General features: G+C 59.6%; 112 protein-coding genes, 3 tRNA genes and 1 pseudogene (2 of these 116 running past the window's edge). 18 read left to right on the forward strand and 98 right to left on the reverse strand.

The features are described from left to right. The 16 genes from trpD to ABGT66_RS09025 all read right to left on the reverse strand — a co-directional run. Positions 1-242, reverse strand: the start of a protein-coding gene (gene trpD, locus ABGT66_RS08950) for an anthranilate phosphoribosyltransferase (RefSeq protein WP_346690247.1). Its footprint begins 769 nt before the window's first position; only the first 242 of its 1011 coding nucleotides appear in the window; it begins with the start codon at positions 240-242; its stop codon lies beyond the left edge, outside the window. Positions 243-244: 2 nt separating this feature from the next. Next, positions 245-829, reverse strand: a complete 585-nt coding sequence (locus ABGT66_RS08955; protein ID WP_346690248.1) for an aminodeoxychorismate/anthranilate synthase component II — start codon at positions 827-829, stop codon at positions 245-247. Next, positions 829-2313 (reverse strand): anthranilate synthase component I family protein, encoded by a 1485-nt coding sequence (locus tag ABGT66_RS08960; RefSeq protein ID WP_346690250.1) that lies wholly within the window; start codon positions 2311-2313, stop codon positions 829-831. Before ABGT66_RS08960 ends, ABGT66_RS08955 begins: the two co-directional genes overlap by 1 nt. A gap of 359 nt (positions 2314-2672) precedes the next feature. Next, positions 2673-3476 (reverse strand): exodeoxyribonuclease III, encoded by an 804-nt coding sequence (gene xth, locus ABGT66_RS08965; RefSeq protein WP_346690252.1) that lies wholly within the window; start codon positions 3474-3476, stop codon positions 2673-2675. A gap of 329 nt (positions 3477-3805) precedes the next feature. Then, positions 3806-5284 carry an IMP dehydrogenase gene (guaB, locus tag ABGT66_RS08970; protein ID WP_346690254.1) on the reverse strand — a complete coding sequence of 493 codons (1479 nt, stop codon included), beginning with the start codon at positions 5282-5284 and terminating at the stop codon, positions 3806-3808. A gap of 26 nt (positions 5285-5310) precedes the next feature. After that, on the reverse strand, positions 5311-6510 hold the full coding sequence (gene ispF / locus ABGT66_RS08975) for a 2-C-methyl-D-erythritol 2,4-cyclodiphosphate synthase (RefSeq protein WP_346690256.1): 1200 nt from the start codon (positions 6508-6510) through the stop codon (positions 5311-5313). Between the two features lie 6 nt (positions 6511-6516). Next, the gene (locus ABGT66_RS08980) at positions 6517-7656 is read right to left on the reverse strand and encodes a PIN domain-containing protein (RefSeq protein ID WP_300262559.1); all 1140 of its coding nucleotides are present in this window, start codon (positions 7654-7656) and stop codon (positions 6517-6519) included. 60 nt (positions 7657-7716) lie between these two features. After that, the gene (gene recR, locus ABGT66_RS08985) at positions 7717-8328 is read right to left on the reverse strand and encodes a recombination mediator RecR (protein WP_346690258.1); all 612 of its coding nucleotides are present in this window, start codon (positions 8326-8328) and stop codon (positions 7717-7719) included. A gap of 10 nt (positions 8329-8338) precedes the next feature. Next, entirely contained in the window at positions 8339-8650 is a 312-nt protein-coding gene (locus ABGT66_RS08990) for a YbaB/EbfC family nucleoid-associated protein (RefSeq protein ID WP_294192953.1), read from the reverse strand. Between the two features lie 51 nt (positions 8651-8701). Next, positions 8702-10456: a WecB/TagA/CpsF family glycosyltransferase gene (locus ABGT66_RS08995; RefSeq protein WP_346690261.1), complete on the reverse strand. Its 1755-nt coding sequence runs from the start codon at positions 10454-10456 to the stop codon at positions 8702-8704. Positions 10457-10603: 147 nt separating this feature from the next. Next, positions 10604-11878 carry a serine--tRNA ligase gene (gene serS / locus ABGT66_RS09000; RefSeq protein ID WP_346690263.1) on the reverse strand — a complete coding sequence of 425 codons (1275 nt, stop codon included), beginning with the start codon at positions 11876-11878 and terminating at the stop codon, positions 10604-10606. Position 11879: 1 nt separating this feature from the next. Beyond that, complete coding sequence (gene ribE, locus ABGT66_RS09005) at positions 11880-12365, reverse strand: 6,7-dimethyl-8-ribityllumazine synthase (RefSeq protein WP_300262543.1); 486 nt, start codon at positions 12363-12365, stop codon at positions 11880-11882. Between the two features lie 27 nt (positions 12366-12392). After that, positions 12393-13637 carry a bifunctional 3,4-dihydroxy-2-butanone-4-phosphate synthase/GTP cyclohydrolase II gene (locus ABGT66_RS09010; RefSeq protein WP_346690265.1) on the reverse strand — a complete coding sequence of 415 codons (1245 nt, stop codon included), beginning with the start codon at positions 13635-13637 and terminating at the stop codon, positions 12393-12395. A gap of 15 nt (positions 13638-13652) precedes the next feature. Then, on the reverse strand, positions 13653-14318 hold the full coding sequence (locus tag ABGT66_RS09015) for a riboflavin synthase (protein WP_346690267.1): 666 nt from the start codon (positions 14316-14318) through the stop codon (positions 13653-13655). Next, entirely contained in the window at positions 14300-15394 is a 1095-nt protein-coding gene (gene ribD / locus ABGT66_RS09020) for a bifunctional diaminohydroxyphosphoribosylaminopyrimidine deaminase/5-amino-6-(5-phosphoribosylamino)uracil reductase RibD (protein WP_346690269.1), read from the reverse strand. Before ribD ends, ABGT66_RS09015 begins: the two co-directional genes overlap by 19 nt. After that, positions 15369-16877 (reverse strand): excinuclease ABC subunit UvrC, encoded by a 1509-nt coding sequence (locus tag ABGT66_RS09025; RefSeq protein ID WP_346690270.1) that lies wholly within the window; start codon positions 16875-16877, stop codon positions 15369-15371. Before ABGT66_RS09025 ends, ribD begins: the two co-directional genes overlap by 26 nt. A 92-nt stretch (positions 16878-16969) precedes the next feature. Here ABGT66_RS09025 and cysS point away from each other — a divergent pair, with 92 nt between their 5' ends. Beyond that, positions 16970-18376, forward strand: a complete 1407-nt coding sequence (gene cysS, locus ABGT66_RS09030; RefSeq protein WP_346690272.1) for a cysteine--tRNA ligase — start codon at positions 16970-16972, stop codon at positions 18374-18376. A 164-nt stretch (positions 18377-18540) separates the two neighbouring features. On the opposite strand, the gene metG is transcribed toward cysS, so the two are convergent. The 31 genes and pseudogenes from metG to ABGT66_RS09185 form a co-directional block, all read right to left on the reverse strand. Continuing rightward, complete coding sequence (metG, locus tag ABGT66_RS09035) at positions 18541-20499, reverse strand: methionine--tRNA ligase (protein WP_346690273.1); 1959 nt, start codon at positions 20497-20499, stop codon at positions 18541-18543. Between the two features lie 3 nt (positions 20500-20502). Then, complete coding sequence (gene rsmI / locus ABGT66_RS09040; RefSeq protein WP_346690275.1) at positions 20503-21336, reverse strand: 16S rRNA (cytidine(1402)-2'-O)-methyltransferase; 834 nt, start codon at positions 21334-21336, stop codon at positions 20503-20505. 25 nt (positions 21337-21361) lie between these two features. Then, positions 21362-22093: a methyltransferase domain-containing protein gene (locus ABGT66_RS09045; protein WP_346690276.1), complete on the reverse strand. Its 732-nt coding sequence runs from the start codon at positions 22091-22093 to the stop codon at positions 21362-21364. Next, a complete protein-coding gene (smc, locus tag ABGT66_RS09050; protein ID WP_346690278.1) occupies positions 22093-25515 on the reverse strand; it encodes a chromosome segregation protein SMC in 3423 nt (1140 codons plus the stop codon). The genes ABGT66_RS09045 and smc overlap by 1 nt, the downstream gene beginning before the upstream one ends. Then, complete coding sequence (locus ABGT66_RS09055; protein WP_303149774.1) at positions 25490-26992, reverse strand: Rne/Rng family ribonuclease; 1503 nt, start codon at positions 26990-26992, stop codon at positions 25490-25492. The genes smc and ABGT66_RS09055 overlap by 26 nt, the downstream gene beginning before the upstream one ends. Positions 26993-27006: 14 nt before the next feature. Further along, entirely contained in the window at positions 27007-27609 is a 603-nt protein-coding gene (locus tag ABGT66_RS09060) for a TIGR03936 family radical SAM-associated protein (protein WP_346690281.1), read from the reverse strand. Beyond that, entirely contained in the window at positions 27596-29377 is a 1782-nt protein-coding gene (locus tag ABGT66_RS09065) for a TIGR03960 family B12-binding radical SAM protein (protein WP_346690283.1), read from the reverse strand. The genes ABGT66_RS09060 and ABGT66_RS09065 overlap by 14 nt, the downstream gene beginning before the upstream one ends. 40 nt (positions 29378-29417) lie before the next feature. After that, on the reverse strand, positions 29418-30536 hold the full coding sequence (gene rodA, locus ABGT66_RS09070) for a rod shape-determining protein RodA (RefSeq protein ID WP_346690284.1): 1119 nt from the start codon (positions 30534-30536) through the stop codon (positions 29418-29420). Positions 30537-30571: 35 nt separating this feature from the next. Further along, positions 30572-30859 (reverse strand): cell division topological specificity factor MinE, encoded by a 288-nt coding sequence (gene minE / locus ABGT66_RS09075; protein ID WP_294193596.1) that lies wholly within the window; start codon positions 30857-30859, stop codon positions 30572-30574. Positions 30860-30865: 6 nt separating this feature from the next. After that, on the reverse strand, positions 30866-31666 hold the full coding sequence (minD, locus tag ABGT66_RS09080; RefSeq protein WP_300264275.1) for a septum site-determining protein MinD: 801 nt from the start codon (positions 31664-31666) through the stop codon (positions 30866-30868). Between the two features lie 14 nt (positions 31667-31680). Further along, a complete protein-coding gene (gene minC, locus ABGT66_RS09085; protein ID WP_346690286.1) occupies positions 31681-32355 on the reverse strand; it encodes a septum site-determining protein MinC in 675 nt (224 codons plus the stop codon). After that, positions 32352-34163: a penicillin-binding protein 2 gene (gene mrdA, locus ABGT66_RS09090; RefSeq protein WP_346690287.1), complete on the reverse strand. Its 1812-nt coding sequence runs from the start codon at positions 34161-34163 to the stop codon at positions 32352-32354. Before mrdA ends, minC begins: the two co-directional genes overlap by 4 nt. Continuing rightward, positions 34156-34623, reverse strand: coding sequence for a hypothetical protein (locus ABGT66_RS09095; protein WP_303149790.1), 468 nt, complete (start codon positions 34621-34623; stop codon positions 34156-34158). Before ABGT66_RS09095 ends, mrdA begins: the two co-directional genes overlap by 8 nt. Then, complete coding sequence (gene mreC / locus ABGT66_RS09100) at positions 34620-35408, reverse strand: rod shape-determining protein MreC (RefSeq protein WP_294195317.1); 789 nt, start codon at positions 35406-35408, stop codon at positions 34620-34622. The genes ABGT66_RS09095 and mreC overlap by 4 nt, the downstream gene beginning before the upstream one ends. A 9-nt stretch (positions 35409-35417) precedes the next feature. Beyond that, a complete protein-coding gene (locus ABGT66_RS09105) occupies positions 35418-36476 on the reverse strand; it encodes a rod shape-determining protein (RefSeq protein ID WP_300264269.1) in 1059 nt (352 codons plus the stop codon). Positions 36477-36505: 29 nt separating this feature from the next. Continuing rightward, the gene (gene radC, locus ABGT66_RS09110; protein ID WP_346690290.1) at positions 36506-37189 is read right to left on the reverse strand and encodes a DNA repair protein RadC; all 684 of its coding nucleotides are present in this window, start codon (positions 37187-37189) and stop codon (positions 36506-36508) included. A 15-nt stretch (positions 37190-37204) separates the two neighbouring features. Further along, entirely contained in the window at positions 37205-37834 is a 630-nt protein-coding gene (locus ABGT66_RS09115; RefSeq protein ID WP_303149798.1) for an MBL fold metallo-hydrolase, read from the reverse strand. Between the two features lie 8 nt (positions 37835-37842). Further along, entirely contained in the window at positions 37843-38286 is a 444-nt protein-coding gene (gene dtd / locus ABGT66_RS09120) for a D-aminoacyl-tRNA deacylase (protein ID WP_346690292.1), read from the reverse strand. Positions 38287-38290: 4 nt separating this feature from the next. Beyond that, positions 38291-40618: a bifunctional (p)ppGpp synthetase/guanosine-3',5'-bis(diphosphate) 3'-pyrophosphohydrolase gene (locus tag ABGT66_RS09125; protein ID WP_300264261.1), complete on the reverse strand. Its 2328-nt coding sequence runs from the start codon at positions 40616-40618 to the stop codon at positions 38291-38293. Between the two features lie 16 nt (positions 40619-40634). After that, a complete protein-coding gene (locus tag ABGT66_RS09130; protein WP_346690294.1) occupies positions 40635-42314 on the reverse strand; it encodes a DHH family phosphoesterase in 1680 nt (559 codons plus the stop codon). A 3-nt stretch (positions 42315-42317) separates the two neighbouring features. Beyond that, on the reverse strand, positions 42318-42671 hold the full coding sequence (locus ABGT66_RS09135) for a LapA family protein (RefSeq protein ID WP_346690296.1): 354 nt from the start codon (positions 42669-42671) through the stop codon (positions 42318-42320). 339 nt (positions 42672-43010) lie between these two features. Continuing rightward, on the reverse strand, positions 43011-43892 hold the full coding sequence (secF, locus tag ABGT66_RS09140) for a protein translocase subunit SecF (protein WP_294195342.1): 882 nt from the start codon (positions 43890-43892) through the stop codon (positions 43011-43013). A gap of 12 nt (positions 43893-43904) precedes the next feature. After that, complete coding sequence (gene secD / locus ABGT66_RS09145) at positions 43905-45287, reverse strand: protein translocase subunit SecD (RefSeq protein ID WP_300264253.1); 1383 nt, start codon at positions 45285-45287, stop codon at positions 43905-43907. Between the two features lie 105 nt (positions 45288-45392). Beyond that, positions 45393-45884 (reverse strand): preprotein translocase subunit YajC, encoded by a 492-nt coding sequence (gene yajC, locus ABGT66_RS09150; protein ID WP_346690299.1) that lies wholly within the window; start codon positions 45882-45884, stop codon positions 45393-45395. A gap of 104 nt (positions 45885-45988) precedes the next feature. Then, a complete protein-coding gene (locus ABGT66_RS09155) occupies positions 45989-46615 on the reverse strand; it encodes a redox-sensing transcriptional repressor Rex (RefSeq protein WP_294195294.1) in 627 nt (208 codons plus the stop codon). A gap of 79 nt (positions 46616-46694) precedes the next feature. Continuing rightward, on the reverse strand, positions 46695-46967 hold the full coding sequence (locus tag ABGT66_RS09160; protein ID WP_346690300.1) for an RNA-binding S4 domain-containing protein: 273 nt from the start codon (positions 46965-46967) through the stop codon (positions 46695-46697). A gap of 109 nt (positions 46968-47076) precedes the next feature. Then, the gene (gene rpoD, locus ABGT66_RS09165) at positions 47077-48411 is read right to left on the reverse strand and encodes an RNA polymerase sigma factor RpoD (protein WP_294195300.1); all 1335 of its coding nucleotides are present in this window, start codon (positions 48409-48411) and stop codon (positions 47077-47079) included. Next, positions 48408-50162: a DNA primase gene (gene dnaG / locus ABGT66_RS09170; RefSeq protein ID WP_346690303.1), complete on the reverse strand. Its 1755-nt coding sequence runs from the start codon at positions 50160-50162 to the stop codon at positions 48408-48410. The genes rpoD and dnaG overlap by 4 nt, the downstream gene beginning before the upstream one ends. 100 nt (positions 50163-50262) lie before the next feature. Beyond that, complete coding sequence (locus ABGT66_RS09175) at positions 50263-52221, reverse strand: sodium-translocating pyrophosphatase (RefSeq protein WP_346690305.1); 1959 nt, start codon at positions 52219-52221, stop codon at positions 50263-50265. A gap of 142 nt (positions 52222-52363) precedes the next feature. Beyond that, a complete protein-coding gene (locus ABGT66_RS09180) occupies positions 52364-53002 on the reverse strand; it encodes a molybdopterin-guanine dinucleotide biosynthesis protein MobB (protein ID WP_346690307.1) in 639 nt (212 codons plus the stop codon). Positions 53003-53040: 38 nt separating this feature from the next. Continuing rightward, positions 53041-53358, reverse strand: a pseudogene (locus ABGT66_RS09185) (AI-2E family transporter); the annotation flags it as partial. Here ABGT66_RS09185 and ABGT66_RS09190 point away from each other — a divergent pair. Further along, positions 53345-54190: a hypothetical protein gene (locus tag ABGT66_RS09190; protein ID WP_346690309.1), complete on the forward strand. Its 846-nt coding sequence runs from the start codon at positions 53345-53347 to the stop codon at positions 54188-54190. The pseudogene ABGT66_RS09185 and the gene ABGT66_RS09190 overlap by 14 nt on opposite strands. A gap of 101 nt (positions 54191-54291) precedes the next feature. On the opposite strand, the gene ABGT66_RS09195 is transcribed toward ABGT66_RS09190, so the two are convergent. After that, positions 54292-54365, reverse strand: a tRNA-Cys gene (locus tag ABGT66_RS09195). Positions 54366-54561: 196 nt separating this feature from the next. Between ABGT66_RS09195 and ABGT66_RS09200 the strand changes: the two genes are divergently transcribed. Both ABGT66_RS09200 and ABGT66_RS09205 read left to right on the forward strand, forming a co-directional pair. Further along, positions 54562-55302 (forward strand): hypothetical protein, encoded by a 741-nt coding sequence (locus ABGT66_RS09200; RefSeq protein ID WP_346690310.1) that lies wholly within the window; start codon positions 54562-54564, stop codon positions 55300-55302. Between the two features lie 234 nt (positions 55303-55536). After that, a complete protein-coding gene (locus ABGT66_RS09205; protein WP_294195237.1) occupies positions 55537-56895 on the forward strand; it encodes a GntP family permease in 1359 nt (452 codons plus the stop codon). Positions 56896-56975: 80 nt separating this feature from the next. Here ABGT66_RS09205 and ABGT66_RS09210 read toward each other — a convergent pair whose 3' ends face one another. Genes ABGT66_RS09210 through ABGT66_RS09220 form a run of 3 tightly spaced genes read right to left on the reverse strand, consistent with a single transcriptional unit; the run spans position 56976 to position 57840 of the window. Continuing rightward, positions 56976-57194, reverse strand: coding sequence for a hypothetical protein (locus ABGT66_RS09210; RefSeq protein WP_346690312.1), 219 nt, complete (start codon positions 57192-57194; stop codon positions 56976-56978). Further along, the gene (locus ABGT66_RS09215) at positions 57184-57507 is read right to left on the reverse strand and encodes a hypothetical protein (protein ID WP_300264809.1); all 324 of its coding nucleotides are present in this window, start codon (positions 57505-57507) and stop codon (positions 57184-57186) included. Before ABGT66_RS09215 ends, ABGT66_RS09210 begins: the two co-directional genes overlap by 11 nt. Positions 57508-57522: 15 nt before the next feature. After that, complete coding sequence (locus ABGT66_RS09220; protein ID WP_346690314.1) at positions 57523-57840, reverse strand: hypothetical protein; 318 nt, start codon at positions 57838-57840, stop codon at positions 57523-57525. A 124-nt stretch (positions 57841-57964) separates the two neighbouring features. Here ABGT66_RS09220 and ABGT66_RS09225 point away from each other — a divergent pair, with 124 nt between their 5' ends. Further along, the gene (locus ABGT66_RS09225; protein ID WP_346690316.1) at positions 57965-58438 is read left to right on the forward strand and encodes an L-2-amino-thiazoline-4-carboxylic acid hydrolase; all 474 of its coding nucleotides are present in this window, start codon (positions 57965-57967) and stop codon (positions 58436-58438) included. A gap of 87 nt (positions 58439-58525) precedes the next feature. On the opposite strand, the gene ABGT66_RS09230 is transcribed toward ABGT66_RS09225, so the two are convergent. From ABGT66_RS09230 to rpmH, 7 genes are all read right to left on the reverse strand, one after another. Then, positions 58526-60028 (reverse strand): Do family serine endopeptidase, encoded by a 1503-nt coding sequence (locus ABGT66_RS09230; protein ID WP_346690317.1) that lies wholly within the window; start codon positions 60026-60028, stop codon positions 58526-58528. Positions 60029-60138: 110 nt separating this feature from the next. Beyond that, entirely contained in the window at positions 60139-60903 is a 765-nt protein-coding gene (locus tag ABGT66_RS09235; RefSeq protein ID WP_346690318.1) for a prolipoprotein diacylglyceryl transferase family protein, read from the reverse strand. A 24-nt stretch (positions 60904-60927) separates the two neighbouring features. Further along, on the reverse strand, positions 60928-61638 hold the full coding sequence (jag, locus tag ABGT66_RS09240) for an RNA-binding cell elongation regulator Jag/EloR (protein WP_294194172.1): 711 nt from the start codon (positions 61636-61638) through the stop codon (positions 60928-60930). Between the two features lie 3 nt (positions 61639-61641). Further along, positions 61642-62385 carry a YidC/Oxa1 family membrane protein insertase gene (locus tag ABGT66_RS09245; protein ID WP_294194170.1) on the reverse strand — a complete coding sequence of 248 codons (744 nt, stop codon included), beginning with the start codon at positions 62383-62385 and terminating at the stop codon, positions 61642-61644. Between the two features lie 87 nt (positions 62386-62472). Next, positions 62473-62796, reverse strand: a complete 324-nt coding sequence (gene yidD, locus ABGT66_RS09250) for a membrane protein insertion efficiency factor YidD (protein WP_346690321.1) — start codon at positions 62794-62796, stop codon at positions 62473-62475. Next, complete coding sequence (locus ABGT66_RS09255) at positions 62769-63161, reverse strand: ribonuclease P protein component (RefSeq protein WP_303148618.1); 393 nt, start codon at positions 63159-63161, stop codon at positions 62769-62771. Before ABGT66_RS09255 ends, yidD begins: the two co-directional genes overlap by 28 nt. Before the next feature lie 5 nt (positions 63162-63166). Beyond that, positions 63167-63301 carry a 50S ribosomal protein L34 gene (gene rpmH / locus ABGT66_RS09260; protein ID WP_087366572.1) on the reverse strand — a complete coding sequence of 45 codons (135 nt, stop codon included), beginning with the start codon at positions 63299-63301 and terminating at the stop codon, positions 63167-63169. A gap of 220 nt (positions 63302-63521) precedes the next feature. On the opposite strand from rpmH, the gene rpsT reads away from it, so the two are divergent. After that, positions 63522-63788, forward strand: a complete 267-nt coding sequence (rpsT, locus tag ABGT66_RS09265) for a 30S ribosomal protein S20 (RefSeq protein ID WP_294194160.1) — start codon at positions 63522-63524, stop codon at positions 63786-63788. Positions 63789-63915: 127 nt separating this feature from the next. Here the strand turns inward: rpsT and ABGT66_RS09270 are convergent, their stop codons facing one another. From ABGT66_RS09270 to ABGT66_RS09280, 3 genes are all read right to left on the reverse strand, one after another. Beyond that, positions 63916-64881, reverse strand: a complete 966-nt coding sequence (locus ABGT66_RS09270; protein ID WP_346690324.1) for a putative sulfate exporter family transporter — start codon at positions 64879-64881, stop codon at positions 63916-63918. A 171-nt stretch (positions 64882-65052) separates the two neighbouring features. Beyond that, the gene (locus tag ABGT66_RS09275) at positions 65053-66006 is read right to left on the reverse strand and encodes a (4Fe-4S)-binding protein (protein ID WP_346690326.1); all 954 of its coding nucleotides are present in this window, start codon (positions 66004-66006) and stop codon (positions 65053-65055) included. A 15-nt stretch (positions 66007-66021) separates the two neighbouring features. Continuing rightward, positions 66022-67653 carry an FAD-dependent oxidoreductase gene (locus ABGT66_RS09280; protein ID WP_346690328.1) on the reverse strand — a complete coding sequence of 544 codons (1632 nt, stop codon included), beginning with the start codon at positions 67651-67653 and terminating at the stop codon, positions 66022-66024. Between the two features lie 125 nt (positions 67654-67778). On the opposite strand from ABGT66_RS09280, the gene ABGT66_RS09285 reads away from it, so the two are divergent. Continuing rightward, complete coding sequence (locus ABGT66_RS09285; RefSeq protein ID WP_346690329.1) at positions 67779-68699, forward strand: LysR family transcriptional regulator; 921 nt, start codon at positions 67779-67781, stop codon at positions 68697-68699. 84 nt (positions 68700-68783) lie between these two features. Here ABGT66_RS09285 and ABGT66_RS09290 read toward each other — a convergent pair whose 3' ends face one another. From ABGT66_RS09290 to ABGT66_RS09420, 27 genes are all read right to left on the reverse strand, one after another. Then, complete coding sequence (locus ABGT66_RS09290) at positions 68784-69869, reverse strand: SurA N-terminal domain-containing protein (protein ID WP_346690330.1); 1086 nt, start codon at positions 69867-69869, stop codon at positions 68784-68786. A gap of 73 nt (positions 69870-69942) precedes the next feature. After that, on the reverse strand, positions 69943-70866 hold the full coding sequence (gene ribF / locus ABGT66_RS09295; protein ID WP_294194148.1) for a riboflavin biosynthesis protein RibF: 924 nt from the start codon (positions 70864-70866) through the stop codon (positions 69943-69945). Further along, complete coding sequence (gene truB / locus ABGT66_RS09300) at positions 70866-71804, reverse strand: tRNA pseudouridine(55) synthase TruB (protein ID WP_346690332.1); 939 nt, start codon at positions 71802-71804, stop codon at positions 70866-70868. The genes ribF and truB overlap by 1 nt, the downstream gene beginning before the upstream one ends. Beyond that, on the reverse strand, positions 71770-72771 hold the full coding sequence (locus ABGT66_RS09305; protein ID WP_346690333.1) for a DHH family phosphoesterase: 1002 nt from the start codon (positions 72769-72771) through the stop codon (positions 71770-71772). Before ABGT66_RS09305 ends, truB begins: the two co-directional genes overlap by 35 nt. Then, the gene (gene rbfA, locus ABGT66_RS09310) at positions 72765-73142 is read right to left on the reverse strand and encodes a 30S ribosome-binding factor RbfA (protein WP_300265223.1); all 378 of its coding nucleotides are present in this window, start codon (positions 73140-73142) and stop codon (positions 72765-72767) included. Before rbfA ends, ABGT66_RS09305 begins: the two co-directional genes overlap by 7 nt. Then, positions 73111-73440 carry a DUF503 domain-containing protein gene (locus ABGT66_RS09315; protein ID WP_300265226.1) on the reverse strand — a complete coding sequence of 110 codons (330 nt, stop codon included), beginning with the start codon at positions 73438-73440 and terminating at the stop codon, positions 73111-73113. The genes rbfA and ABGT66_RS09315 overlap by 32 nt, the downstream gene beginning before the upstream one ends. 9 nt (positions 73441-73449) lie before the next feature. Further along, positions 73450-75543 carry a translation initiation factor IF-2 gene (gene infB / locus ABGT66_RS09320; protein WP_346690335.1) on the reverse strand — a complete coding sequence of 698 codons (2094 nt, stop codon included), beginning with the start codon at positions 75541-75543 and terminating at the stop codon, positions 73450-73452. Further along, the gene (locus ABGT66_RS09325; RefSeq protein WP_294194142.1) at positions 75536-75877 is read right to left on the reverse strand and encodes a ribosomal L7Ae/L30e/S12e/Gadd45 family protein; all 342 of its coding nucleotides are present in this window, start codon (positions 75875-75877) and stop codon (positions 75536-75538) included. Before ABGT66_RS09325 ends, infB begins: the two co-directional genes overlap by 8 nt. After that, on the reverse strand, positions 75874-76170 hold the full coding sequence (locus ABGT66_RS09330) for a YlxR family protein (RefSeq protein ID WP_294194141.1): 297 nt from the start codon (positions 76168-76170) through the stop codon (positions 75874-75876). The genes ABGT66_RS09325 and ABGT66_RS09330 overlap by 4 nt, the downstream gene beginning before the upstream one ends. 6 nt (positions 76171-76176) lie before the next feature. Beyond that, positions 76177-77286: a transcription termination factor NusA gene (gene nusA, locus ABGT66_RS09335; protein WP_346690338.1), complete on the reverse strand. Its 1110-nt coding sequence runs from the start codon at positions 77284-77286 to the stop codon at positions 76177-76179. A gap of 32 nt (positions 77287-77318) precedes the next feature. After that, complete coding sequence (gene rimP, locus ABGT66_RS09340) at positions 77319-77822, reverse strand: ribosome maturation factor RimP (protein WP_346690339.1); 504 nt, start codon at positions 77820-77822, stop codon at positions 77319-77321. A 122-nt stretch (positions 77823-77944) separates the two neighbouring features. Then, on the reverse strand, positions 77945-78496 hold the full coding sequence (locus ABGT66_RS09345) for a YqiA/YcfP family alpha/beta fold hydrolase (protein ID WP_346690340.1): 552 nt from the start codon (positions 78494-78496) through the stop codon (positions 77945-77947). A gap of 287 nt (positions 78497-78783) precedes the next feature. After that, positions 78784-78861: transfer RNA gene (locus ABGT66_RS09350), tRNA-Pro, on the reverse strand. Between the two features lie 117 nt (positions 78862-78978). Then, on the reverse strand, positions 78979-79260 hold the full coding sequence (locus tag ABGT66_RS09355; protein WP_294194134.1) for an HU family DNA-binding protein: 282 nt from the start codon (positions 79258-79260) through the stop codon (positions 78979-78981). A gap of 122 nt (positions 79261-79382) precedes the next feature. Next, on the reverse strand, positions 79383-80693 hold the full coding sequence (der, locus tag ABGT66_RS09360) for a ribosome biogenesis GTPase Der (RefSeq protein WP_346690341.1): 1311 nt from the start codon (positions 80691-80693) through the stop codon (positions 79383-79385). Between the two features lie 21 nt (positions 80694-80714). Further along, the gene (locus ABGT66_RS09365) at positions 80715-82073 is read right to left on the reverse strand and encodes a PFL family protein (protein WP_346690342.1); all 1359 of its coding nucleotides are present in this window, start codon (positions 82071-82073) and stop codon (positions 80715-80717) included. Positions 82074-82080: 7 nt separating this feature from the next. Further along, positions 82081-82350, reverse strand: a complete 270-nt coding sequence (locus ABGT66_RS09370) for an ACT domain-containing protein (protein WP_300265249.1) — start codon at positions 82348-82350, stop codon at positions 82081-82083. Positions 82351-82413: 63 nt separating this feature from the next. Beyond that, positions 82414-84192: a hypothetical protein gene (locus tag ABGT66_RS09375; protein WP_346690343.1), complete on the reverse strand. Its 1779-nt coding sequence runs from the start codon at positions 84190-84192 to the stop codon at positions 82414-82416. Then, the gene (coaBC, locus tag ABGT66_RS09380) at positions 84192-85403 is read right to left on the reverse strand and encodes a bifunctional phosphopantothenoylcysteine decarboxylase/phosphopantothenate--cysteine ligase CoaBC (RefSeq protein WP_346690344.1); all 1212 of its coding nucleotides are present in this window, start codon (positions 85401-85403) and stop codon (positions 84192-84194) included. Before coaBC ends, ABGT66_RS09375 begins: the two co-directional genes overlap by 1 nt. Further along, positions 85387-85611, reverse strand: a complete 225-nt coding sequence (locus tag ABGT66_RS09385) for a DNA-directed RNA polymerase subunit omega (protein WP_294194120.1) — start codon at positions 85609-85611, stop codon at positions 85387-85389. Before ABGT66_RS09385 ends, coaBC begins: the two co-directional genes overlap by 17 nt. Continuing rightward, entirely contained in the window at positions 85608-86177 is a 570-nt protein-coding gene (gene gmk, locus ABGT66_RS09390) for a guanylate kinase (protein ID WP_294194118.1), read from the reverse strand. Before gmk ends, ABGT66_RS09385 begins: the two co-directional genes overlap by 4 nt. A 3-nt stretch (positions 86178-86180) precedes the next feature. Next, entirely contained in the window at positions 86181-86429 is a 249-nt protein-coding gene (locus ABGT66_RS09395; RefSeq protein ID WP_294194114.1) for a DUF370 domain-containing protein, read from the reverse strand. A 9-nt stretch (positions 86430-86438) separates the two neighbouring features. Further along, complete coding sequence (locus ABGT66_RS09400) at positions 86439-87326, reverse strand: YicC/YloC family endoribonuclease (protein WP_303148665.1); 888 nt, start codon at positions 87324-87326, stop codon at positions 86439-86441. Positions 87327-87362: 36 nt separating this feature from the next. Further along, positions 87363-88511, reverse strand: a complete 1149-nt coding sequence (gene hflX / locus ABGT66_RS09405) for a GTPase HflX (protein WP_346690345.1) — start codon at positions 88509-88511, stop codon at positions 87363-87365. Further along, on the reverse strand, positions 88508-89179 hold the full coding sequence (cmk, locus tag ABGT66_RS09410) for a (d)CMP kinase (RefSeq protein WP_346690346.1): 672 nt from the start codon (positions 89177-89179) through the stop codon (positions 88508-88510). The genes hflX and cmk overlap by 4 nt, the downstream gene beginning before the upstream one ends. Positions 89180-89192: 13 nt before the next feature. Continuing rightward, complete coding sequence (locus ABGT66_RS09415; protein ID WP_346690347.1) at positions 89193-90110, reverse strand: dihydroorotate dehydrogenase; 918 nt, start codon at positions 90108-90110, stop codon at positions 89193-89195. Then, on the reverse strand, positions 90100-90870 hold the full coding sequence (locus ABGT66_RS09420; protein WP_346690348.1) for a hypothetical protein: 771 nt from the start codon (positions 90868-90870) through the stop codon (positions 90100-90102). Before ABGT66_RS09420 ends, ABGT66_RS09415 begins: the two co-directional genes overlap by 11 nt. 99 nt (positions 90871-90969) lie before the next feature. On the opposite strand from ABGT66_RS09420, the gene ade reads away from it, so the two are divergent. After that, positions 90970-92715, forward strand: coding sequence for an adenine deaminase (gene ade / locus ABGT66_RS09425; RefSeq protein ID WP_346690349.1), 1746 nt, complete (start codon positions 90970-90972; stop codon positions 92713-92715). A gap of 136 nt (positions 92716-92851) precedes the next feature. Here ade and ABGT66_RS09430 read toward each other — a convergent pair whose 3' ends face one another. The 9 genes from ABGT66_RS09430 to ABGT66_RS09470 all read right to left on the reverse strand — a co-directional run bounded on the left by ABGT66_RS09430 (position 92852) and on the right by ABGT66_RS09470 (position 100743). Then, complete coding sequence (locus ABGT66_RS09430) at positions 92852-94000, reverse strand: aldo/keto reductase (RefSeq protein ID WP_346690350.1); 1149 nt, start codon at positions 93998-94000, stop codon at positions 92852-92854. A gap of 59 nt (positions 94001-94059) precedes the next feature. Then, complete coding sequence (locus ABGT66_RS09435; RefSeq protein WP_346690351.1) at positions 94060-94659, reverse strand: GrpB family protein; 600 nt, start codon at positions 94657-94659, stop codon at positions 94060-94062. A gap of 3 nt (positions 94660-94662) precedes the next feature. Then, positions 94663-95943 carry an HD domain-containing protein gene (locus ABGT66_RS09440; RefSeq protein ID WP_346690352.1) on the reverse strand — a complete coding sequence of 427 codons (1281 nt, stop codon included), beginning with the start codon at positions 95941-95943 and terminating at the stop codon, positions 94663-94665. 78 nt (positions 95944-96021) lie between these two features. Next, entirely contained in the window at positions 96022-96579 is a 558-nt protein-coding gene (gene frr, locus ABGT66_RS09445) for a ribosome recycling factor (protein ID WP_294194936.1), read from the reverse strand. 43 nt (positions 96580-96622) lie between these two features. Then, on the reverse strand, positions 96623-97333 hold the full coding sequence (gene pyrH, locus ABGT66_RS09450; RefSeq protein ID WP_294194934.1) for a UMP kinase: 711 nt from the start codon (positions 97331-97333) through the stop codon (positions 96623-96625). An 88-nt stretch (positions 97334-97421) separates the two neighbouring features. Next, complete coding sequence (gene tsf / locus ABGT66_RS09455) at positions 97422-98018, reverse strand: translation elongation factor Ts (protein WP_294194932.1); 597 nt, start codon at positions 98016-98018, stop codon at positions 97422-97424. Between the two features lies 1 nt (position 98019). Continuing rightward, complete coding sequence (gene rpsB, locus ABGT66_RS09460) at positions 98020-98850, reverse strand: 30S ribosomal protein S2 (protein ID WP_346690353.1); 831 nt, start codon at positions 98848-98850, stop codon at positions 98020-98022. 143 nt (positions 98851-98993) lie between these two features. Then, a complete protein-coding gene (gene panF / locus ABGT66_RS09465) occupies positions 98994-100472 on the reverse strand; it encodes a sodium/pantothenate symporter (RefSeq protein ID WP_346690354.1) in 1479 nt (492 codons plus the stop codon). Then, positions 100465-100743, reverse strand: a complete 279-nt coding sequence (locus tag ABGT66_RS09470; RefSeq protein WP_346690355.1) for a YhdT family protein — start codon at positions 100741-100743, stop codon at positions 100465-100467. Before ABGT66_RS09470 ends, panF begins: the two co-directional genes overlap by 8 nt. A 174-nt stretch (positions 100744-100917) precedes the next feature. On the opposite strand from ABGT66_RS09470, the gene ABGT66_RS09475 reads away from it, so the two are divergent. After that, positions 100918-101010 (forward strand) — tRNA-Ser (locus ABGT66_RS09475). Positions 101011-101188: 178 nt separating this feature from the next. After that, complete coding sequence (locus ABGT66_RS09480; RefSeq protein ID WP_346690356.1) at positions 101189-102367, forward strand: tyrosine-type recombinase/integrase; 1179 nt, start codon at positions 101189-101191, stop codon at positions 102365-102367. Between the two features lie 53 nt (positions 102368-102420). On the opposite strand, the gene ABGT66_RS09485 is transcribed toward ABGT66_RS09480, so the two are convergent. Beyond that, the gene (locus tag ABGT66_RS09485) at positions 102421-102840 is read right to left on the reverse strand and encodes a helix-turn-helix transcriptional regulator (RefSeq protein WP_346690357.1); all 420 of its coding nucleotides are present in this window, start codon (positions 102838-102840) and stop codon (positions 102421-102423) included. Positions 102841-103003: 163 nt separating this feature from the next. Between ABGT66_RS09485 and ABGT66_RS09490 the strand changes: the two genes are divergently transcribed. The 8 genes from ABGT66_RS09490 to ABGT66_RS09525 form a co-directional block, all read left to right on the forward strand. Then, positions 103004-103537: a DUF4406 domain-containing protein gene (locus tag ABGT66_RS09490; RefSeq protein WP_346690358.1), complete on the forward strand. Its 534-nt coding sequence runs from the start codon at positions 103004-103006 to the stop codon at positions 103535-103537. A 17-nt stretch (positions 103538-103554) separates the two neighbouring features. Beyond that, positions 103555-108465 (forward strand): YadA-like family protein, encoded by a 4911-nt coding sequence (locus tag ABGT66_RS09495; RefSeq protein ID WP_346690359.1) that lies wholly within the window; start codon positions 103555-103557, stop codon positions 108463-108465. A 16-nt stretch (positions 108466-108481) separates the two neighbouring features. Beyond that, positions 108482-108955, forward strand: coding sequence for an OmpH family outer membrane protein (locus ABGT66_RS09500; protein ID WP_346690360.1), 474 nt, complete (start codon positions 108482-108484; stop codon positions 108953-108955). Positions 108956-108994: 39 nt separating this feature from the next. Then, positions 108995-111307 (forward strand): GLUG motif-containing protein, encoded by a 2313-nt coding sequence (locus tag ABGT66_RS09505; protein ID WP_346690361.1) that lies wholly within the window; start codon positions 108995-108997, stop codon positions 111305-111307. Next, the gene (locus ABGT66_RS09510) at positions 111307-112272 is read left to right on the forward strand and encodes an ATPase, T2SS/T4P/T4SS family (protein WP_346690362.1); all 966 of its coding nucleotides are present in this window, start codon (positions 111307-111309) and stop codon (positions 112270-112272) included. The genes ABGT66_RS09505 and ABGT66_RS09510 overlap by 1 nt, the downstream gene beginning before the upstream one ends. Before the next feature lie 32 nt (positions 112273-112304). Next, a complete protein-coding gene (ssb, locus tag ABGT66_RS09515; protein WP_346690363.1) occupies positions 112305-112781 on the forward strand; it encodes a single-stranded DNA-binding protein in 477 nt (158 codons plus the stop codon). A gap of 109 nt (positions 112782-112890) precedes the next feature. Continuing rightward, positions 112891-113214, forward strand: coding sequence for a TrbC/VirB2 family protein (locus ABGT66_RS09520; RefSeq protein ID WP_346690364.1), 324 nt, complete (start codon positions 112891-112893; stop codon positions 113212-113214). 323 nt (positions 113215-113537) lie between these two features. Further along, on the forward strand, positions 113538-114342 hold the start of the coding sequence (locus ABGT66_RS09525) for a hypothetical protein (RefSeq protein WP_346690365.1). Its footprint extends 1616 nt past the window's final position; only the first 805 of its 2421 coding nucleotides appear in the window; it begins with the start codon at positions 113538-113540; its stop codon lies off the right edge, out of view.

The raw sequence follows: 114342 nt of genomic DNA on the forward strand, positions 1-114342 counted from the left end.
CCCGTGCCGACTATTTCGAGCGCGTCTACGTCGTGCAGCAGCCTGATGCAGTGCTCGCGCATGCCGACCGCCGAGGCGGTTATCTCGTCCGTCGTCTCGCCCTTCAGCGAGAGCGCCGTGAGGTAGGCCGCCATCTGCACGCCGCTCGCCTGCCCGTTCATTATCTCGTTCATGACCTCGCGCGCCTCCGCAAAGGTCAGGTCCTCTTTCTTCGAAAGCTTTACTATCGCCTCTTTAATCATCTTTATTTCCTCCCGGCCTTCGCCGCATCTATAAAATTCTTCACTATCGCAGCGCCGTCCGGCGTCATCACGGATTCCGGATGGAACTGCACGCCGCAGACGAGCCGCCGCACGTCCTCGAGCGCCATTATCTCGCCGTCTTCGGCGCGCGCCGTGACGCGCAGCGATGGCGGCAGGCTGTCCTCGACGGCCGCGAGCGAGTGGTAGCGCGCCGCGGGAAATCCGCTCTTCATGCCCCTGAAGAGGACGCTCTCGCCCTCGAGCGAAATTTTCGATACCTTGCCGTGCATGAGCGTCCTCGCGTAGGATACGCGGCCGCCGAGCGCGGAGCAGATAACCTGCATTCCGAGGCAGACGCCGAAAATCGGTATCTTCCCCGCGAAGCGGCGCACGAGCGCGGGGCAGACGCCGGCATCCTCGGGACGCCCCGGCCCAGGAGAAAGGAATATCGCCTCGGGCGCGAGCGCGGCGGCCTCGTCGGCCGTCAGCGCGTCGTTGCGCTCCACCATCACGTCGGGCGAGAAAGCCCCCGCGAGCTGATAGAGGTTGTAGGCAAAGCTGTCGTAGTTGTCTATAAGCAGAAGCATTATCTTAATCCTCCTTCGGCGGCGCGCAGCGCGCGGACGACCGCCTGCGCCTTGTCAGCGCATTCGCGGAACTCGCGCTCCGGTTCGCTGTCGGCGACGATGCCCGCGCCCGACTGGACGCAGACGCGCCCGTTCTGCTTGTAGGCGAGCCGTATCGCTATGCAGGTGTCCATGTTGCCGCTGAAATCGAGATAGCCGACAGCGCCGCCGTAAATTCCGCGCCGCCCGCCCTCGAGCTCGCGGATTATCTCGCAGGCGCGTATCTTCGGCGCGCCGGACAAAGTGCCCGCCGGCAGTATCGAGTCCACGGCGTCCACCGCGTCCCTGTCCTCGCGCAGGCGGCCCGATACCGTCGAGCCGATGTGCATGACGTGCGAGAAGCGCAGAACGTCGAGATAACGTTCGACCGTCACGCTGCCGAGGCGGCAGACGCGCCCGACGTCGTTGCGTCCGAGGTCGACGAGCATGTTGTGCTCGGCGAGCTCCTTTTCGTCGGCGAGCAGCTCGCGCTCGAGCTCCGCGTCCTCAGCCTCGTCCGCGCCGCGGCGGCGCGTGCCCGCGAGCGGGAATGTGTAAAGCACTCCGTCCTCAAGGCGCGCGAGCGTCTCGGGCGAAGCGCCCGCTATCTCTATATCGTCGCTCGAGAAGTAGAACATGTAGGGCGACGGGTTCGTCGTGCGCAGCACGCGGTAGGTGTCGAAGAGGCTGCCCTCCGCCGCCGCGCTCAGCGGGTTCGAGAGCACTACCTGGAATATGTCGCCCTCGCGGATATATTTCTTCGCGCTCTCCACCATCGAGCAGAATTCCTTCTTCGAGAAGCGCGGCGCGAGCTCCTCCTTCAGCTTCAGCGGACGGAAGACGGCCTTCGCGCCGCTCGTAAGCAGCGACTCCATCTCGTCGAGCGACTTCCACGCGCGCAGATAGCCAGCGTCAGCGTCGTCCGCAGGAACGCCCGCTATGAGCAGCAGCTTCTGACGGTAATGGTCGAATGCGATCACCTTGTCGAAAAGCATCAGGTCCGCGTCGCGGAAGTCGCCGCACTCTCCGCCGCAGCGAAGCGTCGGCTCCGCGTACTTGAAATATTCGTATGAGAAATAGCCGACGAGGCCGCCGCAGAAGGGCGGCATTCCTTTGATTTTCGGGCTCTTGCGTTCGCGCAGCACCGAGCGTATCGCCGCGCCCGGATGCTCCGTCTTTTCAGTCCGTTCCCTGACCTCGCCGTCGCCCGCCGCCTCGCGGACGCGCAGCACGCCGTCCGTGCAGGTCAGCTCGAGCTCCGGCTCGTAGCCGAGGAACGAATAGCGCCCCCAGCGCTGGTTGTTCTCCGCGCTCTCAAGCAGAAAGCAATGCCTGCCCGCCGCGCGCAGAGTCCTCATAACCTCGACCGGCGTAAACCTGTCGGCGTACAGCTCGCGGCAGACGGGAATCCTCTTGTACTCGCCGTTCTTCGCGAGCCTCTTGACCTCTTCAAGCTCGGGATACATAAAACTACCTCCGTTCGCTGCCGGAGGGCTGGAACTAAAAAAGCCCGTCCCGGCAGATATTTAGTCTGCCAAGGACGGGCTGAAAATTCCCGCGGTGCCACCTTGCTTCACGACTTTGCGTGCTCTTAGCGAGATACCATCATATCTCCGGCAACTTACGCATGCCCCCGCGTCGCGTCATACTCGGCTTACGCCTTTCCCCGCGCCCTCAACGGTCCATTTGCCTGTCTGCGTTCCGCCCGCTCTCACCAACGCGGACTCTCTGTTGGCGCCCGACAGACTTTATCTCCGTCTCACCGGTTTCGGTCTCTATAAACCACGCCGTAGATTATATAGAAAATCTTACAGCTGTCAACACTTTATAAATCGTAATCGAACTCCGCCACGACCGCCGTGTGGTCCGACGGCTTCGCCGCGGCGCGCAGCTCGCGCTCGACGCTCACGGAGCGGCAGAGCGCGGCGGCGCTCCTCGTGCCGAGCACGTGGTCTATGCGCCAGCCGATGTTGCGCGCGAGCGAGTCCTTTATGCGGTAGTCCCAGAAGGTGTACTCGCCCTCGTTCGGCAGATGCTCGCGGAATATGTCTACGAGCCCCCACTCCATCGCCGAGGCGAGCGCGCGCTTCACGTCCTCGTGAAAGCAGACGTGGTTCTTCTTATTTTTCGGATTCGCGACGTCGATCTCCGACGGAGCGACGTTGAGGTCGCCGACCCAGACGACGAGGTCGTCAGGCGTGCAGCGCCGCTCGAGCAGAGCGCGCACGCGCGCGATGAAACGCAGCTTGTAGGCGTAATCTGGATGCTCGATATCCTTCCCCTGCGGGATGTATGTGTTCAGCACGAAGAGCTTCCCGAAGCGCGCGAAGGCCACGCGCGCAGCCTCGGACTCCTCGCGTCCCTCTTCGCCGGCGTCTCCGAGGCCGAACGAAATTTCGTCAGGCTCGCGCTTCGACATCACCGCGACGCCGTTGTAGCTCTTCATGCCGCGGTAATTGCAGAAGTCGAAATAATCCTCGAAGAAGTAAGCGGGGAAATCCTCGTCGACGCACTTCGTCTCCTGAAGGCAGAGTATGTCGGGCGCGCCCTTCGTCTCGAACCACTGGATAAGCACGGGAATGCGGCTCTTTACGGAATTGACGTTGAACGTAGCTATCTTTAGCGTCATCGCTGCACCTCGCAAAAATATATTTTCGCGCCACAATTATACAGCCGCCGCGCCGCCGTGAGGAAGAGCCGTGAAATTTCCGCCGCGCCGCAACGCGTGCGAAATCTCCGCAGCGCGCCGAAGGCGGCGCAGAGCGACGGCGCGGACGCAGAGCCGTCGGCGGCTCCGGCAATTACGCGCGGCTTCGCAAAGCCGCCGCGCGCGCCCAAACTCCGCGGCGTTTCCGCAACGCGAGGCAAAGCGGCGCGCGTTCACGCAGGCGCGCCGGATTTATGAAAGAGTGCAAAAAAGCGGACGCTTCCGTGAAACGTCCGCTTCGCTCTTAAATTTTATTCCGCCCAGTAGTTCGGGGCTTCCTTCGTTATCACTACGTCGTGCGGGTGGCTTTCCTTCATCGAGGCTGCCGTCACCTGCACGAAGTGCGAGTCGCTGTGGAGCCGCTCGATGGTCGGCGCGCCGACGTAGCCCATACCGGCGCGGATTCCGCCGACCATCTGGTAGATGACAGCAGAGATCGGCCCTTTGTGCGGAACCATTCCCTCTATGCCTTCCGGCACGAGCTTGTCTTCCTGAGCGCCCTCCTGGAAGTAGCGGTCCTTGCTGCATCCGCCCTTCATTGCGCCGAGCGAGCCCATGCCGCGGTAGCTCTTGAACGAACGCCCCTTGTAGATGACTGGTTCTCCCGGGCTTTCCTCCGTTCCGGCGAAGAGCGAGCCTATCATGACTACGTCTCCGCCCGCCGCGAGCGCCTTGACTATGTCGCCGGAGTAGCGGATTCCGCCGTCTGCGATGACTGTCTTGCCGAGGCGGTGCGCCGTCTCGGAGACGTTCATTACGGCAGCGACCTGCGGAACGCCGATGCCTGCGACGATTCGCGTCGTGCATATAGAGCCTGGGCCGATGCCGACTTTGACTCCGTCCGCGCCGGCGGCTATAAGCGCTTCCGCGGCTTCGGAGGTCGCGATGTTTCCGCCGATGAGCGGAAGGTCGGGGTATTCTTTGCGCAGATATGCCACCATGTCGATGACCATCTTCGAGTGTCCGTGCGCGGTGTCGACTATGATGACGTCGACTCCGGCCTTGACGAGAGCCGCCGCCCTGTCCTTAGCGTCGTGGCCGACGCCTATCGCCGCTCCGACGCGCAGACGCCCGTGGCAGTCCTTCGCGGCATTCGGGAAGGCCTTCGCCTTCAGTATGTCTTTTATCGTGATGAGCCCTTTGAGCACGTTGTCCTTGTCGACGATGGGAAGCTTTTCGACTTTGGAGCCCATGAGGATGCTCTTCGCGTCGTCGAGCGTCGTTCCGACCGGGGCTGTGACGAGGTGATCCTTCGTCATTACGTTGGAGATCGGCTGGTCGAGGTTCGTGACGAAACGCAGGTCGCGGTTCGTGATTATGCCGACGAGGCGTATTCCGTCGTCGACGACGGGAACGCCGGAGATGTGGTAGTGCTCCATGAGCTCGACCGCGTCGCGTATCGAGTCTGACGGATGGCGGTAGAAGGGGTCGACGATGACGCCGGACTCCGAACGTTTTACCTTGTCGACCTCGACCGCCTGAGCTTCGATCGGAAGGTTCCTATGCAGTATGCCGATGCCGCCTTCGCGCGCGAGCGCTATCGCGAGGCGAGCCTCGGTGACGGTGTCCATAGCCGCGCTGCATATCGGGATATTGAGGTCTATCTGCGGCGTCAGCTTCGTCGCCACATTGACGCCGGAGGGCACCACCTCGCTGTATCCGGGGACAAGAAGCACGTCGTCGAATGTAAAGCCGCGATAATCAACAAATTTCCCGCTGTTCTTCTCCATTTTCACATGTCCTCCATAAGATTGATTTAATAAAAATTCTGGCGGGGCGCGCCAGCCGGAAGCGCGCGCACGATCGTAGCCACGCCGTGGCATATCATGCACTCTCCCCTTCCTGCGCTGCCGCAGTGTTCCGCCGATTTCACTTTCATGTTGAAGATTCTTTTTTCGCAGTCCCCGCCGAGTGCGCCGTTCATGCTTTCGATGAACGCGGGGACGAGATGGCCGAGCTTCGGTTTCTGAGCGCAGAGCGTAACGTCGACCCATTCTGCGCGCCAGCCCTTCGCCGCAAGGAGTTCGAGCACCGTACGCAGCAGCGCCATGCTGTCCGCACCGCGCCATTTTTCGTCAAACGCAGGAAAGAGCGTGCCGATGTCCGGCTCTCCGGCCGCGCCGAGCAGCGCGTCCATCACCGTATGAGCGACTAGGTCTGCGTCCGAGTGGCCGAGCAGGCCGTAGGAAACGCCTTCGACCTGGACGCCCGCGATTATCAGCCGGCGGCCCTCTGCAAGCTGATGTATGTCGTAGCCGTGGCCGGTCCGCCGCTCGACCTCTGCGCCGCCGCGCGTGAGCGCCAGCGCAGTATTCCAGTCGAATTGCGAGGTTATTTTGAAATTCATATCTTCGCCCTCCACTGGTACGAGTTTTTTACCCGCCGCAAGCCACAGCGACGCTTCGTCCGTTCCGCCGTCTGGCGAATTTTCCATCACTTCGATAAGTTCGCCGAGCGGAAAGGCCTGCGGCGTCTGCGTCCTGAAATACAGCGACCTGTCCGCGATTCCGGTTATTTCGCCGTTTTTTACGACTTTCAGAGAATCCGTGGAAGGAAGCAGCGGCACGGCACCCGTTCCTTCACCGGTAGAAGCGTCCATAAGCTTGAGGCAGAGCCTTTCGCTTATAAAAGGGCGGGCCCCATCGTGCACCAGCACGTGCGGCCCGCGGCACGCTCTAAGCCCTTTTATCACGGATTCGCTTCTTGAACATCCGCCCGCAACGAGCGTCAGTCCGATCTTCTCCGCCTCGCCGGCAAGAGAGGCGAGACTTTCGCGCGGCACTGTCATAACGATGTCCAGGACGCGTCCGGCGCGGCGCAGCCTGTCGGCAGTCTGGAACGACCAGCGCCAAACAGGCATGGCGCCGAGCGTGCGGAACTGCTTCGGCACGCCTCCGAGGCGGCTGCCCGAGCCGCCCGCAGTTATGAGAAAAGACCAGTTCGGCGAGCCAGTCATCCCCGCCTACGGATGTATGCGTCCGAAGATCATGCGCCCGGCGGAAGTCTGGAGCATAGAAGTGACTGTAACCTTGACGCGTTCGCCCACGTGGCGGTAGCCGTCCTCGACCACGAACATCGTGCCGTCGTCGAGGTAGCCGATGCCCTGGTGGTTCTCCTTGCCGAGGCGGATGATGTCTATCTCGATTTTCTCGCCCGGCAGGAGCATCGGCTTCAGCGCGTTCGCGAGGTCGTTGACGTTGAGCACGTCCACGCCCTCGATCTGCGCGACCTGGTTCAGATTGTAGTCGGTCGTGATGACCTTGCCGCTGAGGCGGCGCGCGAGGACGACGAGCGCCTCGTCTACCTTGTCGCGCTCAAGCTCGCGCAGCGTCACTTCAGGTATCTCGACAGTCAGCCCCTTGACCTTCTGGAGATCCGTAACGACGGAGAGGCCGCGGCGTCCGCGCGTGCGGCGCATCGGGTCCGTCGAGTCCGCAACGCCCTGGAGCTCGGCGAGGACGAAGCGCGGAAGGACTATCGTCCCCTCGATGAAGCCGGTCTTCGCAACGTCGAGGATGCGGCCGTCAATTATCGCGCTCGTGTCGATTATCTTCGCGCAGGACGACGCAATCTGCATCTCCTCGGGCGCGGGGCTTTCGCCCTTCTTCTTCGAGCGCGTGAGCTTCGACTTTATGTCGATGTTCGTCAGTATGTTCCAGAAATCGTCGCCGCGCTTCGCGAAGAAGCGGACGCCCCAGTAGCCGAGCGCGACGTTGAGCAGCACCGCCACGTAGACGCCGATTCCTCCGGGAAGCTTCGCCAGCGGTATCGCGATGAGGTTCGCGAGAAGCAGGCCTATGATCAGCCCTATCATGCCGACTATGAGATCCGGCACGCTCACATTCTGTATTTTGGACTCGAAAAACTGACCGAATTTCTTGATAGACCACCAAAACAGAGGTGCAAGTATAAAGCCGAAAGCCGCCGATGCGAGGACGATCAGGACGCCCGCCCCTATCGGGTGTATATCCGTCGCCGCGGGCCACCAGTTTTCCGCTATCATCAGCAGATAGAACTGATAGCCGGCCGCGCCGCAGATAAAGACCATTACCGCTGTGACCAATCTTTTCATCACCTTGGACAATTCAAGGTCATGCCGCATAAAATCTCCTCCTTTCCAGTACCTTAGATTTTTTTCGATTTATGCGTGCTTTGCCGAAAACTATTCCGCCGAGCCGTTCATCTCCTTCCGAGCCTCCATCGCCATGTGCAGCGTAACGCGGTCGGCGAAGCCTATGCTGCCGCCGGCCGGCAGGCCGTACGAAAGGCGCGAGACGCGCACAGGAAGCCCCTTGAGCGCCTCCTGCACCGAATAGGCCGTGAGGTCTCCTTCTATGCGCGGCGCGGTAGCGAGGATTATCTCCTGCACGCCGCCCTCCTCAACCCTGCGGCGCAGCCTTTCGAGGCTCTCTTCGGGAATCTCCTCGTCGTCGAGCGGCGACGTTCTGCCGCCGAGGACGTGGTAAAGGCCGTTGAATATGCCCGCCTGCTCCATCGCGACGCAGTCCTCTTCGTTCTCGACGACGCATATCAGCCGCCTGTCGCGCAGCGGATCGGTGCATATCGCGCAAGGGTCGGCGTCCGTGACGGCCCCGCACTCGCTGCACCGGCGGATGTTCTTCGACAGAGAGAGCACCGCCTCGCCGAAGCCGCGTATCTTCTCCGGCTCCTGGCGCAGAAGGTAGAATACCATGCGCCGCGCGGTCTTCTCACCGACGCCGGGGAAGCGGCTCCATTCGTTTATAAGTGTCTGAACGGGCCCTGGAAGCGCCAAGACGCGCCTCTTACATCAGGCCGGGGAAGCCGCCCATGCCTCCGGTGAGCGCGCTCATCTTCTGCTCAGAGAGGGCGCGGGCCTTCGACGTGGCTTCCTTTATCGCGCCGAGCACGAGGTCTTCGAGCATCTCGACGTCGTCTGGATTCACGACCTCTTTATCTATAACGACGGAGAGGACTTCGCCGTGGCCGTTCGCCGTCACCTTGACGGCTCCGCCGCCGGCCGTGCCTTCGAGGACCGTGTTCTGGAGCTCCTCCTGGGCCAGCGCCATCTGCGCCTGCATCCTCTGAGCCTGTTTGATTATCTTATCCATCTTCATAGTTTTATCATCCTTTCAAAATTACGCAAACGGAGCGTAACGTTTTATATTCTAACGCTTTTCTTCAGAAAAGGCATCATCTTTATATCTATCGAGGTGAAGACAGGTTAAAATTAAATACCAGACGAAGAGCGGCAGCTTCGCTATGCGCCGCCAACGCGACGGCTCCTGTATGACGCGGTAGAGCCATTCCATGCCGCACTTCTGCCACGCCTTCGGCGCGCGAGTGAGGTTGCCCGATATCACGTCCATTGTGCCGCCGACGCCCATGCCGACGACCGCGCCGGTCTCCGCTATGTGCTTCTCAAGCCAGTATTCCTGCTTCGGCACGCCGAAGCCGACGAAAATGATGTCGGCGCGCGATTCCTTTATTTTCTCACATATCGACGCAGTTTCCTCTTCCTTGAAATATCCGTCGCGCGTCCCCGCGACCGTGAGGCCGGGATATTTTTCTATAAGCTTCTCCGCCGCCGCCTCCGCGACGCCAGGCTTGCCCCCGAGGAACCAGACGCGCCAGCCCTCGTAGGCCGCGCGCTTGCAGAGGTGCTCCGTGAACTCGACGCCCGGGATGCGCTCCTGTATCGGAGTGCCGACGAGCTTGAGCGCTCCTATGAGCCCCGCGCCGTCGGGCAGCACGAGTCCCGCGTGGCGCACGATGCGGCGGTAGTCCGCGTCGGTGCGGCTGCGCAGCGCGGCGAGCGCGTCGGGCGTGACGATGATGTGCGGCGTGCGCTCGTTCTTTATCCAGTGCTGCACGCGCGATAGCGCGTAGTTGAGCGAGATGTTGTCGACCGTGACTCCCCAGAGCCCCGGCTTGCGCCGCTCGTCGTTCATGCCGCGGCGCTTGTACTTGAACGTGTAGAAAATCCAAATCACCCCGAATACTCCGGCGACCGCGCCGAGCAGGCAGAAGAAGTCCGCCGCGCCGAGCTGTATCGCCGACACTAAGCAGCCCATGAGCGCGCAGACGGCGACGACGATATATATCGCCACCGGGTGCGTGAAGCCGCGCGTTATGAGCTTGCGGTAGAGGATTATGTTGCCGGTCGGGCGCTGCGAGACGGCGGCGCTTATGACGCCCATCGAGGTCTCCGTTATCGGCAGCGCAAAAAATCCGAGCGGCAGCAGCGCGAGCGTGTAGAAGGTTATCCCCTTGCTGACGCCGAGAATCGAAAGCCCCGCGAAGAGCGTCCCCCAGAGCGCGGTCAGCGGTTCCGTCAGCCGGCGGTAGGCGTAGACGTGGCGGCTCCAGAAGACGAGTATGAATACGAGGCCGATTATGCAGATTTGGGAGGCGTCGCGAAGGCTCTGCGACGACGAGAAGATGACCGCCGAGATCATCGTCCAGCTGACGGTCAACAGAAGCCCGCAAAGCCCCGGAATCTCGTCGATTTCCTGAAAGAATATCGGGAAGATGCCGACCCACAGCGTGCTGATGGCTATCGAGACGAAGTACGAAAGATAGTAATACTCTCCGTTCGTAAACTCGATGAACGCTATGCGCGGCCCGAAGAGCGAAAAGACGAGGCCGATGAGAAAGTACAGAAAGCGCAGATTTTTGCCGCGCGTCGCGCGCTGGCAGAAGCCTATGCACGCCGCCGCGACGCCCGCGGCTATCGTTATGCGCAGCGGGCCGTCGGGCATCCAGATGCCGCATATCGCCCACGCGCCCACGAGGGTGATGTCCTTGAGGTAGTAATACTGGTCGCTCTCAAGGTATTTTTTGAAAAATTTCTGTATAAGCACGCATATGACGGCTATTACCGCAATAATCGCCGCCGTGCCCAGATACGAATTAGAAAACATAAAGCCCCGCTCCCGCAAAAACTCAATAAAACAAATAAAGCCGCCGTAACTCTGCGTTACCCTTTACTATCCTACCATAAAAAAAGGAAGCCGCAAGACGGTTTCGCGCCCCGGCGGCTTCCTCGTCAATCAATTTTTTCGACGCTCTTACAGCGCGACCTTCTCCATGCCTCCGACGTAGGGACGCAGAGCTTCGGGCACGGTGATCGAGCCGTCCTCGTTCTGGTAGTTTTCCATGACGGCGATGAGCGTGCGCCCGATCGCGAGGCCGGAGCCGTTGAGCGTGTGGACGAAGCGCGCCTTGCCGCCGTCGGCCGGCTTGTACTTCATGCCCATGCGGCGCGCCTGGAAGTCCTCGCAGTTGCTGCACGAGCTGATTTCGCGGTAGGTGTTCTGCCACGGGAGCCAGACCTCGATGTCGTAGGTCTTCGCCGCGCCGAAGCCCATGTCTCCGGTGCAGAGCACTATGACGCGGTAGGGTATTTCAAGGAGCTGGAGCACGCGCTCGGCGCAGTGCGTCATGTGCTCGAGCTCGTCGTAGCTCTTCTCCGGCGTGCAGAGCTTCACCATCTCGACCTTGTCGAACTGGTGCTGGCGCAGCATTCCGCGCATGTCGCGGCCGTAGCTGCCGGCCTCGCGGCGGAAGCAGTTCGTGTAGGCGCAGAAGTATTTCGGGAGCTCGGACTCCTTGAGCGTTTCGCCCGAGTGGAGGTTCGTGAGCGGCACTTCGGCGGTCGGGATGAGCCAAAGGTCGTCGTTCGCGCAGCGGTAGAGGTCCTCGGCGAACTTCGGGAGCTGGCCCGTGCCGGTCATCGTCTTCGTGTTGACGAGCGCCGGCGTCTCTATCTCGGTGAAGCCGTGCTGCGTCGTGTGGAGGTCGAGCATGAAGTTCATAAGCCCGCGCTCGAGCCTCGCGCCCGCGCCCTTGAGGACGGTGAAGCGGCTCTCGGCGAGCTTGACGCCGCGCTCGAAGTCCATGATGCCGAGCGCCTCGCCGAGCTCCCAGTGCGGCTTCGGCTCAAAATCGAACTTGCGCGGCTCGCCCCAGCGGCGCATCTCTACGTTGTCGTGCTCGTCCTTGCCCTTCGGCACGCTCGAATGCGGCATGTTCGGCAGCTTGAGCGCGAGCTCGTCGAGCTCGTTCTGTATCTCCGCCGATTTGTCGTCGAGCGCCTTGATTTCCTCGCCGAGCGCGCGGATTTCGTTCTGGAGCGCGGTCGTGTCCTCGCCGGCCTTTTTCTTGACGGCGACTTCCTTGGAGCCGGAGTTGCGCTTCTCCTTCAGCGACTCGACGCGCAGCAGCGTTTTGCGGCGCTCCTCGTCGAGCTCCTTGTATCTGTCAAGCGGGAACGCGTTGTTGCGCGACGCGAGCATCTCCGCGACTTCGTCGTAATGGTCTCTGACCCACTTCATATCAAGCATTTTATTCTTCTGCTCCCCTCATGTTTCTTATCTCTTTCATCAGCTTCGCCGTTTCGAGCGCCGCGAGCGCCGCTTCGGCTCCCTTGTTGCCGGCCTTGCTGCCCGCGCGCATGAGCGCCTGCTCCAGATTGTCGCAGGTCAGTATGCCGAAGGCGACCGGGACGCGGTGCTCGAGGCCGACGTGCGCGAGCCCCTTCGCGGCTTCGCCCGCGACGTACTCGTGGTGCGTCGTGTCGCCGCGTATGACGGCGCCAAGCGAGATTATCGCGTCGTACTTTCCGAGCAGCGCTATCTCCTTCGCGACGACGGGCTGCTCCCACGCGCCCGGCGTCCAGTAGAGGTCGATGTCCGAGAAGCTTACGCCGTGGCGCGAAAGCGCGTCCTTCGCTCCTTCGATGAGCTTCGAGGTGATGAGTTCGTTGAAGCGCGAGCCTATTATCGCGAAGCGCAGCCCGCTTCCTATCATATCGCCCTGTATGGTGCGCATGACGTTTTTCCCCCTTCTGTAATTTTATTATTTCTTGCAGCCTTCACCGCAGTGCTTGCAGTAGGCTTTGTCGTGAAGCATGTGCCCCATGCGGCAGAGCTTCGTGTTCAGATATTTTTCGTTGTACGGGTTCGGCGGTATCTCTATCGGAACGCGCTCGGTTATCTCTAGGCCGTAGCCCGAAAGCCCGGTTATCTTGACGGGGTTGTTGGTCATCAGCCGAAGCTTCCTGAGGCCGAGGTCCGCGAGTATCTGCGCGCCGATGCCGTAGTCGCGCTGGTCCGGCGCGAAGCCGAGGGCGACGTTGGCCTCGACCGTGTCGAGCCCCTTGTCCTGAAGGTCGTATGCCTTGAGCTTGGCGAGCAGGCCGATGCCGCGCCCTTCCTGGCGCAGGTAGAGCAGCACGCCGCGGCCCTCTTTTTCTATCATCGACATAGCTGTGTGGAGCTGCGGGCCGCAGTCGCAGCGCAGCGAGCCGAGCAGGTCGCCCGTGAAGCACTCGGAGTGTACGCGGACGAGCACCGGCTCGTCGCCCGATATGTCGCCCTTGACGAGCGCGATGTGGACGGCCCCGGGGTTGTCGCCGTAGGGGCTTGTGTATGCGTGGCAGACGAAGTCGCCCCACTGCGTCGGCATCGGGACGGTAACCTCTTTTTTAACAAATTTCTCGCGCATGACGCGGTAGCGGATGAGCTCCTCGACAGAGATTATCTTGAGCCCTTCGCGCGCCGCGAATTCGAGAAGCTGCGGAAGGCGCGCCATCGTGCCGTCTTCGTTCATTATCTCGCAGATTACGCCCGCCGGGTTGAGCCCCGCGAGGCGCGTTATATCGACCGCCGCTTCGGTGTGTCCCGCGCGCTGGAGCACGCCGCCAGGGCGCGCCGTGAGCGGGAAGATGTGCCCCGGCTTTCTGAAATCGCCGCCGATCGACTTCGGGTCGGCGAGCGCGCGGGCGGTCGTCGCCCTTTCGGCGGCGGAGATGCCCGTCGTCGTGCCGTGGAGCTTGTCCACCGAGACGGTGAAGGCCGTGCAGTGCGCGTCGGTGTTGTGTTCGACCATCGGTTCGAGGCCGAGGCGCTGCGCCTGCGCGCATGAGATAGGCACGCAGACGAGGCCGCGCGCCTTTGTTATCATGAAATTGATATCCTCCGGACGGCAGAAGTCCGCCGCCATGACGAGGTCGCCTTCGTTCTCGCGGTTCTCGTCGTCGGCGACGATTATCATTTTTCCGGCTTTTATATCGGCTATCGCCTCTTCTATCGTATTGAACATTCTAAGCCTCCCAACTCAGTTCCAGCCATACTCGCTTAGTTTATCCCAAGTGAGAGAATTTTTCATCTTTCCGCTTTCTTTTTTTTCTCCGAGCGCGGCTTCGACGAATTTCTTCACGTATTTCCCTATCATGTCGGTCTCTATGTTGACCCTGTCGCCAGTGCGGAGGGCGCCTATCGTCGTCTCCGCGAGCGTCGTCGGTATGACGCCGACCGAGAAGAATTCCGCCTCCGCGTCAATGACGGTGAGGCTGACGCCGTCGACGGTCACTGAGCCCTTCTCCACTATCCCGTCGAGCAGACGCTCGTCCGCCGTGAAATAAATTTTGCGCGTATCGTCGAGAGCCTCTATCTTCGCAACTTCCGCGACGCCGTCCACGTGTCCCGCGACGAGATGGCCGTCTATCCGCGTGTCGAGGCGCATCGCACGTTCGAGGTTCACGCGCGCGCCAGTGCGCAGCCCGCCGAGCTTCGTGCGCGCGAGCGTCTCCGGCATCATCTGCACCTTAAACGAATTGGCGTCCTTGAACGTGACGGTCTGGCAGGCCCCGGATATCGCGACCGAATCGCCGTGCCGCAGCTCGGGCGCTATCGCTGGCGCGTATATCGAAAGCTCCGTAACGTCGCCGAGCGGCGTTATCGTAACTACCGTACCGACAGTCTCTATAAGTCCGGTGAACATGCAAACACTCCTCTGACGAGCAGATCTTCGCCGCAGCGCGAAACCTCGCGGATTTTCAGCTCCGGCACGCCGCCCATCGAAGCGAAGGCGGCGCCGTCGGCGAAGGAGGGGCCGCGCCCCATTATCTTCGGGGCCGTGAAGAGCGCGAGCTCGTCGCAGAGCCCGGCCTTTACGAAGGCCCCGGCGACGCCGGCTCCCGCCTCGACCATCAGATAGTTTACACCATCGCGGCAAAGTTTATCCAGAACGGCGGCGAGGAAATTATCCTCCGCTAGATATTCGACGCGCGCGCCCGCGCGTTCGAGCGCCTCGCCTTCGGCGCGCGGCGCGGAGTCGAGCGCGAATATTGAGACGCCGCCGCCCTCCAAAATTTTCGCGTCAAGCGGCGTGCGCAGCCGCCTGTCGAGAATCACGCGCAGCGGCGTGCGCCCCGGCGCGTCGCGCACGGTGAGCTGCGGGTCGTCGGCGAGCACCGTGCCTATGCCGGTCAGTACCGCGTCGCTTTCGGCGCGCATCGCGTGGACGGCGGCGCGCGACTCCGCCCCAGTTATCCATTTGCTTTCGCCGTTTTCGAGCGCTATTTTCCCGTCAAGGGATGCTGCGATTTTCAGCGTCACCCACGGGCGCCCCAGCGTCATGCGGCGGATGAAGCCGCGGTTCATCCAGCGGCATTCTTCTTCGAGCACGCCATCCTCGACCTCTATTCCGGCTTTTTCGAGCTTGGCGAAGCCTCCGCCGTCAACCTTAGGGTTCGGGTCGCGCATGCCTGCGACCACGCGCGCGACGCCGCGTTCTATCAGCAGGTCGGCGCAGGGCGGCGTCTTGCCGTAGTGAGAGCAGGGCTCGAGCGTCACGTAAGCCGTCGCTCCGCGCGCCGCTTCGCCAGCGTCGCGGACGGCGTTCACTTCGGCGTGCGGGCCGCCGTATTTCTGATGCCAGCCGCGCCCGACTATCTCTCCGTCGCGCACGAGCACGCAGCCGACTCTAGGGTTCGGGCTGCATTCCGTACCGCGCGCTGCCAGCTCGAGCGCGCAGCTCATATAATATTCGTCAGTTTTGTTTTTCGGCAGCGCCATCTACACGCGCCTCCTTCGTCATTTTTTCAGTTTCGTTTTCTTCGTTGAGCTTCGCCAATATCCGCTTCGCGAGCGCAGATCCTATGCCCCGCGCAGCAGCAAGCTCCTCAGGCGGCAAATCTTTAATGGCGCGCACGCTGCCGAATTTCGTTATCAGCATCGCGGCCTTCGCCCTGCCTATGCCGGGGACTTCCTCTATTTTGCTGCGCGTCAGGCTCTTGCCGCGTCGCGTCCTGTGGGACGTTATCGCGAAGCGGTGCGACTCGTCGCGCACGTGCTGCAAAAGGCGCAGCACTGGGTCGGTGTGGTCGAGCCGTACAGGCTCTTTTTGATTAGGCAGATAGACCTCTTCAAATTCCTTTGCTAGCGAAATTATAGGGATGTTGTGAATCCCCAGATCGTCGAGCGCCTGCATTGCGAATTCAAGCTGAACAGGGCCGCCGTCTATGAGTATAAGCTGAGGCAGCGGCTCCTGCCCCTCCAGGCATCGTTTGTAGCGGCGCGTCAGAGTTTCCTTCATAGAGCGGAAGTCGTCTATCCCCTCGACGGTGCGGATGTTGAACTTTCGGTAGAGCGACGGGTTCGGATAGCCCTGTTCGAAGACGACCGCCACGCCGACGGTAAAATTTCCAGCGCTGTGCGAAATGTCGAAGCCGTCTATGCGCCACGGCAGCACGGGAAGATTGAATACGCGCTGCATAGAATTCAGAACCTCCCAGAAATTGTCCTTGCCCGACGGGATTTCAGGAATGGTGTTCTGCTGGCGGCTGACGCGCCAGATCGCGCGTATCGTGTCGCGCAGATGCGCCGCCTCTTCGAACTTCATCTCCCGCGCGGCCTTGTCCATACGTTTGCGCAGCCGCTCGACCAGCTCCGCGCCGTGCCCCTGGAGCAGAAGCGCCACGTCGGCGACGCGGTCGCGGTACTCGTTTTCGGTGCAGAGGCCGCAGCACGGCGCGAGGCAGCGTCCGAGGGAATACTTCATGCATGGACGTCCGTTCTGCGGCTTCGCCTCCGCTCCGCCGCATGAGCGCAGCGGCAGGTATCTCTCGACAAGGCGCAGCAGCGCGCGCACCTCGCTGACGCGCACGTACGGGCCGATGTAGACCGCGCCGTCGTCCATCTTGACGCGGGTCACGATTATGCGCGGGTGCTTCTCCGCCGTTATTTTTATATAGGCGTAGCGCTCGTTCATCTTTAGGTCGACGTTAAAAAACGGCTGATAGAGCTTGATGAGCCTGTTTTCGAGAATCAGCGCCTCTATCTCGCTCTCAGTGCGCATCGTCGAGATATCGCGTATCGTATCGACGAGCTTGTTCAGCCGCGGCGAGGCGTGAGTATGGCGGAAGTATGACGATACGCGCTTGCGCAGCGACTTCGCCTTGCCAACATATATTATCTCGCCGTTTTCGTCGCGCATCAGATAGACGCCCGGGCGGTCTGGAAATCCTTTTACGAATTTTATAAGCTCTTCTTTATTCAAAGAATTGATTCCTTTCATTGCTTAAAGTTCAGCATTACTTGATATAATAACACAGTTGAGAAAGAACGTATCGCGGAGGTGCGAGTTAAATAATGTCTTTAACAGTCTACAACGATCTTACGAGAAAAAAAGAAACTTTCGTCCCCGTAGAGCCGGGCAAGGTACGCTTCTACGTCTGCGGGCCTACCGTCTACAACTTCTTCCACATCGGCAACGCGCGGCCTTTCGTACTCTTCGACGTATTCCGCCGCTACCTTGAAAGCGTCGGCTACGAAGTGACCTACGTCCAGAACTTCACCGACATCGACGACAAGATGATAAACCGCGCGAACGAGATGGGGATCACCGTCGCCGAGCTCGCGGAGAGATATATCGCGGAATACTACGCCGACGCCGACGCTCTCGGCATCCGCCGCGCGACGGTCAACCCGCGTGCGACGCACGAAATTCCTGCCATCATAGACATAATAGAAAAACTTATCGAAAAAGGCCACGCCTATGAAGTAGACGGAGACGTTTACTTCAGCGTGCCGAGCTTCCCGGAGTACGGCAAACTTTCGAAGCAGAGCCTCGAAGAGCTCAACGCCGGCGCGCGCATTGAAGTTGACGAAAGAAAGAAGAGCCCGCTAGATTTCGCTCTCTGGAAAGCCGCGAAGCCAGGCGAGCCGTTCTGGGAAAGCCCGTGGGGCAAGGGGCGTCCCGGCTGGCACATCGAGTGCAGCGCGATGTCCACGAAGTATCTCGGCAAGACGATAGACATACACGGCGGCGGCAGCGACCTCATCTTCCCGCACCACGAGAACGAGATAGCGCAGTCCGAATGCGCCAACGACGCGCAGTTCGTCAAGTACTGGCTACACAACGCCTACCTGCTCATCGACAAAGAGAAGATGTCCAAGTCTCTCGGCAACTTCCTCACCGTGCGCGACGCGCGTGAAAAGATAAGCCCGCTCGTCCTGCGCTTCTTCCTTATGAGCGTGCACTACCGCTCGCCGCTCAACTTCTCGCAGGAAGGGCTCGAACACGCGAAGGCGGCGCTTGAACGTCTCAACAACTGCCGCACCGACATGCTCTTCGCGCTCGACAACCGCGAATCGGGCGAAGCCGACGAAACTCTGCGTGAAGCCGTCAAGGCGGCGCAGGAGGGCTTCACCGAGGCGATGGACGACGATTTCAACACCGCCGGAGCTTTCGGCAGCATCTTCGAAATGGTACGCGCCGTCAACGTCCACCTCACAGAGCACAAAGAAATAGACGTTGAAGGGCTGCGCGAGGCCGAGGCGTTCTTTGAGAAGACAAACAAAATTCTCGGCTATCTGCCGGAAGCGCAGAAGGCGAACGACGAAGACGCCGAAATAGACGCGCTCGTCGCAGAACGCGCCGAAGCGAGAAAGGCGAAGAACTTCAAGCGCTCCGACGAGATCCGCGACATGCTCGCCGCAAAGGGAATCGTCATAGAAGACACCCCCCAGGGCCCGCGCTGGAAGAGGAACATATAGCGCGCGAAAGAAGCGAAAAAACGACAGACGCAATCCCCGCCGCCGGGCGGGGATTGCGTGGCACGGTTTAGTCAAAGAAATCTTCAGGACAAGTTGAGAGGATTGCTATACGCAAACGCCGCCCTTTTGGGCGGCGTTTGCGTGTGTTATCTTCGTAGTGTCGATTAGCTTATTTTGCTTCCGGCCGGTATTGAGTCGTCCATTACAGTCAGGAGGGTCAGGACTTCCTGGCGCGTTTCGGGGCTTTCGGCGGCTAGGAGCATTCCGTTGCTCTGGACGCCGCGGAATTTCGCGGGCTTGAGGTTGCAGAGGACTATTATTTTTTTGCCTTCGAGCTCTTCGGGCTTGTAGTTCTCGCGGATACTCGAGACTATGACGCGTTTCTCGTTGCCGAGGTCGAGGTTCAGCACGTAGAGTTTGTCTGCTTTCGGCACTACTTCGACTTTTTCGACGAGCGCGACGCGGAGGTCGAGTTTTGCGAAGTCGTCGTATTCTATCTGCGGCTTCGGCTCCTGATATTTGAAGAAGGCTTTCGGGTCAAGCTTCGCGCGCTTTTCGAGGTCGCGCTGTTCTTTCTCTTTCTTCCATTTTTCGATGTCGATGCGTGGGAAGAGGATTCCGCTGCGGTTGACCTTTACGCCTTCGCCGCCCTCGCCCCATTTCCACGCGGCGCGCGCGCCTTCGGCGGGCTCGCCTTCGAGGCCGAGCTGGCCCCATATACGCGCGGCGGTCTCGGGCATGAAGGGCGCGACGAGTATCGCCGCGAGGCGCAACGTTTCCCAGAGCGTGCGGAGCACCGTGTCGAGGCGCTCGACGTCGCCCTCGCGTCCGAGCTTCCACGGCTCTGTCTCGTCGATGTATTTGTTGGCGCGGCCGATAAAGCACCAGAGCGTCTTGAGCGCGTCGTCGAAGGCGAAGCGGTCGAGCAGCGCGTCCATGTCCGCGGCGGTCTTTTCGCCGAGGGCTTCTATCTCTTTTTCAAGCTCCGTCTGTCCGCCGAAGGCGGGGAGCATTCCCCCGCGGTATTTGTCGATCATCTGGAGCGAGCGCGAGAGCAGGTTGCCGAGGTCGTTCGCAAGGTCGGAGTTGATGCGCTGGACGAGCGCGAGCTCGGAGAAGTCTCCGTCGTGTCCGAAGGGGACTTCGCGGAGAAGGAAGTAGCGGAAGGTGTCCACGCCGTAGAGTTTTTCCATTTCAAAGGGGTCGACGACGTTGCCGAGGGATTTCGACATTTTTTCGCCTTCGACGGTCCACCAGCCGTGCGCGAATACGCGGACGGGCGGCGTGAGTCCTAGCGCCATGAGCATCGCGGGCCATATCACGCAGTGGAAGCGGATGATGTCCTTGCCGACGAGGTGGCGCGCCGCGGGCCAGTATTTTTCCCATTTCGCGCCGGGCTCGGGGAAGCCTAGAGCCGAGATGTAGTTGATGAGCGCGTCGAACCATACGTAGATGACGTGCTTTTCGTCGCCGGGGAGCGGGATGCCCCACTTGAGCGTCGTGCGCGAGATGGACTGGTCGCGCAGGCCGCTCTTTATGAAGCTGACGACTTCGTTGTAGCGTTCCTTCGGCATTATCGCGTCGGGGTGCTCTTCGTAGAATTTGAGAAGCGGCTCTGTGTATTTCGAGAGGCGGAAGAAGTATGTCTCCTCCGTCATCTTCGTGAGCGGCCTGTGGCAGTCGGGGCAGGTCTGCCCTTCGGCCATCTGCGCCTCGGGTACGTAGGTCTCGCAGGGGACGCAATACCAGCCCTCGTATTCGCCTTTGTATATGTCGCCCGAGGCCATGAGGCGGCGGAATACTTCCTGCACCACCTTCTCATGGCGCGGCTGCGTGGTGCGGATGAAGTCGTCGTTCCGGATGTTGAGCGTTTTCCAGAGGCGTTCGAAGTTCTGCACGACTTCGTCGCAGAGCTCTATCGGCGTTATGCCTTTCTTCTCGGCGACGGTCTGTATCTTCTGCCCGTGCTCGTCCGTTCCCGTAAGGAAATAGCTGTCGTCGCCGCCGGATTTATGCCAGCGGCTCAGGACGTCCGCCGCTATCGTCGTGTAGGCGTGGCCTATGTGGGGCACGTCGTTGACGTAGTATATCGGCGTCGTGATGTAAAATGGTTTTCCTGACATCGCTTATGCCTCCCTGATGCAATTTTCTATTATGAATTTTTTTACGCTGTTTTTCTGCACGCCGAAGCGCGCCGCTATCTCTTCGGCGGCGGCCTTCGTCGACGCGCCCGCCGCTATCAGCGCCGCGACCTCTTCGCGCCAGTCGCTTTCGTCCGCTTCGTCCTGCGTTTCGCGCGCTCCCTCTACGACGCAGACGAACTCGCCGCGTATCTTTTCCTCCGGCATTGTATCACAAAAGGAGGCGAGCGTCCCTTCTATGCGCTCCTGGTGGAGCTTGCTTATCTCGCGCACGAGCGCGGCGCGGCGGTCGCCGAGCCCCTGCGCCATGAGCGCGAGGTCTTCGCGCAGATGGTGCGGCGCGGCGTAGAATACGAGCGTTTCGCGCAGATTTTTGAGCTCTGCGAGGCGCGCGAGCTTTTCGTCTTTTTTGCCTTTGAGAAATCCGACGAAGACGAAGGACTCCATGCCGATTCCCGCGATGAGCAGAGCGGGGAGCAGCGCGTTCGCGCCGGGCAGGACGTCGAAGGGCAGGCCGCGCGCTATCGCCTCACGTACGATTACAGCGCCCGGGTCGGAGAGACCGGGCGTGCCGGCGTCGGAGACGAGCGCGACGCGCTGCCCCTCCTCGACGCGGCGCATGATCTCGTCCGCGCGCTCGCGCTCGTTGTGCTCGTGGCACGAGAGCAGAGGCTTTTTTATGCCGAAGTGGTTCAGCAGCCTCAGCGTGTGGCGCGTGTCCTCGCAGGCTATCACGTCCGCGCTGCGCAGCTCTTCGAGGCCGCGCAGCGTCATGTCCCCGAGGTTGCCGACGGGCGTCGGAACTATTATCAGCGGCATCGCTCTTCCTCCTTTTTCGTCCGTCTCATAAAATTTCGTAGGCGGCTTTGAGCCGCGCCGTCTCTTCGCCGTCCTCGCCGCGGATGAAGAGCGGCGGCTCAACGGCGAGGCCGCGGCTACCCGAGCGCATCGCCTCGACGAGCGTCACGGAGGCGCGCTCGCCGGGCTTCGGGTGGACGCAGAGCATTATCTTCGGCGGCGTCTTATATTTGTCGAGCAGCGCGAAAAGTTCTCCCGTCCTGTCCGCGCGCATCACGAGGTCGAGCCTGCCCCGGTTTTTCAGAAGATAGTGCGCCGCTTTGATTATATCCTCGAGCGTGCAGCATGAGCCGTGGAGCGCCGCAGCGCGCCCGTCGCTCGGGCTGCGGCGGCTGCTCTGCGCTTCGTCGTAGGGCGGGTTCACCACTATTCTGTCGAAGCTCTGCGCCGGAGCGATTTTTTTGTATTCGCGCACGTCGGCTGCGACAAATTCGGCTTTCAGGCCGTTGCTCTCCGCGTTGGCGCGCGCGAGCTCGACGAGGTCCGGGCGTATGTCTACGCCGGTCACGTCGAAGCCGCGCTGCTGGGGCAGCGTTCCGCGCTTCGCGAGTATCAGCGAAATCGCGCCGTGCGCGCAGCCGATTTCCAGAATTCTCTCGCCCGCCTTGGGACGCGCGAAGTGCGCGAGAAGTATCGTATCGACGTTGACGCGCAGGCCGCTTTTTTCGTCGGGCTGGACGAGGCGCAGCGCGCCGTTCACAAGGCTGTGCGCTTCCATTACGACCAATCCTCCAGCCGCACGCCGACGACCTGCGAGAGCCCTTTTTCCTGAAGCGTCACGCCGTAGAGCACGTCGGCGCGCTCCATCGTCGCGCGGCGGTGCGTCATGACGAGTATCTGCTTGTTGTTTCGCGCGTATTCTTTCGTGAGTTCGCTGAAGCGGCGCAGGTTCGCCTCGTCGAGCGCCGCGTCCACTTCGTCGAGGACGGCGAGCGGCGAGCCCGCGACCTCCATCGTAGCAAAGAGCAGCGAAATCGAGATGAGCGTGCATTCGCCGCCCGAATACTGGCTCAGTATCTGCGTGTGCTTGCCTGGGAAGCGCGCCTCTATGTCGACGCCGCAGTTCCATATCGTCTCGCCCTCGGTCATCGTGAGGTGCGCCTCGCCGCCGCCCAGCAGCTTGCTGAATATGTCGCAGAAGCGGCCGTCGACGCGCACGAGCGCCTCGGTGAACTGCCTGTGCGCCATCGCGTCGGCATCGGTGATGAGCCGCTCTATCTCGCTCATGCTCGAACGCACGTCGTCGAGCTGCTCGCCGAGGAAGGCGAGCCTGTCTTTAAGATTCTGGTCCTCAGACAAAACGCCCATGTCGACGTTTCCGAAGGATTTTATTTTGCGGTCGCTCTCGCGGATACGGCGGCGCAGCTCTTCCGCCGTCACGTCCTGCGGCAGGTTTTCCGGCCCCTGGTACGGGTACTGCTCCTCCCACGTGGAAATCAGCTCGGCGAGCTCGCGTTCGGATTCGTTTTTCTTCGACTGCGCGAGAGTGAATTTTTCCGATTCGCCGCGCATTCTTTCGTCGGCTGCGTTCCGGCGCGCGGCGACGAAGGCTTTGAGCTTTTCAAGCTTCGCGTAGAGCTCGCCGCGCTCCTCCATGCCCGCAAGCAGCTCCTTGCGGCGGTTGTGTATTTCGAGGCAGCTGCCGCCGACGCGCGCGAGGTTCGCACGCTCGCGCACGCAGCTTTGGTCGAGCGATGATATTTCTTCTTCGAGGCGGCGCAGCTTGCCTTCGGCGGACTTGACCTCGCCGCGCACGCGCTCCATCAGCGCGAAGCCGGACGACAGAGCGCCCTCCGCTACGGAGAGCCGCGCACGGCAGCTTTCGCGTTCTTCTATGAGCTTGTGGTCGTCCTCGACGTCGGAGGCGGCGTCGCGCTTTTCTTCAAGCTCGTCCTGCGCGGCAAGCAGCGCGGCCCAGTTCTGTCCCTCGGCTTTAATCGCATCGAGGATGCGTCCGCGTTCGCCCGCAGCGCGGCGCTGTTCCTTCGCGAGCGCCTCTTTCTGGTCCTCTATTACGGCTATCTTTCCGTTAATTTCGCGTATTTTGCGCGTGTACAGCTCTTTCTGCTCGGAGACGGACATTTCCCTGTCTTCGGCGGATTTGAATTTTTTCGACAGCTCTTCCGCTGCCGCGGCGGCCTTCGCGTATTCCTCTTCGAGCTTTGCAACCTGCGCCTTCATTTCAAGCACGCGCCCGCTCTTCTGGCTGCGTCCGCCGCTGACTGTGCCGCCGGGCTGAAACACGTCGCCCTCCGCCGTCACTATCGGGCCGCGGAAGCCCTCGCGCACGAGCGCCTTGCCGACATCGTAGGATTCGACTATGAGCAGGTCGCCCATGACGTGCTCTATCGCGGGCCGCCAGTGTTCCTCGACCTTTATCAAGTCCATCGCCCAGCCTATCACGCCGCGCGGCGGCAGGCGGTAGGCCTTGTTCGGATAGCGCGGGCGCGCGCGTTCGAGCGGAAGGAACGAAGCGACGCCCGCGGCATTCTGTTTGAGCCTGTTGATGCAGCGGCCGGCCTCTTCCATGTCTTCGACGAGCAGCAGGAACTGCCGCCCGCCGAGGTAGGCTTCAAGCGCCGCGGCGAGCGAGGCCGGAGCCGTGAAGGCGTCGACGACGGCGCGCGGGTCTGCGTCGAGCCGCTTCAGCTTCGCGGCGGATAGCAGGTGCTTGACCGCCGCCGGGTACAATCCCGCCTGAAGCGCGTCCGAGGCGTCGTTGAGCTTTGAGCGCAGCTGCCCCGCCTCGCGCTTCGCGCGCTGGAGCTCTGCGGCGAGCGTCTGGCAGAGCGCGTAGAGCTCGGAATGCTCCTTGACGAGAGCCGACTGTTCGCCGCTCAGCTTCTCGCGTTCGGCTTCGAGCAGCTTCGCCTGAAAGTCCAGCTCCTTGCGCCCGTCGGGGGCCTGCTCTTTTTTATTGCGCAGTTCGAGAAGGTCGCGGCCGAGGAAGCCGAGCTTCGCGCGGCTTTTTTGCAGCTCCGCGTCGAGGCGCGCCTTCTCTTTGTTCCACTCCTCGCGCTCGCGGCGCGTCTTCTCCATGCGCTCGTTGTAGGCGTCCCATTTTTTGCCGACGGCCTCGACGGCGCGGCGGGCCTTTTCGACCTCTTCGCGCGCCTTTTTGTTGCCGTCTATCGATTTTTTCTGTTCTTCGAGAAGCTCGGAGTAATGTTCCTTTGATGATTCGTATTCCTCGCGGGCCTCCGCGAGGCGCGCCTTCGCGCCGCGCAGGTTAGCCGCGGAGGCGTAGCCCGATTTTATCAGCGCGTCGAAGCGCGCGCGGCTCTGTTCGAGCTCGTACTTCTGCTGGCTGTGTTCGCGCGAGGCCTGCGAAAGCTTGTCCTCGGCGCGCGCTCCGGCGCTCTTCCAGAAGCGCGCCCAGAAGACGGAGCCTTCACGCTGCGACAGCGCCGCTTCAAGCTCCGCCGCGATGCGCGCGATAGTCTCCTCGCATCCGGCGCGCCGCAGCCAGTAGAGCCCGCGGCGGTCGCCGTCCATCGCGTCGAGTATCGCGCGCATCTGCGCCGCGCGCTCGACCTCGGGCGCAATCTCCGCGCGCCGCGCCGAGAGCTCGCCCATGAGGTTGCGCAGCTGGTCGTAGTCGCCGCGCACCGTCTCTAGCCTGTTCTGCGCGTCCATGCGCTTTTTCCTGTAAATGTCTATTCCGAAGAGCGTCTCAAGCCTCATGCGACGCTCGGATGGGCTCTGCTTGAGCACCTCCTGCACCTCGCCCTGTCCGATGAAGGCGAAGCGGTCGCCCTCGAGCTTCCAGCTTCGCTTTACCTCGTCGAGCTCGGTCAGAGTCTTGCGCTCGTTGTCGACGAAGAGGCTCGTCGTCCCGTCCGGCGCTGTGACGCGGCGCTTAATCGTGCAGATTTTGTCGCCCTCGCGCAGCCGCAGCGAGACCTCGGCCTCCTTCGCCGCCTCGCGGCTCTGCGAGCCGAGGAACAGCAGGCCGCTCTGCCGGTTCACGCGCAGCCGCGACGCCGTGCTGTCGCCGAGCGACCAGCGCAGCGCGTCGAGCAGGTTGCTCTTGCCGCTGCCGTTCGGCCCGACAATCGCCGTGAAGCCCGGGGAGAGTATAAGTTCGTGCGTGCCGCCGAAGCTTTTGAAGCCTTTAAGCTGAAGGCGATCTATATACAACGTTCCGTCCCTCTCTCTTCTGAAGCACGCTTATGCGGTGCTCCACCTGCGAGAGCGGCCCCTGACAGTCGAGGCGGTATTTGCTCCACGCCGTCTCGGGACATGCGCGGATGAATATTTTCCTTTCAAACTCCTCTTCCCATGCGGGAAGGAACGTGTCGCGGATGTACTCCGCGACCGCGGGATAGCACTCGACGAGCAGGGCTTCGGACTTCGACGACGCCGTTATCTTGCGTATGAAGCGCTTAATGTGCATCGCGACGCCCTCCTCCTTCTGCACCGCACCGAGGCCGCCGCAGAAGGGGCAGCCGCGCATCAGCGCCGCGCGGACGTCGGTGCGCGCGCGCTTGCGCGTTATCTCGACGAGGCCGAGCCCCGTCACGCCGTAGACGCGCGCCTTGCAGCGGTCGTTTTTGAAAAGCTCCTGAAGCTGCTGAATCAGCGCCTTGTTGTCGCTCTCGTTCTCCATGTCTATGAAGTCAACGACGACTATGCCGCCGAGCGCGCGCAGGCGGAGCTGGCGCGCTATCTCTACCGCGGCTTCGAGGTTCGTCTTGAGCACCGTGTCGTTGAGGTTCTTCGAGCCGATGAACTTGCCGGTGTTCACGTCGATGACGGTGAGCGCCTCGGTCTGGTCGATGACGAGATATGCGCCCGAGTTGAGCCAGACCTTGCGGTCCTGAAGCTCCTCTATCTGGTTCTCGAGGCCGTAGAGCTCGAAGAGCGGCGTCCGCGCCGTGCAGACGTTGACCTCGGGGACGTTCTCATGGAAGAATTTCTTTACGACCGCTTCGATATTCTCGCGCTCGTCCTCGCTGTCGATGACTATTTCGTCCACTTCGTCCGTCAGCTCGTCGCGCAGCACGCGCTCCAGCAGGCCGATGTCCTTGTGTATGAGGCACGGCGCGCTGTTCTGCTTCATCCTGTGCTCAATCTCGCCCCACTGGGCGACGAGGTTCTCGACGTCGCCGCGAAGGCTTTCGATGTCGCAGTTCTCGGCGACGGTCCTGATGATTATGCCGAAGCCCTTGGGCCGTATCTCCTTCGCGACGGAGCGCAGGCGCGCGCGCTCTTCGTCGCTTGCGATGCGCTTCGAGACGCCGGTCTCGTGCCCGCCGGGAATCAGCACCATGTAACGCCCCGCTAACGATATGCGCGGCGATACGCGCGCGCCCTTGCCCTTGCGCGCGTTCTTGACGACCTGCACGAGCATATCCATGCCCGGGCGCACCTCTTTGCCCTTGACGTCGTCGAGGTAGAGGAAGCCGTTGCGCCCGTCGCCGAGGTTGAGGAACGCCGAGTTCATGCCCGGCAGCACGCTGTCGACGCGCGCCTTGTATATCTCGCCCGTGCGCTGGTGCTCGAGCATACGCTCTATGAAGAAGTCGCAGAGCTTTCCCCTTTCGTCCGTTATCGCAATCCTCGTCTCCTCGGGGTCGATGAGGTTCGCGATTATTTTTTTCGACCATCCGGCCATGATGCAAAAACCTCCTAAACGAGCGGGACGACGGAACGTTTTTCTTCGTCCCATCCGCCGACGGCGAGCCGCTCCATGCGCAGGCCGCCCCAGCCGGAGCAGAGCCCGGCCGCCGCGAGCGCCTTGACGAAGAGCCCAGCGCCGCAGTGCTCGAGGTCGCGCACCGCGAGAAGCACGGAGCCGTCCTCGACGCGGCAGTCAAGAAGCGCGTTTATGCGCCCGGCCTCCTCCGCCAGCGCCGCGGCCTCTTTTTCGCCGAAGGGAGCCGAGGCGCCGCGCACGCGGTAAAGCGCCGCCTCCGCAAGCTTCGCGAGGCTCACGCCGTCGACTTCCGCCCATTTCAATATTTTCAACCCGCCGGGCAGTGCTTCGCTCCACCTGCGGGCAGCTTCCGAATTCCACTGCTCGAACCAGAAATCCGCGGGCTCGGCGAGCCCCTCGACGCCTATCGCAAGCGGCGGCGCGAGGCTTATCCTCGGGTGAGGCGAGAAGCCCTGCGTAAATTCCTGGACGAGGCCGGCGCGCCGCGCCGCGCGCGAAAACACCACGGGCAGGTCCATGTGGTTGACGAAGACGAAGAGCCCGCGCTTCTCGAATAAAATCCTAATCCTGCTCACGCGCGCACCTCCCGACGTTCGCGAGCCCCTGCCAGCCGCAGCCGTTGCAGCCGAGGCGGCAGTCGCGCGTTGTCTCAGCGGCGAGCGCCTTCGCGCGCTCGCGCATGAGATATTCCTTCGATACTCCGCAGTCTATGTGGTCCCACGGCAGCTTCGCGTCGAGGCATCTCGCCCCCGTGTATGCCGCCGCGTCTATTTCAAGGTCGTTGAAAACTTTTTCCCAGCGCTCGAAGTCGAAGAACTCGCTCCACCCGTCGAAGCGCGCGCCGCGGCGCCACGCCTCCTCTATCGCGTCCGCGAGACGCGCGTCGCCGCGCGCGAAGACGCCTTCGAGGAAGGTCTGCTCCGGCTCATGGTAGGCGAGCGTCACCTTTCTGTTGCGCAGGCTGCTTTTGAGCCAGCGGCCGCGCTCGCGCAGCTCCTCGCGCGAAAGCTGCGCTTCCCACTGGAAGGGCGTGTGTCCCTTCGGCACGAAGCCCGCGACCGAGGCGCTCACGTCGCCGCGCTTTTTATGGCGCTTCGCTGCTGCGACGGCGCGATTGCAGATTTCATGTATTCCGGCCAAATCCTCCTGCGTCTCCGTAGGCAGTCCCATCATGAAGTAGAGCTTCACGCGGTCCCATCCGTGCTCGAAGGTCGCCTCGAAGGCCGCGTCTATCGCCTCGTCTGTGACGCCCTTGTTTATCACGTCGCGCAGCCGCTGCGTCCCAGCCTCGGGCGCGAAGGTCAGGCCGCCCTTGCGCATCGTCTCAAGCCCAGCGGCGAGGCCGACCGAGAAGGCGTCGACGCGCAGGCTCGGCAGCGAAAGCTTTATCTGGTTGTCCGCCAGCATCGGCGCGAAGCGCTCGAACGACTCCGTGATTCCGCTCCAGTCGCAGGTCGCGAGCGAGAGCAGGCCGACCTCCTCCCAGCCGGTCTTGTCGAGCAGCGTCTTGACCTGTTCGCAGACCGAGGCCGCGGAGCGCTCGCGCACAGGGCGGTCTATCATGCCGGCCTGGCAGAAGCGGCAGCCGCGCGTGCAGCCCTTGAAGACCTGCACCGCGACGCGGTCGTGGACGATGCCGGTGTTCGGCACTATCATCGAGGTGTGGTAGAAATTCTCGTCGAGGTTCTCGATTATCCTGCGGCGCACGGGCTTGCCGTCAAAGCACTGAGGCACGTAGACGCCTTCGATTTTCGCAAGCGCCGCGAGCTTGTCCGCGCGCTTTGCGCCCTTCGTACCGCGCAGAGCTTCGAGCACGTCGGGTATAAGCGCCTCGCCGTCGCCGACGAGGAAGGCGTCGACGAATGGCGCGAGCGGCTCCGGCGTCAGAGCGCCGGGCCCACCCGCGAGTATCAGCGGGCAGTCCTCGCCACGCCGCTCCGAACGGAACGGAATCCCCGCGAGGTCTAGTATCGTCAGTATGTTCGTGTAAGAGAGCTCGTATTGAAGCGTGAAGCCGACCGCGTCGAAATCGCGCAGGCCGCGCTTGCTTTCGAGCGCCCATATAGGCGTGCCGGTCTCGCGCATCGCGCGCTCCATGTCGGGCCACGGCGCGTAGACGCGCTCGGCGTCGGCGTACGGTATCGACTTCGTAAGAGCGTACAAAATCTGGAAGCCGAGGTAGCTCATGCCGACCTCGTAGAGGTCCGGGAAGGCGTAGCAGATACGCACCTCCGCGTCCTCCTTGACGGGGCCGCTTCCCCACTCCCCGCCGATGTAGCGCGACGGGCGCTTGACCGCCGAGAGCAGCTCGCGCAGCCTGGCCTCGTCTGTTATTCCCTGCATATAAAATTTCCCCCTAAAGCTAAAAACCTTTTATTCCGCCTCAGAAGCGTTCGCGCCGCGCCGCTATGTGCGCGCTCTGCACGAGGCCGAGCGCGATGCATATGACGAGCAGCGAGCTGCCGCCGTAGCTGAAGAGCGGCAGAGGCAGCCCCGTCACGGGCGCGAGCCCCATGCTCATCGCGACGCTCTCGAAAATCTGGAACCATAGCCACGCTGCGATTGCGACGCACATCAGCTTCGCGCGCACGTCCTTCGTGTACTGCGATACCGCGAGCACGCGCAGCAGCAGCACGCCGAAGAGAAAGAGCACCACGACGCAGCCGGCGAAGCCGAACTCCTCCGAGAATACGCTGAATATAAAATCCGTATGCGGCTCCGGCAGGAAGTGAAGCTTTCCCTGCGTGCCGTGCATAAACCCCTTTCCGAAAAGGCCGCCAGAGCCGACCGCTATGCGCGACTGTATGACGTTGTAGCCCGCGCCCTGCGGGTCCACGGTCGGGTCGATGAATACGAGCAGCCTCATGCGCTGATAGGGCTTCAACACCATCCATCCGAGCGGCAGCATCGCGAGCCCCGCCGCGGCCATGCCCGCGAGCACCTTGACCGGCGTCCCCGCCGCAATCAGCACCGCGGCGAGCATTACGGCGTAGACGAGCGTGCTTCCGAGGTCCGGCTGGAGCATGACGAGCGCCATTATCGAGCCCGCGGCCGCGAGCGCCGCCGCGAGCCCCTTGACCGTGTAGGGCGGCAGCGCGGTGCAGAGCTTCGCCATCACGAGCGCGAAGACGACCTTGCCGAGCTCCGACGGCTGGAAACGGAAGAAGCCTAGGTTGAACCAGCTCTGCGCGCCCTTGGCCGTGTGCCCGATTATCAGCAGCAGCGCGAGCATCGCGAGCATCGCGCCGAACATCGGCCACGCGAACCGCATAGCGTTGCGGTAGTCGAGCTTGACTACGGCGAGGTAGGCGCACGCCCCGAGCGCGCCCCAGACGCACTGGCGCACGACGAAGCCGGAGACCGCGTCGCCCGATGCGAACGACGCGCTCGCGCTGTATATCGCGGCGAGGCCGCAGCAGAAAAGCACGAGCGTGACGAGAACCATTGCCCAGTCCGTGTAGGCGCGGACGTCGGCCCAGCTCGTATGGAACTTCTCGGCCATTTACGAAAAAGCGGAGGACGCTAAAGCTGCCGCCGCTACGCCTCCTTCTTCCTTCCCCGCACGGGGCGCTGCATATTCTTGAGCGGTATGCTCGCGAGCAGCGCGACGGAATGATCCTCGCGGTTGAGGTCGAGCTCTATCCCGCTCTCGTCTATCTCTAAATATTTCTTAATCGTGTTGATCAGGTCGGCGCGCAGCGCGGTCAGCACTTCCGGCGAAATGTCGTTCCTGTCGTGTATGAGCACGAGCTGGAGCCGTTCCTTCGCCACAGCGCCGCTTTTCTGCCCGCCGAAGAGCTTGGAGATGCCGTCGAAGAGTCCCATGACGGACTACCCCTTCGAGAACATGCGGCGAAGCGATGCGAAGAAGCCGCCCTCTTCCTTGAAGAGATCCATGAAGGGCACCTCCGCTCCGCAGAGCCGCTTCGCGATATTTTTATAGGCCTGCCCCGCCTTTGAGCCGCTGCCGAGCGTCAGAGGCTCGCCGCGGTTCGACGAGACGACTATCGATTCGTCGTCCGGAATCACGCCGACGAGGTCGACCGCCAATATGTCGAGCACGTCCTGCACGCCGAGCATCTCTCCGCGCTTCACCATGTCGGGGCGGATGCGGTTGATGATGAGCTGTATCGGAGCCTTCTCCATCGATTCGAGAAGGCCGATTATCCTGTCGGCGTCGCGTACCGCGGAGACCTCGGGCGTCGTCACGACGAGCGCCTCGTCCGCGCCCGCCGCGGCGTTGCGGAAGCCCGCCTCGATGCCCGCGGGGCTGTCTATGAGTATGAAGTCGAAGTCGGGGCGCAGCTGCGCGCAGAGCTCTTCCATCTGCTCCGCGGAGACGGCGTCCTTCGTCTTCGACTGTGCTGTCGGTATCATGTAGAGGTTGTCGAGGCGCTTGTCGCGAATCAGCGCCTGATTGAGGCGGCAGTTCCCCTCGATGACGTCGATGAGCGTGTAGACTATTCTGTTCTCAAGGCCCATTATCACGTCGAGGTTGCGGAGTCCGACGTCGCCGTCGACGGCGACGACCTTGTACCCGTCCGATGCGAGGGCGGCGGCGAGGTTCGCGGTCGTCGTCGTCTTGCCGACGCCGCCTTTGCCGGAGGTGATGACTATCGTCCTGCAGTCCAAAACAGTGTCCTCCTTTACAGCGCAGGCCACGGAATGACCTGCACCTCGTTTTCTGAAATTTTTATAAAAACAGACTTGCCCCAGAAGATGGAGCTCTTGTCTATTATTCCGACCTTCGTGCCGATGCGTATCTGCCCCGTCTCGAGCGAGCGCGCGACGATCGTCTTGCCGTCGTCCCCGCCGCATCCGGCGTGGACCAATCCGTTGAGGCGGCCTATCACGGTCACGTTGCCCGAGGCGCTTATCTCGGCCCCCTGGTTGACGTTGCCTATCACTATCACGTCGCCGTCGTGCGCTATCTTCTGCCCGCCGCGCACCGTTCCCGCGTGGACGAAGGTTTCGGACGCCGCGCGCTGCGCGGGGGCCGCCGCTTCGCGCTTCGAGTAGAGCCTGTCGGTCTCGGCGGTGCGGAAGCCCATGCGGTCGAGCCATACGCGCGAACGCTCGTCGGCGACTATCCATTCCTTGACGAAACAGCCGCTCGGCTCGATGAAGCTCTTCCATATCTTCGAGAGCAGCGACGGCGAAAAGACGCGCGTCTGCAAATCTATGACGATTTCGCTCCCCTCGAAAAGATGGCTGCCCATAGACAGAAGCTTGGCGAAGCCGTCTATCATCTGGCGTTCGCTCATGTCCGCCGGAATGACGCACTTCAGCGCCCCGGCCTGTCTGCCTTTCAACTGTATCATCTGCCAGCACCTCTGTTCACGTTCTGCGGCTTCGGAGCAGCCTTCTGCTCCGTCTTCTGCGGCTCGGCGTATTTTTCGCCGTTTATCAAAAAGCTCAGCATCTTGCCGACCATCGGCCCCGTCAGCGAAGAGCCGGCCTTTCCGGCCTCGGCTATCGCAACGACCGCGTAGCGCGGATTGTCGACGGGCGCGTAGCCCGCGAACCACGCGTGGTCGTCGCCCTGCGAGTTCTGCGCCGTTCCCGTCTTTCCGGCGACCCTGACGCCGAACGAGCTCGCTATCCGTCCCGTGCCGCTTTTCGTAACCTCTTCGACGCCCTGCTTTATCACGCGCAGCACGGCGGGGTCGACGCCGAGCGGCTCGCTCTCCACCGAAGCGGCGGTGTTGAGCCTCGGCTTCAACAGTTTACCACCATTCGCGAGCGCTGCGTAGACCCGCACCACCTGCAGCGGCGTCATGAGCACGTAGCCCTGCCCGATGGAGTTGTTGACCGTGTCGCCGCCGTACCAGCTTTCCTTGATGCGGCGCTTCTTCCACTCCGGGCCGGGCAGCGTCCCCGACGCTTCGCCCGAGAGGTCGATGCCGGTCTTGCGCCCGACGCCGAACTTCTCCTCCGTCTCCATGAGCTTGCGCACGCCCATCTTGGAGGCGAGCTCGTAGAAGTAGACGTCGCACGAATCGCGCAGCGCGTCCGTGACGTTCTCCTTGCCGTGGCCGCTGCGCTTCCAGCAGCGGAAGCGCCGGTTGCCGAGCTCGAACCAGCCGGGGCAGTTGATCTTCGTGTTCCTGTTAGCGATTTTGTTTTCGAGTATCGCGGTGCCGGTGATGACCTTGAAGGTCGAGGCCGGAGGGTACGCGCCCGATATCGCGCGGTTCATCATCGGCCGCTCGACGTGGTCGGTCAGCGCGGCCCATTCTTTGTTCGATATTCCCCAGGTCAGCGGGTTCGGGTCGTAGGAGGGCGAAGAATAAAGGCATCTTATAGAGCCGTCGTGAACGTCAATCGCGATGAGCGCGCCGCGGAACTTCCCCATCAGCTCCGCCGCGTAGCGCTGCGCCGTAAGGTCTATCGTCAGCGTCATGTCGCCGCCCTTCTGCGTCTTCACGTAGCTGATGTTGCGCAGCCTGCGCCCGCGCGAATCGACCTCGATGACCTCTTCGCCCGCAGCGCCGCGCAGTATGTCCTCGTACTCGCGCTCGATGCCGTTCTTGCCTATCATGTCGCCGCCGCGGTAGAGCTCCCTGTCGCGCGTTTCGAGCTCCTCTTTCGTAATTTCCGCGACGTAGCCGACGACGTGCGCCGCGTACTGCGCGGCGGGGTACGTGCGCTTCCAGACCGGCGTTATGAAGAGCGCCTTCTTGAAGTCGCGGTCCATAATCATCTCCGCGACCTGCGCGAAGGTCAGGTTCGTCGCGACGGTTATCGCGCGGTAGGGCGCGGAATATTGCTTGTCGACGAGCTCGCGCAGACGCGCCTCGTCCATCGGGATGCCGCTGCGCGTCAGCAGCGCGGCGGTCGCCTTGACGTTCTCGTCTTTCTGTAAATCCACGGGATAGCCGCTGAGGTTGAAGGTGCGCACGTTGACGGCGAGCGGCGCGCCGTTTATGTCGAGTATGCTGCCGCGCGGCGCTGAGATGCGCAGTATGCGGAGGCGGTTGCGCGAGGCGAGCTTTACATATTCGTCGCCCTGCGCTATCTGGAAGAAGAAGAGCCCGGCGGTGAGCAGCAGCAACGAAACGACGACGACGCCCTGAAAGACGCGCGTGCGCCGCATTATGTCGAAGCCGGAATAACGCCCGCTAACCATGGTCGGAATATACTTTCCAGAAGAGCCACGAGAAGACGGCTATGACCGGCACGGCCGTCAGCTGCTGCACGGCGAGCTGGCGGACGGCGGAGCCGCTCGGCATCGTCCAGAAAAAGAAGTGAATCACGGAATAAAGCAGATGCGTGAGGACGGCGAAGACGGTGAAGGTTCCCGCCGTGCGCCCCTGCGCCGGGGTCTTGTACCACAGGAAGCATATAAGGCCGAGGACGCCGCCGCCGATCGCGGCCGAGAGCCCCGGGAGGTTGGTCCAGCGCAGGTCCCAGAGCAGGCCGCCCACGAACGCGGCCCAGACGAGCTTCGTCTGCCGTTCGCCCGATACGCCGGGAAGAAGCGCCATGAAGAGCGCCGTCATAAGAAAAACGTCTGGCACAATGCAGATGCCCATGAGCAGAAGCTGCGCGAAATCCTGCAAAAGCCAGACGACGAAGAGCAGCGTCATTTCGCCTTCGCCCCCTTGCCTGTGAATACCTCGACGTTATAGAGCTGCGTCAGATGCGCGCCCGCGCTGAGCTTCATCTCCGTGTAGCCCTCTTTGTTCTTGTCGACGCCGATTATCGTGCCGATGGGCAGCCCCGGCGGGATGAGGTCGTTCATCAGCGAGGTCGATACGGTCATGCCGCGGCTGAGCCTGCGCTCCTCGGGGATATAGAGCAGGTTGAGCCGTCCCGCGCCGTCGCCGTTCACGACTCCGAGGTCGCGCGTCTGGTCCACGACGGCGGCGAGAAGGAACGACGACGAGGTTACGAGCTCGACCCACGCGTAATTTTCGCCCGCGCGCACGACGCGGCCGACGAAGTAGCCCTCCGAGGTGACGGCGGCGTTTTCGGCCACGCCGTCGCGCGTGCCCTTGTCGATGCGGAACTCCTGCCACCAGTCCTGCGGATAGCGCAGCGTCACGACGGCGCGGACGTAGGACTCGCGCGGAGCCGCCGGCACGGCTCCGGCGCGCTGGAGCGCCTCGGCAAGCGCCTGGCGTTCGAGCTCGAGCCGCTCGACGCGTTCGTTGAGCGTCGCGCGCTCGAGCACCCAGTTGCCGCTGAGCTTCACGATGTTGCGTATATAGAGCGCCGGCTTTTCGGGGTAGGCGAGCGCCGTGTTCACGCACTCGACCGCGGCGTATTTAAGCGAGGGGGCGGAGAGCATGACGAGCAGCACGGCTGCTCCCGCGACGACGGAGATGACGCCGCCGAACCACGGGCGCGCCTCCCTTCCTATAAAGCGCATTCCGCTTTCCTACGCGCCCGGCTTGTTGTCGAGAGTTATGGAAACCTCGCTCGGCTTCCGCGGCGTTTCGAGTATCTTGCCGAGGCCGAGGGCCACGGAATAGAGCGGCTGCTCCGCGATGTGTATCGGCACGTTCAGCGCGTCCGCGAAGCGGATGTTGAGGCCGCGAAGGTTCGCAGTGCCGCCCGAGAGCACGATGCCCTGGTCGACGATGTCGCGCACCAGCTCCGGCGGCGTGCGTTCGAGCGTCGTGCGTATCGTGTCCTCTATCTGCACGATGATGGGCTCTATCGCGTCGCGCACCTCTTCGGAGCTTATCGTGACGACCTTCGGCAGTCCGTCGACGAGGTCGCGCCCCTTGACGTCCATGCGAAGCTCCTGCTCGAGCGGGATGACGGAGCCTATCGCTATCTTTATCTCCTCCGCCGTGCTTTCGCCGATGGCGAGCGTGTAGTTCTGGCGCAGCAGCGAGACTATCGCCTCGTCTATCGCCTCGCCCGCGACGCGCAGTGATTGGTTGATGACTATTCCACCGAGCGACATGACGGCGACCTCGCATGTGCCGCCGCCCATGTTGACGACCATGTTGCCCTGCGCCTCGTTGATGGGCAGGCCGATGCCGACCGCGGCCGCAAGCGGCTCTTCGACGACGAAGGCCTCCTTCGCACCCGCCGCGAGCGTTACCTCGACGACGGCGCGCTTTTCGACCTCGGTCACGCTCGCGGGCACGCAGACCGCAACGCGCGGATGCGAGAATACACCACCGGAGGCTCCGGCGCGCGCCATGTAGTGGCGTATCATGTGGCGCGTCATCTCAAAGTCCGCTATGACGCCGTGCGAGAGCGGGCGCAGCGTGCTGATGCCGACCGGCGTGCGGCCTATCATCTTCTTCGCCGCCGCACCGAAGGCTATGATTTCCTTCTGTCCCTTGCGGTTGAGGTTGCGCACCGCTATGACCGAGGGCTCGTCTATCGTGACGCCCTTCGACTTCACGTAGATGACCGTGTTCACAGTGCCGATGTCTATCCCTATTTCGTGGTTGAATATGTTCGGTTTGAACTTAAACAAAAAAAGCTCCCCGCTTTCCGTTCTTTTCGTTAATACCTGCGCGGCGGCGCTTCGTCCTCCGCTCCGCCGACCGGGAAGAGTTCCCCGCCGGCCGCTATGTAATGGCGCTTAAGCTTTATGCCGAGCACGCCGAGCGCCTTTTTGACGTGCTCCGTGAGCCGTTCGTCGTCGCGGCTCGCGAAGCGCGAGCCGTCAGGATGGTTGTGTATGAGCACTACTCCGTAGGCTCCCGCGCGGACCGCACGGCGGAAGAATACCGGAAGGTCGAGATAGGCCCCCGTCATGCCTCCGTATGAGAGCTCAGCCTCGTCTATGAGGCCGTCGCGCGCGTCAAGGAAGAGCGCGTATATCGTCTCGCGGTCGGAATATTTCGTCTCGAGCGCGATCGAGAGCAGGCGGCTCTTCCATTCCTTTTTCTCGCCGGCGCTCACGACCGCTATTCTTTTGCCGAGCTCTATCGAAGCCGCGAGCGAGGCGGCCTTCGCCGCCTTCAGCCCCTTTTCCTGCATGAGCTCCGCCACCGACGCGCGGGCGAGCCCTTCGACGCCGCCCATACGCGAGAGCAGGCCGTGCGAGAGCGCCATAACGTCCTCGCCCTGTCTGCCGGTGCGCAGAATCACGGCGAGCAGCTCCGCCGTCGACAGGCTCTCCGGCCCGAGGCGCAGCAGCTTCTCACGCGGGCGCTCGTCCTCATGCAGGCTCGCGAAGTCCATCGCGAAGCTTTCCGCTTATCTGGGCCAGAACGGGTTGTGAGCCCTTTCGGCTCCTATCGTCGTCTCCGGCCCGTGGCCCGGGAGGACGCGCATGCAGTCGGGAAGGTTCTCGAACTTTTTCAGAGATTCGAGAAGCACCTCCTCGTCGCCGCCGGGCAGGTCGCTGCGGCCCACCGAGCGCGCGAAGAGCGTGTCGCCCGAAAGCATTATTTTTTCCTCGCCGTCGCTGACTATCACGGATATGCCGCCCGGCGTATGGCCAGGCGTGTGGATGACGTCGAGCGTCATTTTGCCGACCGTCAGCTTGTCGCCGTCGTGCAGCAGCCTGTCCGCCTTATGCACGGAGACGAGCTCGCCCATCATCGTCGAAAGATTCCGCGACGGGTCTTCGAGACAGCCCGCGTCATCCTCGTGTATCGCGACGCCGTGCGCCGCTATGCCGCGCAGCTCCTCGACGCCAGCGATGTGGTCATTGTGGCCGTGCGTCAGCAGCACCATGTCGAGCTTGATGTGGTGCATATTGATGAAGTCTATGACCTCCTGCGCGGGACCGCCCGGGTCGACGGCGAAGCCGTTGTCCTCGTCGTCCCAGATAAGGTAGCAGTTCGTCCACAGCATCCCGAGCGGGAATCTCTTAATGTGCATAATAACCTTCACTCCTTGGTGTCTATCATAAGGGTCACGGGGCCGTCGTTCTGGATGTCCACGGCCATGTAGGCCTGGAACGTCCCGTGCGCGGTCCGCACGCCCTCTTTTTCTATAGCCGATATGAATTTCTCGTACATTTCGTTCGCGAACGCCGGAGGCGCGGCCTTCGCCCACGATGGGCGGCGTCCCTTCCGGCAGTCGCCGCAGAGCGTGAACTGCGAAATCACGAGTATCTCGCCGCCCACGTCCTTCACGGAAAGATTCATCTTTCCCTCGCCGTCGTCGAAGATGCGCAGATTCACGACCTTCTCCGCGAGCCAGTCTATATCCTTCTGCGAGTCCTCCGGCACGACGCCGAGCAGGACGGTTATGCCTTTTCCGATCTTGCCTACCGTTTCGCCGCCGACCGAGACCGACGACGACGTCACGCGCTGAAGCAGCGCCTTCATAAAACTACCCCCTGGTCACGTCGAGTATCCCCGACTGGTTGTTCAGCTTCGCCATTATGCGGTACAGGTGCTCCAGATCCTTCACCTGCACGTCGGCGACGACGCGCGTGCGCGTATTGTTCACAAGGCTCGACCTGACGTTCGAGACGAGGCCGTCCATCACCGTAATCGTCTGGACGATGTCGGCGAGCAGCGACGGCTTGTCCGTCCCCTCTATCTTGAGCCGCGCCGTGTAGCGCGTGTTCTTCGGCACACCCCACGAGACGGCGACGTGCTTCGCCGGGTCGCTTTTTTCGATGTTGACGCAGTCTTTTCTATGGACGGAGATGCCGTGGCTCTGCGTCACGACGCCCGTTATCGCGTCGCCGGGTATCGGGCGGCAGCACTGCGCGAGCGTGACGAGCACGCCCTGCGTGCCGTCGACGACGATTTCCGAGTCGGCCTCCTTGCGCTGCTGCGGCGGCTGCGCCGCGGGCTGCGGTTCGGCGACCGGGGTCTTCGGCGTCTCCGGCGTGATGCGGCCCAAGATGCTCGACGGCGAGTGGTTTCCGCTGCCGACGGCTATAACTAGCTCGTCGAGGCTCGCGTAGCCGAGCTCGCGCGCGATATGGGCGAGCTGCGGCGATATCGGCTCAAGCGGGTTCTCCACGCCCGGGTTCCTGCGCGACGCCTCTTTCTCAAGAAGCTCGCGCCCGCGGCGGGATTTTTCCTCGCGCTCCTGACGCTCCTGCTGGCGGAACCACGACTTGATTTTCGCGCGCGTTCTGCTGGATTTCGCAATCTTGAGCCAGTCGCGCGAGGGCTTGCCCTGCGGCGATGTCAGTATGCGGACGATGTCGCCGTTCTGAAGCTCCTGGTCCATCGGCGCGATGCGCCCGTTTATCATCGTGCCCACGCATTTGTGTCCAATCTCCGTGTGTATCGCGTAGGCGAAATCTATCGAGGTCGATCCGTTCGGCACAGAGACAACCTTGCCCTTTGGCGTGAAGACGAAAACGTCGCTCGAAAGCACGTCCGTCTTGAGGTTGTCCATGAACTGCGCGCCGGCCGGCGCTTCGTCGCTGTCGCGCCCCTCCGCCGAGGTTTCGAGCGCCTTGCGTATCCACGTGAGCCCCTTGTCGAGGTTGTCGACCTTCTGCCCGCCCTCCTTGTAGTTCCAGTGGGCGGCGATTCCGTACTCGGCGAGGAAGTGCATCTCCTTCGTCCTTATCTGCACCTCGAGCGGGTCCCCGTTCGGGCCGACGACGGTGGTGTGCAGCGACTGGTACATGTTGCTCTTCGGGTTCGCTATGTAGTCGTCGAAGAGCCCCGGTATCGGCTTCCATATCGTGTGGACAAGGCCGAGCACCTGATAGCACTCGCCGACGGTCTTGACTATGACGCGTAGCGCGAGAAGGTCGTAGAGCTGCTCCAGCGAAAGGTTCTTGCGGCGCATCTTTTCGTAGATGCTATAGAAATGCTTCGGGCGTCCCTTTATCGAGGCCTCGATGCCCTCCTCCCGCAGCTTGTTCGAGAGGATGTCCATCGCCTCTTTTATTATCATCTCGCGCTCGGGCAGCTTTTTGCGCACGCGGCGCTTGATGTCATAGTACATCTCCGGGTCGAGTATTCTGAAGGAAAGGTCTTCGAGCTCGCGCTTGACCTGATATATTCCGAGACGGTGCGCGAGCGGCGCGTATATTTCGAGCGTCTCGCGCGCTATCGAAAGCTGCTTCTCGCGGCGGTGCGACGATATCGTGCGCATGTTGTGGAGACGGTCGGCGAGCTTGATGAGCACGACGCGGATGTCCTTCGCCATTACGACGAACATCTTGCGAAGGTTCTCCGCCTGGTATTCCTCGACCGACTTGAACTGTAATTTTCCGAGCTTGGTGACGCCGTCGACGAGCGTCACGACGTCCTCGCCGAAGCGCTCTTTCAGCTGTTCGCCGGTGAAGCTCGTGTCTTCGAGCACGTCGTGGAGCAGAGCCGCGATTATCGTCTCGCGGTCCATCTCCATGCCCGCGAGTATCGAGGCTACGCTGACTGTGTGGATTATGTACGGCTCGCCGGTGTAGCGGCGCTGGCTGCCGTGCGCCTCGGAGGAGAAGACGAAGGTCTCGCCGACCGCCTTCATGTCCTCCTTAGGCATATAGAGCGAGGCCTTGCTCCACAGGTCCTGCCACGCGAGGCGGAGCGACGTGACGCGCTGGTCCTCAGGTATGCGCCCCCAGTAGCCTTCCATAAGGGCGCGGTTTTCCTTTTCGCCGATGGAAAATCCTCTGGTGCCGCCTATTTCGGAAAGATGAGCCGACCTGACGTTGACGGCGCCGCTTTTCTTTTCTTCGCTCACTGCCGACCGCCCTCTTTCATTCGGTTTTTGATTCTCTCGCTACCATTTTTTCAAGAACGAACTGAAGCGACGTGACGTTGCGCCACGTGTCGAGCCGCGGCTTGTAGACCCAGCCGTCGAGCCAGCCGCAGCCGCCGCTGAACATGTCCGCGGCTCCGAACGCGAGCAGCGAGACGGGGCCGAGGGAGACCTTGACGTGCTTGCCGCCCTTGCCGAGCGGCGAGAGCGACATCTTGCCGTTGTACGGTGCGTAGAGCATCGGCGCGGGGTTGTCCATGCCGAAGGGGCCGAGCGCGGAGGCCTCCGTCCAGGTCTTCATGTCGAGGTTCGCGGGGTTCCAGAAGAGCAGCTCTTCCTTCTCTCCGACGACCTTGACTCCCGAGAGTATCTCCTCCATCTTCTCGCGCACGGTCTGCCAGTTCTCCATCTTGACGCTGAAGCCCGCCGCGAGGCGATGGCCGCCCCACGTGTTGAGAAGCGGCGCAAGCTGCTTGAGCACGCCGACCGCGTCTCCGCCTGCGGGCATACGCAGCGTGCCGCGCATTATGCTGCCGCCGACGGAGGCGGCGAGCGCGACGGGCGCGTTTCTGTCGCCGCAGATGCGGCTCGCGACGCTGCTGAGGACTCCGACAGACCAGTCGTCGCTCGTCAGCACATATCTGAATTTATCGTCGGCAAGCTTGTCGACCTGTTCGAGTATTTTTGTGGAAAGCTCGCGCCGCTTGCGGTTCAGCGCGATGAGCTTGCCGACCTTTCCCGCGAGGTCCTTGCCCGGGAAGAGCACTTCGACCGCGAGGTCGGCGAGGTAGAGGCGGCCCGCCGCGTTGAGGCACGGGATGACGCGCATTGCGAGATCCTCCGTGTCTATCGACGACGGCGATATTCCGAGCTGTTCCATCAGCAGGTTCAGTCCCGGACGCGCCTTCGAGCGTATGGAATTTATGCCCTCGCGAACGAGCGCGCGGTTCAGCGACGAAGAGAGCGAAACGCAGTCCGCTATCGTCGCGAGCGCGACGGCGTCGAGAAGCTTCATAAGCTGGCGGCGCGGCATGAGCTCGTTCTGCCATATCCAGCACCAGAGCACGGCCGTCGCGCAGAGGCGCTTCGCGGTGCTGTCGCCGCATATCTGCGGATTTACGAGAGTGTCGCTCTCCGCGCGTTTTCCTTCAACGAGGTGGTGGTCGAATATTACGACGGGGATGCCGTTCTTTTTGAGAATATCGACGGACTCGACGTCCTGCGTGCCGCAGTCGACGACGATGACGAGGTCGCATTTGCGCTTCGCAATGACCTGCGCGACGTCCTTGTGCAGGCCGTAGCCCTGATTGAAGCGGTGCGGGATGAAGTAGCGCACGTGTGCGCCCTTCGAGAGTGCGAGCTCCATCGCTATCGCGGTCGCAGATATGCCGTCCACGTCGTAATCGCCGTAGACGACGACGTCAGACGACGGCCCGAGGCCGCGCACCAGAGCCGCGGCGTTCGCGTTGTCGGCGCCCAGGTCGAGCTTTTCGAGAAGCCTCGGCAGATAGGGCGAAAGCCAGTTCTCCACCTCTTTAGGCATAACGTCGGCCGTCAGGCCGCGCATCTCAAGCAGAGACGCCTGAAAGGGAGAGCAGTTGAACCTTGCCGCTATCTGCGCCGATACTTCCGTCTGCGTGTGTATGTTGAGAGAATCCTTGGCGCAGCGAACTACCAATGACTATTCCGCCGTTTCCGTGCGTTGTTCGCCGCTCTTCTGCTCTGCCGCTTCGGCGGCCTGCTGTTTCACCGTAACGGAGTCGAGTATAGCTTTCTTCTCCTGCTCGAGCGCGGCTATCTTGTCGTCCTTTTCCTTGAGCTGCTTCTTAAGCTTCGAGCGCACCTCAAAGACCGAGAAGAGCGAGAAGAACCACATGACCGCGGCTCCCGTCGAGAAGAGCACGACCTCCCACACGCCCTGCGGGAGCGTCCACTGCCAGAAGACGAACTTTACTGTGACGTCGCCTATATTCTGAAAGGCGAATAGAGCGGAAAGGAACATGGTAAGCACAATCGCGAGCACGTAACTTTTCAACGAAAATCCCTCCTGCGGCGCGGGCCGCGAAATCCGCCCTGCGCCCCATCTTCATATACAGCACATATAATACCATAAATAGTATTAATGTATGAAGCAAGAAAAGCTCGATAAATTCAAGGTTTTTCAACATCTAAGGACTGCGAAAACCCGCTAGGAATTGCCGAATAAGTAACAAATTAGTAACACTCTTTATATTCGTATTGTAACATCTCTGCGAAATATATCCATTGTGTAATCAAGATTTAGACCTTGCCAAAGGTGTTCCGGGTCTCCAGACAAAAAAAATCTCTCCCACAAGCGGCTGCGGGAGAGATTTTCTGTATATGCGGAGAAGCTTTAGTACTTCGGCGAACGCAGGTACCAGATGACAAGCAGTCCGCCCGCGATGCATATCGAACTGTACGTACCGGCGACGATGCCGATTAGGAAGGCGAAGGCGAAGTTGCTGATTACCTCGCCGCCCCAGATGTACATCGCGATGATCGGAAGCAGCGTCGTGAGCGAGGTGTTGATGGTGCGCGAGAGCGTCTGGTTGATTGACCTGTTCACGAGTTTGTCAATTCCGAGCGAGCGAGCGTCGGACCAGTTTTCCCTGACGCGGTCGAGGACGACTATCGAGTCGTTCAGCGAGTAGCCCGCGATGGTGAGGATGGCCGCGATGAAGGTTACGGAAATTTCCTTTCCTGTAAGGCTGTACGCTCCGAGCATTATTATTACGTCGTGCATCAGCGCCGCGACGGCGACCGCGCCGAAGCGGAAGCGGAAGCGGTATGCCATGTAAATCAGTATCGCGGCGAGCGCGAGGGAGAGCGACCAGACGGCCTGCATGCGCAGCTCTCCGCCAACGACGGGTCCTATCTTGTCGATGCGGAGCACCTTATACGGTCCGATGTCGGAGGTGAGCACCGCGAGCACGGCCTTGCGCACCTCGTCGTCCTGCGCCTGGAAGCGCAGCAGTATCGCCTTTTCGTCGAAGGCCTGTATCGTCGCGCTGCCGTGGCCTATCTTAGCGAGCGCCGCGCGCACGTCGCCGACGTCTACCGGCTTTTCGAACTCAACCTGAAGGACGAGGCCGCCCGTGAAGTCGACGCCGAAATTGAGCCCCTTCGTCGCAAGCAGCGCAATAGAGGCCGCGATGAGGACGACGCTTATGCTTATAAGAATTTTCCTGTACTGGATGAACGGGATGTTCGTCTTTGTGGGATCAAAGAATGTCATCGTCCGCGCCTCCTATATAGTCTGTTTCCTGCGCGCAGAGAGCGCTATGCCGAGAAGCGTGCGCGTCACGACGACGTTGCAGAAGACCGACGCAACGATGCCTATGCTCAGCGTGACGGCGAAGCCGCGAATCGGTCCGCTTCCGAAGTAGAAGAGTATCGCCGCGGCGATGAGCGTCGTGATGTTCGAGTCGAGGATGACGACGAGCGCCTTACGGAATCCGGCGTCGAGAGCCGCCATCGTCGTCTTGCCGGCGCGAAGCTCTTCCTTCATTCGTTCGTATATCAGTATGTTGCCGTCGACCGCCATGCCTATCGTCAGCACCATACCTCCGATGCCGGGCAGCGTCAGCGTCGAGTGCAGCGCTATCATCATCGCGACGACGATGAGCATAGCGGCGCAGAGCGCTATGTCGGCGGCGATTCCGAGGAAGCCGTAGTAGACCAGCATGAAGACGACGACGAGAGCCGCGCCGATGAGGCCGGACTTGACGCCGTCGCGCACGGAGTCGGCTCCGAGCGACGGCCCTACGGACCTGTTCTCAAGTATTTCGACGGAGACGGGCAAAGCGCCCGCGCGCAGCATGATGGCGAGCCTATTGGCCTCTTCGGTCGTGAAGGAGCCAGTTATCTGCGCCTCGCCGCCGGATATGCGCTGCTGGACGACGGGGGCCGATATGACCGTTCCGTCGAGCACTATCGCTATCTGCTTGTTGATGTTGGCGGCCGTAGCCTCGTCGAAGAGCTTCGCGCCTTCCGCGTTGAAGGTGAGCGATACCGCCGCCTTGCCGAACTGGTCGAAGGTCGTCTCCGCCTTCGTCAGATCGCCGCCGCTGACGTACTGCTTGCCGAGCAGGTATGCGCCGCCCTCTTCGCTGTTGGCGACAGCCATCTCGGGATTGTCCTTGACGGCTTCCTTCATCTGCTCTATGTAAAGGCCGACTTCGTCTTTCGCTCTCTGCCAACGCTCCTGCGCGGCCTTGAACTGTTCGTCGTTGTCGTAGTTCGAGCGGATGGGTTCGAGCGGTATTCTCGGGGACTCTCCGAGCACCTGGCGGAACTGGAGAACGGCGGTGCGCCCTATAAGGTCGAGCGCAGCCTCCGGGTCGTCGACGCCGGGAAGGCCGATCGCCACGCGGTCGTCGCCTTCGCGCTGTATTATCGGTTCAACTATTCCGTACTGGTCTATTCTCGAACGCAGGACGACGAGAAGCCTGTCTATGCTGTCCGGGGTAAGCGGGCTCTCGGGCGTTCCCTTAGCCTGCAGCACGATATGCACGCCGCCGCTGAGGTCGAGCCCCAGACGCATTTTCCCCTTTATCGGGAAGGCCACCACGGCGGCTATGACGATGACGGCGACGACGACTATCAGCCGCCATTTGTCTCTTTTCAGCATCTATATGCGCCTCCTCACAAAGAAAACGGAGTGGACTACAATAAAGCCGTCCTCTCCGTAAAATGTCAAAACTTTCTTTCGGACGTTAGTCTTTATGACCTCGTCTTATTTTTCGAAACCGGCGCCTACCTGCGGGCGGGGCTTCTCTTCGGCGGGAGCCTCTTCTGCCGGCTGGGGCTCGGCCTCAGCGGGCTTCTCCTCTGCGGGAGCTTCCGCGGGCTGCGCCTCGGTCTCAGCCGGGAGCTCTTCCTCGGGCTTCGTCTCCTGCGCCTGCTGCTCGTTCTTCTTGCCCTTCTTTTTCTTGGGCTGCTGCGGCGCGGTGCTGCCTTCGCCCTTCTTCATCGAGATGGAACTCTTGAGGATGCGGGCCTTGACGCCTTCGTCAAGCTCGATCAGATAGCTGTCGTCGAGAATCTCGCGAACGATGCCGAAAAATCCGCCTGCCGTGATGACCGTATCGCCCTTGCTGATGCTGGCGAGCATCTCGTCATGCGCCTTCTGCTTCTTCTTCTGCGGCCTGATGATCATGAAATAGAAGATCGCCGCGAACATCGCGAGGGGTAACATCATCCCCATTAATCCGCCCTGCTGCTCCAAAGAAAACTCCTCCTTACAAATTGTTCGATTCGCCTATATGCGTAACACCGGCTATTTTAGCATGAGATTGACAGTTCTGACTATTCGTTTTGCCTCAAATGGAGCTATTTTTCGCGCTCTTTGAGGAAGAAGAGCAGCTTTTCAAGCTCTACGAATATGTCCACACGGTAGAAAAGTATCCTGTCCGGCACGACGACGGTAGCCGGAGTGAAGGCAAGGATGCCCTTGAGCGTCGGCGACGCGGCGGCCTTGTCGACGCAGGACTGCGCCGCAGCCGCAGGTACGGCGAGGATCAGCACCTCGATATTGCGTTCCTCCATCACCTTCGCGATGTCGTCGACGTGGAAGCAGTCGACGCCCATCAGCTTTTTGCCGACCTTCTCCGGGTCTACATCAAAGAGCGCCTCGACGCTGAACTTATAGCTCTGGAAGGCGGCGTGGCCCATGAGCGCGGTGCCGAGGTTTCCGACTCCGGCAAGCGCCACGTGCCAGACGCGCGGCGACGCGAGTATGTTTTCTATATGAGCGCAGAGGCGGTTGACATGATATCCTACGCCGCGCTTGCCTATCTCGCCGAAGTACGAGAGGTCTTTTCTGACCTGGCTCGCCTTTATGCCGAGCATCTCACCCATCTGGAGCGAAGAGACGACCTTGCGGCCCTCTTCCTTCATCATTATAAGCAGACGGTAATATTGTATGAGCCTTTCTACCGTCGGTTCCGCTACCTTCATAACGAACGCTCGTCCTCCTTCGTCCGGCGGCTCCGCGATGCGCGTGCCGCCATGTTTCGCCAAAGCTTTTATTGATGGATCACCAGGGCTTTTCGTCCTGGCTGACCTGTTTTTCTTCTATAACGGAATAGGCCGAAGCGCCTCGCTTGAGCGCCGCTTCATCGGCGTTTTCAATCTTGACGCTCAGCACGCGGCGAGGATAGGCGACCTCTACGGTGTCTCCGCCGCGCACCTCTGAGGACGGCTTGCACTGCCGCCCGTTGAGCCGGACGGCTCCTATCTCCGCCATTTCCTGCGCCACGGTCCGGCGCTTCACAAGGCGCGAAAGCTTTAAGAATTTGTCCAGCCTCAAACCGTCCACCTCCGCAATGTAAAAAAGTATAATGCTTATCAACTTTAAGCGCAATAAAATGTAATCCGCAAAAACAAAGAAACACCCGGCTGTGCCGGGTGTAGTTATACTATTCGAGGAAATCCTTCAGCTTTTTGCTGCGGCTCGGGTGGCGCAGCTTGCGCAGCGCCTTCGCCTCTATCTGCCTTATGCGTTCCCTCGTTACGCCGAAGCGGCGCCCCACCTCTTCGAGAGTATGGGCGTGGCCGTCCTCGAGGCCGAAGCGCAGGCGCAGCACCTCGCGCTCCCTGTCGGTGAGGTCGTCGAGCATCTCGTCAAGCTGCTCGCGGAGTATCTGGCTCGCCGCCGCCTCTTCGGGGCTCGGCAGGTCCTTGTCTTCGAGGAAGTCTCCGAGCTGGCTGTCCTCTTCCTCTCCGATAGGCGTTTCGAGCGAGACGGGCTCCTGCGCGATGCGCTGTATCTCCTCCACCCTGTCGGATGGGATTTCCATGCCGGCCGCAATTTCTTCGGCTGTCGGTTCGCGTCCGAGCTTCTGCACGAGCTGGCGCGAGACGCGGATAAGCTTGTTGATGGTCTCGACCATGTGGACCGGGATGCGTATCGTGCGTGCCTGGTCCGCAATGGCGCGCGTTATGGCCTGACGGATCCACCACGTAGCGTAGGTGCTGAACTTGTATCCCTTGTGGTAGTCAAACTTCTCCACCGCGCGGATGAGCCCGAGGTTGCCCTCCTGTATCAGGTCGAGGAAGAGCATCCCGCGTCCGATGTATTTTTTCGCTATGCTGACGACGAGGCGAAGGTTGGCCTCTACGAGGGCGTCCTTGCACGACGCGTCGCCCGCCTCTACGCCCTTCGCAAGCTTGACTTCGTCCTCCGAGGTCAGAAGCGGAATCTTGCCTATCTCGCGCAGGTACATGCGCACGGGGTCGGAAAGCGGCAGGTCTTCGAGGTCGCCCATATCGTCCGCGCCGGAGGAGGCGAGGACCGTCTCGCCCTCCGAGGGGTCTACCTTCGTCTTCGGCTCGTCGATGACGTCGACGCCGAGCTCCATGAGGTTCATGTATATGTTGTCGAGGATGTCCGCCGTCAGGAAATCCTTCGGCATTTTCTTTTCTATATCCTCGTAGGTGACGAAGCCCTTTTCGCGCCCTTCGTGGAGCAGGTCGCGCACGTTGTCTATGTACGCGCTGTAATCAGTCCCGTCCTGGTCGTCTCCAGACGCGCCGCCCGAATCTTCGTCCTCTTCGTCGTCGAGAGGCTCCATGACGTTGAGCAGGTCCGAGTCGTCTTCGACGGGGTCCAGCTTCTCCATCACCATCTCGTCGGGGTAGCCGCCGTCCGCGGGATCGCCCTCCTGCGGCGCTTCCGCGCCGCCCGCAGCGTCTGTGATAGGGGACTTTTCTTCCGGCATTGTTTCTTCTGTTTTCTTCTTCGTTTTCTTCATGCCTTTATGTTCCCTCCTTTTAGTAATCTTGTGTAATGCAGATATTCCATATATTCAGCCTCCGTGATGCTGCCGTCCTTTATCTTGGCGACAAGCGGAGCGATATTTCTCTTTATAAATTTGAGCCGAAGCTCGTCTATCAATTTGCGCGCGGTCTCCGCTGTTATTCCTTCCCTGGCGAGCAGTCCGTTGCCGCGCGCGATTATTTTCAGACCTTTTTCGTCGTTCATCTGCTGCCAGCGCCGTTCGAGCGCCTCCGGCTCGTCGCCCGACATCAGAGCGTATATTATCGCGCGCACCGATTCGTCCGACGTATAGAGCGCGACGCTCTTCATGTCGCAGGAGGAACGGATTTCCTCGTCGTTCCAGAGCAGGCTGCATATCATATATTCAATGTCGTCGCCGTAAGCCTCCGCCTCTTCATAATATGTTTCCGGCGCTTCGGCGGCGCTGTGCGGTTCGGCCTCCGCGCGGCGGGCCGTCTGAGTCTCCGCCTTTCTCTGCGAGTCTATGAGCGCTTTCAGCTCGTGCGGGAACAGGCCGAGCGTCTCGCTGATTTCGTCGATGTACGGCGAAACGTCGAATACCGAGAGCGACGCCAGCCCTTCAAACAAATCCTTACGCGCGGCAGGCGCGCGCAGCGGGTCTTTGAGAGCACCGCTCCGGAGACGCACGTGGTAAAGCGGCAGAGGCAGCGCGGATTCTATCGATTTTTCAAAGAGCTCGCGTCCGTCCGGCAGAAGAAGCAGCTCGTCCGGGTCTTTGCCGCCGCGCCACACTACGCGCTTCGCGGTCACGCCCTCGGCCTGAAGTATATACATGGCCCGGAGCGCGGCTTCTTCGCCCGCAGAATCAGAATCATAACACACATAGCACAGTCCCGTCATCCTTTTTATGAGAGAGGCCTGCACCGAAGTGAGCGCCGTGCCGAGAGAGGCGACTGTGTTCGTATATCCGCAGAGGTGCGCGCGTATCGCGTCCATGTAGCCCTCGACCAGTATCGCGCATTCCTTCGACGCGATCGCCGCCTTCGCCTTGTTCAGCAGGTAAAGGTTGTGTCTTTTGTTGAAGACGCGGCTCTCCGGGCTGTTGAGGTACTTCGCGCCGTCGCCGTCGAGTATGCGTCCTCCGAAGCCGACGACGCGCCCCGTCATGCTGTATATCGGGAACATCACCCTGCCGCGGAAGCGGTCGTAGCAGCCGCCGCTGCGTCCCGGCAGAGCGAGGCCGCCGTCGACGGCCTGTTCTTCGGATATTCCCCTGCGTATCAGGTATCGCGTGAGCGAGTCCCACGAGGTGGGCGCCCATCCGATTTCAAATCGCGCGGCGTCCGCAGGCGTTATCGAGCGGCGCGCGAGATATTTCCTGGCGGCTTCGCCCTCGGGCGCTTTCAGCGACTCCATGAAGAATTCTAGAGCCGCTTTGTTGGCGTCGGCGCTTCCGCGCGGCGCGCCGCTTCCCGGACGGCTCGACAGAGTTACGCCGGCCTTTTCCGCTAGGCGTTCGAGAGCTTCGCGGAACTCCAGGTGTTCTTTCTCCATCACAAACGAAAAAACGTCCCCGCCCTTGCCGCAGCCGAAGCAGTGAAAGGTCTGGCGCTCCGGAGAAACGGAGAACGACGGCGTCTTTTCATTATGAAAAGGACAGCACCCCCAATAGGTCTGCCCTTTCTTTTTGAGCTGGACGTATTCGGATATGACTTCAACGATGTCGAGCCTCGATTTTATTTCACGGACATCGTCCGACGCCATTGTCCAGCCTCCATTGCTCAGAAACAAGAAAATCAGAGGGAGAGCTTTACTCTCCCTCTAATTTTAATTATCACAGATTCCGCTTGTTTTGTGGCAAAAGCTACATCGCGAAGAGCGGAGCGAGGACAGTGGCGACGACGGACATGAGCTTGATGAGGATGTTGAGGCTCGGGCCCGCGGTGTCTTTGAAGGGGTCGCCTACTGTGTCGCCGACTACCGCGGCAGCGTGCGCAGGGGTGCCTTTGCCGCCGAAGTTGCCGCTTTCTATGTATTTTTTGCCGTTGTCCCACGCGCCGCCGGAGTTGGACATGAATATGGCCATCATGACTCCGGTGACTATGGAGCCGCCGAGGAGTCCGCCGAGCGCGGGGGCGCCGAGCGCAAGTCCGACGATGACGGGGACGAGGACGGCCATGAGGCCGGGGACTATCATTTCTCTGAGGGCCGCGGCTGTGGAGATGTCTACGCAGCGCTCGTATTCGGGACGGCCGGTGCCTTCCATTATGCCGGGGATTTCTCTGAACTGGCGGCGGACTTCTTCTATCATTTTCTCAGCTGCGCGGCTTACTGCCTGGATGGAGAGGGCGCTGAAGAGGAAGGGGAGGAGTCCTCCGATGAAGAGGCCTACCATGACTTTGGGGTCTTTGAGGTCTATGGTGGTGAGGTTGGTGGCTTCGGCGTAGGCGACGAAGAGGGCGAGGGCGGTGAGGGCCGCGGAGCCTATGGCGAGGCCTTTGCCGACGGCCGCGGTGGTGTTGCCTACGGCGTCGAGGTTGTCTGTGATGTTGCGTACTTCATGCGGCAGTTCGGCCATTTCGGCTATGCCGCCGGCGTTGTCGGCGATGGGGCCGTAGGCGTCTACGGAGAGGGCCATGCCGGTGATGGCGAGCATTCCGACTGCGGAGCAGGCTATGCCGTAGAGGCCGCCGAACTGGTAGCCGGCGAGGGTCGCTATGCAGACGAGGATTACGGGGATGGCTGTGGATTTCATTCCGACTCCGAGGCCGGCGAGGATGTTGGTGGCGGCTCCGGTTTCGGAGGCGGCGGCTATTTCTTTGACGCTGCCGTAGTCGCCGGAGGTGTAGTATTCTGTGGCGGCTCCTATGAGGAGGCCGCAGATTACTCCGGAGATGACCGCGAAGAAGAGGGTGAGGTCACCGAACATCCAGTTGGTGAGGAAGTAGGCGCCTATTATCATGAAGAGGCCGGTGGAGCCGAGGCCTATTCTGAGGGCTTTGGCGGGGTCTCCTCCTTCTTTGACTCTGACGAAGAAGGTGCCGAGTATGGAGGCTATTATGCCTATGGCGGAGAGGAGGAGCGGGTAGATGACTCCGCCCTGGTCCATGACGAGGGCTCCTATGGCCATTGCGGCTATTATGGAGTTGACGTAGGATTCAAAGAGGTCGGCTCCCATTCCCGCTATGTCTCCGACGTTGTCTCCGACGTTGTCGGCTATGACTGCGGGGTTGCGGGGGTCGTCTTCGGGGATTCCGGCTTCGACTTTGCCGACGAGGTCGGCTCCTACGTCGGCGGCTTTGGTGTATATGCCTCCGCCGACTCGGGCGAAGAGGGCTATGGAGCTGGCTCCGAAGCCGAAGGCTGTGACTATGTTGGCGTCGTTGAAGATGAAGTACATGACTACTACGCCGAGGAGGCCTACGCCTACGACTGTCATTCCCATGACGCTGCCGCCGGTGAAGGCTATTTTGAGCGCGTCGTTCATGCCGTGGGTTGCGGCGAAGGCGGTTTTACCGTTGGATTTGGTGGCGACTCTCATTCCGACGTAGCCGGTGAGGGCGCTGCATACGGCTCCGCAGACGAAGCAGACGGCGCTCTGCGGGTTTATTTTCCATGCGAGGAGCGCGCCGACTACGATTACGAATGGGACCAGGGCTTTGTATTCTCTGTAAAGGAAGGCCATGGCCCCTCCCTGGATGATTCCGGACAGCTCGGTCACTCGCGCGTGGTCTACCTTGAACGCGCCTATCTTGCCGGATGCCACCGCCGCGTATCCAAGCGCCAGCGCTCCGACTACTCCTGTTAACAACAGCATATTCATCGCTGAATTGCCCCCTTGAAGGATTTTAATAATGCTTTGGCTCTGTCATGAGCCGGTAACAAATTATATCGTTTGTGAAAGTATTTATCAACTGCGAAAAGGAAATCGCGCTGTGATATATTTGTGAAAGCAAACAAAAACGCTATTTTTTTACTTCGCCGTCTATATAGACGCGGACGCCCTCCGAGGTGTCGCGCCCGCCTTTCAGCGAGGCCAGCATTCCCAGCACGCTTCCGCGGACGAAATCGGCGATAAAGTCCTTCATGGGCAGCGGCCTGTCGCCTATATATATTTTTGTGCTGCGGTAGAAACCGCCGCGCACGGAAGCGGCCAGCCGCCGCGCCATCTCGGCTTCGCAGCCCGCGCCGAAGCGCGTTTTCCCGTCGCCCTCGGAATTGCGGTCGTAGGTCATGAATACGCCTACGACTTCCTCCGGGCGCGGCTCTCCGTTTTCCACCCATATTTTCGGAAGGTCGAGATATTTTCCGCCCTCGACGATGACGATCTCCGCGTCGGGGAAATATCGGGCAACTATATATTCCGGCGTAACTCCGACGGCCGGGCTTTCAATCCTCAGTCCGTCGCTCCCCCACAGCGCGGAGCTCACGCCGAGCCCGGCGGCGCGCCCCGTGTCGGCAGCGCGCGGGGATAGCGCTTCCTCCGCAGTCCTCTTGATGTAGCCCGTCCTCACGCCGAGGCGTCCGAGCTCCTCCAGAAGCTTCATGCAGAGCGTCGTCTTGCCGCTGTTCTTGAAACCGGAGACTGCGAATATCCGAATCATTTTTTATCGCCCTCGAGTATGGAATCCCAGTCAACGCGCTATCTCAGAGTGTGGTAAATGTCGAGCAGGAACATGGCGAGCGACAGGAGCAGCGGCCCGACGAAGACGCCGATGAAACCCCAGGCGTAAAGGCCGCCGAAGAGCCCGATGAATACGAGCAGCATATGTATCTTGCTGCCCTCGGAGATGAACATCGGCTTTATCACGTTGTCTATCGAGCTGACGACGAGCAGCCCCCAAAGCAGCAGAATGACGCAGTTCTTGATGTCGTTGGCAAGCAGCAGCGCGAACGAGCCAGGCAGCCAAATCGCTGGAGTTCCGACGAAAGGTATCATAGCCGTCATGAACATGCAGAAGCCGAAAAATACCGGATGCGGAAGGCCGACGAACCACCAGCCAGCGCCCGCCCAGTATCCCCTGCACTCCCGCCGTCATTATTATTCCGCAGACGACCGCGCGAAGCATGACGGCGGTCCGCTTTATAAAGCCGCGGCGCTCTTCCGACTTCAGCGGCAGAAGCTCGGAGATGTAGTTGATCATCTTCTCGCCGTCGCGCACAAGGAAGAACGACGTGATGGCTACGATGAGCATGAGGAAGAGTATCTTCAATATACTTTCGAAAATCTGGCTCGATATCGTGCGCAGGAAGCGCGTGACGAGCTGCGCGCCGTTCTTCACGATGGCATCGAGAATCGGGAGCTCCGTTATAAGGTCGAGCTCATGCACGAAGCTGCCGAAAATCGGGATATTCTTTATCATGAGTATGATGTCCTGGTAAGAACCGGAGATGAGGCCGCTCTCCATAATGTGGCGGCTTATCCGAATCCCCTCGCGCGTCACGAACATCGTGAGCAGGAGCAGCGGAATGGCGATAAATATCAGAATTACGCCCGTGCTGATGGCGGCGGCTACATTCCTGTACTTCTCGCCGAAAAGCCTGCGGTGCATAAATTTATAGAGCGGGTGCGCGAAGTACGAAAACAGAATCGACCATATAAGCGGTATCGCGAGCGGCTTGATGATGTACCACGAGACGACGACGAAGAAAAAGAGCAGAAGAACGAAGGGGACGACGCTCGAGCGTATCTTCTTTACCGCAAGCACATATCTTTTATCGGGCATCGAGAAGTTCCTCCACAGACAAGCGACGGACGCGGCGGCCCGTTACAGACTTTTATATACGTCTAAAATGCTAACAGCCATTCGGTTTATAGTCAAATAATTTATGCCGCCGCGAAGATAGAGGATAAGAAAAAATCCCCGGCCTGAGCCGGGGATCTGTTTTCTGTTGGAGGCGGCACCCAGACTCGAACTGGGGATGAAGGATTTGCAGTCCTCTGCCTTACCACTTGGCTATGCCGCCGTAACGCTGGAAAGTATAGCAAGCATGTCCCAATGTGTCAAGAAAATGTTAACGGCGCGTCGTTTCGGCGATAAGCCTTTTATGATATTTTTAGCATAGCATGATAATGATATAATAAATTCGTTGACTTTGACAAAAAATTAAACAACAGCCCTTTGCAGGGACGAGGGGGAATTTCACGATGAATTATCCGCAGATGGAGACCAGCGTTTATGTGAGAAGGCACAAGCCCGACGGCAGCATGATGGTCGTGCCGTGCGTCATGTCGCTGCTGTCGCCCGACGACTTCGAGGACGCGGTGCGCCTCCACGACGAGGTCGCGCACGGGCTGAGCATGGATATTTTTGTGCCGAGCGCGCCGGACGAGATACAAAGATACCTCGGCGGCGAGGGGCTGTCCGTCGGGATAAAGCACGAGGGACGGCTTATATGCCTGCGGACGGCGATAACCGGAGCGGAATGGGCGCGTTATACGGCGGAGAGCATGGGGCTGCCGCCGGAGGAGGCGGAGCGCGCCGCGTGCACCGGCTTCTGCGTCGTGGATAAGGAGTTCCGCGGCAACAACGTGCAGTTCCTGAGCCAGTATTACGCGGAGAACATCATAGCCGAGAGCTGCGACAAGATACTTACGACTGTGTCGCCATACAATATCTTCAGTTTGCAGAACGTGCTCGACTGCAATTACCGCATCGTCGCGCTGAAGGAGATTTACGGCGGGCACATCAGATACGTGCTCAAGAAGGAGTTCCGCCCGAAGTTCCCGCTTTGGACGCACTGGCACATGCAGCTTCCGATACGCGACTTCGACCGCCAGCGCAAAGCGCTCGCGGCTGGGGCCGTGGGCTATAAGCTCGTGCGCAAGCCGAGCGGGATGCACGTGCTTTACGCCGGGGCCGGGAGCTCGCCCTGCGCCGCGCGCGACATGCTGATAAATTAATAATAAACGCATCTGCGGCGGGCGCGCCCGCGTCCGCCGTTTTTCCCTGCCGGCTTCGTCCGCCGCGCGCCGCCTCGCTATAGGCAATAATACGTAAATCTCCCGCTTTGGGGCCGTTTTAGGCCCTTATCACAGGATTTTCATTCTTTATAACATTGTAATCCCAATCACGAAGTCATAGAATATCGCGCGTGCTGAAAAAGGCACAAAAATCATCCTTATAGGAGGTCATTTATGATGACAGGCATACCGCTTATTATTATGTTTGTAGTAGCAGTCGTCGCAATGATCGTAGCGATTTCGAAGTTCAAGATTCATCCGTTCCTCTCGATTATGGCGGTCTCGCTCTTCTTCGCGTTCGTCGCGGGCGTCCCGCTCAAGGAGATTCCGGGGACCATCGGCTCCGGCTTCTCCGGGACCTTCACGAGCATAGGCATCGTCATAATCCTCGGCGCCCTGACGGGCATCCTGCTCGAAAAGACGGGCGCGGCGCTCAAGATGGCGGACGTCGTCGTCAAGCTCGTCGGCAAGAAGAACCCCGACCTCGCGATCCTCATCATGGGCTGGATAGTTTCTATCCCCGTCTTCTGTGACAGCGGCTTCGTCATCCTGAACCCGATCAGAAAGGCGCTCGTCAAGCGCACGCAGGTTTCGAGCGTCGCCATGACGGTCGCGCTCTCGATGGGCCTTTACATCTCGCACTGCTTCATACCGCCGACGCCCGGACCGATAGCCGCGGCGAACCTTCTAGGCATAGGCAACGAGATGCTGCTCGTCATAGGCCTCGGAATGCTGCTCTCGATTCCTCCGCTTATCGCGGGATATATCTTCGCGAGATATATCGGTAAGCGCGTCAAGTCGAAGGACGAGCTCGCGGAGGCCTCCGGCGAGCCGGTCAAGACCTACGAAGAGCTGCTCAAGGAGTACGGCCAGCTTCCTGGCGCGGTCATGTCCTTCGCGCCGATCGTCGTCCCGATTCTCCTCATGGGCATCGCCTCGGCCTTCTCGATGGCTAAGATGGACGTTCCCCTCATCGCCTTCCTCGGCACGCCTATCATAGCGCTCGCGGTCGCCGTCATCCTCGGCGTCATACTTCTCGCGCAGGCGGGCAAGATGTCCGAGTTCTACAACATGACGAACGAGACGCTCATGGTCGTCGGTCCGATACTCTTCGTAACGGCGGCGGGCGGCGTCCTCGGCAAGGTCATCAGCGTTTCCGGCATGGTGCAGTTCATCACGGAGCACTCGAACGTGCTTGAGACGGTCGGAATTTTCTTCCCGTTCCTTCTCGCCGCGATACTCAAGACGGCTCAGGGCTCGTCCACGGTTGCGCTCACGACGACCGCGGGTATGCTCGCCCCCGTGCTTCCGGCCCTCGGCCTCGACACTCCGGTGCTCTCCGCCCTCTGCGTAATCGCGATAGGCGCGGGCGCGATGACCGTATCGCACGCGAACGACTCTTACTTCTGGGTCGTCACGAACTTCGGAGAGATGAAGGTCGAGGACGGCTACAGGACGCAGACGATGGGCACGCTCGTAATAGGGCTCGCCTCGATGGTCGGCGTGCTGGTCGCCTACATGTTCCTTGCGTAATCTGAAATCCATGACAAGAGCTTAGAAGAAAGGCCCTCGCCGCGCGGCGGGGGCCTTTTCGTATATTCGGCGGCGGCGCGCTATTTCGAGAGCCAGCGCGAAGCCCATCCGCTCATTTCAAGTATTGGGAATATTATGCGCGATATGCGACGCCCGGAAAGCCCGACGAGCGCGCCGGCCGCGACGGCCGCCCCTATGCTTTCGAGCGGGTGTTCGCGCACGGCGTCCGCGACGCTGAGCTTGTCCATCGCGGCGGCGAAGTTCCGCTTCGCCTCGGCTACGGTGGGCTTAGCCGGCATTGGCGTCGTCTCCTTCGCTTCGCGGCGCGGGCGCGGAGCCGCGTTCCTTCGCAAGCCCTTTGGAAAGCGCGTACAGCCCCGGCGCGGCGAGCAGCGCGGCGGCAAGCAGCGCTGCCGCGGGACGGCCGAGCCTCGGCGCGACGGCGGCGTAGAATGCGAAGCCGCCTGCAAGCGCCGCGGCGAAGAGCAGAAGCCCGCCGAAGAAAAGCAGAAGCACGCGCTTCGCCATAATCTCGGTCTGCGCGCGCAGCTCGCGCCCCTCGGCCTCAACGAGCTCGAAGAAGCTCAGGACGGCGTTCGTAATCCTGTTCACGGAATCCTCCAGCCTTTAGTCTTTCCCGCGCTCGAAGAGCTTCGCGGCTATAAGGCCAGCGCCGAAGGCTATCGCGAGCGACGCTCCGGGGTTTTCCCGCACCTTCTCCGCGCAGCGGCGCAGCAGCTCGTCTCCGCCGCTGCGGTATTTTTCGAGATACGGCTTCAGCTCTTCGAAGAGCCGCTCCGCGCGCTCCTCTATCGCCGCGTTTATCTGTTTTTCAGAGTTTCCGGCCGCGCCGGCTGCGGCGAGCTTCGCTTCGAGCTCGCGTATCCTCGCCTCAAGCGTCTCTATCTGTTCCGCGCCTTCGCGCGGCGTCGATTCTTCGTTCATCGTCGATGCCTCCCTGCGCGCGGCGTCATGCGCCGCCTGACATTATTCTAACATCTGCGGGCGCGCCTTTCGCGCCTGCGGTAAAATAACGGCGGAGAAGATTTTTCAATCGGAGGTGCAGGCTGTGAAGGAAGGCTACAAAGAGATAACGATGCTGCAGCAAAGGGAGATAGAGGCGCGCGTGCTCGCGCCGCTGATTCGCGCATTCTGCCGCGAGTTCGGCGAGGAGCGGGCGCTTGAGACCGCGCGGCGCGCGATACGGGAGACGGCCCGCGAGTCGGGCCGCGCAGTCTCCGCCGCTCACGGCGGCGGGCTTGAGTCTCTGAAGAAAAACTGCGTCGAAAAGTTCAACGAGGGCGGCGCGCTGACCGTGACGCCGCGGCGCGACGACGAGGAATGCTGCGCCTTCGACGTGACGCGCTGCAAATTCGCGGAGCTTTACAAAGAACTCGGCTGCGCGGACTTGGGCGCGGTGCTGTCGTGCGAACGCGACGCGGCGTTCCTCGATGGCTTCGACGAAAGCCTCGAGCTCGTCCGCAGCGAAACGCTGATGGAGGGCGGAACGCGCTGCGACTTCTGCTACAGGAAGCGCGGCTAGTAATAATCCGGTAAGGACAGAAAACGCGGGCGGCCCGCAATGAGGCCGCCCGCGTTTATTTTTGCCGTTTCTTAGATTTTTACGTTTCTACTCTCCGTCGCCCGAGGAGATGAAGAGCGTCTGCCCGCCGCGCGAGACGAGGAAGCCGAAGTTCTTCGTCTTTTCGTTCACCATGCGCTCCCAGTCGGCTATGCCGTTTATCTTCTGGCGGTTAATTTCGAGTATCACGTCGCCAGCGCGAAGTCCGGTGCGCTGTCCGCGCGAGCCGCGCTCGACCGATACGACCACTACGCCCTCGCTCTCGGTCAGGCCGTGCGCCTCGCTGAACTCGGGGCTGTTCGGCACGACCGTTATGCCCATGCGCTTCGATTCAGCGGGGGTCTGCTGCTGGCCTCCGCCCTGCTTCGGCTTGCCGCTGAAGGACTTGACTTCGCTGACGTCGCCGAGCGTCACGTCGAGGCTCATCTTCTTGCCGTCGCGGTAGATTTCGAACTTCACCTTGTCGCCCGCGAGCTTGTTGCGCACCGCGTAGACGACGTCCTCGCTCGTCTTGACGTCCTTATCGCCTATTTTGACGATGACGTCTCCGCGCCGGAGGCCGAACTTATCGGCAGGCGAGCCGGGCTGTATGTCGGCTATTATCGAGCCTTCCTTGACCGGTATCTTGTAGGCTTCGACGAGCGGGGCCGTCAGCGGCTGCACCGTCGCGCCGAGCCAGCCGCGGCGCACTTCGCCGTGCTTGATGAGGTCGTCCATGACCTGCTTCGCCATGTCGATTGGGATGGCAAAGCCGATGCCCTGCGCGTAGGGGATTATGGCCGTGTTGATGCCGATGACGCTGCCGTTCATGTCGATGAGCGGCCCGCCGCTGTTGCCGGGGTTGATCGCCGCGTCGGTCTGGAGGAAGCCCTGGAAGTTGACTCCGGGAGCCTGGAGCGTCCTGTTCTTAGCGGAGACTATGCCCGCCGTCACGGTGCTGCCGAAGCCGTAGGGGTTGCCTATCGCGACGACCTGTTCGCCGACTTCGGTCGCGTCGGAATCGCCGAGCGGAAGGAACGGAAGGTCCTTAGCCTCTATCTGTATCACGGCGAGGTCGAAGGTCGGGTCCTGCCCTATCTTCTTCGCGTCGAAGGTACGGCCGTCGAGCATCGTCACGCGGATTTTTTCAGCGTCCTCGACGACATGATTGTTGGTAAGGATGTAGCCGTCCTTGCTGACGATGAAGCCAGAGCCCTTGCCGCGGCGCGGCACCTTCCTCGGCTGCTGCGGTCCGAAGAACTCCTCGCCGAAGAATTCGTCGAAGAACGGATGGCCCTGGAAGGGGTTCATGATGGGCTGCTGCGTCACCATGCTCTCGACGTCGATGTTGACGACCGCCGGGGAGCTTCTCTTTACTATCGATACGAGCGGGTTCTTGACGTCGCCCGCCGCAGGCAGAGAGGCGACCGCCTCGCCCGCCGGATTTGTTTCCTTAACGACGCCGGATTCGCTGAGCGTATACCTAGTCGCTATATACGAGCCGGCCGTGCCGCCCGCGAAAAGGATCAGCGCCGCCAAGGCCGCCGTCGTGATTTTTTTGAATTTTTCCAAACTGAGACACCTCCAAAAATTTCTCTGTATTCATTCGCCCTGCATGTTGGATATAATAGCATAAGGTCAACAAAAGTCAATAAAAACTATAGAGGTTTGTTTGTAAAATCTCAGTCCCGCGCGCGCAGCCGCTTCGCGGTCCGCATAAGCCACGCCGCCCCGACGATTATCCCCGCCGTCCAGACGTAACGGTTGACGTTCATGAGGCCGTCGGCGTAGAGCTGGCGCTGCGGGTCGGCGAGCAGACGGTAAAGCCCGTAAAGAATTAGGACGAAGGGGAAAAGCACGCCGCCGCGTCTGCGTTTATCCTCCGGCAACAAAGCCGAAAGGACGGCGAGGAAGAGCGCGATGCAGAGCGCCGCGAACGACTCTAGCGGCTGCGAGGGAAAGCGCCAGAAATTTGCGGGGTCTGTCGGAAAATGCAGCCAGAAGCGCGGCGCAGCGCCGAAGGCCGCGCCAACGCCCGAGCAGCAGCCCTCGAGCAGACAGCCTACGCGCCCGACCGCGAGCATGACGGCGAGCGGAATCGACACGGCGTCGGCGAAGGCGTCCGCGCTCGCGCCGAGCTTCCTCAGCCGCCAGAGCCCCGCGAGGCCGCCGGCGAGAAGCCCGCCCGCGGAGTAAAGGCCGCGGAACACCTCGGCGAAGGCTATCCTCCCGTCCAAATAAAGCGGCAGCCGCTCCATTATCCCCGGGACGAAGGAGCCGAGTATCCCGGCGCAGTAGACCCATACGAGCACGGACGAGACGTCGGACTCGCTCATGCCGTAGAGCCGCTCCGCCCTGCGCCGCGTCCAGACGACGAGCAAAAAAAGAGCGAAGGCCCACAGCGCGTAATAGCTGCGGACCTCCGCGTTGAAAATCTCAAAGAGCACAGGACGCATACGCGCCTCGCCCGTTTAGTTGAACCTGCTGCTGCGGCGCTGCGGCCTGCGTCCTCCGCGGTCGCGTTCGCGGCGCTGCCCGCCCACCGGGCAGACGAGGACGCGGCGCAGAGGCTCTTCGCCTATCGAGCGCGTCTCGATCTCTTTGTCGTCGCGGAGCGCTATGTGTATCAGGCGGCGCTCCCAGCTCGACATCGGCTCGAGGCTCACGGGCGAGCCCTTGCGCTTCGCCTCGCGCGCTATAGACTCCGCGAGGCGCTTGAGCGTCTGCTCGCGGCGCGCGCGGTAGCCGCCGCAGTCGAAGCGCACGCGGCGCGTCGACATGTCGTCGTGGCAGACGAGGTTCGTGATATATTCAAGAGCCTTCAGCGTCTCGCCGTAGCGCCCGATTACGACCCCCGCATCCTCGCCGACGAGGTTGATGATGCCGTCGTCGGTAAGCTCGGGAATGAGGTCGAGATCCATCTTGTCAAGCATCTCGTTGACGAAATGGCAGGATTTTATGTAGGAGACCGGCGCAAAGGGCGCTATCTCGACTTTATAGGTCGAGCCGAGAAGCCCGAAAAGCTTCTTGTCCTCGGAAATTACCGTAGCGTCTATGTCGTCGGGCTGAATTCCCCATATCTCCGCGCCCTTGGCCTTCGCCTCGTCGACGGAGGAACACTCCACAACGCGGCTCTCTATCTCAGGCATCGGCATAAGCTCCGTATCGGAAGTATTTCTCATAGCCTATTCCTCGTCGTCCTCATCGTCATCGCCGTCGTTCTGCTTGCTGACTGGCTTGTTCTTGTGCAGGGTCGGCTTAATCGCGAGCTGCTCCTTCGTCTTCTTCATGACGAAGTACTGCTGCGCGATGCCTATCAGCGAGGAGAGGCCCCAGTAGAGCATGACGCCGCCGGGCATCGAAAGGCATATGAAAGCCATGAAGACCGGCATAATCGTGTTCATCATCGCAAGCTGAGGATTGTTGCCCGCGCCCGAAAGCTTCTGCTGCGCCCACGTCAGCACGGAAATCGAGATAAGCAGCACGAGGTTTCCGATGTAGAGCCCCGCGTTCGCAAGTCCCGCGGGATTCGCGAAAATTCCGCTGAGCACGGCGAAGATGCTGTAGATGCCGTCAGGCCCCGGCGCGACGCCGACAGCCTGGCCGAGGCCGGCCGTCGCGGACGAGCCGAGCAGCACGCCCATGAATGTCGTGTCGGCGAAGTCGTAAGAGTTGAGGACGTTGAAGAGAAGAATTAGTATCGGAAGCTGTACTAAGATGGGAAGGCATCCCGCGGCGGGATTCACCTTATATTCTTTGTAGAGACGCATCGTCTCCTGGTTCATTTTTTCTCTGTCGTTGCCGTACTTTTCCTGGATGACCTTCAGCATCGGCTGGATCTTCTGCATGTGCTGCATACTCACCATCTGCTTCTGGTTGAGCGGATAAAGCGCGACTCTCACAATGAGCGTGAGAATGATGATCGCCAAACCGTACGAATTGGTTATACCGTACAAGAACTCAAGAAACGAAAGAAGGAGCTGGCTCGCTCCGTCCCAAATACCCAAGACCTTCACCTATCCTTTCGAAGTCCGCTCCCGCAGCTTCAGGAGCTTTCCGAGCCATTTCCGCGCAGCTATCTCGCCGCGCTCCGGCACAGGGTCGAAGCCGCCCTCGTGCCACGGGCCGCACTTAAGCAGCCTCGATGCGGCGAGATACGACCCTATGACAGGGCCGTATATTTTCAAAGCTTCGGCGGCGTACTCCGAGCAGCTCGGATAAAAACGGCATTTGCCGCCTCCGAGCAGCGGCGAGACGGCCGCCTGATAAAAGCGGACGGCGAACAGCAGAACCAGAGCAAACGCACGACCTATCAGCCGCGTTTTGAATCTACGCCCCAATCCGCGCCGGGCCAGTCCTTCGTGAGAAGCCCGCGGCGCTTCATGCACGCGGCGAGGTCGTAATAGACGTCGCGCGCGTTGGCCTCGAGGCCGTTCTCGCGCAGCGACGCGACGAACCAGACGCCGTCCTTGACCCACGGAAGCAGACGGCGCGCCGCCTCTCGAAGAACGCGCCTCCCGCGCACGCGCTGCGCTCCGCAGGCTATCTTCTTACCCACGGCGACGCCTGCCTGCGCAGGGCCCTCCGCCTTCGTTACATACAACAACCGCACCAGCGCCCCTGAATCGCGACGTCCGGTGCGGAAAACAAAATCAAACTGCCAGCCTTTTTTAAGACGCCCGGCAGATGAAAACCCAAAATCCACCAGAACTAGACGGCGAGGCGCGCCCTGCCCTTACGGCGGCGGTTCCTAAGAATACGGCGGCCGCTCGGCGTCGCGGAGCGCTCCAGGAAGCCCATCGCGCGCTTCCTTCTCAGATTGTGCGGCTGAAACGTTCTTTTCACAGACAACACCTCCTGCGTGATTGCTTCATTCTAAAAAAGTCAAATTCTTTTCAGAATTATCATTGCACGGTTATTCCCCAAACAACCTGATAAATATAGCATAGAGCCGCCGTTACGGCAAGGAAACGCATTAAATTTCCCGAGAAAAATTTTGAAGTATTGCGCAAGGGCCATAGTTTATGGTAAGATTTCCGTTGTCTTTGTGAAGGAGGTGACGGCATTGCCAAACAAGAAATCAGCTAAAAAACGAGTCCTGGTCACTGAGAGAAACCGCATCTACAACCGTTTCTGGAAGACCCGCTGCAAGAACGCGGTGAAGAAACTCCTCGAAGCGGTGGAAAGCAAGGATCTTGAACTTGCGACGAAGAGGCTGAACGAGGCTCAGAGCGTACTGGACAAGGCGGTAGTAAAGGGCGTCGTCCACCGTAACACAGCCGCGCGCCGCAAGGCGAGCATCACGGCGAAAGTCAAAGCCCTCTCGGCCTAGGCTTCACATCGAATCATTCATAAAAAATCGGAGGCTTGCGAAAGCCTCCTTTTTTATGCGCGCAAAACGCCGCGCCCTCCGATTTCCGGAAGGCGCGGCGTTTTCGTTCGTCCGGCGAATTTACGCGCTACAGCGCGAGCGCGGGCATAAAGCCGAGCTTCACGGCGGCGAGGCTGAGGCACGATATTATGAACCAAAGGACGGCCGCCATGACGAGTGGCTTCGCGCCTATCTTTTTGAGCTCCGCGCGGCCGAGGCCACCGCCGATGAGGAAGAGCGTGCCGGTCATCATGTGCTTGCCCGCGAGCGCCCCCGCGTCCCAGAGCGCGCCGAACTGAGGCGCGAGCGAGCGAACGAGAGCCGCGAGCAGGAAGCCGAGCAGAAACCATTGGAATTTAGCCTTCGCCTCGGACTTCGCGAGACGCGCGCCGAGATAGGAGACCGGCAGAATCCAGAGCGCGCGCGTCAGCTTCACCGTCGCGCCTATCGCGAGCGCAGCCGCGCCGTAAATCGAGGCCGCGCCGACGACGCTGCTCGTGTCGTGTATCGCGAGCGCCGCCCAAAAGCCGAACTGCTCCTGCGTGAGGCCGATGAGATGTCCGAGCGGCGGGAAGAGGAAGAGCGCTATGCCGTTGAGCAAAAATATAACCGCCATCGCGACGCCCGTCTCGACGCTCGACGCCGATATCGCTGGCGCCATCGCCGCTATCGCCGAGCCGCCGCATATCGCGGTACCGGAGCTGAGAAGGACGGCGAGCCTGCGCTCGATGCCGAAGACCTTGCCGAGCGCCGAGCCTATCGCGAGCGTCGCGGAAATCGAAATCAGCGTCACCCACAGAGAGGCGAAGCCGACCTTCAGCACCGCGTCGAAGCGCATTCCGAAGCCGAGCAAAATCACGGAAAGCTGCAAAAGCTTCTTCGACGCCGCGGAGGTCTCCTTCTGCGCGGGATTGCCCACGGTCAGTGCGATTGCGAGGCCGAGCGCCAGCCCCACCGCGGGATTCGGCGTTATCACGGAAAGCGCCGCAGCTGCCGCAAACCAGAAATATTTATTCCCCGCCGTCCGTTCAAGAAAAGTTCCGTTTGTTTCCATCGCCCTATTCCCCCAAGGTTTTTCGTATTACGCGGGATTATAGCGCGCTCTATATATTATGAAAAATAATAAGTTTTGATATAAAACATAGATATTTACAATATATTAAGCTCAACAAAAAACGGAAGAGCCGCAGCCCTTCCGTTTCGTCTGTGATTTTCCGTTTATGGCCTAGCAGGTCGCGCCGCCGGTGAGATGCAGCTCCGCGTCGAGAATCTGCTGCTTGCGCGACATTATGTCGCCCTCGAGCAGCTCCTTCTCCACGTACTCGAAGCCGAGGCGCGCTATCGTCTGCGAGAAGCGCTCTCCGGTCTTGCCCTGTTCGCGGAAGAGCAGGATGGCCTTCTCTATCGTATCGAGAGCCTCTTCCTTCGTCGGGAATATCTTCGAGAGCGGGCGGCCCGTCGCGGTGGACTTTCCCCAGCGTCCGCCTATATATATCTTGTATCCGCGCGTTCCCTCCGTCACCGCGTCGAAGTGGCATTTTCCGACGCAATGGCCGCAGTTGTTGCATTTGTCGCGGTCTATCTCAAGCATCCCGTCTATGAGCTTCGCGGCCCCGATCGGGCACGAAGCCTCGACGGAGCACTTCTTGCAGCCGTTGCAGGAGTCTTCGTCGAACTCGGGCACGAGCTGGCCTATTATGCCGATGTCGTTGAGGTCTGGCTTGACGCAGTTGTTCGGGCATCCGCCGACGGCTATCTTGAACTTATGCGGAAGACGCACCTGGCGGTAGCCTTTATAGAAGCGCTCGTGTATCTCCTGCGAAACGGCGAAGCTGTCTATGAGGCCGTACTGGCAGGTCGTCCCCTTGCACGACACGACGGGGCGCACCTTCGAGCCCGTGCCGCCAGTTTCGAGGCCGGCCTTCGCGATGAAGGCGCGGAACTCCTCTATCTTGTCGAAGGGCACGCCCTGGCACTCGATCGTCTGGCGCGTCGTGAGCGTCACTACGCCGTTACCGTAGAGCTTCGCAGCCTCGGCGAGGCAGGCAGTCTGCTCCGCCGTTATCTTCCCGTTGACGGTTATGACGCGCGCCGAGAAGTTGTTGGTCCCCTTGTTCCTCAGAAATCCGAGCGCTTTTACGGATTTTTCCTCCGCAGCTGTTACAACTCCGTTTTCCACAGTTTTTCCCCTTTTCTATTCTTCCGTCTCTATTTCGTTGAAGGTATGTCCGCCTTCGAGCACCTTCGTCGCCGTGAAGCCGAATGCCCTGAGCTTGTTCTGCGTCAGATATGCGCGCTTCCCCTTCGCGCATATGAAGAGCAGCTTTTCGTCCTTCGCGTACTTGTCGAAGCTCTCGTCGACCTTCGTGTAGTCAAGGTAGGGCAGCGCCGGCAGCGACGGCTGTATCGACGTGTCTATGAGCTTGTAGCCCTCGGCCGCCCCCGCCGCGAATTCCGCGGGCGTGAAGGAGTCGAGCGCTCCGGAGAGCTTGTTCTGCATGATGTTCACCATCTGGACGAAGGGGTGTATAGCGGTCGAGAAGGGCGGCGCGTAGGCAAGGTCGAGGTTCTCTAGGTCCGCGAGCGTAGCGTTCATCGAAATCGCCATAGCCGCTATGTCGGTCATCTTGTCCACCGCGCCGGGGCCGAGCGTCTGCATGCCGAGGAATTTGCCGCTCTTGCGGTCGGCGATCATCTTTACGATGAAGTTCGACGCGCCGGGATAATAGTGCGCCTTGTCGTCAACTACGGCGGTGACCGTGATTACGTCGTATCCGGCTTCCTTCGCCGCGGCCTCCGTGAGGCCCGTGCGTCCGACGTTGAGTCCCGGCAGCCTGCATACGCCCGTGCCGAGGACGCCCTTGTAGCTCTCTTCTCCGCCCGCGATGTTCTTCGCGATTATGCGGCCCTCTATGTTCGCGGAGGAGCCCATCGGCGACCATGCGGGCGCGCCGGTGATTCTGTTCGCTACGGTGACGCAGTCTCCGGCGGCGTATATGTCGGGGTCGTTGGTGCGCATCGCGCCGTCGACCTTGAGCGTGCCGTTCGGCATCATTTCGAGGCCGCTGTCCTTGAGGAACGCCGTGTTCGGCTTTATGCCGAGCGCGAGCACGACGGCGTCGGCCTTCATGCCGCGGCGGCCGGTCAGTACCTTTTCTACCTTCTCCGTTCCCTCTATGCCTTCGAGCTTCGTTCCGGTGAAGCAGACGATGCCGTTGTCGGCTATCTTGCGCTCGACGTAGGCCGCGACCTCGGGGTCGAAGCCCGGAAGTATCTGCTCCGCCATGTCTATTACGGAGACCTTGACGCCCTTGGCGGCGAGGTTCTCCGCGACCTCGAGGCCGATGAAGCCAGCGCCACAAACGACCGCGCGCTTCACCGCGCCGGTGTCGAGCAGCTCGCGCAGCGCTATCGCGTCCTCGGGCTTTCTCATGACGAAGACGTTTTTAAGCTCCGCGCCCGGGAGCTTCGGAACTACCGGCGACGCGCCGACGGCTATCACGAGCTTGTCGTATTCGTAGACGGCCTGCTCTCCGGTCTCGACGTCCGCCGCGGTCACGGTCTTGGCGGCGCGGTCGAGCGCCACGGCCTCTTTGCCCGTGAGCACCTTCGCGCCCGTGAGCGCGGAGAATTTCGCCGGAGTGTTGACGATGAGCGAAGCTTTGTCCGCTATCACGCCGCCGACGTAGTACGGCAGGCCGCAGCCGGCGTAGGAAATATCTTTGTCCTTAGCGAGCACCGTCACCTCAGCGGCGCGATCCTCGCGCTTTAGCTTCGCCGCCGTCTTGGTTCCCGCAGCGACTCCGCCGATTACAAGGATTTTCACGTTATCACACCCTTCGCAGAGTTTCAGATATCAGATGATTTAATTATATGCTCTTTCTTCAATTATCAAACATAATAAAATATAATTAAACTCATAGGAAAACGCTATGCAACGGAGGAGTCGGCATGACGCTTCATCATCTGCGGGTATTCATCAAGGTCGCGGAGTGCGGCTCGGTCAGCGCGGCGGCGCGCGAGTGCCATCTTGCGCAGCCTACGGTGAGCCAGCTTATAAAGGAGCTCGAGGATTTTTACGCGGCGAGGCTTTTTGAGAGGCTGTCGAAGAGGCTTTACATCACCGAGGAGGGGCGCAGGCTTCTGTCACGCGCGAAGGAGGTCGCGGGCGCTTACGAGCGGCTCGAGTACGACATGTCGCCTGACAAGAGGTGCGACAGGCTTCGCATAGGTTCGTCGGTGACGGTGGGCATGTGCCTGATGCCGTCGCTTGTGAAGCGCTTCGGCGCGGCGAGGCCGGAGACGGAGATTTACAGCTACGTCAACAACACGCAGACGATTGAGCGGATGCTGCTCGGCTCGGAGCTCGACGTTGCCGTCGTCGAGGGGCGCGTGCGCAGCAAGGATTTGCTCTCGTTCCACTGCCGCGACGACTATGTCGCGCTTTTCTGCTCCGCGGCGCACCCGTTCGCCGCGCGCGAGAGCGTCACGCTCGGCGAGCTCTGCTGCGAGCCGTTCGTGCTGCGCGAGCGCGGGAGCGGAACGCGCGAGATTTTTGAAAATTTCATGGAGGAGCGCGGACGCAGGATAAAGGTGAAATGGGAGGTAGCCTGCTTCGACGCGACGCTGCGCGCTGTCGTCGAGGAGGGCTGCATAGGCGTCGCCTCGGTGCGGCTGCTCGCTCCGCATCTCAAAAGCGGCGCGGTGCGCGGAATCTGCCGCACCGGCGGCGAATGGGACAGGGTTTTCTCGTTTATCTACCACAAGGATAAGTTCATCACCGAGGATATAAAGCGCTTCGCCTCCATTGCGCTGGACGGTAAGGAGGACGAGCTGCCGCGCAAGGAGGATATGGCGAAGCTCGAAGCGTGAACCGTGCCGCCGCGGATATACGAAAAGGCCGGAAGCTTTCGCCTCCGGCCTTGAATTTATCTTGTCTGCGTGAAATGCGCGCCGCTACTTCGCGTCGCCGGAGGCGGGCTCGGCCTTGCCGGCGGACTTCGTCTCCGCGGCGGGGGCCGTCACGTCGGCGGAAGCGGGGGCCGCGGCCTTTTCGGACGGGAATATCTCGGGGTCGAGTATCTTCACGTCGGCGCGCGCGCGAAGCTCTTCAAAGAACTTCTGCTGCTCGGCCTGCAGCTTCTGATTGCGTATCGTCGCGCGCACGTCGCCGCTCACTTCGCTGAAGGGCAGCACGCGCTCGGCCTCGCGTCCGCGGTTTATCGCGATGAATACGAACGGGTCGTTGGCCTTCTCGACGGGCGAGATCTTGTTAAGCGGCAGGTCTTTCACGACCGCGAGCTCGTTCTGGAGCATCTGGTCGGTGAGGATTACGGGGTGGTCGTAGGGCGTCGCCATCTCGACGTCGGCGCGGTACTTCTCTATCACCTCGTCCCACTTGCCGCCGGCGGCTATCGCCTTCTGCGCGGCCTCGGCGGATTCCTGCCTGCGGAAGGTCGCGAGGTTGGCCTTTATGCCCGCGGGCTGCTTGTAGAGGAAGTCCTTCGTCGCGTCGTAGAAGGCCGTGACTTCCTTATCCTCGACCTTCACGTTCTCTCCGAGCGACTCCATGAGCTTCTGCATGCGTATCTGGCGCGCAATGTCGTCCTTCATCTGCTTCTCGGTGATGCCGCTGCGCTGCATGTAGGCGAAGAACTCCTCGCGCGTCGGGTAGCTGTCCATCATGCGCTTGTAGGCTTCGTCTATCTCGGCGGACGGGGCCTCTATCTTGCGCGTCTTTATCTCCTTCTCGAGCTCCGCGTCGACGGCCATGTTGTCTATCACGGCCTTGCGGATCAGCGGTATGTCGGCGGAGGTGATGTTCGCCGCGCCGTACTGCTCGGAGAGGCGCGCGGCGCCCTGTTCGAGCGCGGAGCGCATGACCTCGCGGCCGTCTATCTCGGCGACGGGATAGTCGCGCATCCCTTCGCCCTCCCCGCCGCCGCGCACGTAGAGGCCGTAGCCCGCGAAGCACGAGGCGACGAAGAACAGTATGACGATTATCATTATCACTTTGGTGTGGTTTCTCAGCGTTCTAAGCAAGGGAAATCTTCCTCCTCATAAAACATCGGCTTTTTCAGCAACTTCATAATGATACGATAGCGTTACCGCGCTGTCAAAGAACTGCGGCGAATTTCTCCATAGTTTCGGCATTTTTCTTCATGTAGTCCTTCGTGTCGGCGCGGCAGGCCTCGACGTCCTTCTTCATCTGCGCGACGAGGCCCTCGCTTTCGGAGAATTTTATCTCGCCGCGGACGCGCGTCGTTATGAATATGAGCAGCTCGCGCCCGTAGAAATCCTCGTCCGCACCGATGACGTGTGCCTCGCAGCGTATCTCGCGCTCGCCCGCGAAGGTCGGGTTGCTGCCGATGTTGAGCGCGCAGGGCAGCCACGCGCCGCCCGTGCGCACGAGCGCGCTGTAGACGCCCTCGGGCGGGTATATCTTGCCGCGCGAGACGGGGATGTTCGCGGTCGGGAAGCCGAGCTTGCGCCCGCGCCCGTCGCCCTCGGCGACTGCGCCGCTGATTATGAACGGGTAGCCGAGCATCTTCGCGGCGAGTGACATTTCGCCGAGCGCGACGGCGCGGCGCGTCTCCGTGCTGCTGACCGTCATGCCGTCGAAGCTGTAGCGCGGCACGACGTCGAGCGTCCAGCCGCGAGCGGCGCATATCTCGGAGAGTATCTTCGGCGTGCCGGCGCGGCAGCGGCCGAAGCGGAAATTCTCGCCGATGACGAGGCCGCCGACCTCGTATTTTTTGTCTATGTAGTCGGCGAAGCTCTCGGGCGAGAAGGCGGCGAAGTCGTGAGTAAACGCTATCTTCTCCATGCGCGGCACGCCGAGGTAGGCCGCTATCAAGTCCTTCTCGCGCGGCGAGAAGAGCAGCCGGAAATTGTCCCTGTCGAGAAGCTGGCGCGGATGTCCGTCGAAGGTCATCACGCCCCAGCCCGTCCCGGCTTCGGCGGCGCGCTCCGCCGCTTTGCGCAGCAGGCGCGCGTGGCCGAGATGGAAGCCGTCGAAGGCTCCAAGCGCGTAAATCATTATTCCAAGCCTCCAGATAAGATTATGTTCACGTCCGGCGAAAGTTCGAGCGTACCGCCCTTTTTCGCCGCGCGGCATATCGAGAAAATTTTATTTGATTTTATCACTGCGGGAGAATCGGGCCGCGGCTCCGCGCCGAACGAAAGGCGCGTAAGCGCGGAGAGCGCGACGGCCCTGCCGCACGAAAGCGCGGCATAGGCGGCCGCGTCCGCTTCGTAGGCGGCACACGGAGTTTCAAGCTCCGGCACGGGCGTGACCTCGCACGCGAGCTCCTCGGCCGTCATGGAAAAAAGCTCCTCCGCGCCCTTCGCAGCTTCTATGCGGAACGGGCCGCAGGCGGTGCGCGCGAGCGTGCTCACGTGAGCCGCGGAGCCGAGCCGCACGCCGAGGTCGCGCGCGAAGCTGCGTATGTACGTACCCTTGCGGCAGTCGACGCGGAACGAAACGCGCCCCTCGCCGTCGATGCAGCTCATCCGCGTGATTTTAGAAAAGCAGACGGGCTTCGGCTCGGGCGTAACCTCGCGGCCGCCGCGCGCGAGCACGTGCGCGCGCTCGCCGCCTATGTGGACGGCGGAGACTGCGGGCGGCGACTGCATACGCCAGCCCATGAAGCCGCAGAGCGCGGAATCTATCGCTTCATCCGTTATGTGCCCGAAGGGCGCGCTTTCGACCGCTTCTCCGCTCGCGTCGTCGGTCGAGGTGCGCGTTCCGAAGGCCACGACGGTCTCATAGGTCTTCGGCATCGACATAATAAAATTAGAAAGCCGCGTAGCCTGTCCTATGAGCACGATCAGCACGCCCGAAGCCGTAGAGTCGAGCGTCCCGCCGTGGCCTATCTTCGCGCCGCGCCAGAGCGCGCGCCGTATCTTCTGGACGCAGTCGGTGCTTCGCAGCCCGACCGGCTTATTTACGGGAAGTATCCCCGAGAACGGCGCCATTGAGAGCCTCTTTCTTCAATCTTTCGAGAACGTCGTCGAACGCGCCCGCGGCCTTCGCGCCCGCCGCGCACGGATGTCCGCCGCCGCCGAAGGCCGCGGCGACCGCGCGCGCGCTGTAGGGCGGCCTCGCGCGGACGCTGAGCTTGCAGTAACCGTCGTACTCCGTGAGAAAGAGCGCGAGCTTCACGCCCTTTATGCGAAGCAGCATGTTCACCAGGCCGTCGAGCTCCGCGCTCCCCGCGCCGGACTCTTCGAGCTCCTTGCGGCGCAACCAGAAAATCGCGCGCTCGCCGCCGCCGAAGGTCTCCGTCCGCGAGAGCGCGAGCCCCCACAGGCGCAGCGACGCGGCGCTCATGTTCTGGCTCACGCGGTCGTCTATCTCGTCGGGCTTAGCGCCAGCTTCGAGCAGAATTCCTGCGCAGCGGTGGCTCTCCGCGGTCGTCGAGCTGAAGCGGAAGCTGCCGTTGTCGGTCGAGAGCGCCGTGTAGAGCGCCGCGGCCTCGTCCGCGGTTATGCCCTCGCCGTATAATTCCATGAGACGCACGACGATTTCCGCCGTAGCCGAAGCGCCCGGGTCGACTAGGTTCGTTTTGCAGAAAAGCCTGTTGTCGCCGTGGTGGTCTATGCAGAGCGAATCCTCGCAGACGGAGAGCAGCTCGCCGAAATTATCGACCGAACGCTCCGCCGTGCTCATATCCACCGCAATCAGCAGAGCTCCCTCGGCGAGCGAACGCGGCGCGGATGACGCGCAGACGAGCTCGCCCGAATATGGGAAAAACGAAAAGACGGGCGGCAGCGGGTCCTTCGAGACAATCGCGGCGCGCTTGCCGCAGCGCTTCGCGAGCGAGTAGAGCGCGAAGGCGCTGCCCAGAGTGTCGCCGTCGGGGTGCTCGTGGCAGACGAGCGTCCACGCGCCGTGATTTTTCAGCTTTGCGAACGCTTCGAGGAAGGTCTCGCCGCTCAGCATATTTCCTCCCGCTCCGCCTTCATTTTCGCGTCGCGCTCGGCCACCATGTCGAGCAGCTCGTCCATCCTGCGCGCCTTGACCTCCGACTCGTCGAAGCAGAAATGCAGCTCCGGAATCGTGCGCAGCCGCATCTCTTTGCCGAGCATCGCGCGCAGCACGGGAGCCGCGGCGTCGAGCGCCGTCTGGACCTTCTCCCGGTCCTCCTGGTTTATAAGCGTGTAGAAGACCTTCGCGTGGCCGAGGTCGCGCGACACCGAGACCATCGTCAGTATCGCCTCGCCCGCGTCGGAGTTCTTTATCCTTGTCTGAAGCATTCCGGAGATTAGGCGCAGAAATTCCTTATTGAGCCTGTCTATCCGATATGTCACCATAGTTGAACACCTCCAGAGAAAAGCCGGTTATTTCAAATTCTCCGTCCTCTTCCCTCTGATATAGAAATTTTTCGAGATTGCGCATCCGCTCGTCGAGCTCGCGCGGCGACGAACCAGCGGCGGCGAAGCCAAGCTCAGCTGCGTCGTGCGAGCCGTCGGGGCCGAGGTCGGCCGCCGATATGGAAAAGCGCCCGCGCACGCCGTCCGTGATGGAACGGACGACGTGCCGCCTGTCCTTTAGGCTCGCCGCGAACGGGAGGCGCATCTCAAGCCGCGCGGCGGCTATCCAGAGCTGCATCGCGCGCCGTTAGTCCAGGGACTTTTTCTCTTTCAGTATCTCGTAGGCCTCGATAACGTCGCCCACGCGGAAGTCCTGGAACTTCTCGAAGCTGAGGCCGCATTCGTTTCCGGCCTTTATCTCGCGCACGTCGTCCTTGAAGTGCTTGAGGCTTGAGAGCTCGCCGCTCCAGAAGACGACGCCGTCGCGTATCAGGCGCACCTTCGCGCTTCTGCGGATGAGACCCTCCGTCACGCGGCAGCCGGCGATGTTGCCGACCTTCGGGACGCGGAAGATTTCGCGTATCTCCGCCTGGCCGAGCGTGTGTTCGCGCAGCTCGGGCGCGAGCATGCCTTCCATGGCCGCCTTCACGTCGTCGAGCATGTCGTATATGACCTGGTAGAGGCGTATCTGGACGCCTTCGTTTTCGGCTATCTTCTTTGCGTTGCTGTCGGGGCGGACGTTGAAGCCGACGATGATCGCGTTCGAGGCCGAGGCGAGCATTACGTCGGATTCCGAAATGCGTCCGACGCCTTCGTGGACTATGTTGATAGAGACGGCGTCGGTGCTCATCTTCATGAGCGACGAATGGAAGGCCTCGAGCGAGCCCTGCACGTCGGTCTTGAGGACTATGCGGAGCTGCGGGACCTCTTCCGTCTGCATCTTCTCGTAGAGCTCCTCAAGCGTCAGGCGCTTCGCCTTGCTCTGGTCGGTCTCGCGGCGCTCGAATTCGCTCTGCGACATAAGCTCGCGCGCCTCGCGCTCAGACGAAAGCGTCGTGAACTTCTCGCCGGGCTGCGGGACGCTCTCAAGGCCGAGGACCTCGACCGGCATGCTCGGCCCCGCTTCGTTGACGTTGCGTCCCTTGTCGTCTATCATCGCGCGGATTTTGCCCCACGCGGAGCCGGTGTGTATGATGTCGCCGCGGCGCAGCGTGCCGTCCTGCACTATGACGGTAGCGACCGGGCCCTTGCCCTTGTCGAGGTTCGCCTCGATGACGGTGCCGGTGGGCGCGGCCTTCGGGTCAGCCTTGAGCTCCTGCATTTCGGCGACGAGCAGAAGCATTTCGAGCAGGTCGTCCACATGGAGCCCCTTCTTCGCGGCTACGTCGACCATAATCGTATCGCCGCCCCATTCCTCTGGGATGAGGCCGTAGTCGGAGAGCTGCTGGCGCACGCGCTCGGGCTTCGCTTCGGGCTTGTCTATCTTGTTGACCGCGACGACTATCGGCACGCCCGCGGCCTTCGCGTGGTTAAGTGCCTCGACGGTCTGCGGCTTGATGCCGTCGTCCGCGGCGACGACGAGTACGGCGATGTCCGTGACCTGAGCGCCGCGCGCGCGCATCGAGGTGAAAGCCTCGTGACCCGGCGTGTCGAGGAAGACGAGCGTGTTGCCGTTGTATTCGACGCGCGAGGCTCCGATGTGCTGGGTGATGCCGCCGGCCTCTTTCTCCGTGACGTGGGTCTTTCTGATGTTGTCGAGAAGCGTCGTCTTGCCGTGGTCGACGTGGCCCATGACGGTGATGATCGGCGGGCGCGGCTGAAGCTCTCCGTCGCCGCCCTGCTTGCCCTTTTTCTTTTTATCCTTGGCTTTGAGTTTTTTGTGGGATACCGGCTTCGGAGCCTCCGCGCGCTGCTGCGGCGCTGGCACTTCCGCGGGCTTCGCTTCGGCCGTCTCCGCCGCGGCTTCGGCGGGCGCCGGTTCTTCCTTCGCCGGGGCGGGGGCCGGAGCCTCCGAGGCGAAGACGAAATTCTTTTTGAAGGTCTTGCCGAGTATCTGGAGAATCTTCTCGTCGGCGCGCGTCGTCGCGGGGAGCATGAGCCCCTCCATCATCAGCGCCTTGACCGCGCTTCCGGCCTTTTCGCCCGCGAGCGCCGCCACGTCGGAGACGGAAGCGCCTTCCTTCACCGCGACGGTCGGGTAGGTGGATATAGCCTCTATCTCCTGGCGCGAGGCCTCTTCCTGCGCCTTGTTCAGCGACTCCTCCACCATCGGGACGAGTTCTTCGTCTATCGAGCTCATATGCGATTTAATGCTGATGCCGAGGCCCGTGAGCAGCTCAACCATTTCGGTGTTGCTCTTTCCGAGCTTTTTAGCCAGATCATAAACTCTGATTTTACTCATTCGCATCACTCCTGTCACAAGTCAGTGTGTAAATTTTTTTAACGAAGCCGCTTTTCATCGGGAGCGCGGCTGTCTGCGCCGCGGTTATCCCGAGGCTCGCGCCGAGCTCGCCGCGGCCTGTGCCTTCCAGTAAAAATATCTCCGCCGTCCCGCGCTGCACCGCCGTCTCGATATGGCGCGAGACGTTCGCGGAGCAGTCGTCAGTTACAAACACGGCGAACTTTTCCGCGCCCTTCAGCGCCGGCAGGACTTTATCCTGCCCGACGAGAAGCTCCCCCGCGCGGCGCGCCATGCCGAGCATATCCAGAACCTTGCGCTCGCGGCAGACTCTCACGCTTCGTTCCCCATTTTCTCGCAGAGCGCGGCGAGCTCCTCGTAGACCGATTCGGGGACCTCCGTCTTGAGCGCGCGCGAAAGCGATTTTTTCTTCTTCGCCGCGGCGACGCAGGCGGGGTCCGCGCAGAGGTACGCGCCGCGCCCGTTCGCCTTGCCGGTCGGGTCGTAGCGCACCTCGCCCTCCGGCGAGCGCACGACGCGCAGGAGCGTCCGCTTCGGCGACTCCTCGCCGCAGCCTACGCATGTGCGCGGGCGCTGTTTCTTCACGGGCTGCTTCGCGGCCTTAGCCATCGGCCCTTACTTGCCCTCCTCCGACATCATCTCGGAGAAGTCCATGAAGAGGTCCTTCATCGTCGGCAGCTTTTCCTCGTCCTTAACCTTGATGTCTATCTTCCATCCGGTGAGGCGCGCCGCGAGGCGGACGTTCTGCCCAGCCTTGCCTATCGCGAGCGAAAGCTGGTCGGAATGAACGTAGGCGATTACCGAGCGGTCCTGGTCGAGCAACGGCTCGATGCGGACTATCTTCGCGGGCGATAGCGCGTTCACGATGTACTTGAGCGGGTCGCTGTTGTAGACGATTATATCTATTCTTTCGCCGTTGAGCTCGCTGCTGATGGACTTGATGCGTCCGCCCTGCTTTCCTACGCACGCGCCGAGCGGTTCAACGTTCACGTCGAGGCTCGCGACGGCGATCTTCGCGCGCGTTCCTGCTTCGCGGACGATGTTGCGTATCTCGACGACGCCGTCGCTGATCTCCGGCACTTCAAGCTCGAGCAGGCGGCGCAGGAGTCCGGGGTGCGTGCGCGAAACTATTATGCGCGGGCCGCGCGTCGTCTGGCGCACATCGAGAAGATAAAATTTCATGCGGTCGCCGGGGTTGTACTTCTCGCCGACGATGCGCTCTTCCTTCGGCATTATCGCCTCGGTCTTGTCGTTGAGGCGGACGAGTATCTGGTCGCCCTCGGCCTTGAATATCGAGCCGGTGACGATGTTTCCTATCTTGTCGGAGAACTGCTCGTAGACAACCTGGCGCTCCGCGTCCTTGAGCTTCTGAATGATGACCTGACGCGCCGTCTGCGCCGCGATGCGTCCGAAGTCCTCGGGCAACACCTCCGAGCGGATGACGTCGCCGACCTCGAGATCCTTGTAGCCGCGGCGCTCAGCCTCTTCGGGCGTCATCTCCGCGTCCGCGTTCACGACCTCGCTTACTATTTCGTAGACCTCGTAGAGCGATATCTCTCCGCTCTCTATGTCGATGTGGACTTCTATATGCTGGTTGCCGCCCTTGAACTTTTTGTAGGCGGAGACCATCGCGGCCTCAAGGCTCGAGATTATCGTCTCCTCGGAAAGCCCCTTCTCCTCTTCTATCTGTTTCAGAACTTTTTTGAAATCTTTGCCAAGCTGCATTTTTCCAGTCCGACCCCTTTCTGTGTGATGAATTATTTTTTCTTCTTTGGTATTTTCTTAAACGTTTTCTTCTGCCCGCGCTGCGGTACGTAGACGATATGCGCGCGCTTTACGTCGTCCAGCGGAACTGTCGTCTCGCCGCCCGGAGTTCTGACGGCCACCTCGGCGTCTGAGAGCGTCCCCGCGATTACGCCGCGGATTTTCTTTCCGCCTTTTTTAAGAGAAATCTCGACTTCGTTTCCCGCGAAGCGCCTGTAATCTTCTATGACGAAGAGCGGACGCTCCACTCCCGGCGAGCTTATCTCAAGGAAATAGCGGTCCGGCAGGTCTTCCTCCACCGTGTCGAGATATTCTCCGACGTCGCGCGAGACGATCTCGCAGTCCCCCGTGTCGATGCCGCCCGGCATCTCAAGGTAGACGCGGACTATATTCATGCCGTTTTCCGAAACGGCCTCAAAACCGGCGCACTCGTAGCCTAGAGCTTCGACCCTCGCGCAGACCGCGCGATAAATCTCGTTGTATTTCTCCTGGTTCACACATACGCCTCCCTTAACAAAAGAAGAGTGGGAAAACCCACTCTTCCAGTCATTAGCCCAGAATTAGTCTCTAAAGTGTATCATTTTTTCAAAAAAAAGCAACACATTTCAGAAACTTTTCGTCAGCAGAGGAATTTCTTAATCATGTCTCCTATCTCTTCGCTTATCTCCATGCGGTGCGTCGCGTGGACCGTGTGGACGTTTCTGAAGCTCTTCGGAAGCATCGGAAGCGTCAGCACCTCGTGGTTTATCTCCTCGTCCTCATCGGAGAGCAGGACCATGACGTTGTCGTAGCTCGGATGCTCGTAGACGTACTCCGCGACGAGCGAGGCGTACTCCTTGCGTATCCAGACCGGCAGGTCGTGCTTCTTGCCGAGCGTTAAGAACGGGAGAAGGCTCGGATTCAGCATGACCGTGCGCGCGTTCGGGAAAATTACGCTGAGTATGTTCGCGAAGAAACCGCCGAGGCTCGAGCCTACTATGCAGACAGGCTCCGACGCATCGGCGCGCTGCACCGCGTTTATCTTATCGCGCAGAGTTTTGAGCACGATGCGCGGGTTCGTGTTTCTGTAGTCGAAGGTCGGGGAATATATCTCGCACTGGTAATTCTCTTTCAGCCATTTATATTTGCTGTTTTCTCCGCTGCTTTCAAAACCGTGAATATTTACTATCATTTATCAGCACTCCTTCCGGCCAATTATCTTTGGCTCAGGTAATTTATTTTCGAAGCTGCAATTCCACAGCCCGCCGGGGCCTCAGCGACGGCGCCGGCGAGAACGGAAGACGCTCATAAAATATAAACGCCGAAATTTTTTCAATATTATAGCATGTGCGGGCCGTCAGGAATATGCGCCGCGACGGGAAAAATCAAATTGGGCAGGAAAAGGCGCGCCGTCGGATGCACAGCGTGTAGTGGAAGGATACGAAAAAAGCCCGGCTTCATAGCCGGGCTTGAATTTCCTGGTCGGGATGAGAGGATTCGAACCTCCGACCACCTGCACCCCATGCAGGTACGCTAGCCAGACTGCGCTACATCCCGTACAACGGCAGATATAATACAGCTACATCGGGCTTTGGTCAAGGGGTAAAATAAAATTCCTCCGCGCCAAGCGGAGGAATTTATTCTAAGCTCTTAACGAAAGAGGAAAAAAGCGGTCTACTTGTTTACGGCTTCCTTTAAAGCTTTGCCCGCGCGGAAGACGGGAACGTTCTTCGCCGGAATTTCTATGACTTTCTGCGGGTCCTGAGGATTGCGTCCCTGACGCGCCGCCCTCTTCTGAACCTCGAACGTGCCAAATCCTACGATCTGGACTTTCTCGTCCTTCTGAAGCGCCTCGTGTATATTGCAGAATATGGCTTCCACAACTTCGGTCGCCTTTTTCTTAGTGACGCCCTCTACCTCTTTGGCTACGATGTTGATGAGGTCTGTCTTTGTCACCGCAATGCCACCTCCATTCAAATTTGAACCGCCTTAACGCAGTACATAGCATTTATACAGATAAAAGCCGCCCCCGTCAAGACCTTGACATCAAAAAAATCGGCTCTGTCAGCGATTTTTCGTCAACTTTTGCTGCGCAGGAATATTTTTATCGGGACGCCGGAGAAATCGGCCATCTCGCGCAGTAAATTTTCCAGGCGGCGCTTGAAGCTCTTCGATGAAAGCTCCGGATTGTTGACGAAGAATACGAAGGCGGGCGGCGCTCCGTCGGCCTGCGTGCAGTAGAAGACCTTGAGGCTGTGGCCCTTTCCGTCGCCCGGCATACGGTCGAAGACGAGGACCTCCTTTACTAGCCTGTTAAGCTCCGAGGTCGGTATCCTGCGGCGGCGGTTCTCCTCCACCCTGAGTATCATCTCCGGCAGCTTGCCGAGGCTGCGGCCCGAGAGCGCCGAGATGAATACGCGCGGCGCGTGCGCGGCGAGCGGGAGCTCTTCGATGAGCTTCTTCGTCACGGAGTCGCCGACCTTTTCTTCCTTCGGCGCGAGGTCCCATTTGTTGACGACGAGGATAAGCCCCTTGCCGCGTTCGAGAACCTGGCCGACGAGCCGCTTGTCCTGCTCGGTGAGCAGGTCCTGCGCGTCGAGCAGCACGAGCGCGACGTGGCAACGGTCTATCGCCTGGTAGGTGCGCACGTTGGAGTAGTATTCGAGCGCGGAGTTCACACGGCTTTTGCGGCGCAGCCCCGCGGTGTCGAGGAAGCGGAATTTTTTGCCGCCGAGCTCGACCACGGAGTCGACCACGTCGCGCGTCGTGCCGGCTATGTCGCTGACCATCGAGCGCTCCTCTCCGGCGAATGCGTTGAGCAGGCTCGACTTGCCTACGTTCGGGCGGCCGACGAGCGTCACGCGGATTTCGTCGGAATCCTCGTCGAATTCGTCGTCCTCGAGCTTCGAGGCGACGATGTCCATCAGCTCGTTGAAGCCGGTGTTGTGCTCGGCGCTGACGCCGACGACTTCGTCGAAGCCGAGGCCGTAGGCCTCGCCTATCATCGCGTCTTCGAGGTTCTGGCTGTCGAGCTTGTTCATCGCTACGACTACCGGCTTGCCGCTCCGGCGCAGCTTGTGCGCTATCTCCGCGTCGGTCGGCGTCACGCCGGTCTTTCCGTCGACGACGAAGATTATCACTCCGCTTTCGTCGACGGCGAGGTCAACCTGCTTTTCGATTAAATCCATGAAGGGGTGCTCCGTCTCGGAACGGATGCCTCCCGTATCCACTATGTAAAATTTTTTGCCGGCCCACTCGGTTTCGCCGTAGAGCCTGTCTCTCGTGACGCCGGGCTGGTCGTCCACTATCGCGGCTCGTTTCCCCAGTATTCTGTTGAATATTGAGGATTTGCCGACGTTGGGCCTGCCGACTATCGCAGCTATCGCCATTGTGTTTACGCTCTCTTTTCCTTAGTTTTTGAAACTGTGTATCGGCGCAGGTATTCTGCCGCCGCGGTTGACGAAGGCGGAGCAGTCGAACTTGTTGACCGGCATCACGGGCGCGTAGCCGAGCAGGCCGCCGAAGGTGACGGTCTCGCCGGCGCTCTTGCCGTAGACCGGTATGACGCGGACCGCGGTCGTCTTGTTGTTTATCATGCCTATCGCCATTTCGTCGGCGATTATGCCCGATATGGTCTCCGCCGAGGTCTCGCCCGGAAGCGCTATCATGTCGAGGCCGACGGAGCAGACGCAGGTCATCGCCTCGAGCTTGTCGAGCGTCAGAGCGCCCGCCTCGACCGCCTCTATCATTCCGTGGTCTTCGCTGACCGGGATGAAGGCTCCGCTGAGGCCGCCGACGTAGGACGAGGCCATTACGCCGCCTTTTTTGACGTTGTCGTTGAGTATCGCTATCGCCGCGGTCGTGCCGGGCGCGCCCGCCTGTTCGAGCCCCATCTGCTGGAGTATCTCGGCGACGCTGTCGCCTATCGCGGGCGTCGGCGCAAGCGAGAGGTCTATGATTCCGAACGGCACGCCGAGGCGTTCCGACGCTTCGCGCGCGACGAGCTGGCCGACGCGCGTTATGCGGAAGGCGGTCTTTTTGACTGTTTCGCAGAGTGTTTCGAAGTCCGCGCCGTGTACCTCTTCGAGCGAGCGTTTGACGACGCCGGGGCCGCTTACGCCGACGTTTATCGCGCAGTCGCGCTCGCCGACGCCGTGGAAAGCCCCCGCCATGAATGGGTTGTCCTCTACGGCGTTGCAGAAGACGACGAATTTCGCGCAGCCGAGCGAGTCTTTGTCCTTCGTCAGGAAGGCCGTCTCCTTTATGACCGCGCCCATCTCCTTCACCGCGTCCATGTTGATGCCGGAGCGGCTCGAGCCGAGGTTGACGGAGGAGCAGACGCGCTCCGTCACGGCGAGCGCCTCGGGGACGGAGTTGATGAGCTTCTGGTCGGAGGCCGCGGTGCCCTTCTGGACGAGCGCGGAGAATCCGCCTATGAAGTTGACGCCGACCTCCGCCGCGGCGCGGTCGAGCGTGCGCGCTATCTCCACGTAGTTGTCCGTCTCGCAGCAGGCCGCCGCTATCGCGACCGGCGTCACGGATATTCTCTTATTGACTATCGGGATGCCGAACTCGAGCGAGATTTCGTCGCCGACGCGCACGAGGTTCTCCGCCCTTTTCGTTATTCTGTCGTATATTTTCTGGCAGAATTTCTTTTCGTCGGGGTCGGCGCAGTCGAGTAGGTTGATGCCCATCGTTATGGTGCGGACGTCGAGATTTTCCTCGAGGATCATCTCGTTCGTCAGCCGTGCTTCTGCTCTCGTAATCATGGCGCGTCTATATCCTGTGCATGCTTTCGAAGATTTCTTCGCGCTGGAACCTTATCATGAGGCCTATCTCTTCGCCGAGCTCTTCGAGGCCGCCGGCGAGCTCTCCGGGAGAGCAGGTCGCCTCGGTGACGTCGATTATCATGAGCATGTCGAAGTAGCCTTTGACTATCGTCTGTGAAATTTCGAGAATGTTTACGTTTTTGCCGGCGAGGTAGGTGCATACGCTCGCGATGATGCCGACCTTGTCTTTTCCAAGCACTGTGACCAGAGCCTTCATTTCGTCCATACCCCCAGATTCGTTGACGCGGCCGCTGCCGCGCCGCCGCGGAGGGACTCTCCCTCAATCTAGATATAATAATACAGAGGGGAAGGCTTTTCCAGACCTCGATATGTCGAAATAGGGGGCGAGTATCGCGGAAAGCGCCGCAAAGCGTTTCGTGCGCACCCAGAGCGCGCCGTCCTCGTCGGACTGCCAGAAGTCCATGTCGGAATCGGCGAGCTTGTCGGCGATCTCTTCGGCTGCGGCGCGGGAGGCCGTTATCTTTATCATCGGGACGAAGGGCGGAAGCTCGAGCTCGCGCCGTTCGAGCAGCTCGCGCGTCCAGAAGCTGCCCCAGCCGCGGCACAGCCCGTCCTGCCAGCCCGCGCCGGGGCGGCGGCTTTGCACGACGGCGCGCCGCTCGCCGCCGCCGCGCCACATCGACTCCCAGAGCATAGCGTAGGCGCGCGCGCGCGCGTCGTAGCCCTCGGAGCGCGCCTCTGCGCCGGCGTCTATCCAGCCGATTACGGATGGCGCGAGGCCGCCGCAGAGCGAGAGCAGCTTGCGCGTGCCGATGAGCAGCGCGCCGTGCGGATATTGTTTTATGAGTTCTTCGGCGGAGGGGATTTTTTCTTCGTCGTTCTGAAAGAGCAGGACGTTTCCGCAGCTGCCGCGCAGAGCGCCCTCCGCGCGCTCGAAGAGCGCCTCGAGGCCCGGGCGCGAGCCGCGCATCAGAAGGCCGCCGCAGTTCGGGCAGCGCTCCGGCAGCGGCGCGCGTTCTCCGCACGAGACGCAGCGCAGCCGCCCGCGCCGTTCCTCCCAGCGCATGGCGGAGCCGCAGCGCGGGCACCGCGCCGTCCAGCCGCATTCCTCGCAGTAGAGCTCTCCCGCGTAGCCCTTGCGGTCGAGCAGCCACATCGCCCAGCCGCCGCGCGCGCGCGCTGCCGCTGTCTCGCGCAGCAGCGGGACGCTTACCGGCAGCTTGCCGCTGAGGGACGCGAACTCGGCGGACTGCGCCTCCTTCGTGTCCACGAAGACGAGACGGGCGTCGTTGCCGCGCTCTTCGCATTGGGGCTTCATTCCTAGGAAAATTTTCGACGAGGGCATAGAGCCGCCGAGCAGGAAGCGCGCTCCGGCGAATTCCGCGCGTTTGCCGAGTAGCGGACGCGCGTTGAAAACGGGATGATTCTGCGAGCGCCAGCCGCCGTTGTTCTCCTCGTCCATGGTTATCGTCGAGAGGCCCGCGAGCGGGACGAAGGCCGCGCCGGGCGGCCCGACTATGAAGCGCAGCTCGCCCGCGAGCGCGAGTTTCCAGAGCTTCCAGCGCCTGACGGGCGTCTCGGGCCACAGCGCGCCGCCGTCGCGCGCGGAGGGCGGCAGGCTATCCCAGAAGGCGCGCGCCATGACGGCTTCGGGAAAAAGCGCGAGCGCCGGCATTCCCTCTTCGAGCGCGGCGCGGTACCGCTCCCAGCGTTTTTTATAATCCGTACTGTAAAAGCATTCCGCTGTGAATTTTCCGCCGCTTTCGCGCTCCGGGCGCTGCGGCAGCTCTTCTTTGGAAAAGAATTTCGACGGCAGCAGAGTCTTCATCGCGAAGCCCGTGCCTATGAACCACGTCGCGCCGAACCATTTTATCAGCTTCCAGAGCTCGGGCGGCAGCGGCGGGCGTTCGTCGATTACAGCGGCGAGCGGCTTCGTCTTCGACTCGTCGTAGCCGCCGCCAGCGTCCACCGTCACGCCAATCCTGCAGCCGCGTCCAAGCGGCGCGGATACACGAAGCCCCTCGGCGAGCTCCGTCTCCCACGAGTAGGAGAGCGGTGTCCACCAAGGGGCCGGAAATACGGCGTGAACCGAGGGCATTATTTCCCGGCGGCGAGCGCCGAGACGAAATCGAGTATGCGCGAGGCCGTTTCGTCTTTCGTTCCGGAGAAGCGGACGGGCTCCGCGCCGCGCGCCATTATCGTGACGGCGTTGGTGTCTACGGCGAAACCCGCGCCCGGCGCGAGCACGTCGTTCGACACGATCATGTCGAGATTTTTCTCCGCCATCTTCTTCTGCGCGTTTTCAAGGACGTTCTGAGTCTCGGCCGCGAAGCCGACGAGCAGCTGCCCGGGCCGCTTGCGCCTGCCGAGCTCCGCCGCTATGTCGCGGTTCTGGACGAGTTCGAGCGTCATGGTATCTTTGCCGCCGCGCTTTATCTTCTGCTCCGCGCGCTCGGCGGGTCTGTAGTCGCCGACGGCGGCTGCCTTCACGATGACTTCGGCGCTTTCCGACGCCTCCATGCAGGCGTCGAACATCTCGTCCGCGCTGGTCACCTCGACGATTTTTATCCCCGCGGGACGGCGCAGCGCCGTCGGGCCGGTTATCAGCGTAACATCAGCGCCGCGCCGCCACGCCTCTTCGGCTATCGCGTAGCCCATCTTTCCGCTGCTCGGGTTGCTGATGAAGCGCACGGGGTCGATATATTCGTGCGTCGGGCCTGCGGTCACTGCGACGCGCCGCCCGGCGAAATCCTTTTTGTCGCAGAGCGCGCGCATGACGTAGTCGTTTATCACCGCGGCGGAGGGCATGCGCCCCTTGCCTTCGTAGCCGCAGGCGAGCAGCCCGCTGTCCGGGTCTACTATCTCGGCGCCGCGTTCTTTCAGAATTTTTATATGCTCCTGCACGGGGCCGCTCGCGAGCATCTTTCCGTTCATCGCGGGGAAGAGCAGCAGCGGCTTCGTATTCGCGAGCAGAGCCGCGCCTAGCAGCGTCGAGCCGTCTCCCTGCGCCGCGGCGCGAAGCACGTTCGCCGTGCACGGCGCTATGACGAAGAGGTCGGCCCAGTCCGTCAGCGAAATGTGCGGAATCTGCCAGCCGTATTCGGCGGAGAGGAAGTCGCGCTCGCGCCATACGCGGCGCTTGCTGAGCGTCGAGAGCGCGAGCGGGCTGACGAACTGCTCGGCGGCCTCGGTGAGTATCGTCTCGACTTCGCAGCCGAGCTTAACCCAGCCGTGAAGTACGTCCGGCGCTTTATAGGCGGCGATGCCGCCGCTTACGCCGAAGAGTATCCGCTTAGGCCGCGGGCTCATTTTCCTGCTTCGGCAGCGGGTCGACTATGCGGTAGGCGATGCGTCCGTTCGTCACGTCGTCGACGGCCATCGAGATGTATTTCTCCTCGCCGCTGAGGTCGCGGCGCTCGCTGAGCTGCCGCGCGCGCGCCGATATGACGAGCGTCAGTATGTATTTGTTCGGGATGTCCCTTTCGCGGTAGATTTTTTCAAGATCCATATATATCATTGCTGTTCCTCCCTGTTTTTCTTGACAATATTTATGACTTCATCGACGGTCCTTTCTAGGTCGTCGTTCACCACAACGTAATCGTATTTACCGGCGCAGGCTATCTCGGCCTCCGCGTTCTTTATGCGAAGCTCGCGCTCCTCGCGTCCCTCGCTGCCGCGCCCTTCGAGGCGGCGGCGAAGCTCCTCCATAGAGGGCGGCTTCACGAAAATCATGACGGCCTCGGGCATCTTCTGCTTAACTATGAAAGCGCCCTGCACGTCTATCTCGAGCACTATGTCCGTCCCGGCCTCGAGCGCGGACTCGACGATGTCGCGCCGCGTGCCGTAGAGGTGTCCGTGTACCTCGGCGTATTCGAGGAAGTCGCCGGCGGCTATTCTGCGGCGGAATTCGTCCTCCGAGATAAAATGATAGGTCTCGCCCTCTTTGTCGAGGCCCGGCCTCGGCGCGCGCGTCGTGCACGAGACGGAATATTTTATGCCGGAGAGCCGTTCGAGCGCGAGATGAAGCACCGTTCCCTTGCCGACTCCGGCGGGGCCGGAAAAAATATAAAGACGTCCCTTCACCGCTTACCGCTCTCCTTCCTCAAAGCGCGCCGTTATCGTCTCGGGCTGTATCGCCGAGAGTATGACGTGGCGGCTGTCCATTATCAGAATCGAGCGCGTTTTGCGCCCCTGCGTGACGTCGACTAGAAGCCCCGCCTCGCGCGCCTCGTCCTTGAGGCGGCGTATCGGCGCGGAATCGGGACTGATGAGCGCAACTACGCGCTCCGCAACGACCATGTTGCCGAAGCCTACGTGCAGAAGTTTCTGCGCCATGCGACGCTCCTATTCCAGATTCTGTATCTGCTCGCGGATGCGTTCGAGCGCGGCCTTCGCGTCGACCGCGAGCCAGCGTATCTCCGCGTCGGCCACCTTCGAGTCGAGCGTGTTGACCTCTCGGTTCATCTCCTGCACTATGAAGTCGAGCTTGCGTCCCGCGCTTTCGTCGGAATCTCCGGCGGAGCGGAATTTCGCGATGTGGCTCTTGAGCCGCGCGAGCTCCTCCGCGACGTCCCATTTGTCGGTGAGCAGGACTATCTCCTGCATATAGCGCTGCTCTTCGAGCTTTTCGCCGAGCTTTTCAAGAGTTTCGGTGACGCGCGTCCTCATCGCCTCGAAGGCCGCGTCGCGCGCGGGCTTCCACTTTTCCTCTATGACGCCGACGAGACGCTCGAGCTCCGCGAGATGCGTCAGCACCTCTTCGCGCAGATGCCCGCCTTCGAGCGCGCGCATCTTATTCCACGACGCGGCGGCCTCGTCGAGCAGTTCTTTGAAAACTTCCTCTGTCGCCTGCGAGTCCTCCTCGTCCTCGAACTTCGGCATGTCGAGCACGCCGGGGAAGAGCGCCACGCGCTCCACGTCGACGTCGGGTACGAAGCCGAGCGCGCGGCGCGCCGCGGACATCTCCTCGCAGTAAGCGGCTAGCACGTCCCTGTTGACGCGCCCAGTCTTGAAGTCCTGCGCCCAGAGCACCTCCATGCGGAGCTGCACCTTGCCGCGGCGGAAGGTTTTTCTCAAATTCTGGTGGAACCACGGCTCCCATCCCGCGAACTCCCTCGGGAGGCGCACCGATATTTCCTGATAGCGGTGATTGACGCTGGAAAGCTCTACGACGACGGTCCCCCACTTTGTCTGTATCTGGGAGCGGCTGAAGCCGGTCATGCTTACGTACATACGGATCCACCTTTCAAAGCGGTCTTATCAACCTTGTTATAATATATCCTCCGCGCCTGTTTGCGCAACGCCGCCCGCGAAAATTTCGCCGATTTCGGAGAGCATTTCACCAAAGCCGCGCCCGTCTATCGCGCAGACGCAGACGACGCGCTCGCCGCGCGCGCGCAGCTCGATGGCGGTTTCGTAGGCCGCCGCGCCGCTTTTGTCTATTTTGTTCAGTATCACGAGCCGCGGCAGCTCTCCCGCGCCGAGCCCCTCGAGCGTTTCGAGCACCACGTCGAGCGTCGCGCAGGGGTCTTTGTCCGCCGAGTCGAGCACGAGCAGCAGCAGGTCGGCGTTCGCCGCCTCCTCGAGCGTCGCGCGGAATGCGGCGACGAGCTCGGGCGGCAGCTTTCTGATGAAGCCGACGGTGTCGGAGAGCAGGAACGGCTTTCCGTCGCCGGTCTCAATCCTGCGCACGACGGTGTCTAGCGTGGAAAAGAGCTGGTCCTTCGCTAGGATACCCGCGTCCTTCGAGAGCGCGCGCAGCAGCGTGGACTTCCCGCTGTTCGTATAGCCGACGAGCGCCGCGAGCGGCACGCCGCCGCGCCTGCGCCGTTCCCTGTTTTCGCCGCGCCGCCTGCGCACGTCGTCGAGCCGCTTCGTTATGCTCTTTATGCGCAGCTCGAGCTTGCGGCGGTGTCGTTCGAACTCCGTCTCGCCCGGGCCGCGCGTACCTATGCCTCCGCCGGTGCGCGACATCTGATGTCCGAGCCCCTTTAAGCTCGGAATCTCGTAGCGGTACTGCGCGAGCTCTACCTGGAGCTTCGCCTCCGCCGTGTTCGCGCGCTGCTCGAAGATCTTCATTATCACGAATGCCCTGTCCCAGACCTGCAAGCCCGTGAGCTTCTGCAGATTGCTCTTCTGCGTCGGCGTTATGAAGTCGTCGACGACGAGGTGCGTGCATTCGTTCGGCTCGGCGTATTCGCGTATATCCTGCGCCTTTCCGGCCCCGATGAAGGAGGCGGGGTCGGGCGCGCGGCGCTTCTGTATCACGCGCGCCGCGACGGGGACGTTTACGTTCTTGAGCAGAAGCACGAGCTCGTCGAGAGAGCTCTGCGTGTCGTCTCCGTCGCCGAGCGCGGCTATTATCGCCTTCGGCTCCTTTGGGCGCAGGTCGCGCGCGGTGCGCCGCTGGCGGCTCAACGGTTCTCCTGCGCCTCTATCTCTTTCGCGAGCGAGGCTATCGCGTCTACCACCTCGGAGGCGCTCATATCTGTGCTGTCGAGTATGACGCAGCCCTGCGCGGGGCGCAACGGCGCTATCTCGCGCGTCATGTCGTAGCGGTCGCGCTCGATCACCTGTTTTAAGATTTCGTCGTAATCGGCGCTCTCGCCCTTCGCCTCGCGCTCGGCGCAGCGTCTTCTCGCGCGTTCCTCGGCGCTCGCCGTGAGGAAGATTTTCAGTTCCGCGTCGGGAAATATGACCGTCCCCATGTCGCGGCCGTCGGCGACGAGACCGTTCGCCGCCTGCGCGCGCTGAAAGCCCGTCAGAGCGTCCCGCACCTCGGGCCTCGCGGCGTAGGCCGATACAATGGAGTCGACGCGCGCCGTGCGTATCGCCCGCGTCACGTCCTCGCCGTTTGCCGTCACCTTTCCGCCCGCGACTTCGATTTTGAAATCTTTCAGCGTTTCGGCTATCTTCTCCCCGTCCTCGGGCGCGACGCCCTCTTTGTCGAGCTTCCACGCGACTGCGCGGTAGAGCGCGCCCGTGTCGAGATATGGCAACCCCGTCTTTTCCGCGACGGCCTTCGCCGTCGTGCTCTTTCCGGCCCCGGCCGGGCCGTCTATCGTGACTATGATTTTTTTGCTCAATGATTCCGCCTCTTTAAGAAATTCTCGCGCGTCCCGTCAGCTCCGAGAGCTTCGACGCGCCGTAACGTTTTACGAACTCCGGCAGGCCGCCGCATATCGTCGCGCCGGCCTTCACGTCGGCGAAGAATGCGCTGCCGACCTCGACCGCCGAAGCGCCCGCGAGCAGCATCGCCGCGCAGTCGGAGGCGTTCGAGACGCCGCCGCAGCCGACGACGGGGATTTTCACCGCGCCGCAGACCTGCCAGACGGCGCGCAGCGCGAGCGGGAATACCGCCGGCCCAGAGAGCCCGGCGACCACGCGGTCGAAAGCGGGCTTTCCGGTCGCCATGTCCATAGCCATGCCGAGCCATGTGTTCGCGCATACTATCGCGTCCGCGCCCTCGGCCTCGACCGCGCGCGCGACGGCGGCTATGTCCGCCGCCTGCGGCGTCAGCTTTACCCAGAGACGCCCGCTCCACGCGCCGCGCGCCGCGCGCACCGCTTCGGCGGCCTGCTCCGCGCACATCCCCCACGCCATGCCGTCGCCGTCGGCGTTCGGGCACGATATGTTGAGCTCCGCCGCCGCTATGCCTTCGACGCCGGACAAGACTTTAAGCGTCTCGCGCGTCTCCGCCGGGCGTTCCATGACGACGTTCGCAATCACGGGGCGCGGGCAGTTTTTGACAAGCGCAGCGTAGCGCTCGGCGAATTCGCGCGCGCCGCAGTTTTGCAGGCCGATGCTGTTGAGCACGCCCGAGGGCGTCTCCCATATACGCACGCCGCCGTTTCCGCCGCGCGGCTCCATGCTTATCGCCTTCGTGCAGAGCGCGCCTATCCCGTCCAGCTTCTCGCCGCTCCAGAAATCTTTGGCGTAGGGCCATACGCCAGAGGCCGGGATTACGGGATATGGAAGCTCCAGATCGCCTACGCGCACGGATAAATTAGTAGTCATTGAGATCCACCTCGTCCGCCCTGAAAAGCGACTGGTCGGCGCAGACGCGCTTCAGCCCGCGCGCCGTCTTCACCACGCAGCCCATGCATCCGCCGTAGCCGCAGGCCATGCGCTTGTCGAGGCTGTAATAGAGATTTTCCGGGAAATCTGCGTAATGGCGCTGCATCGCCTTGAGGAAGCCCATCGGGCCGCAGCACCATACGTCGCGTCCGCCGGGGTCGCGCGGCAGAACCTTGAACATAGAGTCGCCCTCGCCGAAGCTGCCGTCGTCGGTGAAAATCTTCGCGTCGGGGCAAATTTCCTTTATCTTCGCCGCGAAGTCCTCGCAGCCGCGCCCCGGCATCCCGACGTAAAGCTCCGACGCCGCGCCCGTTTTGCGCGCGAGTATGAAGCCCGCCGCGCCGACTCCGCCGCCGGCCGCGACAGCGCCGTGCCCCTCGGGGTACGGCACGCCGACGAAGCCGCGGATTTTAAGAACCTCCCCGACCTTCACGCGCGAGAGCATCTCCGTTCCCTCGCCCGCAAGCATGTAGCAGACGGATATCTCCCCGCGCTCCGGGTCGGCGTCCGCCGCCTCGAACGGACGGCCGAGCAGCTTCGCGCCGTCGGGCGTGAAGACCATGAGGCACTGCCCCGCCCTCACGCTGCGCGCGAGCTCGGGCGCCTCGAATGTCATCCAGAATATGCGCTCCGTGAGCTTCGCGTTCTGCGTCACGCGCGCGCGGTAATCGTTAACGTTATGAGAACCGCAGCCTTCCACCAGCACTCCCCGCTTTCACAGATTAACTGATAAAATATATTCAAGTTTCGACATATATTTTACCATTTTACGAGGGGGCTTCGCCCCGGAGGTAACGCAATGAGCTTCAAAAATCTTCTTCCCTACGCGATGCAGGAAAAACCGTGCGACGCCGTGTTCAGGAACGCGAGCTTCGCGAACCTCTGCACGATGGAGATAGAGCGCGCCGACATAGCGGTCAAGGACGGCGTAATAGTCGGAATCGGCGAAGGCTACGAGGCCGCCGATGAGATAGACTGCGCGGGCGGGCTGCTCGTCCCCGGCTTCATCGAGGGGCATATGCACGTCGAGAGCACGATGATGACGCCGCGCTCCTTCGCCGCGGCGGCCGCGCCGCACGGCACGGCGACCGTGATGGCCGACCCGCACGAGATAGCGAACACCTGCGGCATGGAGGGCGTGCGCTTCATTAAGCGCGAGAGCGAAGGGCTGCCGCTCGACATATTTTACGGCGCGCCCTCGTGCGTGCCGGCCTCGTGCTTCGAGACGCCGTTCGAGGAAATCAAAGCGGACGGCATAGCCGAGTTGCTCGCGGACGGAACCTGTACGCACCTAGGCGAGATGATGAACTTCCCCGGCGTCTACCTCGGCGACGAAGAAGTATGGAAAAAGCTCGAAGCCGCGGAAGGAACGGTAATCACGGGCCACGCGCCCGGCGTCGGCGGCGCGCAGCTCGCGGGCTATCTGCTCGGCGGCGTCACCTCCGACCACGAATGCAGCACAATCGACGAGGCACGCGAAAAGCTGCGCCGCGGCATGTACCTGATGATACGTCAGGGCGCGGCGGCGCGGAACCTGAAGGACCTCGCGCCGCTGCTCGTGGAATCGCCGAATCTCTGCGCGCGCTGCCTCGCGGTCAGCGACGACATAACTCCGGCCTTCATCCGAGAGCGCGGGCACATGGACGGCTGCGTGCGCGAGCTGATAGAGTGCGGCGTCCCTCCGCTCGCGGCGCTGCGCACGGCTACTCTTACGCCAGCGGAGTACTTCCGCCTCTACGACCGCGGCGCGATAGCTCCGGGCAAAATTGCAGACCTCGTCCTCGTCGACAGCCTAGAAAGCTGCCGCGTGCTCCGCGTCTGGAAGCGCGGGCGGCTCGTCGCCGAGCGCGGAAAAATCCTCGAAAGCCTCGCCCCCGCCGCCGTATCAGAGTTGCCGGGGCTGAAGCAGACGGTCAGGACGCCCACGCCCGACGAGCTCAAAATCAAGCTCGGCCCTGACGACAAATATATCAACGTCATCGGCGTAGTGCCGCGCCAGTTCACGACGGAGACGCTGACGCTTGAACCGGCTGTCATAGACGGCTGCGCCTGCGCCGACCCGTCGCGCCGCCTTGCGAAGATGGCCGTCGTCGAGAAGAACCGCGGAACGGGCCGCCTCGCGCTCGGCTTCCTGCACAACTTCCCGCTCGAACGCGGAGCCGTCGCCTCGTCGGTCGCGCACGACGCACACAACTACACCTGCGCCGGCATGGACGACGTCTCTATGTCTACCGCGCTGCGCGAGCTCGCGCGTATGCACGGCGGCATAGTCGTAGCCGAGGGCGAAAAGGTTCTCGCGAGCCTCGAACTTCCCGTCGGCGGCCTCATGAGCCTGCTTTCCGCAGACGAGCTGCTCGAAAAGCTCGCGGACATCCGCGCCGCGGCCGAGAGCATCCGCTGCCCCGGCACGGAGCTGCTGATGCAGCTCAGCTTTATGTCGCTCTCGGTAATCCCGAAGCTCAAGCTCACCGACCAGGGCTACTGCGACATCACCGCGGGCGGCGCGCAGCCGCTGACGCTCGCCGAGCTGCCGGACGGGAAATAGAGCCGCGCGTCGGAACTCGCCGCCGCCGGATAAAAGCATACGAAAAGAGGCCGCGATTACGCGGCCTCTTCGCTTTTACGCAGCAGTCACAAATCATCGCCCGCGCCGTAAAGCTGCGGCGCGGGCGTGCGCCCAACTAATTTCCGAAAATTTTCTTCGCCTCGCGCATGTTCGCGACGACATCGACGCCGAAGGGGCAGCGCTTCTCGCATGCGCGGCACTCTACGCATTCGCCCGCCTTGTGCGCGAGGAGCGCGTAGTGCTCGCGTACCGTCTCTGGCACGAAGCCCTGCGCCTTCGCGAGGTTCAGAAACTTCGTCACGGAGGCGACCTCGATGCCCTTCGGGCATGGCGCGCAGTGGCCGCAGTACATGCAGCGCCCGCGCCAGCTTATCTTCGGGAACGAAGCGAAGGCCTCCGCGTAGTCGCGCTCGGCGTCGCCCGCGCTCTCGTAGGCGAGCGATCGCTCGAGCTCCTCGACGGTGTGCGCGCCCGCGAAAACCGTCGCGACCGCGGGGCGCGTCAGCGCGTAGTGCAGGCACTGGTTCACCGTCAGCGCCTTGCCGGCCGGCGAAAGCGTCCCGTCGAGCAGGTCTCCGCCGCCGAATGCCTTCATTACGGTAATCGCGACGCCCGCGCTTTGACAGTATTCGTAGAGCGCCTCGCGCTCCGGGTCCATGTTGACGAGCGGCTTCTCGTAATTCTCGCCGTTCCAGAGCTGTTCGCAGTCCTCGCCCGCGGGCTGGAGGTCGTAGCATGGGTTGACGCTGAACATTATCACGTCCACGTCTCCGCTCTTCGCCGCGGCCATCGCCGTTTCGGGGTTGTGGCTGCTCATGCCGATAGCCTTTATCCTACCCGCCGCTTTGAGCCCGCGCGCGTACTCCATGACAGGGCCGTCCACGACGCCGTTCCAGTCGTCGAGCGAGTCGACGTAGTGAATCATGCCTATGTCGATGTAATCCGTGCCGAGCCGCGCAAGCAGATCGTCAAAGCTTGCGCGCACCTCTTCTATCTTTCGCGTGCGCTCATACTGCCCGTCCTTCCACATCGTGCAGAGGTGCGCCTGAATCACAAATTTATCGCGCCGCCCACGCAGCGCCTCGCCGACGAAGCTGCGCACCTCGGGCGACGGAGAATAGAGGTCGAAGCAGTTGACGCCCGCCGCCGCGGCGCAGTCGAAGAGCGCCTGCGTGTACTTGCCTTCATGGTCGACGAAGCCTTCGCAGCCGATGCCTATCTCGCTGACCTTCAGCCCCGTCCTTCCGAGTTCTCTGTATTTCATAAAATTTCACCGCCATAGATAAATTTATGAAAATTTTACAGCTTGGAGCGCGCTCCAAGTCAATCGGCCCGCTCCGCCCCGAGCTTCCGCCAGTGCCATATCAGCGCGCGCCGCTCGTACTCCTTGACGAACTCGTCCTTGCCGTCGCAGTATGCGCCGATGTCGTCCGGGAAGCAGGAGGCGAGCGACGCCTTGAGCTCGCCGTAGGCCGCGCGCGCTTCGGCGTGGGCGCGCATGTAGTCGCGGTAGGCGACGTGGCGCGTTATCGCATGAACGGCGTCGTATTGGTAGGCGTGCAGCTGGTGCGTGCGGTTCGCGCCGCCCTTCCTGAAATAGCGGCGGCCCGGCAGGCCGAACTCGCCCATAGCCTCGTAGCCCGCGGCGGCGAACTCGCGCGTAAGGCCGTCAAGCGCGGCGACGTCGCGCACCACTGGCAGAAGGCCGTCAAGCGCGGCGACGTCGCGCACCACTGGCAGCATGTCGATAACCGGCTTCGCCTTCAGCCCCGGCACTGCGGTGCTGCCGATGTGGAAAATCGTTATCAGATTGTCCCCTATGATTTCGCGCACAAGCGCCGCCTCGGCCTCGAACATCTCGGGCCATTTCGGGTCGTAGTCCGCGACGCGCACCAGCATGTAATCAGGGTCGTTCCGCTTCATAATTCAGCGCCCTCCTACGCGTTTATCAGTTTTTCCGTTCATCATGAATTCTTTGAGCGCCTGCGCCTCGCGGCTTCGGATGTGCTCGCCTATCTGCGCGCCGCGCAGCCGTTCCGGAATCGGGGCCGCCGCCGCGGATTTCAGAACCGCTAGATATTCGTCGTAACGTGCGAGCCAGTCCGGGATTTTTCCCGCGTTGTCCGCCGCGACGACGATTTCGAAGTCGCGCCGCGAAATATGGCCGTTTTCCAAAGCGCGCACGAGGTCGCGTATCTTTGCCGGGGATTTGACGAGCGATGCGCGCATGTGCTCGCGTATGACGAACTCCGCGCATTTGCGCCAGCGCTTCGGGATTTTGAGCGCGGCTGCGATTTCGGGAAGAAGCGCGAGGCCGCGCTCCTCGTGGCCGTAATGGTGCGGCAGCATGTCCTCCGGCGTCGTCCCCTTGCCGATGTCGTGAAGCAGGGCCGCGAAGACCGCCTCGGGCGATGCGCCGCGCGCCGCCGCCGCGTCCGTCACAAGCATCGTGTGCTCGAAGGCGTCGCCCTCGGGGTGGTACTCCGGCGGCTGGCTTTTGCCTATGAGCGCGGCGGCGTGCGGGAATTCCTGCGCGAGCAACCCCGAGGCGAGAAGCGCGCGGAAATAACGCGACGGCGCGCGCGAGGCGAGCGCCTTTTCAAGCTCGGCGAATTTCCGCTCCGCGGGCTCGGCGCGAAGCTCTTCGGCGCAGCGCCCCATCAGCGCGAGCGTCGCGGGCTCTATCTCGAAGCCGAACTGCGCCGCCTGACGCGCGGCGCGCAGCGCGCGCACCGGATCTTCGGCGAAATGCGCGGCCGATGTCGCACGGATGATTTTTCGCCCGACGTCCGCGGCTCCGCCGTAAGGGTCGATTATGCGCCCCTCGTCGTCCATCGCCATGCTGTTTATCGTCGTGTCGCGGCGGACGAGGTCCTGTTCGACCGTTATATCCCTGCCGCACCTCGCCTCGAAGCCACTGTAGCCGCGCCCGGTCTTGCGCTCGATGCGCGCGAAGGCGACCTCGCATACAGCGCCGCCGATTTCAAGCAGAAAGACGGGGAAGGATTTTCCGGCCCGCCGCGCCACAGGGAATAGCGCGGTGAATTCGTCCGGCAGCATGCCGCATACGAGATAGTCCCTGTCGTGCGCCGCGCGCCCCATGACCATGTCGCGCACCGCGCCGCCCGCAAGGTAGCCGCGCCCGCCGGCCTCTCTTATTTTTTTGAAGAATTCGCTCTCGTTCATGCGCGTTCGTCGGTTCCGCATAAAAAACTGCGTTCCGTCCCCGCGGCTGACGCGGAGGCGAAACGCATGAAGTTCACGCCGTACCCTAAAGGCTGCGGCTTACTTGTCCATTATCTCTTTTTCCTTCTCGGCAAGGGCGGCGTCGATCTTCTTGATGAAGGCGTCGGTCTTGTCCTGCGCCTCTTTCTGGAACTTCTTGAGGTCGTCCTCGGTTATCTTGCTGTCCTTTTCGAGCTTTTTGAGAGCTTCTATCGCGTCGCGGCGGATGTTGCGGACCGCCACGCGTCCCTCTTCCGCCATCTTGTTGACCATCTTCTTGAGCTCGACGCGGCGCTGCTGCGTAAGCTCGGGCAGGTTGAGGCGGATCGACGAGCCGTCGTTCTGCGGAGTGATGCCGAGGCTCGAGCTCTGGATGGCCTTCTCTATGGCCTTCATCGCGGTTTTGTCCCACGGCGTAATGACTATCTGGCGTGCCTCGGGCACGTTGACGCTGCCCATGTTCTTGATCGGAGTCGGCGTTCCGAAGTAGTCGACCTTTATCTCTTCGACAAGCGCGGGGTGCGCTCTTCCGGTGCGGACGCCGAGCATCGTGCTCTTCAGGTGCTCCACGCTCTTTTCGCAGCGCGTGCTAAGTTCGTTAAGTATCTTCTGAGGCATGCGGGTCACTCCTTACAGCTTGTGATGTTTTATAGATTATACTCTATCTGGAGACTATAGAGCCTATATTTTCACCGTCTATCAGCAATCTGCGCAGATTGCCTTTCTTGAGCATGTCGAATACGACTATCGGGATGTTGTTGTCCTGGCAGAGCGAGAAGGCCGCGGCGTCCATGACCTTGAGCTGCATGTTCAGCGCGTCCATGTAGGTGATGTGCGGCAGCTTCACGGCGTCGGGGAATTTCTCGGGGTCCTTGTCGTATATGCCGTCGACCTTCGTCGCCTTTATGACGCAGTCGGCGCCGATTTCTGAGGCGCGCAGCGCGGCGGTGGTGTCGGTCGAGAAGTATGGCGAGCCTGTGCCGGCCGCAAAGATGACGATGCGCCCCTTCTCGAGATGGCGTATCGCGCGGCGGCGTATGACGGTCTCCGCAATCTGGCGCATCTCTATCGCAGACTGAACGCGCGTCGGCTGTCCGAGGCTTTCGAGCGCGTCCTGAAGCGCCAGCGCGTTGATGACGGTCCCGAGCATTCCCATGTAGTCGGCCTGCGCGCGCTCGATGTACTTCGTCTGCGCGCCGCGGATGATGTTGCCGCCGCCGACGACCATGGAGACCATTATGCCCTCTTTCGCGACCTCGGCGATCTCCTCGCAGATTCCGCGCACGGCGTCGTAGTCGAGGCCGAAGTGTCCGCCGCCGGCGAGTATTTCGCCGGACAGCTTCAACAGTATCTTGTTGTATTTGCGGTTCATGAGAATCTCCCTTCGGGACAAATTATTTTTTGCTATTAAAAAGGCGAGGGATTAAAAATAATCCCTCGCCTCGGCGTTCGGTTCAGAGTTAGGCTTCTATCGCGAAACGGGCGTAGCGGCGGACGACTATGTTCTCGCCTATCTTCGCTATGTTCTCGATGATGAGGTCCTTGATTTTGACGTTCGGGTCGCGGATGTACTTCTGCTCCATGAGGCAGTTTTCCTCGTAGAACTTGTTGATGCGGCCTTCGGCGATCTTCTCGAGCATCTTCTCGGGCTTGCCCTCTTCGCGGGCCTGCGCCATGATGACCATCTTCTCGTGCTCGAGGACGTCGGCGGGAACGTCTTCCGGCTTGATGTAGCTCGGGTTGGCGGCGGCGATGTGCATCGCTATCTCGTGTCCGAGCGTAAGGAATTCGTCGGTGCGCGCGACGAAGTCGGTCTCGCAGTCCAGCTCGAGGAGGACGGCGAGCTTCGCGTTGCTGTGGACGTAGGTGAACATACGTCCCTGGGCGGCGGTGCGCTCGGCCTTCTTAGCGGCCTTCGCAAGTCCCTTCTCGCGGAGGTAGTCGCAGGCTCTCTCCATGTCGCCGTCGCATTCGACGAGCGCCTTTTTGCAGTCCATCATTCCGACAGAGGTGCGGGCGCGAAGCTCCGACACCATCGCAGCAGTGATATTCGCCATGTTAGTTAGTCTCCTTCCAGCCCTTCTGGTCGGCCATCTCTTTTACGCGGACCTTAACTTCGTCCTCTACCGTCTCGTCTTCGTCTATTACGGGAAGCTCCTCCGCCTCGGGAGCGGCCTCTTCGGCGGCTTCCTCAACGCGGGCGTCCTGTCCCTGGCGTCCCTCGATGTAGGCGTTCGCCATAAGGCCGACGATGAGCTCTATCGCGCGGATGGCGTCGTCGTTGCCCGGTATCGGGTAGTCGATGACGTCTGGGTCGCAGTTCGTATCGACGATGGCGATGACGGGGATGCCGAGCTTGCGCGCCTCAAGGACGGCGATGGTCTCGCGGCGCGGGTCGATTACGAAGAGCGCGTCGGGGATGTCGCGCATATCCTTGATTCCGGAGAGGTATTTCTCAAGCTTCTCGCGTTCCTTGCGGAGTTGAATTACTTCCTTCTTCGGGTACTTGTTGATGCTTCCGTCCTCTTCCATCTGCTCGAGCTCGGCCATGCGCATAACGCGGCGGCGGATCGTCGTGAAGTTGGTGAGGAGTCCTCCGAGCCAGCGCTGGTTGATGTAGAACTGGCCGGCCTTGGTCGCTTCGTCGCGGATCGGGTCCTGCGCCTGGCGCTTCGTTCCGACGAAGAGGACGTTTCCGCCCGACTTCGCTATCTCGCGGACGAAGTCGTAGGCTTTTTCAAGTCCCTTGACCGTCTTCTGAAGGTCGATGATATAGATTCCGTTGCGCTCCGTGAAGATGAACGGCTTCATCTTCGGGTTCCAGCGTCTCGTCTGGTGTCCGAAGTGGACGCCGCACTCAAGAAGCTGCTTCATGCTTACTACACCCATGTGTATCCCTCCTGTTTTTTCCTCCAGCCGCCTCTCCCGCCCAAGAGCCCGCCTGCGCGGGAACCTCTTTTGCGTCAGCGGCTGTGTGTGCTGTACACCGTTCCTAAGTATATCACAGCCTATAGCGGCGGACAAGGCCGCGCCTATATTTCAAAGGCTTTCAGCTTTTCCGCGGGCTCCGCGCGCCCGAAGCGGCTCCCGATTATGAAGAGCGCCGTCGAAATCACGAGCGTCGGGACGATGGCGCTCGTCCCCGCTATGCTTATCTTCGTCAGTGTGAAGAAGAAATAGGCCGCCGCGCCTCCGGCCATCGAGAGCAGAGCGCCGGTCGAGTTCGCGCGCTTCCAGTAGAGTCCGAAGAGCGTCGGGCAGAAGAATACCGCCTCGAGGCCGCCGAAGGCGAAGAGGTTTATCCATACGAGCAGCGACGGAGGCTTAAGCGCCGCTATGAACACTATGACGCCGACGACGCCGGTGACCGCGAGGCTCATGCGCTTGACGGTCGAGGGCGGCAGCTTCGTCTCGTCGTTTTTCAGGACGTAGTGGAAATAAAGGTCCTTGACTATCGCGGCCGAGCACATGATAAGCATCGAGTCGACGGTGGACATTATCGCGGCGAGCGGCCCCGCGATGAAAATGCCTGCCCAGAAGGGCGACATCAGCCGCACGGTCAGAGTCGGCACCGCGAGGTCTCCGATCTCTATGTCGGGGATGACGGCGCGGCCCATGGCGCCGACCAGGTGCATCGCGAGGAGGATGAAGCCGACGGTGAAGGTGCCGATTATCATCGCGCTGTGCATAGAGCGCGAGTCCTTATAGCCGAGGCACTTCTGCGTCGTCTGCGGCAGGCCGAGCACGCCGATGCCTACGAGCACCCAGAACGAAAGTATGAATGGCTTAGGTATCGCGTCGTTCGCGCCGGTCGGCGTCAGAAGCTTCGGGTCGATAGTGTAAAGCGTCTGCATGATGTTGCCGACGCCGCCGCCAGCCGTGACGACGGCGAAGAGTATCGCGAGCGAGGCGACGAGCATCATCACACCCTGGATGGTGTCGGTGAGGACGACGGCGCGGAAGCCGCCGACCGTCGTGTAGATTACTACGGTGAGGCCGAATATGATGAGACCCGTCTGATAGGAGTAGCCCGTCACCGATTCAAAGAGCCGCGCGCCGCCGATGAACTGCGCGAGCATCGACGCCATGAAGAAGACGAGCAGAGCCGCCGACGAAAGTATAACGACCGCGTCGCTGTCGTAGCGCGCGCGTATAAAATCCGTAATCGTCACGGCCTTCGTGCGGCGCGCGATGAGCGCGAAGCGCTTGCCCAGCACGCCGAGCGTCAGGAAAGCCGTCGGCACCTGTATCATTGAAAGAAGAATCCATCCGAGGCCGAGGTTGTAGGCGATGCCGGGGCCGCCGACGAAGCTGCTCGCGCTCGTGTAGGTCGTTATGACCGCCATAGCGAGGACGAAGCCGCCCATCGAACGGCTGCCGATGAAATATTCCTCCATGAAGCCCGCGGTGTCCGCGCGCTTCGCCGCAAAGCGGTTGCCGAGCCACGCAATCCCCATGATGAGGACGAAGTACAGGACGAGCGGCACTATCATGGCGACGTGGTTAACCATTGCTCTCGTCCTCCGATTCGTCCGCGTCGTCGAGCGGGAGATCCTTGAAGAAGAGGCGCACGGCGCCCCAGAGAATCAGCGAAATGCCAACGTATCCGGCGATGCAGCTGTAAAAGAACCACTCTGGGAAGCCGAGGATGTACTCGTACTCCGCCGGGTCGTCCCCGAAGCCGTACGCGGTGACGTACCACCATGCAAAGAAGAGCAGATAGAGAGCGACGATGACGATAGTCTCGCGTCGCGTAGAGCGCATAAAGTCCTTTGAAGCCACAGCGACCCCTCCATTTACATTTACGCGTACAGCGCGTACTATGACGAAAAAGTATAGTACAATCCAGGCGGCGCAACAATATATGTAAAGCCAATTATCATAAAATTCGCTTTTTCCCAGAGCTTGCAAAGTCGCGGAAATCGGCTATAATATTCTGCGTCTTTTGCGAGACGCGGAGAGATGGCCGAGCGGTCGAAGGCGGGCGACTCGAAATCGTCTTAGCGGTGCTGAGCCGCTACGTGGGTTCAAATCCCACCCTCTCCGCCATTTTAGAATTCTACAGAGACACAAAATATATGAAATCCAGTCCTCGACTGGATTTTTTTATATCAAAAATTCTATTTGGAACCCAATGGTAACAAATGGAATGTTAGCACTTCGTACAATAGACCGTACAAAAGTCATATTGACATTAAAACTCTTGTACGGTCGGAGGTTGTTACGAATGAAGCAAGGATTAACTGAAAATATCGTAAAAAATGCAGCGGCACGAGACCGCAAATATTATTTATCTGACGGAAGGGGGCTTTTATTGGAAATCAATCCCAACAATGCAAAATATTGGATAGTACGTCTTTATGCTGGTAAAAAAGAATTTCGCAGAAGCATAGGAAGTTATCCAGAGGTCACATTGAAACAGGCTCGTCAAAAAGCCTTTGAACTGAAAATGTCGAACTCTTTAAATTTAGATAGAGATATGACCTTTGGAGAAGCGTACAAAGCATTTTATGATTATCATTATGCACGTTTGACCGAGATGCACCGTGAAACTATAGAAAGCCGTTGGAGAAATTACATAGCGCCGAAATTGGAATCTATGCCGTTAAGCCGTATCACATCTCAAACTATAGTGAAGTTATGTTCTGATATTATCAAAGAAGGACACTACGAAACCGCGAGAAGGGTCCGAATCATAATTTCCCAAGTATTCAACTTTGTTATGGCACAAAACATTATTACAACTAACCCCGCTGCCAACCTTTCAGACATTTTACCAACAAGGCCAGCCAAACATTTCCCATGTATAACTGAGCCAGAAGATATTTCCATGCTAATGAGGTCGATTACAGCCTATCCGCATAGGATTACGCGCCTTGCGCTTCTTTTCTCTGCAAGAACATTTTGTCGCCCTGGCGAGATCCGACATGCGGAATGGCGAGAAATAGACTTAACTTCGGGACAATGGGTAATTCCATCACAAAAAATGAAAATGAAAAGAGATCATATAGTTCCTTTATCAAGCCAGAACATAGATCTCCTTTATGAATTACGTGGACTAACCGGTCGCGGACAATGGCTATTTCCTTCTGCGCGAAGTTGTGCCCGCCCGCTTAGTGAAGGAACATTACGTGTTGCGCTTCGTTCCATTGGATACACGAATGAGCAAATGACGCCGCATGGATTCCGCTCAATGGCGTCAACAGTACTCAATACTTATGGTTGGCCTAAAGATTATATCGAATTGCAATTATCCCATGTAGATAACTCAATAAGAGGCATCTATAACCGCTCAATATATCTGACACAACGAAGATATATGATGCAATGGTGGAGTGACTATCTTGACTCACGTATTACAGGTGCTCAGGCTCCGGCAAAACCGACAATAAATATCTTCGATTAGTCTCAATTTTATAGCAATTATAAAAGGGAACAGAAGTTTTTCATTGTTCCCTTTTATTCTTTCATAAGTTGTTCAATAATTTTCCATATTTTACCAAAATATAATTCTGTTTCTTTAAGCAATTCATCTGCCTGCTCTGCATCCATTTTAGCGCTCTCGCCTTTTCTGCGCAGCCCGTCTCGCACTGACATTACGGCGGCAGCTGCATTAAGCAAAGTGACTTCCAATCTCTCGCTGCCGTATACACTTGACTCTTCCGTACTGCTACTATCTGACACCAACATTAGCTCCGAACTACTGACTCCGAGCAGATCTGCGAGTTTAGTTAGATTTTCACTGCTAGGAATATTCTTGCCGTTCTTCCATGTGCAAAGTGTCCCTGCCGACACGTCTATCCGCTTACACACTTCTTTATTTGACAAATTTGCTCGTCTGCGAGCAATCTCAAATTTTTCTACATTAAATTGCACCATTCCTATATTCGACCTCCGCAATTTATTACACTTTTATTCTAACATATTTGACTTCATTTAGCTTATTCAATGGCATAACACGAATTTATTCTTGTATATTCACATATTTTATCTTATAATCGCCATATAAATGCAATATTATTAGAATAATGGGGATAAAATTATGAAGTTTTGTAATTTATTAAGATTAGTAAGAATGAGAAATAACTTATCAATTAAAGACGCTGCTTCAAAAGGAAAATTTTCGCAGCGTGTTCTACGTACTTGGGAATCTGGTTTGTCCACACCTAACATATCAAGCGTGATCAGGCTTGAAAAAACTTATGAACTTCCCGAAGGCTGCCTCCTCGATGTTATTGGCGACATAGAAATTAAACGGATCTACATTTCACACCCTCTACGCAACAACAAAACCGGCGAAATGATGTTAGCCGCTGTGGAACAAAATAGAAAGAAGGTATCACAAATATGTATGAACATCCTACGTGATCGCGATGACATTCTTATCCTTTCCCCCATTCATGCCTTTGGTTTCTTACCAGTTGGTACTGAAGAGTCGAGAGCTTTGGAGCAATGCAGGGCGCTTCTTGAACTAGCAGATGAGCTTTGGGTCTATGGAGACTGGCAAAACTCCGAAGGCTGCAAAATTGAGATACGTTTCGCTGAGATTCTAAAAATTCCAGTCAAATATTTTTAGAGAAAGGATGAACGAAAGTGAAAATAAAAAGGCTCGTTTTATTAGCTCTTTTCACTGTTTTAACGTGCTCCATTACTCCTTTATTGCAAGCGCAAGCATTAACAGAAGGGACAGTCATAAATGGTGCTGAAGTTGCAATTGGGGAAAATTCAAAAGCTGATGGAGAAAACGCTATTGCAATAGGTGACACTGCAGTTGTCAACAGTTATACATGGTTAAATCCAATTTATGATGCGGAAAATGATTATTACACATATAGTCCAACATTGCTTTCAAGTGCTAATTCAATTGCATATGGCTCTAGTGCTTACGTTATTGGCGAAAACTCAATAGCACTCGGAGTAAATTCCAGTATCAATAAAATTGAATCATCTTCTTCTCTTTGGAATACTCCGACTGGAAATATTGCCATTGGTGATGGTACATCTGTTAATACATATACAAATGAAATAAATGTACCTGATGATAATGGCGGCACTGCATCAGAAAATGTTGTAGTAGGTTCAAGCAATTCAGTTGTCATTGGGACCGACAGTTCAGTAACTAGCGATAATTCAATTGTTATAGGTCGTAACAATTCATCTATTGGTGAAAAATCTATAATTATTGGTACTGATGCTTATATTGATAGTACAAATGGTGCTGTAAGTAAGAATATTATTTTAGGTGCGAATGCTTATATCGAGACCCCCTCTAACTCAAAAGTTGAGAATACACTTGTTATTGGAAATGGTGCACGTGTTTCACCTGAATATAATGGTATTATTAGGGCGAATTCCACCGTTTCAGATTCTATAGTTTTCGGGCCAGATTCAATTGCCGCAAATCTTGCTGCCGGAGTAAATCATACAGCTGTTAACAGTTTGGTATCTCGGTCAATCGCATTTGGCATAGGAGCAGAGATAGCCACAGCTGGTGACATTACATCACTCATAGATTCCATTGCATTTGGTTCCAACGTTAAAATTTATTCACAGCGTTACCAGGTTGATAGCGATGTATCAAATACAATAGCGTTTGGATCTAATGTTTTAATCGACCCATATGGAAGCCCCATCACTGATTCCCAAGCTTTTGGGTCAAACATACTATTAAAAAATCCTCGCGCCAGCTATAGTTCAATAAACAATATACATTTTTTGGGATCAAATATAAATTACGAAACAACAGTGGCATCATATGTTACGGCAATTGGTTCAGATTTCACGTTTGAAGGAAGTTTGAGCCATGTTAATTTCATAGGTTCAGATATTTCCCATTTAGCAACTAACAACGGTAGATTATACAATGTTTCTTCTATAGGTTTTGGTAATACGTTCTCATCAAAAACCTTGGAAAATAGTTCTGGGGATATAGTGGATACAGTTGTAATTGGTAACAATAATACACTCACCCAATCGAAGCTCAGTACAATCTCCGATACGATTGTATTGGGCTCAGGTTCTAGTATTTCAGTAGAATCTATTACACGCAATAGAACCAATTATTCTGGCTATGTGTCCCGTTCCATAGTAATAGGTAAGGATGCAGAAATAACTACCCGAGGCGCTGGAATAACCGGTTCTATCGTTATTGGAAGTGGTGCAAATATAAATGCATTATTTGCCAGTGGAGGTGCTGGGAATATTGACGGATCAATTGCAATTGGCAATGATTCAACAATTAGTGCGTCCAATTCAATTTCATTAGGAGCATCTGCCAATGCAACAAGTGCAAACTCTATTGCTTTAGGCTTAAATTCTAAAGCTGACGCATCCTCCGCAATTGCAATAGGTCCCAGAGCGTCTTCAAACGCGCTTCAGTCGGTTGCTATTGGAGGCAATTCTATCGCGAATGATACCTATACCATATCAATAGGCCGTGCCGCTTATACAGATGATGTTTCCGGTATATCTTATGATCAAATAACGCGTAGATTAGTAAACCTTGCAGCAGGCATTGATGACACGGATGGAGTTAATGTCTCACAGCTCAAAAAACACGGCACTGACGTTGCATCCGCTCTTGGTGGAACATCATCATATTCTTTCAATTCTTCAGACGGTACTGGAACGCTGGCAACTGGTCTCGAAGTCGGCGGTACAACCTATACTTCCGTCCAGGATGCTTTGAACGCGATCGACGGCGGAACCGGCGGTGGTTCCACGTTATCCGTCAACTACGACGACGAATCAAAAGAAACTGTAACTCTCGGAAATACGTCCGGCGCTACAACCGTCACAAACGTAAAAGCAGGTGAACTCTCCGAAACCAGCACCGACGCTGTAAACGGAAGTCAGCTCTACGAGACTAACCAGAATCTCGCGTCTCTGAACGGGCTTGCAGTCAAATACGACGACGAATCAAAGACCAGTATCACATTGGGCAACGGTGCGGATAAAGTCTCCATCAAGAACGTCGCCGACGGCGTCGACGCGAATGACGCTGTAAACAAAGGACAGCTCGACGCCGGTATTGCCGACGCAAAAGCCAGCGGGAAGTGGAATCTGAAAGTCAATGACTCTGCTGCCGATGAGATTTCCGGCGGCAAGGTAGTCACGCTTAAAGACGGTACGAACGTTGCCATCACCAAAGACGCCGACGGCAACTACGTTTTCAGCACGGTAGCTGCTCCTGAGTTCGACTCCGTCACAATCCGCAATACGAACATATCTATCAATAGCGACGGCATCGACATGAGCGACAAAAAAATCATAAATCTCCAGCGCGGCGATGTCTCTGAAGGAAGCTCCGACGCCGTGACTGGCGGTCAGCTGTACGAGACCAACCAAACGATACAGCAGCTCGACGCCTCTTCCGTCAAATACGATGACGGCAGCGACAGGACAAAGATAACGCTCGAAGGAACCGGCGGCACTACCATCACTAACGTGAAAGCCGGAGAACTCTCCGAAACCAGCACCGACGCTGTAAACGGAAGTCAGCTCTACGAGACTAACCAGAATCTCGCGTCTCTGGACGGCCTTGCTGTGAAATATAAAGAAGGTTCGGCCAACCGTCTCGAACTCAACGACGGAGACAACGGCACTGTAAGAATCTCAAACGTAGCGACTCCGGAAAACGACACCGACGCCGCAAATAAGAAATACGTCGACGACAAGACCACGGACATATCGGAAGACCTCGAAGGACTTTCCGGCTCTGTGGTCAAGTATGACGAAGGCAGCGACAAGACAAAGATAACCCTTGAAGGAACCGGCGGCACTACCATCACTAACGTGAAAGCTGGAGAACTCTCCGAAACCAGCACTGACGCTGTAAACGGGAGCCAGCTTTACGCCACAAACGAGCGTGTCGGAGACCTTGAGACTAACGTCGGTGACATTACGACTAACCTTTCTAAGCTCGATGGGCTTGCAGTCAAATATGACGACGAATCGAAGACTAGTATCTCGCTCGGCAACGGCACGGATAAAGTCACCATCAAGAACGTCGCAGACGGCGTAGACGCAAATGACGCCGTAAACAAAGGCCAGCTCGACAAAGGACTTGAAGACACGCTTGCGTCTGCCAACGCGAAAAGCAAATGGAGCCTCAAAGTCAACGACGGTGAAGCAGAAGAAATCGGAGACGGCAAAGTCGTCACACTCAAAGACGGTACGAACGTTGCCATCACCAAAGACGCTGACGGCAACTACGTATTCAGCACCGTTGCCGCCCCAGAGTTCGACGCTATCTCCATCCGCAACACAAATATTTCCATAAGCAGCACCGGCATAAACATGGGCGGTCTCAAAATCACTAACCTTCAGCGTGGTGACGTCTCTGAAGGGAGCACGGACGCAGTAACCGGTGGACAGCTACACGAGACAAACCAGCGTATAGACGATATCGAAACAAACGTCGGCAGCCTTAGTAATTCAGCCGTCAAATACGACGATGAAACAAAATCCAGCGTCACACTCGAAGGTACAGACGGCACCAGAATCGGCAACGTCGCCGACGGCGTAGATGCCAAAGATGCCGTGAACAAAGGCCAGCTTGACAGCGTAAAAAGCGAGCTTGAAGGACAGATTTCAGAAAACGTAACAAATATCAACAACAAAATAGAAAACATTGAAGGTGATATAACCAATCTCGACAACAGGGTAACGAAACTTGAAGACTTGGATTATCTCGGTGACGCGGCAGTAACCTATGACGGGAACGACAAATCAAGCGTTACACTCAAAGGTGAAAACGGCACGAAAATCGGCAACCTTGCAGACGGCACAGAAGAAAGCGATGCAGTGAACTTCGGACAGCTCAGCGAAGTAAAAGGCCTCAGCGAAGCCAACGCTGAAAAGCTTGAAGAACACAGCGTCTACATCGAAAACCACGAACAAGAGTTCAAGACACTCCAGACGGTACTCGGAGACGGTTACAGCAACCCGACTTTCAACACAATCAAAATCGGGAACATCTCGTCCGACGGAACGAACATCAACATGGGCGGCGGCATAATCACCGGACTTGGCGACGGCGGCATATATCAGGGCAGCACCGACGCAGTGACCGGTAACCAGCTCTGGAACGCCTACAAGCGCATGGACGACCTCCAGGAAAGCATTAACATCGTTGGCGCACACGCTGCGGCTATGTCCGGCCTCCATCCCGTTCCCTACAACCCATACGAACCGACTACGCTTTCCGCCGCGTTCGGCACATACCGTGACGAATACGCGGTAGCTGTGGGCGTTTTCCACTATGTCCGCTCAAACCTCATGTTCAATCTCGGCGCTTCCCTCTGCTCTGACGGCGACATCATGGGACGGGCTGGCGTCAGCATCGCTGTCGGCCCCAACAGCAAGAAAAAGCCGGAACTTGCGCGCGACATGGTATCGATGCAGCAGCAGCAAATACAGTCTCAGTACCGCATACAGGAACTGGAAGCAGAAATAGCGGCGCTCAAACAGCAGATTACCCAGATTACAAACATATCTAAATAAGAACGGAGAGAAAAACATGAAAAAGAATTTCAGCAGCATCAAGCGCCACACGGCAGCCGCGGCAGCGGCTATCTGTATCGCGGCGGGAGCCTTCGGGCTCCCCGCCCATGCGGGCGAAGTAGCATTCGTCGACGTATCCCAGGTTATAGCGCAAAGCAATCCTGGTAAAACCGCACAGAAAAGAGTCGACGAGCTGCGCGCCAAACTCAATAAGGAGCTGGAAAACTACGCCAAGACTGAAAAAGACAAAGGTAAGGTCGAGATACGCCAGCTTGAACTCAACCGAGAATACAACATCGAACATACACGTGTAACAAACCTTATCGTCGAAAGACTCAGGAAAGTAATCGACACGTGGCTCAAAACAAACAAAAAAGGCGTAACCGCGGTTGTATCAAAAAGCAACGCTATTTCCGTTAGCGCTAAGGCTGACGTAACAAAAGACATACTAACGAAATTTAATAAAGAGAAAATCGACTTCGGGAAATAACGAAGCGAAGGAGGCAATTTGAGAATGATGGTGTGTCCCATGACCGTGATTAAACGTCTTATAACAACGACTCTGACTGTGTTAATACTGGCGGCTTTGGTATATCCATGTTTTGCAGCCTCCCCAACAACCTCCTCGCCGACGCCGCATTATCGCCGCGTTGGCTCCGGTGAAGACGCTTACTACGAGATAGACTATTACACCGTCTCAAGCGCCGCACAGCTGAGAGGTCTGGCAAGTCTGCTCTCGCCGGATGGCCCAGTATATCTGACCTGCGACATCTGGCTCAACCCAGACGAAAATCCGACGGGAGAAGAGTTCTCTCCTATCGGCAGTGAAAACAGAGCGTTTGTCGGGACATTCGACGGCCAAGGGCACACCATCCATAATCTATACGTTTACCAGCCGGACAGAGACTGCACCGGACTTTTCGGTAAAATCTCAGGCACCATCAGAAACCTTACAGTCACAGGCACAGTAACCGGCCACACCGATGCAGGCGGCGTTGCTGGCTACCTCGACCGAGGATCAATATCCAACGTCACCAGCGAAGTCACCGTCAACGGCTACCTTGAAGTAGGCGGCGTAGTCGGCTACGCAGGCGGCTCTGTAACAAACTCAACGAACAAAGGAAACGTAAAAGCCACATACGGCGCGGGCGGCGTCGCCGGAAGCTCATCGTCGGCAATGTCTGGCTGCGCCAACTACGGAAACATCGCGGTAACAGAAACAGCAGCCGGAGGCATAACCAGCGCCTCAAGCGGCACAATAACGGACTGCACTAACCACGGTTCAGTATCAAGCACACAGCAGTCAGGCGGCGTCGTAGGCGCGCTCAACGGAACCGTCAGCAATTGCGTCAACTACGGCACGATAACCGGCGATTTCTTCATCGGAGGCATAAGCTCACGAATCTACACAGGCGGAGAGATAAACGGCTGCTACAACTACGGCAGCGTCGACGCCAGGAACATGGCCGGAGGAGTCACAGGCTACAACGACGAAGGCACGATAGACAACTGCCACAACCGTAAAGACGTCACAGCCAACATAATGGTGGCCGGAATCGCCGGATACAACAAAGGTACTATAACAAACTGTACCAGCACAGGAAAAATAACGTCTTTGGCCGAAGAATTCACAGGAGGAATAGCTGGAGAAAACGACGGTCATATAGAAGACTCATATTTTGAAGACGGATCGGCCGACATCACTACCGGCAGCCCAGATTCATCTTCCGGCAGTGAAACCGGCAGCGGAGTGAGAGACGACACATGGTTTGACGAAAACTATCCGGCAGACAAAGAGCCAGGCGCAGCGGATAATCCAGACTCGCCAGGCGGCGATGACGGCTCAAAAACCGACGTTGTGCTCTCGCAGGACACAATTATTGAAGAAAACGAAACATATCCTGTAGACGGGAACACGAACCTCGTGATCCCCGGAGGCGTCACACTAACTGACAAAGGTATCCTCGACAACGATGGCTCCGTAACGGTAAAAGATCAGGGAACCTTAATTATAGACATTACCGGCGCAATCACAGGAGACGGCGTTGTCATTGTAGAAAACGGCGGCAAAGTCATAAACAACAGCGACTCACCGGTAACAGTAGTCACAGACGACGGGATAAACGAGACCGTCAGCCCTGGCGAAACATACCAACCAGGAGAAACTTCCGTCGGAGAGAAGGACACAACGCTTGAAACTGACACAACTATTCCTGAAGGCGAAATCTACCCAGTAGCTCCCGATGAAACGCTTAGAGTGCCATCCGACGTCACGCTCACCGTTGAAGGCGAGATAGAAAACGAAGGTCAAATCGTCGTCGAGGACAATGGCACAGTAGTCATAGAAGAAACAGGCTCAATAACTGGCGGCGGCATAATCGTCGTGCAGCCTGGCGGGACGATAATCAACGGAGGAAACACAAGCATAACCATAGTGACGGACGGAGGCGGTACGTCAATCATACTTCCAGGGGAAACGCACACGGAACAGCCTCAACTCTATGTAACAGCTCAGGCTGAAACAGGTGGCTCGATATCCCCGTCCGGCAGAATATCCATCGCCTATGGCGGTTCCATAACGTTCACAATCTCTCCAGAAAGCGGCTATGAAATAGACACCGTCGCCGTCAACGGCATCTCTATAGGCGCTGTATCGTCATACACAATGACGGATATAAAAGATAGCTCCACCATTCAGGCGTTCTTCAAGCAGACGGATACAGGCGGCACATACGTTTCCAGCGGCGGCGGAAGCGGCTGCAACGCGACACACGCGAGCGCCGCGCTCCTGTCCTGCGTCGTTTTGCTCGCAACCTTATACAGAAAGAAGAAAAACAGATAATGCGCGAAGAGTTCAGAGAACGAATAGCTGCAAAAATAAAACATGAAGCGAAGAAAATACAACCGTTTCTCGATGATGGTTCCGTTGTAGAAATAATGCTTAACGAAGACAAAATCATCAGGATAGTCCGTCTTGAGTATGGGAAAATAAAAACAGGAGTGACCTTTGACCGAGACGAAGCCATGCTTCTAATCGGCTCCATAGCACGCTACAACGACACCAGCGTCAACGAACAAGCGCCGCTGCTAAAAGCATCTATGCCAGACGGGCAGAGGGTTCAGGCAATTATAGAGCCGGTTGTGTCGGCTCCAATCTTCTCCATACGCTGTAACCGCGCAAGTTCATTCAGGCTTGACGACTACCTCGTTACCGGACGCATGACAAATGAAATGGCAAAGATACTTCGGGCGGCATTACAGGGACGCAAGAACATACTCGTCAGTGGCGGTACAGGTTCTGGTAAGACAACGCTCACTACAGCCCTTCTACAGGAACTCTCCGCTGTCGCTCCTGATGACCGAGTAGTCGTGATGGAAGATACGAGTGAAATCTCTCTCTCGCTAGATGATGTAATCTACCTCAAAACTACAGAGGTGGCGTCTATGTGCAAACTTTTGGAGGCATCACTTAGGCTCTTCCCTACCCGCATAATCGTCGGCGAAATCCGCGGCAAAGAAGCTCTTGACCTGCTCAAAGCGTGGAACACGGGGCACCCCGGCGGAGTCTGTACATTGCACGCAAACTCCGCGCAGTCGGCGCTCTCGCGCTTTGAAAGCCTCATACTCGAAGCTCAAAACCTGAGTATCCCGTTTATCCGCAGCTTGGTATCTGACGCGGTGGACGTAATCGTCCACATCCAACGAGACAAAAAGCGCGGCCCTATAGTCTCCCAGATAGTCGGCGTAAACGGCATGACGATCGACGGCCAATACAAGCTCGAAGAACTGGCGTCAAATGCTCAATAGAATACTTACTCAACGAAGGAAGGGAATTACAAATGAGAGGAAAAAACAGAGTGATACTTCGCGGCAACCTAACAGACAAGCCATCCATGCGTTACACGAAAACAAAAGAACCGGTCGCTTGGTTCGTAGTCGCATCTAACTACCACGTCCGTTCCGCTGACGGCTCCGGCTGGGAGCAAAGCACAGACTTTATTCCCGTACTCTGCTTCAAACACTCGGCGGCCTTTGCCGAAAAATACCTTTCCAAAGGCGTTCTGGTAGAGTGTGAAGGCAAGCTCAAAAATCGCGAGCGCGAGCTCCAGAACGGTAAAAGAACATACGAACTCGTCTTTATTGCAAACGAGATAACACTGCTCAGTAAAGCGAGAGACACAGCCCATGAGCCGCAGCGTGAAGAATATCAAGACATAGAAGAAATTCCTGAAACGGATTACACAGAAGATTACAACTTCACGGAGGAAGAAATCGCGCAGGCAATCGCCGCTAAAAACTACGCGACGTACCAATAAACAGTCTGATTGCAGATAGGAGCTGATTTATGAAGAGATAAGAAAAATAATCGACGCTTGATTCGCAAATGGCAGCAAAATCGATAACACAACATTGGAGGAATAACAAATGAAAATCAATCGCACTATGTTTATACTGTCTCTCTTTTGCCTTTTATTACTCGCAGCCGATTCTGCATTAGCTTCCACCGGAGCACAGGGTTTTGAATATGAAAGTGCATTAGAAGACTTCGCTAGTTCTATCACTGGGCCAGTAGCTTTCTTCGTCTCCATAATAGCTATGGCGGCCTCTGGCTTCGGTATCGTTTTCGGAGGCGAACTGACGGGGTGGATCAAAATAGCCTGCGGCATAATCTGCATGGTCGGGTTCATAGTCTTCAGCACAAACATATTCCAGACCCTTTACGGCGTCAGCGGAGCGCTCATCATTTAGCAGATGGAAGACTACGGAGCGCCGATACATCACAGCCTCACTAGGCCGCAAACGATACTTGGTTGCGACAGAGAAATGTTTCTATCGCTCATTCTTGTCTGCGCGCTGCTCATCGTGCCTGCGGGGATTATGAAAACACAGCCTTACGCCGTCGCCTTCGGCGTAGGGTTGTGGCTATGCGGACAGATTGGCCTCACACAGATGGGCAAGCGTGACCCGCAAATGCGCCATGTATTTATGCGCAGCCTTAAATACGGAGGCACATACACGGCGACAAGCCGCATCCCTGACTCATATAAACCGATATACAAGAGGTGGTAACAATGCCATCAGCCCCTTCATTTGCGTCGCTCATCAGATATGAAGCACAGGTATCGCCGTACACGGTACTCCTAAAAGACGGCTGCCTGCTCGCCGGCATAAAGTATTCCGGCATCGACCTCGATACAACGCCAGAATATGATCGCGCCTCGGTGGCAACGCTAGCAAACAACGCAATTAAAAAGCTCGGACAGGATTATATGCTCCATTGGGAAGTGATAAGGGTTCCGACAACCGAATATCCGTCAGGGTGCTTTTCCGAGACCGTCACTAAAATCATAGACCATGAGCGTAAGAGACAGTTTGAAACCGTCGGCAATCATTACGAAACCGAGACGTATTGCTTCTTGACCTGGCAGCCTCCGCTAACGGAAAAAAGCGGCATCGCAAAAATGCTCTACAACATTTTCGTCACCGGCGACAAGCCGGAGAATATTGCACAGGATAAACAGATTGCAGCCTTTGAGTCTATTTGCGCTGAATTCATAAACTCATTGTCGCACATATTCACTGTCGAGCCGTTGCGTGACGAAAAACTCTTGAGCGCGCTTAACCTCTGTGTAAACGGCCGACACACCTCCGTCTTCCCAGACGAGACTGCCGACTTAGATTCACTTCTCGCCCGTGATGCCGAGGTAGGAAATCCGCTTATATATGACAATCATTATGTATCAGTCGTATCCATAGACGGGTTCCCAAAAGAGAGCCTGCCGTGCATCTTCTCCGCGCTGGCCAACATGCCCTTTGAATACCGCTGGAGCACGAGGTACATACCGCTCGACTTCCGCGTCGCCTACGCGCACATGA

It is taken from the genome of uncultured Cloacibacillus sp. (assembly GCF_963926575.1).
GTDB lineage: Bacteria > Synergistota > Synergistia > Synergistales > Synergistaceae > Caccocola > Caccocola faecigallinarum.

What these genes read in the sequence shown, in the direction of transcription:
- ABGT66_RS08955 (WP_346690248.1), bottom strand. Translation starts at nt 829, where the DNA reads ATGCTTCTGCTTATAGACAACTACGACAGCTTTGCCTACAACCTCTAT.
- ABGT66_RS08960 (WP_346690250.1), bottom strand. Translation starts at nt 2,313, where the DNA reads ATGTATCCCGAGCTTGAAGAGGTCAAGAGGCTCGCGAAGAACGGCGAG.
- xth (WP_346690252.1), bottom strand. Translation starts at nt 3,476, where the DNA reads ATGACGCTAAAGATAGCTACGTTCAACGTCAATTCCGTAAAGAGCCGC.
- guaB (WP_346690254.1), bottom strand. Translation starts at nt 5,284, where the DNA reads ATGGAGAAGAACAGCGGGAAATTTGTTGATTATCGCGGCTTTACATTC.
- ispF (WP_346690256.1), bottom strand. Translation starts at nt 6,510, where the DNA reads ATGACTGGCTCGCCGAACTGGTCTTTTCTCATAACTGCGGGCGGCTCG.
- ABGT66_RS08980 (WP_300262559.1), bottom strand. Translation starts at nt 7,656, where the DNA reads ATGCGGCATGACCTTGAATTGTCCAAGGTGATGAAAAGATTGGTCACA.
- ABGT66_RS08990 (WP_294192953.1), bottom strand. Translation starts at nt 8,650, where the DNA reads ATGAAGATGGATAAGATAATCAAACAGGCTCAGAGGATGCAGGCGCAG.
- ABGT66_RS08995 (WP_346690261.1), bottom strand. Translation starts at nt 10,456, where the DNA reads ATGTTTTCTAATTCGTATCTGGGCACGGCGGCGATTATTGCGGTAATA.
- serS (WP_346690263.1), bottom strand. Translation starts at nt 11,878, where the DNA reads ATGCTTGATATGAAGTGGGTCAGAGACCATTACGACGAAGTCGCGGAG.
- ribE (WP_300262543.1), bottom strand. Translation starts at nt 12,365, where the DNA reads ATGCGCACCATACAGGGCGATATGATAGGAAGCGGGCTGCGCTTCGCG.
- ABGT66_RS09010 (WP_346690265.1), bottom strand. Translation starts at nt 13,637, where the DNA reads ATGTTCAATACGATAGAAGAGGCGATAGCCGATATAAAAGCCGGAAAA.
- ABGT66_RS09015 (WP_346690267.1), bottom strand. Translation starts at nt 14,318, where the DNA reads ATGTTCACCGGACTTATAGAGACTGTCGGTACGGTAGTTACGATAACG.
- ribD (WP_346690269.1), bottom strand. Translation starts at nt 15,394, where the DNA reads ATGGCGCTGCCGAAAAACAAAACTGACGAATATTATATGAGCTGCGCG.
- cysS (WP_346690272.1), top strand. Translation starts at nt 16,970, where the DNA reads ATGTCTTTAACAGTCTACAACGATCTTACGAGAAAAAAAGAAACTTTC.
- metG (WP_346690273.1), bottom strand. Translation starts at nt 20,499, where the DNA reads ATGTCAGGAAAACCATTTTACATCACGACGCCGATATACTACGTCAAC.
- rsmI (WP_346690275.1), bottom strand. Translation starts at nt 21,336, where the DNA reads ATGCCGCTGATAATAGTTCCGACGCCCGTCGGCAACCTCGGGGACATG.
- ABGT66_RS09045 (WP_346690276.1), bottom strand. Translation starts at nt 22,093, where the DNA reads ATGGAAGCGCACAGCCTTGTGAACGGCGCGCTGCGCCTCGTCCAGCCC.
- ABGT66_RS09055 (WP_303149774.1), bottom strand. Translation starts at nt 26,992, where the DNA reads ATGGCCGGATGGTCGAAAAAAATAATCGCGAACCTCATCGACCCCGAG.
- ABGT66_RS09065 (WP_346690283.1), bottom strand. Translation starts at nt 29,377, where the DNA reads ATGCAGGGAATAACAGACGAGGCCAGGCTGCGCGAGCTGCTCTCGGCG.
- rodA (WP_346690284.1), bottom strand. Translation starts at nt 30,536, where the DNA reads ATGGCCGAGAAGTTCCATACGAGCTGGGCCGACGTCCGCGCCTACACG.
- minE (WP_294193596.1), bottom strand. Translation starts at nt 30,859, where the DNA reads ATGGGACTCTTCGACGGCATCTCCAAGCTCTTCGGCGGGCAGAAAAGC.
- minC (WP_346690286.1), bottom strand. Translation starts at nt 32,355, where the DNA reads ATGATACAGTTGAAAGGCAGACAGGCCGGGGCGCTGAAGTGCGTCATT.
- mrdA (WP_346690287.1), bottom strand. Translation starts at nt 34,163, where the DNA reads ATGGTTAGCGGGCGTTATTCCGGCTTCGACATAATGCGGCGCACGCGC.
- ABGT66_RS09095 (WP_303149790.1), bottom strand. Translation starts at nt 34,623, where the DNA reads ATGACGCTGCTCTTCGTCGTCTGGCTTTTGCAGGATTTCGCGCAGCTT.
- mreC (WP_294195317.1), bottom strand. Translation starts at nt 35,408, where the DNA reads ATGCGCTTTATAGGAAGGGAGGCGCGCCCGTGGTTCGGCGGCGTCATC.
- radC (WP_346690290.1), bottom strand. Translation starts at nt 37,189, where the DNA reads ATGGACTTCGCGAGCCTGCATGAGGACGAGCGCCCGCGTGAGAAGCTG.
- ABGT66_RS09115 (WP_303149798.1), bottom strand. Translation starts at nt 37,834, where the DNA reads ATGCACATTAAGAGATTCCCGCTCGGGATGCTGTGGACGAACTGCTAC.
- dtd (WP_346690292.1), bottom strand. Translation starts at nt 38,286, where the DNA reads ATGAAGGCGCTGCTTCAGCGCGTGACGTCGTCGTCGGTCTCGGTCGGC.
- secF (WP_294195342.1), bottom strand. Translation starts at nt 43,892, where the DNA reads ATGACATTCTTTGATCCCACAAAGACGAACATCCCGTTCATCCAGTAC.
- secD (WP_300264253.1), bottom strand. Translation starts at nt 45,287, where the DNA reads ATGCTGAAAAGAGACAAATGGCGGCTGATAGTCGTCGTCGCCGTCATC.
- ABGT66_RS09155 (WP_294195294.1), bottom strand. Translation starts at nt 46,615, where the DNA reads ATGAAGGTAGCGGAACCGACGGTAGAAAGGCTCATACAATATTACCGT.
- rpoD (WP_294195300.1), bottom strand. Translation starts at nt 48,411, where the DNA reads ATGAAGAAAACGAAGAAGAAAACAGAAGAAACAATGCCGGAAGAAAAG.
- dnaG (WP_346690303.1), bottom strand. Translation starts at nt 50,162, where the DNA reads ATGGCGTCGGACGATGTCCGTGAAATAAAATCGAGGCTCGACATCGTT.
- ABGT66_RS09175 (WP_346690305.1), bottom strand. Translation starts at nt 52,221, where the DNA reads ATGAATATGCTGTTGTTAACAGGAGTAGTCGGAGCGCTGGCGCTTGGA.
- ABGT66_RS09180 (WP_346690307.1), bottom strand. Translation starts at nt 53,002, where the DNA reads ATGATTCGGATATTCGCAGTCTCCGGTTTCAAGAACAGCGGCAAGACG.
- ABGT66_RS09190 (WP_346690309.1), top strand. Translation starts at nt 53,345, where the DNA reads ATGAACATGCAGAAGCCGAAAAATACCGGATGCGGAAGGCCGACGAAC.
- ABGT66_RS09200 (WP_346690310.1), top strand. Translation starts at nt 54,562, where the DNA reads ATGGAGACCAGCGTTTATGTGAGAAGGCACAAGCCCGACGGCAGCATG.
- ABGT66_RS09205 (WP_294195237.1), top strand. Translation starts at nt 55,537, where the DNA reads ATGATGACAGGCATACCGCTTATTATTATGTTTGTAGTAGCAGTCGTC.
- ABGT66_RS09210 (WP_346690312.1), bottom strand. Translation starts at nt 57,194, where the DNA reads ATGCCGGCTAAGCCCACCGTAGCCGAGGCGAAGCGGAACTTCGCCGCC.
- ABGT66_RS09220 (WP_346690314.1), bottom strand. Translation starts at nt 57,840, where the DNA reads ATGAACGAAGAATCGACGCCGCGCGAAGGCGCGGAACAGATAGAGACG.
- jag (WP_294194172.1), bottom strand. Translation starts at nt 61,638, where the DNA reads ATGAGAAATACTTCCGATACGGAGCTTATGCCGATGCCTGAGATAGAG.
- ABGT66_RS09270 (WP_346690324.1), bottom strand. Translation starts at nt 64,881, where the DNA reads ATGGAAACAAACGGAACTTTTCTTGAACGGACGGCGGGGAATAAATAT.
- ABGT66_RS09285 (WP_346690329.1), top strand. Translation starts at nt 67,779, where the DNA reads ATGACGCTTCATCATCTGCGGGTATTCATCAAGGTCGCGGAGTGCGGC.
- ribF (WP_294194148.1), bottom strand. Translation starts at nt 70,866, where the DNA reads ATGATTTACGCGCTTGGAGCCTTCGACGGCTTCCATCTCGGCCACGCG.
- truB (WP_346690332.1), bottom strand. Translation starts at nt 71,804, where the DNA reads ATGGCGCCGTTCTCGGGGATACTTCCCGTAAATAAGCCGGTCGGGCTG.
- ABGT66_RS09305 (WP_346690333.1), bottom strand. Translation starts at nt 72,771, where the DNA reads ATGCTGAGCGGCGAGACCTTCCTCGAAGCGTTCGCAAAGCTGAAAAAT.
- rbfA (WP_300265223.1), bottom strand. Translation starts at nt 73,142, where the DNA reads ATGGTGACATATCGGATAGACAGGCTCAATAAGGAATTTCTGCGCCTA.
- ABGT66_RS09315 (WP_300265226.1), bottom strand. Translation starts at nt 73,440, where the DNA reads ATGCAGCTCTGGATAGCCGCCGCGCGGCTTGAGATGCGCCTCCCGTTC.
- infB (WP_346690335.1), bottom strand. Translation starts at nt 75,543, where the DNA reads ATGAGTAAAATCAGAGTTTATGATCTGGCTAAAAAGCTCGGAAAGAGC.
- ABGT66_RS09330 (WP_294194141.1), bottom strand. Translation starts at nt 76,170, where the DNA reads ATGGCTAAGGCCGCGAAGCAGCCCGTGAAGAAACAGCGCCCGCGCACA.
- nusA (WP_346690338.1), bottom strand. Translation starts at nt 77,286, where the DNA reads ATGCAGCTTGGCAAAGATTTCAAAAAAGTTCTGAAACAGATAGAAGAG.
- ABGT66_RS09345 (WP_346690340.1), bottom strand. Translation starts at nt 78,496, where the DNA reads ATGATAGTAAATATTCACGGTTTTGAAAGCAGCGGAGAAAACAGCAAA.
- der (WP_346690341.1), bottom strand. Translation starts at nt 80,693, where the DNA reads ATGGCGATAGCTGCGATAGTCGGCAGGCCCAACGTCGGCAAATCCTCA.
- ABGT66_RS09365 (WP_346690342.1), bottom strand. Translation starts at nt 82,073, where the DNA reads ATGATTACGAGAGCAGAAGCACGGCTGACGAACGAGATGATCCTCGAG.
- ABGT66_RS09370 (WP_300265249.1), bottom strand. Translation starts at nt 82,350, where the DNA reads ATGAAGGCTCTGGTCACAGTGCTTGGAAAAGACAAGGTCGGCATCATC.
- ABGT66_RS09375 (WP_346690343.1), bottom strand. Translation starts at nt 84,192, where the DNA reads ATGCCCTCGGTTCACGCCGTATTTCCGGCCCCTTGGTGGACACCGCTC.
- coaBC (WP_346690344.1), bottom strand. Translation starts at nt 85,403, where the DNA reads ATGAGCCCGCGGCCTAAGCGGATACTCTTCGGCGTAAGCGGCGGCATC.
- ABGT66_RS09385 (WP_294194120.1), bottom strand. Translation starts at nt 85,611, where the DNA reads ATGATATATATGGATCTTGAAAAAATCTACCGCGAAAGGGACATCCCG.
- ABGT66_RS09395 (WP_294194114.1), bottom strand. Translation starts at nt 86,429, where the DNA reads ATGGCGCAGAAACTTCTGCACGTAGGCTTCGGCAACATGGTCGTTGCG.
- ABGT66_RS09400 (WP_303148665.1), bottom strand. Translation starts at nt 87,326, where the DNA reads ATGTACGTAAGCATGACCGGCTTCAGCCGCTCCCAGATACAGACAAAG.
- ABGT66_RS09415 (WP_346690347.1), bottom strand. Translation starts at nt 90,110, where the DNA reads ATGACTACTAATTTATCCGTGCGCGTAGGCGATCTGGAGCTTCCATAT.
- ade (WP_346690349.1), top strand. Translation starts at nt 90,970, where the DNA reads ATGAGCTTCAAAAATCTTCTTCCCTACGCGATGCAGGAAAAACCGTGC.
- ABGT66_RS09430 (WP_346690350.1), bottom strand. Translation starts at nt 94,000, where the DNA reads ATGAAATACAGAGAACTCGGAAGGACGGGGCTGAAGGTCAGCGAGATA.
- ABGT66_RS09435 (WP_346690351.1), bottom strand. Translation starts at nt 94,659, where the DNA reads ATGAAGCGGAACGACCCTGATTACATGCTGGTGCGCGTCGCGGACTAC.
- ABGT66_RS09440 (WP_346690352.1), bottom strand. Translation starts at nt 95,943, where the DNA reads ATGCGGAACCGACGAACGCGCATGAACGAGAGCGAATTCTTCAAAAAA.
- frr (WP_294194936.1), bottom strand. Translation starts at nt 96,579, where the DNA reads ATGCCTCAGAAGATACTTAACGAACTTAGCACGCGCTGCGAAAAGAGC.
- pyrH (WP_294194934.1), bottom strand. Translation starts at nt 97,333, where the DNA reads ATGAACCGCAAATACAACAAGATACTGTTGAAGCTGTCCGGCGAAATA.
- tsf (WP_294194932.1), bottom strand. Translation starts at nt 98,018, where the DNA reads ATGGCGAATATCACTGCTGCGATGGTGTCGGAGCTTCGCGCCCGCACC.
- rpsB (WP_346690353.1), bottom strand. Translation starts at nt 98,850, where the DNA reads ATGGGTGTAGTAAGCATGAAGCAGCTTCTTGAGTGCGGCGTCCACTTC.
- panF (WP_346690354.1), bottom strand. Translation starts at nt 100,472, where the DNA reads ATGGTTAACCACGTCGCCATGATAGTGCCGCTCGTCCTGTACTTCGTC.
- ABGT66_RS09480 (WP_346690356.1), top strand. Translation starts at nt 101,189, where the DNA reads ATGAAGCAAGGATTAACTGAAAATATCGTAAAAAATGCAGCGGCACGA.
- ABGT66_RS09485 (WP_346690357.1), bottom strand. Translation starts at nt 102,840, where the DNA reads ATGGTGCAATTTAATGTAGAAAAATTTGAGATTGCTCGCAGACGAGCA.
- ABGT66_RS09490 (WP_346690358.1), top strand. Translation starts at nt 103,004, where the DNA reads ATGAAGTTTTGTAATTTATTAAGATTAGTAAGAATGAGAAATAACTTA.
- ABGT66_RS09500 (WP_346690360.1), top strand. Translation starts at nt 108,482, where the DNA reads ATGAAAAAGAATTTCAGCAGCATCAAGCGCCACACGGCAGCCGCGGCA.
- ABGT66_RS09505 (WP_346690361.1), top strand. Translation starts at nt 108,995, where the DNA reads ATGACCGTGATTAAACGTCTTATAACAACGACTCTGACTGTGTTAATA.
- ABGT66_RS09510 (WP_346690362.1), top strand. Translation starts at nt 111,307, where the DNA reads ATGCGCGAAGAGTTCAGAGAACGAATAGCTGCAAAAATAAAACATGAA.
- ssb (WP_346690363.1), top strand. Translation starts at nt 112,305, where the DNA reads ATGAGAGGAAAAAACAGAGTGATACTTCGCGGCAACCTAACAGACAAG.
- ABGT66_RS09520 (WP_346690364.1), top strand. Translation starts at nt 112,891, where the DNA reads ATGAAAATCAATCGCACTATGTTTATACTGTCTCTCTTTTGCCTTTTA.